This window comes from Leeuwenhoekiella nanhaiensis (assembly GCF_002744755.1).
In the GTDB taxonomy this organism is placed as follows: Bacteria; Bacteroidota; Bacteroidia; order Flavobacteriales; family Flavobacteriaceae; genus Leeuwenhoekiella; species Leeuwenhoekiella nanhaiensis.
The window spans coordinates 230687-346029 of record NZ_KZ319289.1 but is presented as its reverse complement, the minus strand read 5'-3'; the positions used below and the strand labels follow the sequence as shown (position 1 = coordinate 346029).

The 115343-nt window shown below is 43.5% G+C and carries 88 protein-coding genes (2 of these 88 running past the window's edge); 31 read left to right on the top strand and 57 right to left on the bottom strand.

All coding sequences use genetic code 11. The features are described 5' to 3' along the window. The 3 genes in view from CJ305_RS08140 to CJ305_RS08130 are tightly spaced (at most 53 nt apart) and all read left to right on the top strand, a layout consistent with a single transcriptional unit that may run on beyond the window. On the top strand, positions 1-3028 hold the 3' portion of the coding sequence (locus CJ305_RS08140) for a LamG-like jellyroll fold domain-containing protein (protein ID WP_099645766.1). The gene continues 5429 nt to the left of window position 1, outside the view; 3028 of the gene's 8457 nt are visible here — the last part of the coding sequence; the start codon falls outside the window, past its left edge; the stop codon is at positions 3026-3028. A 53-nt stretch (positions 3029-3081) separates the two neighbouring features. Next, the gene (locus CJ305_RS08135) at positions 3082-3993 is read left to right on the top strand and encodes a hypothetical protein (RefSeq protein ID WP_099645765.1); all 912 of its coding nucleotides are present in this window, start codon (positions 3082-3084) and stop codon (positions 3991-3993) included. A gap of 2 nt (positions 3994-3995) precedes the next feature. Next, positions 3996-4385: a hypothetical protein gene (locus CJ305_RS08130; RefSeq protein ID WP_099645764.1), complete on the top strand. Its 390-nt coding sequence runs from the start codon at positions 3996-3998 to the stop codon at positions 4383-4385. A 121-nt stretch (positions 4386-4506) separates the two neighbouring features. Here CJ305_RS08130 and CJ305_RS19465 read toward each other — a convergent pair whose 3' ends face one another. Then, positions 4507-4677: a hypothetical protein gene (locus tag CJ305_RS19465; RefSeq protein ID WP_189319409.1), complete on the bottom strand. Its 171-nt coding sequence runs from the start codon at positions 4675-4677 to the stop codon at positions 4507-4509. 653 nt (positions 4678-5330) lie between these two features. Here CJ305_RS19465 and CJ305_RS08125 point away from each other — a divergent pair. After that, a complete protein-coding gene (locus CJ305_RS08125) occupies positions 5331-6137 on the top strand; it encodes an endonuclease/exonuclease/phosphatase family protein (RefSeq protein WP_099645763.1) in 807 nt (268 codons plus the stop codon). Between the two features lie 76 nt (positions 6138-6213). Here CJ305_RS08125 and CJ305_RS08120 read toward each other — a convergent pair whose 3' ends face one another. The 4 genes from CJ305_RS08120 to CJ305_RS19460 form a co-directional block, all read right to left on the bottom strand. After that, on the bottom strand, positions 6214-7260 hold the full coding sequence (locus CJ305_RS08120) for a type I restriction endonuclease (RefSeq protein ID WP_099645762.1): 1047 nt from the start codon (positions 7258-7260) through the stop codon (positions 6214-6216). A gap of 105 nt (positions 7261-7365) precedes the next feature. Further along, on the bottom strand, positions 7366-8031 hold the full coding sequence (locus CJ305_RS08115) for a DNA-binding response regulator (RefSeq protein ID WP_099645761.1): 666 nt from the start codon (positions 8029-8031) through the stop codon (positions 7366-7368). Positions 8032-8045: 14 nt separating this feature from the next. Continuing rightward, positions 8046-9986, bottom strand: coding sequence for a sensor histidine kinase (locus tag CJ305_RS08110; protein ID WP_099645760.1), 1941 nt, complete (start codon positions 9984-9986; stop codon positions 8046-8048). Positions 9987-10056: 70 nt separating this feature from the next. Beyond that, positions 10057-10230 carry a hypothetical protein gene (locus tag CJ305_RS19460; protein WP_189319408.1) on the bottom strand — a complete coding sequence of 58 codons (174 nt, stop codon included), beginning with the start codon at positions 10228-10230 and terminating at the stop codon, positions 10057-10059. Between the two features lie 382 nt (positions 10231-10612). On the opposite strand from CJ305_RS19460, the gene CJ305_RS08105 reads away from it, so the two are divergent. Then, positions 10613-11404 carry a hypothetical protein gene (locus CJ305_RS08105; RefSeq protein WP_143469362.1) on the top strand — a complete coding sequence of 264 codons (792 nt, stop codon included), beginning with the start codon at positions 10613-10615 and terminating at the stop codon, positions 11402-11404. Between the two features lie 57 nt (positions 11405-11461). Here the strand turns inward: CJ305_RS08105 and CJ305_RS08100 are convergent, their stop codons facing one another. The 11 genes from CJ305_RS08100 to CJ305_RS08050 form a co-directional block, all read right to left on the bottom strand. Next, positions 11462-12877, bottom strand: a complete 1416-nt coding sequence (locus CJ305_RS08100; RefSeq protein ID WP_099645758.1) for a TolC family protein — start codon at positions 12875-12877, stop codon at positions 11462-11464. Between the two features lie 64 nt (positions 12878-12941). After that, positions 12942-13619 carry an ABC transporter ATP-binding protein gene (locus CJ305_RS08095; protein WP_099645757.1) on the bottom strand — a complete coding sequence of 226 codons (678 nt, stop codon included), beginning with the start codon at positions 13617-13619 and terminating at the stop codon, positions 12942-12944. A 33-nt stretch (positions 13620-13652) separates the two neighbouring features. Next, positions 13653-16049 carry an ABC transporter permease gene (locus tag CJ305_RS08090; RefSeq protein WP_099645756.1) on the bottom strand — a complete coding sequence of 799 codons (2397 nt, stop codon included), beginning with the start codon at positions 16047-16049 and terminating at the stop codon, positions 13653-13655. A 64-nt stretch (positions 16050-16113) separates the two neighbouring features. Then, positions 16114-18558, bottom strand: a complete 2445-nt coding sequence (locus CJ305_RS08085) for an ABC transporter permease (RefSeq protein WP_099645755.1) — start codon at positions 18556-18558, stop codon at positions 16114-16116. A gap of 57 nt (positions 18559-18615) precedes the next feature. After that, positions 18616-21027: an ABC transporter permease gene (locus CJ305_RS08080; protein WP_099645754.1), complete on the bottom strand. Its 2412-nt coding sequence runs from the start codon at positions 21025-21027 to the stop codon at positions 18616-18618. A gap of 47 nt (positions 21028-21074) precedes the next feature. Next, the gene (locus CJ305_RS08075; RefSeq protein WP_099645753.1) at positions 21075-23546 is read right to left on the bottom strand and encodes an ABC transporter permease; all 2472 of its coding nucleotides are present in this window, start codon (positions 23544-23546) and stop codon (positions 21075-21077) included. Positions 23547-23571: 25 nt separating this feature from the next. After that, entirely contained in the window at positions 23572-25959 is a 2388-nt protein-coding gene (locus CJ305_RS08070; protein ID WP_099645752.1) for an FtsX-like permease family protein, read from the bottom strand. A gap of 56 nt (positions 25960-26015) precedes the next feature. Continuing rightward, positions 26016-28412 carry an ABC transporter permease gene (locus CJ305_RS08065; RefSeq protein WP_099645751.1) on the bottom strand — a complete coding sequence of 799 codons (2397 nt, stop codon included), beginning with the start codon at positions 28410-28412 and terminating at the stop codon, positions 26016-26018. Between the two features lie 52 nt (positions 28413-28464). Then, positions 28465-30822 (bottom strand): ABC transporter permease, encoded by a 2358-nt coding sequence (locus tag CJ305_RS08060; protein ID WP_099645750.1) that lies wholly within the window; start codon positions 30820-30822, stop codon positions 28465-28467. Positions 30823-30914: 92 nt separating this feature from the next. Beyond that, the gene (locus CJ305_RS08055) at positions 30915-31619 is read right to left on the bottom strand and encodes an ABC transporter ATP-binding protein (protein WP_099645749.1); all 705 of its coding nucleotides are present in this window, start codon (positions 31617-31619) and stop codon (positions 30915-30917) included. Positions 31620-31674: 55 nt separating this feature from the next. After that, entirely contained in the window at positions 31675-32928 is a 1254-nt protein-coding gene (locus tag CJ305_RS08050; RefSeq protein ID WP_099645901.1) for an efflux RND transporter periplasmic adaptor subunit, read from the bottom strand. Positions 32929-33135: 207 nt separating this feature from the next. Here CJ305_RS08050 and CJ305_RS08045 point away from each other — a divergent pair, with 207 nt between their 5' ends. After that, entirely contained in the window at positions 33136-34482 is a 1347-nt protein-coding gene (locus CJ305_RS08045; RefSeq protein WP_099645748.1) for a sigma-54-dependent transcriptional regulator, read from the top strand. Then, positions 34472-35815 (top strand): sensor histidine kinase, encoded by a 1344-nt coding sequence (locus CJ305_RS08040; RefSeq protein WP_099645747.1) that lies wholly within the window; start codon positions 34472-34474, stop codon positions 35813-35815. Before CJ305_RS08045 ends, CJ305_RS08040 begins: the two co-directional genes overlap by 11 nt. 18 nt (positions 35816-35833) lie before the next feature. On the opposite strand, the gene CJ305_RS08035 is transcribed toward CJ305_RS08040, so the two are convergent. The 4 genes from CJ305_RS08035 to CJ305_RS08020 all read right to left on the bottom strand — a co-directional run bounded on the left by CJ305_RS08035 (position 35834) and on the right by CJ305_RS08020 (position 41805). Beyond that, positions 35834-36664, bottom strand: a complete 831-nt coding sequence (locus tag CJ305_RS08035; RefSeq protein ID WP_099645746.1) for an MORN repeat-containing protein — start codon at positions 36662-36664, stop codon at positions 35834-35836. Between the two features lie 74 nt (positions 36665-36738). Continuing rightward, the gene (locus CJ305_RS08030; protein ID WP_223248831.1) at positions 36739-37548 is read right to left on the bottom strand and encodes a DUF2490 domain-containing protein; all 810 of its coding nucleotides are present in this window, start codon (positions 37546-37548) and stop codon (positions 36739-36741) included. Between the two features lie 39 nt (positions 37549-37587). Beyond that, the gene (locus tag CJ305_RS08025; RefSeq protein WP_143469361.1) at positions 37588-39549 is read right to left on the bottom strand and encodes a toxin-antitoxin system YwqK family antitoxin; all 1962 of its coding nucleotides are present in this window, start codon (positions 39547-39549) and stop codon (positions 37588-37590) included. A gap of 282 nt (positions 39550-39831) precedes the next feature. Continuing rightward, positions 39832-41805 (bottom strand): fructose-1,6-bisphosphatase, encoded by a 1974-nt coding sequence (locus CJ305_RS08020; protein ID WP_099645743.1) that lies wholly within the window; start codon positions 41803-41805, stop codon positions 39832-39834. A gap of 319 nt (positions 41806-42124) precedes the next feature. Between CJ305_RS08020 and CJ305_RS08015 the strand changes: the two genes are divergently transcribed. Further along, entirely contained in the window at positions 42125-43603 is a 1479-nt protein-coding gene (locus tag CJ305_RS08015) for an SLC13 family permease (RefSeq protein WP_099645742.1), read from the top strand. Here the strand turns inward: CJ305_RS08015 and CJ305_RS08010 are convergent. After that, entirely contained in the window at positions 43600-44517 is a 918-nt protein-coding gene (locus CJ305_RS08010) for a LysR family transcriptional regulator (protein ID WP_099645741.1), read from the bottom strand. The genes CJ305_RS08015 and CJ305_RS08010 overlap by 4 nt on opposite strands. A gap of 102 nt (positions 44518-44619) precedes the next feature. Between CJ305_RS08010 and CJ305_RS08005 the strand changes: the two genes are divergently transcribed. From CJ305_RS08005 to CJ305_RS07990, 4 genes are read left to right on the top strand one after another with little or no spacing between them, the layout of a single operon-like run. After that, the gene (locus tag CJ305_RS08005; protein WP_099645740.1) at positions 44620-44925 is read left to right on the top strand and encodes a hypothetical protein; all 306 of its coding nucleotides are present in this window, start codon (positions 44620-44622) and stop codon (positions 44923-44925) included. 25 nt (positions 44926-44950) lie between these two features. Next, positions 44951-45154 carry a hypothetical protein gene (locus CJ305_RS08000; RefSeq protein ID WP_099645739.1) on the top strand — a complete coding sequence of 68 codons (204 nt, stop codon included), beginning with the start codon at positions 44951-44953 and terminating at the stop codon, positions 45152-45154. A gap of 2 nt (positions 45155-45156) precedes the next feature. Next, positions 45157-46629, top strand: coding sequence for a proton-conducting transporter transmembrane domain-containing protein (locus CJ305_RS07995; protein WP_099645738.1), 1473 nt, complete (start codon positions 45157-45159; stop codon positions 46627-46629). Positions 46630-46631: 2 nt separating this feature from the next. Then, entirely contained in the window at positions 46632-49001 is a 2370-nt protein-coding gene (locus tag CJ305_RS07990) for a DUF2309 domain-containing protein (RefSeq protein ID WP_099645737.1), read from the top strand. A gap of 56 nt (positions 49002-49057) precedes the next feature. On the opposite strand, the gene CJ305_RS07985 is transcribed toward CJ305_RS07990, so the two are convergent. The 10 genes from CJ305_RS07985 to CJ305_RS07940 all read right to left on the bottom strand — a co-directional run bounded on the left by CJ305_RS07985 (position 49058) and on the right by CJ305_RS07940 (position 61715). After that, positions 49058-50839 carry an alkaline phosphatase gene (locus tag CJ305_RS07985; RefSeq protein WP_099645736.1) on the bottom strand — a complete coding sequence of 594 codons (1782 nt, stop codon included), beginning with the start codon at positions 50837-50839 and terminating at the stop codon, positions 49058-49060. Further along, positions 50826-51947, bottom strand: coding sequence for an alkaline phosphatase (locus CJ305_RS07980; RefSeq protein WP_099645735.1), 1122 nt, complete (start codon positions 51945-51947; stop codon positions 50826-50828). The genes CJ305_RS07985 and CJ305_RS07980 overlap by 14 nt, the downstream gene beginning before the upstream one ends. A gap of 78 nt (positions 51948-52025) precedes the next feature. After that, positions 52026-53834, bottom strand: coding sequence for a RagB/SusD family nutrient uptake outer membrane protein (locus CJ305_RS07975; protein WP_099645734.1), 1809 nt, complete (start codon positions 53832-53834; stop codon positions 52026-52028). An 18-nt stretch (positions 53835-53852) separates the two neighbouring features. After that, positions 53853-56879 (bottom strand): SusC/RagA family TonB-linked outer membrane protein, encoded by a 3027-nt coding sequence (locus tag CJ305_RS07970; RefSeq protein ID WP_099645733.1) that lies wholly within the window; start codon positions 56877-56879, stop codon positions 53853-53855. 597 nt (positions 56880-57476) lie between these two features. Beyond that, positions 57477-58463 (bottom strand): transporter, encoded by a 987-nt coding sequence (locus tag CJ305_RS07965; RefSeq protein ID WP_099645732.1) that lies wholly within the window; start codon positions 58461-58463, stop codon positions 57477-57479. Between the two features lie 10 nt (positions 58464-58473). Further along, positions 58474-59529, bottom strand: coding sequence for a cytochrome-c peroxidase (locus CJ305_RS07960; RefSeq protein ID WP_099645731.1), 1056 nt, complete (start codon positions 59527-59529; stop codon positions 58474-58476). A 46-nt stretch (positions 59530-59575) separates the two neighbouring features. After that, positions 59576-60382 (bottom strand): MbnP family protein, encoded by an 807-nt coding sequence (locus tag CJ305_RS07955; protein ID WP_099645730.1) that lies wholly within the window; start codon positions 60380-60382, stop codon positions 59576-59578. Positions 60383-60492: 110 nt separating this feature from the next. After that, positions 60493-60870, bottom strand: coding sequence for a hypothetical protein (locus tag CJ305_RS07950; RefSeq protein WP_099645729.1), 378 nt, complete (start codon positions 60868-60870; stop codon positions 60493-60495). A 6-nt stretch (positions 60871-60876) separates the two neighbouring features. Then, positions 60877-61308, bottom strand: coding sequence for a hypothetical protein (locus CJ305_RS07945; RefSeq protein ID WP_099645728.1), 432 nt, complete (start codon positions 61306-61308; stop codon positions 60877-60879). A 41-nt stretch (positions 61309-61349) separates the two neighbouring features. Next, positions 61350-61715: a hypothetical protein gene (locus CJ305_RS07940; RefSeq protein ID WP_143469360.1), complete on the bottom strand. Its 366-nt coding sequence runs from the start codon at positions 61713-61715 to the stop codon at positions 61350-61352. Between the two features lie 209 nt (positions 61716-61924). Between CJ305_RS07940 and CJ305_RS07935 the strand changes: the two genes are divergently transcribed. Next, positions 61925-62977, top strand: coding sequence for a glycoside hydrolase family 43 protein (locus CJ305_RS07935; RefSeq protein WP_099645726.1), 1053 nt, complete (start codon positions 61925-61927; stop codon positions 62975-62977). A gap of 9 nt (positions 62978-62986) precedes the next feature. Continuing rightward, positions 62987-64912: a family 43 glycosylhydrolase gene (locus CJ305_RS07930; RefSeq protein WP_223248830.1), complete on the top strand. Its 1926-nt coding sequence runs from the start codon at positions 62987-62989 to the stop codon at positions 64910-64912. 80 nt (positions 64913-64992) lie between these two features. Here CJ305_RS07930 and CJ305_RS07925 read toward each other — a convergent pair whose 3' ends face one another. From CJ305_RS07925 to CJ305_RS07915, 3 genes are all read right to left on the bottom strand, one after another. After that, positions 64993-66357 (bottom strand): hypothetical protein, encoded by a 1365-nt coding sequence (locus tag CJ305_RS07925; protein ID WP_099645724.1) that lies wholly within the window; start codon positions 66355-66357, stop codon positions 64993-64995. A gap of 21 nt (positions 66358-66378) precedes the next feature. After that, positions 66379-68787, bottom strand: a complete 2409-nt coding sequence (locus tag CJ305_RS07920; protein ID WP_099645723.1) for a TonB-dependent receptor — start codon at positions 68785-68787, stop codon at positions 66379-66381. 381 nt (positions 68788-69168) lie between these two features. Further along, positions 69169-69870: a Crp/Fnr family transcriptional regulator gene (locus CJ305_RS07915; RefSeq protein ID WP_099645722.1), complete on the bottom strand. Its 702-nt coding sequence runs from the start codon at positions 69868-69870 to the stop codon at positions 69169-69171. Positions 69871-70024: 154 nt separating this feature from the next. On the opposite strand from CJ305_RS07915, the gene CJ305_RS07910 reads away from it, so the two are divergent. From CJ305_RS07910 to CJ305_RS07875, 9 genes are all read left to right on the top strand, one after another. Next, positions 70025-72430, top strand: coding sequence for a heavy metal translocating P-type ATPase (locus CJ305_RS07910; protein WP_099645721.1), 2406 nt, complete (start codon positions 70025-70027; stop codon positions 72428-72430). Between the two features lie 74 nt (positions 72431-72504). Beyond that, positions 72505-72720: a cbb3-type cytochrome oxidase assembly protein CcoS gene (gene ccoS / locus CJ305_RS07905; RefSeq protein ID WP_099645720.1), complete on the top strand. Its 216-nt coding sequence runs from the start codon at positions 72505-72507 to the stop codon at positions 72718-72720. 2 nt (positions 72721-72722) lie between these two features. Next, positions 72723-74927 (top strand): cytochrome-c oxidase, cbb3-type subunit I, encoded by a 2205-nt coding sequence (gene ccoN / locus CJ305_RS07900; protein WP_099645719.1) that lies wholly within the window; start codon positions 72723-72725, stop codon positions 74925-74927. 2 nt (positions 74928-74929) lie between these two features. Then, the gene (locus CJ305_RS07895; protein WP_099645718.1) at positions 74930-75121 is read left to right on the top strand and encodes a CcoQ/FixQ family Cbb3-type cytochrome c oxidase assembly chaperone; all 192 of its coding nucleotides are present in this window, start codon (positions 74930-74932) and stop codon (positions 75119-75121) included. Beyond that, the gene (locus CJ305_RS07890; RefSeq protein ID WP_099645717.1) at positions 75118-76101 is read left to right on the top strand and encodes a cbb3-type cytochrome c oxidase N-terminal domain-containing protein; all 984 of its coding nucleotides are present in this window, start codon (positions 75118-75120) and stop codon (positions 76099-76101) included. The genes CJ305_RS07895 and CJ305_RS07890 overlap by 4 nt, the downstream gene beginning before the upstream one ends. Before the next feature lie 9 nt (positions 76102-76110). Next, positions 76111-77532 carry a cytochrome c oxidase accessory protein CcoG gene (gene ccoG, locus CJ305_RS07885; protein WP_099645716.1) on the top strand — a complete coding sequence of 474 codons (1422 nt, stop codon included), beginning with the start codon at positions 76111-76113 and terminating at the stop codon, positions 77530-77532. A 7-nt stretch (positions 77533-77539) separates the two neighbouring features. Then, complete coding sequence (locus CJ305_RS19455) at positions 77540-77689, top strand: hypothetical protein (RefSeq protein WP_189319407.1); 150 nt, start codon at positions 77540-77542, stop codon at positions 77687-77689. Positions 77690-77734: 45 nt separating this feature from the next. Then, positions 77735-78181 carry a FixH family protein gene (locus CJ305_RS07880; protein ID WP_099645715.1) on the top strand — a complete coding sequence of 149 codons (447 nt, stop codon included), beginning with the start codon at positions 77735-77737 and terminating at the stop codon, positions 78179-78181. A 2-nt stretch (positions 78182-78183) separates the two neighbouring features. Continuing rightward, a complete protein-coding gene (locus tag CJ305_RS07875) occupies positions 78184-78891 on the top strand; it encodes a sulfite exporter TauE/SafE family protein (RefSeq protein WP_099645714.1) in 708 nt (235 codons plus the stop codon). A gap of 100 nt (positions 78892-78991) precedes the next feature. Here the strand turns inward: CJ305_RS07875 and CJ305_RS07870 are convergent, their stop codons facing one another. The 3 genes from CJ305_RS07870 to CJ305_RS07860 form a co-directional block, all read right to left on the bottom strand. Continuing rightward, positions 78992-79570 (bottom strand): hypothetical protein, encoded by a 579-nt coding sequence (locus tag CJ305_RS07870; RefSeq protein WP_099645713.1) that lies wholly within the window; start codon positions 79568-79570, stop codon positions 78992-78994. Positions 79571-80492: 922 nt separating this feature from the next. Continuing rightward, on the bottom strand, positions 80493-81857 hold the full coding sequence (hemN, locus tag CJ305_RS07865) for an oxygen-independent coproporphyrinogen III oxidase (RefSeq protein ID WP_394340047.1): 1365 nt from the start codon (positions 81855-81857) through the stop codon (positions 80493-80495). Between the two features lie 95 nt (positions 81858-81952). Then, positions 81953-82237, bottom strand: coding sequence for a hypothetical protein (locus tag CJ305_RS07860; protein WP_099645711.1), 285 nt, complete (start codon positions 82235-82237; stop codon positions 81953-81955). Between the two features lie 1681 nt (positions 82238-83918). Between CJ305_RS07860 and CJ305_RS07855 the strand changes: the two genes are divergently transcribed. The 3 genes from CJ305_RS07855 (at position 83919) to msrA (ending at position 87067) form a co-directional block, all read left to right on the top strand. Then, a complete protein-coding gene (locus tag CJ305_RS07855) occupies positions 83919-84686 on the top strand; it encodes a DUF6503 family protein (protein ID WP_099645710.1) in 768 nt (255 codons plus the stop codon). Positions 84687-84692: 6 nt separating this feature from the next. Beyond that, a complete protein-coding gene (locus CJ305_RS07850) occupies positions 84693-85313 on the top strand; it encodes a TlpA family protein disulfide reductase (protein WP_099645709.1) in 621 nt (206 codons plus the stop codon). Positions 85314-86362: 1049 nt separating this feature from the next. Next, positions 86363-87067 (top strand): peptide-methionine (S)-S-oxide reductase MsrA, encoded by a 705-nt coding sequence (msrA, locus tag CJ305_RS07840; protein WP_099645900.1) that lies wholly within the window; start codon positions 86363-86365, stop codon positions 87065-87067. A 255-nt stretch (positions 87068-87322) separates the two neighbouring features. On the opposite strand, the gene CJ305_RS07835 is transcribed toward msrA, so the two are convergent. The 10 genes from CJ305_RS07835 to bla form a co-directional block, all read right to left on the bottom strand. Beyond that, a complete protein-coding gene (locus CJ305_RS07835; RefSeq protein ID WP_099645707.1) occupies positions 87323-88297 on the bottom strand; it encodes a caspase family protein in 975 nt (324 codons plus the stop codon). 12 nt (positions 88298-88309) lie between these two features. Then, entirely contained in the window at positions 88310-88681 is a 372-nt protein-coding gene (locus CJ305_RS07830) for a TIR domain-containing protein (protein WP_099645706.1), read from the bottom strand. A 17-nt stretch (positions 88682-88698) separates the two neighbouring features. Next, positions 88699-89124, bottom strand: coding sequence for a TIR domain-containing protein (locus CJ305_RS07825; RefSeq protein WP_223248829.1), 426 nt, complete (start codon positions 89122-89124; stop codon positions 88699-88701). Between the two features lie 11 nt (positions 89125-89135). Continuing rightward, on the bottom strand, positions 89136-90179 hold the full coding sequence (locus tag CJ305_RS07820) for a hypothetical protein (protein ID WP_099645705.1): 1044 nt from the start codon (positions 90177-90179) through the stop codon (positions 89136-89138). A 158-nt stretch (positions 90180-90337) separates the two neighbouring features. Then, entirely contained in the window at positions 90338-91267 is a 930-nt protein-coding gene (locus CJ305_RS07815) for an STING domain-containing protein (protein WP_099645704.1), read from the bottom strand. Continuing rightward, a complete protein-coding gene (locus tag CJ305_RS07810; protein WP_099645703.1) occupies positions 91264-92322 on the bottom strand; it encodes a nucleotidyltransferase family protein in 1059 nt (352 codons plus the stop codon). Before CJ305_RS07810 ends, CJ305_RS07815 begins: the two co-directional genes overlap by 4 nt. A gap of 181 nt (positions 92323-92503) precedes the next feature. Further along, positions 92504-93784: a rhomboid family intramembrane serine protease gene (locus CJ305_RS07805; protein ID WP_143469359.1), complete on the bottom strand. Its 1281-nt coding sequence runs from the start codon at positions 93782-93784 to the stop codon at positions 92504-92506. A 365-nt stretch (positions 93785-94149) separates the two neighbouring features. Further along, positions 94150-94734 carry a hypothetical protein gene (locus CJ305_RS07800; RefSeq protein ID WP_099645701.1) on the bottom strand — a complete coding sequence of 195 codons (585 nt, stop codon included), beginning with the start codon at positions 94732-94734 and terminating at the stop codon, positions 94150-94152. Between the two features lie 725 nt (positions 94735-95459). Next, positions 95460-96953, bottom strand: coding sequence for a TlpA family protein disulfide reductase (locus tag CJ305_RS07795; protein WP_143469358.1), 1494 nt, complete (start codon positions 96951-96953; stop codon positions 95460-95462). Between the two features lie 164 nt (positions 96954-97117). After that, on the bottom strand, positions 97118-97867 hold the full coding sequence (gene bla / locus CJ305_RS07790) for a subclass B1 metallo-beta-lactamase (RefSeq protein ID WP_099645699.1): 750 nt from the start codon (positions 97865-97867) through the stop codon (positions 97118-97120). A 582-nt stretch (positions 97868-98449) separates the two neighbouring features. On the opposite strand from bla, the gene CJ305_RS07785 reads away from it, so the two are divergent. After that, entirely contained in the window at positions 98450-99337 is an 888-nt protein-coding gene (locus CJ305_RS07785) for an SMP-30/gluconolactonase/LRE family protein (RefSeq protein ID WP_099645698.1), read from the top strand. A gap of 30 nt (positions 99338-99367) precedes the next feature. Here the strand turns inward: CJ305_RS07785 and CJ305_RS07780 are convergent, their stop codons facing one another. Both CJ305_RS07780 and CJ305_RS07775 read right to left on the bottom strand, forming a co-directional pair. Then, positions 99368-100702, bottom strand: a complete 1335-nt coding sequence (locus CJ305_RS07780) for a Gfo/Idh/MocA family protein (RefSeq protein WP_099645697.1) — start codon at positions 100700-100702, stop codon at positions 99368-99370. 610 nt (positions 100703-101312) lie between these two features. Then, positions 101313-101765, bottom strand: coding sequence for a hypothetical protein (locus CJ305_RS07775; protein WP_099645696.1), 453 nt, complete (start codon positions 101763-101765; stop codon positions 101313-101315). A 218-nt stretch (positions 101766-101983) separates the two neighbouring features. Here CJ305_RS07775 and CJ305_RS07770 point away from each other — a divergent pair, with 218 nt between their 5' ends. Next, positions 101984-102688, top strand: coding sequence for a hypothetical protein (locus tag CJ305_RS07770; protein WP_143469357.1), 705 nt, complete (start codon positions 101984-101986; stop codon positions 102686-102688). Between the two features lie 26 nt (positions 102689-102714). Here CJ305_RS07770 and CJ305_RS07765 read toward each other — a convergent pair whose 3' ends face one another. Next, a complete protein-coding gene (locus CJ305_RS07765; RefSeq protein ID WP_099645694.1) occupies positions 102715-104325 on the bottom strand; it encodes a family 43 glycosylhydrolase in 1611 nt (536 codons plus the stop codon). A 140-nt stretch (positions 104326-104465) separates the two neighbouring features. Between CJ305_RS07765 and CJ305_RS07760 the strand changes: the two genes are divergently transcribed. From CJ305_RS07760 to CJ305_RS07750, 3 genes are all read left to right on the top strand, one after another. Further along, on the top strand, positions 104466-105260 hold the full coding sequence (locus CJ305_RS07760; RefSeq protein ID WP_099645693.1) for a HipA family kinase: 795 nt from the start codon (positions 104466-104468) through the stop codon (positions 105258-105260). Continuing rightward, positions 105238-105621, top strand: coding sequence for a DUF3037 domain-containing protein (locus CJ305_RS07755; RefSeq protein ID WP_099645692.1), 384 nt, complete (start codon positions 105238-105240; stop codon positions 105619-105621). The genes CJ305_RS07760 and CJ305_RS07755 overlap by 23 nt, the downstream gene beginning before the upstream one ends. Positions 105622-105874: 253 nt before the next feature. Continuing rightward, on the top strand, positions 105875-107191 hold the full coding sequence (locus CJ305_RS07750) for a hypothetical protein (RefSeq protein ID WP_099645691.1): 1317 nt from the start codon (positions 105875-105877) through the stop codon (positions 107189-107191). A 16-nt stretch (positions 107192-107207) separates the two neighbouring features. On the opposite strand, the gene CJ305_RS07745 is transcribed toward CJ305_RS07750, so the two are convergent. The 7 genes from CJ305_RS07745 to CJ305_RS07715 all read right to left on the bottom strand — a co-directional run. After that, positions 107208-108911 (bottom strand): GH39 family glycosyl hydrolase, encoded by a 1704-nt coding sequence (locus CJ305_RS07745; RefSeq protein ID WP_099645690.1) that lies wholly within the window; start codon positions 108909-108911, stop codon positions 107208-107210. A gap of 908 nt (positions 108912-109819) precedes the next feature. Then, on the bottom strand, positions 109820-111013 hold the full coding sequence (locus tag CJ305_RS07740) for an esterase (protein WP_099645689.1): 1194 nt from the start codon (positions 111011-111013) through the stop codon (positions 109820-109822). Between the two features lie 98 nt (positions 111014-111111). Continuing rightward, on the bottom strand, positions 111112-111474 hold the full coding sequence (locus CJ305_RS07735) for a VOC family protein (RefSeq protein ID WP_099645688.1): 363 nt from the start codon (positions 111472-111474) through the stop codon (positions 111112-111114). 10 nt (positions 111475-111484) lie between these two features. Next, positions 111485-112156: a VOC family protein gene (locus tag CJ305_RS07730; RefSeq protein ID WP_099645687.1), complete on the bottom strand. Its 672-nt coding sequence runs from the start codon at positions 112154-112156 to the stop codon at positions 111485-111487. 21 nt (positions 112157-112177) lie between these two features. Then, the gene (locus tag CJ305_RS07725; RefSeq protein WP_099645686.1) at positions 112178-113101 is read right to left on the bottom strand and encodes a glycerophosphodiester phosphodiesterase family protein; all 924 of its coding nucleotides are present in this window, start codon (positions 113099-113101) and stop codon (positions 112178-112180) included. Positions 113102-113182: 81 nt separating this feature from the next. Beyond that, positions 113183-114757, bottom strand: coding sequence for a calcineurin-like phosphoesterase C-terminal domain-containing protein (locus CJ305_RS07720; protein WP_099645685.1), 1575 nt, complete (start codon positions 114755-114757; stop codon positions 113183-113185). Between the two features lie 37 nt (positions 114758-114794). After that, a protein-coding gene (locus CJ305_RS07715; RefSeq protein ID WP_099645684.1) for a SusD/RagB family nutrient-binding outer membrane lipoprotein crosses the window boundary here: on the bottom strand, positions 114795-115343 show its 3' end. Its footprint extends 879 nt past the window's final position; only the last 549 of its 1428 coding nucleotides appear in the window; its start codon lies beyond the right edge, outside the window; its stop codon occupies positions 114795-114797.

The following is a 115343-nucleotide window of genomic DNA, read 5'->3' as shown; positions in this document are numbered from 1 at the left end:
TCTTCAGATTTATGAGGAATCACGAGTACTTGACGCAGCTAACGGGGGTACCGCAATGCAAATCGCAAATGACAATCCTATTTTTATAGGTGGTAATACATTTATAGGCAACATACACAGCCTGCGTATCTGGAATAAAGATATTTCACTGGGAGATGCTTTTGCTACCATGTATAACTCCTTACAGGGAAATGAGGCCAACCTCATTGGCTATTATCCTATGAATGAAGGTCACGGAACCATAGCCAACGATCTGGCACGCTTCAAGCATGCAATCGTTACTGCAGACTGGGATATTAAACCTAAAGGCACCGCATACAAATTTGAGAATAGTCAATACCTTACTTTAGACAATGTCGATTTTGTTCAGTTAACCGAACAGATGGATGCGACCATTTCATTTTGGGTTAAGACCGAAAACGGAGAGGAAGCCACCCTTTTCTCTAATGGTAAAGGTGACGGTACTGATGTGGTTCAATCTAACGGCTTCTCAAACAAGTGGGCCATTAATATGAACGCTTCCGGTAACCTTTCTTTTGCTGCAGAAGGAAAAAACCTGCCACTTACCACGGCTTCGATTGCCGATAATAATTGGCACCATGTCACGCTTCTGTTAAACAGATTGGGTTCGTTACGCACCTATGTTGATGGCAAACAGGTTTCTTCAAACCCCATGACCGGCATTGGAGGCTTCTCCGGTAACCGAATCTGGCTGGGTGTTCGGGGAGCTAAAGACCTGGGTGGTTTTGAGACGTTTGACCGTCAGTTTACCGGTCAGATCGATGAATTCAGACTGTGGAATACCTTACGTAACGTAGAACAAATAACACGAGACAGTTATCACGAGGTAGATCCGGAGAGTATTGGTCTAATGCTATATGCCCGGATGAATGCCCCAGATCCGCTAAATGGAAATGGGCCGCAGTACTTCCACGCCTATAGTAATAATACGGTTATACCCAGTAACGCCAAACTCAGTGCAGGTAGGGTTACCTATACCGATGACACTCCGGCTCTTAAACCGGCACGTGACATCATCAGGTTTCAGGTCAACCGCGTAATCAATCAGGATGAAATGATTCTGGAACCCGTGGTTAACCGACTAGCTGAAATTGAAGGTCAGGTTTTGGATATTACAGTACACCGTATGTTTGACTCCGCTAACAATATGCAGCAATCTCCGGTAACCTGGACTGCCTTTATACAGCAAAATCCTGTAAGTTGGTATGCTGAAGGCTATAACGAGATTGTGAAGATTGTTAAAGAAAGTGGCGAAGCGCCCACCTTTAAAATTGTCCTCCTCAACAAAGGAGGAACTACACAGCCCTACTCGATTACTCAGGTACCGTCCTGGTTGAAACTATCAAGTACATCGGGAACTATTGCTCCTGCCAGCGAACTTGCAATTATCGCAACCATAGATGAAAAACTGACCACAGGTGAATACCTTGAGAATATAAGTTTGGAAACCGATTTCGGCTACTCTCAGAAAATTCAGGTTGACCTGCGTGTACTTGCTGAAGAGCCAGCCTGGACGGTTGACCCTTCTGCATTTGACTATACGATGAATGTCATAGCTCGTGTTCAGATAGACGGAGTGATTTCTGAAGATCCGTACGACCGTGTTGCTGCATTTGTAGGCGATGAAGTACGGGGTGTTGCAGAGCTGGTTTATGATGCCAATTATGCAGAATATTTCGCTTTCCTTACTGTTTATGGAACTAATGAGCTTACAGAAAATGTGCGCTTTAAGGCATGGGATGCCTCGACCGGCGAAATTCTTCAGGTTACTTTAAATAGTGAAAATTCAGTAGTTTTCGAAGTAAATGGTATTACCGGAAGCTTAAGTAATCCCGCCCTGTTTGAGAACACTGCTGTAATGGAACAGGTTTTACGTTTCAATACCGGCTGGACCTGGGTATCGCTCAGAGTAGACGATCCGCTCTTTGTAGATCTTAACACGCTGACCTCTCCCATGAATCTTTCAACCTCAGATCGAATTATGACGGTAAATCCAGCGCAATTGGAAACCTATTATAAAGATGGTTCCAATCCTGCAAACAGCGGCTGGAATGGAGATATCAGCAATGGCGGCGGACTTTCGACTGCCAGAATGTATAAGTTTAATCTGGCTCAGGGACAACAGCTTAGAATTGAAGGTGAAGAAGTTGATCTCTCACAATTTACGTTAAACTTAAATACAAACTGGAACTGGCTGCCCTATCCTATTGGTAAAAATGTTCTGGTACGTGAAGCACTGGCCACTTTTAGCCCTGTAGAGGGTGATGTGATCAAGTCTCAAAACCTCTTTGCGATTTACGATACGCGTAATGGCTGGAGCGGGACGCTTACTTATCTTGAAGCAGGTAAGGGATATATGCTTAAAGCAGCCACTGCACAGCAATTTAGCTACCCTGCAATCTTCAATAAGTCGAAGTCGAAGTCGGCCAAAGGAATTCAAACAGAGCAACCCAATGTTTTACCTGAGTTTACCGGCTTTGGTGAGACCATGAATGCCGTTGTTAGACTTCCGCAAGGCTATGACCAATTGCTTGTATTGAATACCGAGGGTGTTTTAAAAGGAGTAGCCAAAAACCAGCGTGTAGGTGATGAGGATCTCAGCTTTATCACCATTTACGGGGATCAACCTGAAAATCTGGTTTTCCACATTGCAGATGCGATGAATTCAAAAGCCACTTCAAAAAGCTTTGAGTTTAAATCAAATGCGGTGATGGGCACGGTTAAAAACCCTGTAATCCTCGAGGATAAGCAAGCTGCTGAAGATGCTCTTGCCCTATTCCCCAACCCGTTCTCAGATAGGCTACAAGTGCGATTTAATTTTAGTAAAGCACAAACGCTTTCCATTAAATTATTCTCGCTTAGTGGGCAGGTCATACTGGATGAAAAGGTTGAAACTGATACTGGCTCAGGCGATTACAGCATATCACCACAGCTTAGCGCAGGAACCTATTTCCTGAGTATTAAACACGCAGATGGTGTACTAACCAAAAAAGTGATTAAACAATAACCCTATAGTTTCCCCCCGCAATGATACCGGGGGGAGATTAAACAATAACCACAATGAAATCAAAATTATATATATTCGGTTTGTTGCTTTTTTTAAGCGCATACAGTTGGAGCCAGGCTCCCAACTGGAATGTTGCCGAAAGTAACTTTGAACACAGCATGTCTCTGGTTTCGTTTTTGAATGTAAACGGAAAAACCCTGGGCAATCCCAATGATATGATTGCTGCTTTTGTAAACGGTGAGTGTCGTGGTGTTTCAAAATTGACCTATGTAAGTGCTCAGGGAGCATATTATGCTTACCTATCTATTTTCTCTAATTCAAATGGTGAAACTTTAAATTTTAAGATCTACGATTCGGAAGCAGATACCGTAACAGACCTTACCCAAACCATGGTTTTTAAAATCAATCAGCACACAGGTGATTTGTTTCAGCCCTATAGTTTTGCTCAGCCTGCACTTAATAAAAATGCAGCCATTACCGATTTGAATTTAATGGGTATAGAGAAGAAAGACTTGATTATTGGTGAAAACACAGTGGTACTAAAAGTAGCGTCTTCCACAGATTTAAGTGCTCAAAATGTCGTTTTTCAACTGAGTACAAATGCTGATGCTTTTGTTGGGACTACTCCCGTGATTTCGGGTAGTAATTCGATGAATCTCACGAATGATGTAACGCTAAGCGTGCGTTCTGAAGATCGCTCGGTCGTAAAAGACTGGAAAGTTTCGGTACAAAAAGTTTCTGACATTCAGATTTACAAGAAGGACGCCGTATGTTATGCCCCTGGTGCAATCAAGGTTACAAGCTCTGGTACAAATGAGAGCTTTAATCTAAGTTTAGCCGGAAATGTGATTCAGACCAAAACCAGTAATGGGGAGTCCATTATTTTTGAAAATCTGGCGACAGGAACCTATACCATAAGTACATCCGGTTTTAGTAAAAGTGTAACCATAATCCAAAAACAATAGTTATGAAAAGCTTTAAATTAATCCTCACGCTAGGTCTGCTTTTGGGTCTTATGGCTTGTGAAAAAGATGATAACCCTACTGTTCTTGAATTCAATTCACTAGACTTTGTTGCTCGTGATGGCAGTGCTCTGGGTAGCAATCCCTGTTTTGACCCTTCAAAACAATATGCCGTGCGTATAGAAGCGACTGCTTCAGGTAACGGAGAAGTAGAGCCTGAAGTTCTCGATTTAACCATAAACGGTGTTCAGTACAGTCTTACTTTTAAACAACGCGGGGTACAAACGATCCCAATTCAACTTATATCTGGTGAAAACGTTGCACAAATAAGCGGTACTTCGCAAAGTGCCCGTGTTTATGTTGTGATGCAGGGTGACTTTGAACTTGTAGAATAATCCCGCTTACATTAAACTGAAAATCCCCGAAGTTTAATGCTTCGGGGATTTTAGTTTTATTAATAGGTATAAAGCTTTGCATAGTAGTAATTCACCAGGTCTTCGCCGGAAAAACGGGCTGCTAGGCTTTCTTACGCATCTTCTTGCAGGTGGTTTTATCTTCGTTAAATACGCTTAAACACCTGTCAAATGCAGTTACCATCTTGTTTATCGTTTCGTTGATGCTTTCGCCCTTAAAAGCAAAACCAGCTACACCGTCCTGAACGGTATTAGACGGGTACAATGAACGCATAGTGATGATTTAAAAGCTGATTGGAGCTACTTAACTGCCCTGAAAAAGCAGAATGATCCCACACTGAGCCCACAGTAAACCCACACTGCAACCACACTTTGCCACATTTTTCGTGGGTTAGTATTGGTTTATAATGTGATGAACTATGAATTATATAGGTGTATCCGGATCTTTGAATGGTCTTTCTGAGCCGGACTATAGGACAGTACGTTATTTGAGCCGACTTACCAAAGACTCAATCACCTATAATTTAGAAGGATAGGGCTCTAACAGGATTTAGGTAATAATGGGTATAGCTATTTTAGGACGGGTCAGGATAAAAAGATAGAGCCAAGATGTTGTTTAAATGTTTTTTTACAGAAAAAGTAAAACTAAATCAGGAAACGGGTGCTGTGCAGGATGTTGAACTACCGGTTTAAAGTTGATTAAAAAGTTTCCTGAAGAAACGCAACCTTGAAGTCAGCAGGATCAGGCGAACGCAATCCTTTTTCGGGATTGCGTTCAAGATTTTGAAATGAACCTCTTTTCCTATAATGGAGCCTTTTGCGGAATGGAGGGAAATGGGGTTTATTTAAATTATCCGTATATAGATTTCTGTAAAATGAAGGCTATGGATAATTGTATTTTTAGGGTTCACTAATATACCCTAACGTATGAAACAGTTTTTCGTTCTGTTTGTTGCCTTCTACTCATTTTCCCTAAGTGCTCAAAAAGAACTCACCCTTGTTTCCTGGAATATTCGGGATTTTGGAAAGACCAAAAGCGCCGAAGAACTGGATCAAATTGCAGAAATTGTACGAGCCGCCGATATACTCGCCATTCAGGAGGTGGTTGCAGGTTACGGGGGAGCACAGGCTGTCGCCAGACTGGCAGCTATTTTAAACCGTAAGGGCTCTAAATGGGATTACGTCATAAGCGATCCTACCCATAGTTCAAAATACGTGACCGAGCGTTATGCGTTTATCTGGAAAACCGCGAATATCAAAATAAAAAACAGAGGTGCGTTAATCGCCGCTTTGGATTCTAAAGTAGAGCGCGAACCCTTTGCAATTAACTTTTATCTGGATCAAAAGGTTTTACAAATCGTAAACTTTCATTCCAGGCCTTACAATCAAAATCCACAGGCTGAGATAAAAGCCATATCTAAACACATCGTCAATACTATGAATGGGTCCGTGATTTTTGCCGGAGATTTCAATGTCACCAATGAAGACCCGGTATTTAATGAACTAAAAAGTAATGGCTTTACTCCCGCTTTGGTCAACCAAAAGACCACACTTAAAAAAACCTGTACCGGTGTGGACTATCTTAATTATGCGATTGACAATATTTTCTATTCTAAGGATCTAAAATATCTGAAAAGCGGAGTGCTCGACTTTATATTTACCTGTGATCAACTGGAAAAGGCGCGCGAACTTTCAGACCACTTACCGATTTTTTTCAGGTTTAGCCTGAATTGAATTCTTCTGTAAAATGAAAATGTAAGCTTTTCTTCTAGAGTAGAAACCCTAATGAACCATCCCATCACAAAAGGTATTACTCATAATTAGTTGCGGTTTCTAAAAGCTGTTCTTCATATTGGTATATATCTTCAAGAGATTCCAGGGCATGACGATGTTCATTTTTCTTTGCATCGAATATTCCCAAATATTTTGTACTTCCATTAAAATGTAGTCGGCATAGCGGTTTACGATTGTTATCATCAAGTAAAATTCCGAAATAAGACTGAGTGTCCCGATGAACGATTCGGCTTACATCCAGCTTACGACGTAAAATAGCCACCACAATTCGGTATCCTTCCATTTCCTCTTCTGTGGTAACTACTTTACTTATTTCCTGAGGTTCTGGCGTAACCTCGTGTTGCCCTTCAGCTTCTTTATTTAATGCGGCATTGAGACGATCATTCACCCGATCACTAATTGTCTGACTAAAAGCCTTCTCAACTAAACCGGTAAATTCAGTCATAACTTTTTCCGTTAACCTCCCACTATAAACCTCACTCGCGAAAAGTTTTACAAAATTGAAAGACGGAGTTTGTATTTCTCTCGAGATTAGCTTTCGTATTTCTTTTGTGTATTTTAAAGAGCTTGCGTTATCTACAATCTTATGTACATCAAAATTGGATTTATGAAATTTAGCTATCTCAGGAATCACATTTTCCTTTAGTCTGGTAATATCAAATTCCAGAAAAGGCTTTTCATCCATTTTATTTGGGTTCTCCAAATCAGTGTAAAAACGATATTCGATGCCATTGGTTAATAGTGCAAAACGGGTTTTAGAAACGTGAAAATAACGGAACAACTGAGAATTATGTGGATCCATTTTCTCTTTCCAGTTTTTACATTCTATAATTATAATGGGTTGTCCGTCCTGAAAAATCGCATAATCTACTTTTTCGCCCTTTTTCAGTCCAAGATCTGCTGTAAACTCGGGCACTACTTCTAAGGGATTGAAGGTATCATAGCCCAATAAATTAATAAAGGGTAAGACAAATGCATGTTTAGTAGACTCTTCTGTTTCGATTTGATCTTTCAGTCTATCTATCTTATCAGCGAGTGCCTTAAGTTGATTATTGAGTTCCATAAGCTAATATTGAATAAATAAAAATCAAACCTAAGGCTATTAAAAATCAATGCCTTACAGATATCTGTAAGGCATTGATTTTTTTAACTAAAATGATATTGGGTTTTAGATCAACCCCTCCCGAATAAGCTTTGCAACGAGTTCTGTAGAATTCTTAGCGCCAAATTCATCAAATAATTTGCTCACCCGTTTATCAATAGAGCTTTCACTATTAGGCCTTAAATCTATCTTTTTCAGTCTGAAGCGTATCTCCTTTTTACTAAAACCCTCTGCCAGGTCTTTTAGAATAAACAAATCAACTTCATCCAGTTCAAACACATTTTTTGCGGTATTCAAATCTATTTGGGGCGAAAGATAGGTATTGCCCAGCGCGACTGCGTGAATGGCTTTTACGAGTTCGTCAAGACTTTGCCGGCCTTTGCACACGTACGCGTTGATGTGATGCTTTTCAAACAGGCCTTTTATTTTTACCGCCTGCTCCTCCATAGAGTTCACGATGATCTTAAGGTCGGGCTGAAGCTTTCGTGCAGCTGTGATTAACTCAACTCCATTTGTTAAGCTGCGGGGACTGTGGTTTTCTTTAAATGAAAGATCTGTAATCAACAACTCGAAGGCTTCGGGGGTTTGGCAAGCAACCTGAAGCCGGTTATAGGCTTTGTCGCAATAAAACTCTTCCTGTACTTCGGGTATCGTTAATTCGGCCTTAAGTGTATCTACAATACTCTTATTATCCCCCTGAAAATCTTCTGCTATTAATACCTTTTTAAACATAAGCGAATCCTTTTTTAATTTGGAATGCTGATCACGGCTTTAAATCCTTTGCCTCGATCTGATTCAAAAGTAATGGTTCCCCCTATGGCTTCCATACGCTTTTCTGTAATCAACAGGCCGTTTTTCTCAAATCCAAGAGCAGCATCAACACCCACCCCGTTATCAGAATAGCGAATTTCAAGTTTATCCGGGTGCTGCTTCAGGTTTAAGGTAACCAGACCGGCACGGCTGTGTTTGCTCATATTGATAAACAACTCTCGTAATATTTTATACAAGGTAATTTTGGTCACATTACTCAAAGATTGCCAGGCAACCTCTTTACTCCCGCTTATCAGCAGACGGGTTTCTTCCGGTTTATGCTGGTCAAGCATAGCGTAAAGTGCCTCCTTAAAGTTTACCCCGGTGTCAACCGCATTGATTTCGCGCGAAAAATTTCGGCTTTGCTGATAGAGTTTATCGAGTTCGTCAAGTATTTTTCCGGAATCGGCATTACTTTGAACCAGAAGCATTACGTGATGCAAACCTGCCCCAAAATCATCATGTAAACGTTGGGATAAAGCCGCTTCGGTAGCATAAGAGGCTTCCAGACGATCTGCCCGATTTTGCGCTTTTAAACGCTTAATGCGCTGTTGATACGTATAAAAACCCAGGACTATTAGAGCAACAAGTCCTATAACTCCTGCAAGAAGCCAATACCTGTAGTTGCGCTCCCGGGTTGCTTCAAGCTCGGCCTGAGCATTTTCCTTTTCAAGCCTTAGTATAGACTCTTCCTTAAGCCGGTCATCATACTTGTACTTGGCAAATTGGGTCTTGACCTTCAACTCCCGCTTGTAGAGACTATCCTGCAGGTGAATATAACGGTCCCGAATGCCCATATTGCCGGGTTTGAGTTTCATCAAAAACCCAAGCGCGTCATATTCTGCACGGGGAGCTTTAAGCTCTTTAGAAAGATCAATAACCGAATCTAAATAGCTCACCGCGCGTTGCGGTTGGGTCTTGCTGTAATACTCGCCGAGATGTGTGTAACTGGCTAATAATCCGCGTTTATCCTGCTCCTGTTTGCGTAACCTCAGCGGCTCTAAAAAAGCATTAGCTGAAACCGCTCTGCCAGACAACCAATTTGCATAGGCCAGGTTATCATAAACGCGCGCCCGGGCATCTGGCCTGTCCAGACTATCAGCTGCGATCGCCTCTAAAATCGACCGGGCTTTATCAAGGGATTTCAGATCTATATATACCGTAGCCAGATTATTTTTATAGTTACTAATGGCTGCTTGTTCATCTGAAGTTTTAATGGCCTTTAAGTAATAATCAAGGGCATCAGTATAGTTAAAGAGTTTGCGGTGATTGGTGCCAAGACTATTGTAAACCGAAGCAATCGTGTTAGCATCCTCCCCTGCTTCTATGTATTGAATGGCCTCGGTAAGGGTTTCTTTACTTCCAAAAAAATCACTTTGAGTTTGTTGAATGTTGGCCATATTCAGCAGGTTTTTACCAATCCAGCTGCTGTCGTTAGTTTGTTTATAATAAAATCTGGATCTGTTAAAGCGTTGAAATGCACTATCCGGTTTCTGCGCAACCTGCTCAAAATAGTAGCCCATAAGATAATTTTGCATTCCCAAAATAGCTGCTGCCTCAGTGGGATTAGCCGTATCGTGGAGGAGCCGGTCACTTTTTATAAGGCTGTCGTATTGCCCCATAGAATACTGCAACCAACTCTTTTGATACAGGAGCTTTAGGTACAGAGAATCGGATTTTTGATTCTCTAAGGATTGAAGTGCCTGATTGGTAAATCTTAGCCGGTCGTCTAAAGGGAGGTTATTATCCTGGGCATTTTTATAATAATGTGTGATACTATCGTTAGCAGCTTTTAAAGCCCCACGATCAAAATTTAACTGCTCCTTACAGGAATAAAACAATAAGATAATAAAGAAGACAAGGGCTGAGCGGTACAAGGCAGTTTTTAATTTAAAACTACTAAAAAAGGTTTATGCAAATAGCACAAACCTTTTCTTTTTAAAGCTCTTAATTTCCCTCATCAAGAGGGGGCGGTGGGGGTGGCGGGGGCGTTACCTTTCCGTCATCTCCTTCAGTTGCCTGGGTTCCGTTAATTAAACTTTCTTCATAAGCGTCTGCGCTGCACGAGGTAATCACCCCATTTAATGCCACAATAAATAGGGCTACTATTATTTTTTTCATCCTTTTAGAAGTTTTGTGATTGAACAAAGGGGTGGCCGTCCCGGGATTTCCCGGTCTTATTGCTTTACAGCCACCATTGAGTTTTGGAGTACTCCGTTTTTTTTTGGAAAGTGGAAATCTCATGCAGCAGCGTTGAACTACTTTCCAATTTGGCCCTTGGCCACTGCATTAGAGATTTCCTTTAGAATGCCTGTTCTAGAACAGCTATGTTAGCAAGACATAGCAGCAAGCATCCTATGGGACAAAGTAAAGGGAAGATTGAAGTTTGGTTGCAGACAGTCATTAGACTTGTTTTAGACAACTTTTCGACATCACTAAACACAAGGCTTCGCAGAAGTAGTTGTCTAAAAAATGTTTGGGGATAATTTGTATTTTTAGGATGATGGAAGAATTCTACGTAAAAAAAATCACGGAAGAAGTATTTAAAAAAGCCAAAGACAAGTCGGCTTCCCATAAGAAATATGCCCTGGCCAAAGAAGTTGAGGCAGCAACAGGATTGAGTTACCGCACCATTGAAAGGACGTATGATAAGTTTATTAGAAGAAAAGATGAAGACTATAATCCGTCTTCAAATACTATAGAAGAGTTCTGTGTGTATCTCGGCTATCAGGATTATGCCGGCTACGTTGAAAAAAATAAAGCAAAGGAGCCCGGTAATGGCTCACTTCCCTCAAGTCTGAAAGACAAAAAAGAAACCCAGGATTCCTCCACAGGTGCAGCAACTAAACCAGGTCAGAAAAACTTGCACTCCGCCTCTATACTTGGCGCGATTGCGCTTACGCTATTACTAGTATTTTATCTGCTCTTTCAAAATAAAACAAGTAAAACAGCAGATTCTGTAAACTGTATGACCTGGACCGGAAGGTTCTATGAAAAAATACCCTGCTCAAAAGGCTCCTATTCCACGTATGGCAACGCTATTGAACCTTATGATGAAAAGCGTTTTGAAAATTTTAAACGGGTAGAGGTTGATATTACCACACCTTTTTTTTCGGAGCAGAATCAAAAGCCGCTCCTGTGGTATTACAAAAACAAGCAGGGAGAAATTGAGTACTATACCGCTCCCGGTTTGCACCCCGTAAACGGAAAAACCTTAAAAGCCGTGACTGAATATATCGTAGAAAAATACGTACCCATTCACCAAAATAAACCTTCTTCATTTGTTCGTGAGTAGAAGTGTAGTTAGTAAAGTACTAAAAATAAGCAATGGATCCTTGCGACTTAAACCCACTTATCTAATCACCCTACCCTTATAAAACTCCAGCACCTTATCCCGCAGCAGGTAGGTATAGCGGGTGTTGGTTAAATTGATTCGGGCGTTGTCGAGCCGGTTTTTGCTGGTGATGTATTCAACACTGGTGGCCACACCCAGATTAAAACGGGCTTCGTTGATCGCAAACGACTTTTCATAAGCCACGACCTGTTCCTGTAGCAACTCATAGCTCGTAGCCGCTGCATCCCAGTCGTTATAGGCCTGCGTGATGTTTTGCTTCAGCGCGCGTTTGGTTTCTGCCAAAGCTACCTCAGCCCTGCTCTGTTCTACTTTTTGTAGTTGCACATTGTTTTTGGCCCGAAACCCGTTAAACAACGGAATACTCACGCTAACTCCGATGGTAGAATTGAGGTTGTTGTTTAACTGATCTATATACGATATCCCGCGGGAATTAAACCGGGTTTCCTGAGTAAAGACATTGTAGTCGATTCCCGAAATGCTTACAAAATCTGTAGTTTCTAAAAGCTCTGTTCCGGTCTCTTCAAACAGGCGTGCAGCACTCGAGTAGTTGGTATTCAGATTGGCAAATAAACTGATTTCAGGCACGTACTGCGAGCGGGCGACAGCCACTCCTTTTTCGGCAGCTTCCAGCCTGAGTTCACGGGCTTTGATTGCAGCCAGATTTTGCAAAGCCTGCTCATAGATTCCTTCGGCAGACAGCTCCTGATTTTTAAATTCGGTTATTAAAGCCAGACTTTCCGCCTCTATTTCGGCATCGGTATTCAGCAGAAACTTGAGCTCTTCAAGCGCGTTATTCAGACTGTTTTTGGCATCTATAATGGCATTTTGATCCAATGCAAGCTGACCTCTCAAATCGTAAAAATCAGAAGGATTGCCGCTCTCCTCTTCGTTGAGTTTCTCCAGCCGTTTGAGCTGTTCGCGGGTAGTAAGTAAGCGGGTTTCGGCCAGTTTTACGAGTTCGCGGGCATTCAAAACCTGCAAAAAGCTCAGCGTAACATCAAGCATTCGGTTTTGGCGGGCTTCTTCCACTTCCATCCCGGCAGCGGCCTTGTTGAGACTGCTTTGCTTCAGGCTGTTGAGCAATCTAAACCCATTAAATACGGTGGTACTTAGACTGAGTCCTACATTAGAGAAGTTAAGCTGCTCGGTCACATAGGCATTGGTAAAGGGGTCAATGCTTCGGCCATTGCTCACGCCATAGTTGTAATCGGCATTTATCCTTGGCAAAAGTGCGTTTCGGCTTTGTTTATACTGAATGCTTTCGCCCTGTGCATTGATCTCCGCCTGTTGTACACTGAAGTTTTGGGCCAAAGCAATCTCGATGCAATCCTCAAGTGTAAGCGTTTCCTGTGCCTGCATAGTGCAGATCGTAAACAGCCAGGCCGCTAACAAGCCTGCGAATGGAATTTTCATATTCTTTTGATTGATGTGTTTGTATGTTTTTAAACTATCGGGTTGATGAGTCCCTCGTGTTATTTTAATTCTGGGGTTGAAGCTGTTTACTCCCGTCAAGCAGGTGAATGATGCGATTACCGTAAGCCGCGTTAGACTCCGAGTGCGTCGCCTGGATGATGGTGACCCCTTCGGTATTGAGCTCCTTAAAGAGTTCCATGATTTCTTCGCCCTGCTTCGAGTTTAGATTTCCGGTGGGTTCATCTGCCAAAATAAGTTTGGGCTTTGCAATTAGTGCCCGGGCGATGCCTACCAGTTGCTGCTGCCCGCCACTCAGCTGCGCCGGAAACAGGTCTTTTTTGCCCACAATATTAAAGCGGTCGAGCATATCGGCTACCAAAGCTTTACGTTCGGAAGACTTGATATTCTTGTACAAAAGCGGGGTTTCAATGTTTTCATAAACGGTCAACTCGTCGATGAGGTGATACGCCTGAAACACAAAACCGATGTATTCTTTATAGAGTTTTGCACGTTGCTTTTCCTTAAGGCTATGCACCGGTTCGCCATCAAAAATGTATTCCCCTTCCTGAAATTCGTCAAGCATCCCGATGACGTTGAGTAAAGTCGACTTCCCGGAACCTGAAGGACCCATAATGGAGATGAACTCGCCTTCTTCGACATCAAGACTGATGTCATTTAGTAAAAAGACGCGTTTGCCGCCTTGTTTGACCCATTTATAAATATGATTGAGTTGTAAGAGCATGATTTATTTTTATTGTTATTATTATTTCTATTGTTATTCGGTTCTTAAGGATTCTACGGGGTTTGCCAATGCCGCCTTAATGGCTTGAAAACTTACCGTAAAAATGGCAAGGACAAAAGCGCCAACGCCTGCACCAGCAAAAACCCACCAGTGTATAGTTGTTTTATAATTAAAGTCCTGAAGCCACTCGTGCATAAAATACCACGCGAGCGGTGAGGCGACCAGAATAGCCAGCAAAATCAGTTTAAGAAAATCAAAAGAAAGTAAGGTGGTAAGCTGCAACACCGATGCGCCCAGAACTTTACGAACTCCCAGCTCTTTCATACGCTGCTGTGCGCTGAAGGTTGCCAGGGCAAAAAGCCCCATACCGGCAATCAGCATCGCCAGAATGATAAACAGGTTAAACACGTGTGATAAGCGTTCTTCGGAACGAAACATCGCGTCAAACGCGTCATCCAGAAACTGGTATTCAAAAGGAGTAGCAGAATCGTATTGGGTATAGATCGTTTCCATTTTTGAAAGCAATTGGGGTACGTTACTATCGGGCTGAAAACGCACAAATAAACAACCGCCATTTTTGCCCAGAATATTTGTGGTTGCTTTGGTTTTTGGATTCACAAACAAAGCCACTGCATTTATGGGCGCATCCAGATTTTCAAAATGGAAATCCTTAACTACACCAACAATTTCTCTTTTACTGTTTCCAAAAAGCAGACTTTCTCCTATAGGATTTGGTCCCAGTTTAAATTTGCTGATTGCCGCTTCGTTAATAATCACCGGATCGCTTTTAGAATAGAAATTTTCGTCATCCGGCTTTGTTTCCCAGGTTACACCCAGGGTTTTAAAGAAATCATCATCTACCGAAAATATGGGCAGACCCGTAGCATCAGGCACTTGTTCTGAAGACGCAAAAAACATATTATACCCTTTGTAAATAGGATATTGAGCTACTGCGGTGCTGGTTACCTGTGAGAGCTTTTCGATCTCATTTCTAAAAGGAGTACTGTTAGTCCCCACGGTATTCTGCAGCGTTACCATAACTACGTCAGAACGGTTAAGACCGGTATCCACCCCGCGCACATAATCCAATTGCTGATGGATGATAACACCGCTTATTAAAAGGGCAATCGCAATGACAAACTGGACGGTAGTACAAACCTTACGTAAGCGTTCTCCTCCCATTTTTGAAGTCCTGCTGCTTCTCAGGTTCTCAACAGGATTGAAGGCAGACATCACCAATGCCGGGTAAAAACCGGTTGCCAAAACGGTGAAGCCTAACAGACCTGTAAGGATCAGGAGGAAGTTTTTATTAAGGAAAAAGGAAGCGTCAATCTCAATGTCCAGAAGGCTAAAAAACCAGGGTTTTAAAACTACACTAAGGGCTACCGAAACCAGAAACGCAAAGATTACATAAAGGGTAGATTCCACATAAAACTGCAACGCCACACTTTTTCTGCTGGCACCATTTACTTTACGCACACCGATTTCTTTAGAACGCAAGGTGGCACGTGCTGTTGATAAACTCAAATAATTGACTAAGGCAAGCAACAGAATTAGCACCGCTATCAACGGAAAAATACTGATGTACCTGGTGTTTGAAGCGTCTCTTCCGTTTAAATGTTTATCCCTTAACAGACTCAGGCTGTAAACATCAGAAGCCTCTGCATTGCCTTGAATACTGAGTTCCTGCATCGTTTTTTCGACTGCACTTTTATCTGCAGATTCATTCAACTTTAAGTACGTAGGGAAAGAACCTAATCTAAAGGCTTCCGAATCAAAATCCCTCTCAAACTCTTTTATGGTTGGCATACTGCTCAGCGATGCTACAAAGTCGGGGTGTAAGCTGGAATTGCTAGGTGTATTTTCCATCACACCGGTGACGGTAAACAGGTAGGTGCTGTCCTTTCGCACTGATAGTGTTTCGCCAATAGGACTTTGGTTACCAAAATACTTTTTGGCCATATCCTCGCTAAGCACCAGCGAATAGGGCTTGCTTAAAACAGTTGCCGTGTTGCCTTTTTTCAATCTAAATGAAAAGAAGTCAAAGAAATTCGCATCGGCATAGCTGAAATCTTTTTCCGAAAATCGCGTGCCCGGCTGGCTCGCATTGGTGATGATTACCGGCTTGTATTCTTCCTTTAGACGCAGGCTGCTAGAAACCGCCGGACTCGCATTTTCGGTGAGCTTTCCAACCGTGGCATTCATCGAGTTCATATAAATGCTATCTCCGCCCATATTTACCTGAGCCTCCACCGTATAAATACGATCAGAATCTGTATGAAAGCTGTCGTAACTGCGCTCGTGCGCTACATAAAACAGAATTAGCGTGCAGGCGGTAAGCCCTACAGCCAGCCCACCGATGGTAATAAAGCCGGAGAGTTTATTCTTTAGCAGATTCCGCCAGGCGATTTTTATATAGTTCTTTAACATTATCTATTGCGATTATTATTGTTATTGCCATTAACTCCCCATTTAAGGGTTAGATGGCTAGGGCTTATTCAGTTCTTAAAGATTTTACGGGATTTCTCATCGCAGTTCTCAATGTTTTAAAACTCATTATCGCCAGGGCAAGCACAACCATTCCGATGCCGCTTAGGGCGAAAACCCACCAGCTCATTTCGGTTTTGTAGGCAAAGTCTTCCAGCCATATATGCATTCGCCAGTAAGCGATGGGAGCAGCAATCACAAAAGCTATAGCTATGAGTTTCAGAAAATCTTTGCACAGCAGGACTTGTAGCTCCATTAATGAAGCGCCCAGCACTTTGCGGATGCCGATCTCTTTAATACGACGTTCGGTGGTATAGATCACCAGAGCCAGCAGGCCTAAAGCGCTTATTAAAATAGCAAGACCAGTCGCCCAGTTCAACAGTTTCTGGGTGCGCTGCTGCGACCTGTAAAAATTAGCTACTGTTTCGTCCATAAACTGGATCTCAAAATCTGAATCCGGATAAACCGATTTCCAAATATCTTCTACCTTCTCAAGAGTACCTGCCAGGTCTTGAGTTTTCGGCTCAATCTTAAAATGAAGCATATTGAATTGGGAAAACCAGTCCCGGTAAATATCACCCACAAATACGACCGGCTGGATGTCAGAGTTCAAAGGCTTTTCATTAAAATCACGCATAACGCCAACAATGGGATAGCTCTTAGATCCCATCAGCAATTGCTGGCCCACCGCTTCTTCAGGTGCTGTAAAGCCCAGTTTATGCAGCATGGTTTCGTTGATCACATATTCTTTAATCGTGTCGTTAATGGGTTTTCGGCCCGCCAGCAGTTCTAGTCCATACAGATCAAAATACGTCGCATCACCAAATCGCTGTTCCTGCAACACTTCAATAGTTTCGCCATCTTTGCTGAATTCCACAAGATTTGAATTGATGTACATTGACGCCGGGGGTGCCCCGCCCAGGCTGATTGTAGAGAGTTCCGGAATCGTAGCCAGTTTATTTTTTAAAAGCTTCTTTTTTGTGATCGCAGCATCATTCCACGGAAGTTTGACATATGCGATATTAGCTGTATTGACACCTATGTCTTTATGCATCAGGTAATCTATTTGCTTGCCCACCAACAAAGTCCCGATTATAAAAACCTGAGCAACTACAAACTGAAAAACGGTAAGTCCCTTTCTAAAACCGGTCGCAGAGGTTTGCGAGCTAAGCCTGTTCTTTAACACCGAAACGGGTTTAAATCCGGAAAGTACAAAGGCCGGATACATACCGGACAAGAGTGTAACCACCACCAATAAGACCAGCATAGCAGTAATAATCCAGGGGTTTGCAAAAAGTCCGAAATTTAATCCCGACGGAATAAATCCTGCAAAAACACGCAGCAACCAGAAAGCTAGAACAACAGACACCAGTGCAGACAATAGGGTAAGCAGAAAGGTTTCGCCTAAGAATTGAAAGATCAGTTGCTTTTTTGAACTACCCAGCGTCTTGCGAATACCTATTTCGCGTGCCCGTTGTGTCGCCTGAGCTGTCGTTAAATTGATAAAGTTGATGCTGCCTAAAAGCAGGAGAAACAAGGCTACAATGCCCAGATTCAAAAGTACCTTTTTACTCGCCTGCGGAACGCTATAGTCAAAGGTGCCGTAGCGCGTATCAAAATGCAGTTCCTCTAAAGGCTGTGCATAAAAACGGGACCACTCTCCGTCTGCCAGGTCGTCTTTATCAGCGCGAGACTTACTCAGGTTATCTAACTGCTCCTGAATGGTATTACCGGCGACTCCGGGAAGAGTTTTAAACAGTACCTGCGCATCTGAGTTATAACTATCCCAGATCGTATTAGTCACCATTGATTTAAGATCAGATTGCAAGGCGGTGGGCAACGAGATAAATTCCTGAAAAACAAAATCGCTACGCTCCTCAAAATTGGCTACAACACCCGTGATTTTTGCAGGGATAGAGTCGTTATACATCAGGATTTTCCCAATAAGATTTTCTACTGGTGTGTTGGGGAAGTAGCTTTCGGCGCGCTGCTGCGTCAGCACCACCTCGTTTGGCTCAAGCAGACTGGTTGCCTTATTACCTGCTAACCAGTTATAGTCAATCACCTTAAAATAATCACTATCTGTAAAAATAACATGGTTAGGCTTTTTGAAGACCAAGTCACGGCTTTCGACTTCCACTTTTAAAGGGCGGTACGTATAAAAAGCACTCACATTTTCAAGACCGCTCACATCTTGTTTTAAAGCATCGGCCAACAGGGCGTTTACACCATTGAAATGATCGGTTCCTTCAGGACTTATAAATTGGGTGGTTGCGCGGTAAATACGATCCCCATCCTTATGAAATTTATCAAAAGTAAAATCATAATATACCATCAGGCCGATCACAAAAGATGCGCTAAACCCGATGGCCAGACTGATGACGTTTATGAATGAAAACAATTTATTGTTCCAGATATTCCGCCAGGCGATTTTTATGTAGTTCTTTAACATGATCTATTGCTATTATTATTGTTATTGTTATCCATTCCCACCTAGGAGGCCAGGGACTCATTCGGTACGCAGCGATTCCACCGGATTCTTAAGCGCTGCCCGAATAGTCCTGAAACTTATGGTGACCAGTGCGATGAAAACAGCCAGCAGACCAGCAGCCAGAAAAATCCAAAGATGTAATTCAATACGGTATTCATAATCCTGCAGCCATTGTGATAACAGCCACCAGGCAACCGGGGCGGCAATTAGAAAGGCGACGCCTACGAGTTTCAGAAAATCTTTAGTCAATAAAAACGTGATCTGCGCAACACTGGCGCCTACTACTTTACGCACCCCGATTTCTTTAGTACGTTGTGTCACTACCAGCATCGAGATTGCAAAAAGTCCGATACAGCTTAATATGATTGCAATCAGCGAACCGCTGCTGATGATGGTGGTCATCGTACGTTCGCGCTTAAAGGTGCGGTCGATGTTTTCGTCTATAAAAGAGCCGAGAAATTCGGCATTAGGTTCAATGCGTTTCCAGGCATCTTCAATAGCTTCAAAACTCTGAACCCTATTTTGAGGTGCTATTTTGATAAAGGCATAATACAAATCCCAATCGCGGTTCATAAACATGCTTATGGGTTCAATCTTTTTGCTAAGCGACTGAAAGTTGTAATCTTTCAGGACCCCTACTATGGTGTAGGTGATGGAATCGTCAAGGATAATCTGCTTGTTCACGGGTTCTTTCTCCTGAAGTTCGCGCGCCATAGCTTCATTGATTACTATAGAAAGGCTGTCGCCGGAAAAACTTCGGCTAAACGTACGCCCTTCTTTCAACTGAAGGCCTAAAGTTTCGGGATAATCATAATCTACCACCAGCATATTGGTAGCAACGCCACGGCCTTTATAATCAAAACCCATCCGGCTAAAATAGGTGCTTCCGTCTCTTCCCAGTCCCAGGTTATTATCGGAAGCAGAAACCGAAAGAATACCCGGTTTTCCTGCCAGTTCGTTGCGTAACAAGGCCACATTTTGCCGGTTTGCCCGCTTTCCGTTTAAAGGAATAGCTATCACTTCTTCTTTATTAAAACCCAGATCTTTATTCCGCATATAGTCTAGCTGTTTCCCCAGGACAAAAGTCCCCGAAATCAACACAATCGCAATACTAAACTGAACGACCATCAAGACGTTGCGCACCCGGTTTTTACCGGCCAGATCAAGCTTTCCTTTTAAGGCTTTGAGTGTACCCAGTTTGCTCAAAACCAAAGCAGGATAGCCACCCGCAATAAACGTGATCAGGATAAATGAAATGAAAAGTGCGATCAATAAGGTTGACGAACTCAGATCTGTAAGTCTCGCCGGGGTATTGAAGAGTTGGCGAAAAGGGGATTCTAAAGCCAGACTAAGACCTATCCCCAGCAGCAGTGCTATTAAAAAGATCCAGACGCTTTCGCTCCAAAACTGAAAAAACAATTGCTTTTTAGCAGCTCCCAGGGTTTTACGCATGCCTATTTCGCGCAGGCGCTGGGCACTGCGCGCGATGCTCATATTCACAAAATTGATCCCGGCAATAAACAGGATGAGTAAACCAATTCCCAAAATCATATAGGGATAGGCTCTACTTACCTTCAACGAATCACCACTAAAATCTGCGAAATGCATGTCTTTAAACGGTAGTAAATTCAGTTCCAAATAATTGCCATTGGCATTGGGTTGTGCGCCGTCCCGTTTAAGATCTTCAATATTCCCCTGATAATGCAAATTGGTAAAAGAAGCCGCGCTTTTTGTTAATGCGGAAGGGGTAGCGCCTTCATCAAGTTGAATAAAAACCGAATGATTGCGGGCATCCCAGCGGTCTAGATTTTCGGCATAATTAGGTGAGTGCGTAAAATTAACCGCTACATCAAACCGAAGTCCGCTGGTAATCGGAATATCTTTAAGAATACTCCCTACAGTAAACGCTTCTTTACGCCCGTTAATGAGCAAATTCAGGCTTTGGCCAAGCACATCTGTTCTTCCAAATAATTTTTGAGCCGTCTCCTCGGTAATGCTGATTTTTGAATTTTCCTTTAAAACATCTGCCGACCCCAAAAGGGTCTCAAAGGTGAACATTTCAAAAAAATCAGGATCTGTAAAAATCAATCTCAGATTGAGCTCCTTACCCTCTTCCAGATTAAGAGCGCCGTCACTCATATAGCGTGTGACATGCTTTATATTAGGAAGTTCCTCTCTGAGCGCCGGAGCAAAAGGAACCGGCATAGATGTAGCCAGGGCCCGCCCGCCCGGGGTCTGCTCGGTATAATACACCTGAAAAATAGCTTCCTTATTCTTATGAAACTGATCGTAAGACAGGTCGAAAAAAGCATACATCGCCAGCAAAAGCGCTGCTGCAAAAGCAATACTCAATCCCAGCAGGTTGAGCAGGGTAAAGCTTTTGTCTTTCCACAAATTCCTAAAAGCGATTTTGATATAGTTCTTTAACATGATCTATTGTTATTGCTATTAATTCTCCCCTTGGGGGTCAGGGAGCTTTATTCGGTTCTTAAGGATTTTACAGGGTTAGCGATGGCGGCTTTGATGGCCTGAAAACTTACGGTTATGAGGGCAATACCTAAAGCCAAAGCACCGGCGACCACAAAAGTCCATAGCGGGATATCAATACGATAGACAAAATCCTGAAGCCATTTGCTCATAGCAAGCCAGGCAATAGGAATCGCCAAAATTAATGCGAGCAGGACCAGCTTTAAGAAATTCACAGCAAGCAAGCTTACAATATCACCCACACTCGCCCCCAACACTTTACGTACCCCGATTTCCTTGCTACGCTGTTGTGCTGTAAAGGCAATCAGCCCAAATAATCCCAAACACGCTACTACAATAGCAAGTGCCGTAAAAATGGTAAACAGTGACGCCAGGCGCCGGTCCTCCTGATAGGCATGAGACAGATCTTCATCTAAAAACGTATATTCCAGAGGAGCACTTTCAGAATACCCTTCCCAGAGTTTCTCAATCTGACCTAAGGTGTTTACGGTATTCTCTCCTGAAATTTTAAGCGTGATGTAAGAGACTCCCGATTCATAACTCTGTGAAGTTTCCGAAAATAGGGCAAAAGGCTCAATTGCGGTATGCAACGATTCCAGATTGAAATCTTTTAAAACACCCACTACGGTGTAATATTCCATATTTCCGCCCGGATATTGTAGTTGCTTACCAATAGGATTTTTCCAACCTATTTGGGCAACTGCAGTTTCGTTAAGCAGTACAGAAAGGGAGTCATTAAACTCCTTTTTAAATGCTCTTCCTTCGGTCAGTTCAAGATCAAGTGTTTCAATAAATTCATCATCTACCAAATAAGAACCCAAGGAAATATCTGAGGCAATATTGGGTTCGTCGGTTGTAGCTTTTGGCACATAAAAATCTCCAAATTGTCCCCGTGTTAACATACTTGATGAGCTGCTCGCATTTCTTACTCCAGGGATAGCGGTAAGTTCTTCTTTAAACGAATTTTCGCCAGTGCCAAGACGCTCGGTGTTGTTTAGCACCAACACATTTTCCTTATCAAAACCCAGATCTTTTTGTTGCGTATAACGCAGTTGCGTGAAAACGATGAGCGTGCAACTGATGAGTGCAATGGCTATGCAAAACTGAAAAACTACAAGTCCGTTGCGCACCAATCCGTTAGTTTTTGTGGTTTTACCTTTTCCTTTTAAGACGTGTATGGGATTGAAGGAGGTAAGAAAAAAGGCAGGATAACTTCCGGCTAAAAAAGCAGTTATGGTGGCTATGGCTAGTGTAAGTACAACTAGTTCAACATTGAAAAAATCCGCAGCGGCGATTGATTTTCCGGTGAGTTCATTGAAACCCGGTAGGAGCAAAAAGACCAAAACCATTGCAAGCAGCATCGCAAAAAAGGTATAACAAACAACCTCTGTCATAAATTGCTTTACCAATTGGGCTCTTTGCGAACCTAAAACTTTACGAATGCCTATTTCCTTACTGCGCTTTACCGACTGTACCGTTGCGAGATTCATAAAATTCACGCAGGCCAGCACCACGATAAATAAGGCGATGATCCCTAAAATATAAAGGCTTTTGACATCGTGCTGCTCGGTAATGGAAGAAGTAATATCCTGAGAATAGAGGTGCACATCTTTAAGAGGTTGTAAATGCAATTCCCAATAGTTTCCCTTTTCCAAAAACTCATCAAAAGGCTGCCCAATACGTTTAAATCCGGGAGCTGCCTGCACGCGAAGCATCTCGGGAAAACCTGCTTCCAGACGGGATAAGGCATCAGGATTCTCGCTGGCTTGTTTGGTTAATTTCACATAGGTGGCCATGTTAAGCCAAACCCAGCTCCAATTAAAATAGCTCACATCACCAAAATTGGCTACCGGCATCAGGATATCAAACTTTACTGAAGCGGGATACTGCTCCAGATCGGTAAGCACTCCGGTCACCTGCAGAGGCCTTTGCTCCTCTCCATAAAGCAAGGTTTTACCCAGAGGGTTTTCGGAGCCAAAATATTTATGAGCGATCTGAGGCGTGATCACGATGCTGTTGGGTTGTTGTAGGCAGGTCGCAGCATCTCCTTTAAGCAAAGGATAGCTAAGCACTTCCAAAAAATTAGGGTCAACCGCCAAAATTTCAGACTCACTAAAAGCCTTTGGAGTTTCTCCATTGGTATAGGCTACTGTAGTATTATAAGGCTGATAAATACGTGTCGCACTTTCTATCTCCGGAAAATTTGAAACCAAAGCTTCTCCTGCCGGTGGAGGGGTATAGCCGGCGTAGAAACTATTATCGCCCATCTTACCTTTCATATTTACCCGATAAACACGGTCTGCGTCCTTAAAGGCAGTATCATAACTCAATTCATTCTGAATATAGAGCGCAATCAGCATTACAGAAGCTAACCCAATGGTCAACCCCAAAATATTAAGCAGACTGTTAGTCTTGTATCTTATTATGTTCCGCCAGGCGATTTTGATGTAGTTTCTAAGCATGCTATTGTTATTACTATTTCTATTACTATTCAGTTCTTAAGGATTTTACAGGATTTGCCACTGCTGCCCGAATCGCCTGTATACTTACGGTTAACAGGGCAATGCCAATGACCAGAACTCCTGCTCCGGCAAATAGATACCACGATAGGCTGATGCGATAGGCAAAGCCTTCCAGCCAACTATGCATCGCAAACCAGGCAATGGGTGCCGCGATTACAAAGGCAATACCTACTAACTTGATAAATTCAGCAGAAACGAGGTTTACGATGCTAAATACACTGGCACCAACGATCTTTCGTATTCCTATTTCGCGTTTGCGTTGCAACATACTGTAAGCCGCCAGTCCTAAAAGTCCCAGACACGAGATAAAAATCGCGAGCATCGAGAAATTGAGAAACAGTTTGCCAAATTGCCGCTCGGCGCGGTATTGCCGGTCAAAAAATTCGTCGAGAAAATAGTAGTCAAACGGAATTTCGGGCAGGGCACGTTGCCAGGAATCTTCTATAAAATCAAGAGTTTGGTTGATAGTTCCGGCAGCAACTTTCACGGTTAGTAATCGGGATTGTTCCGGATCAAATACGAAAGAAAGCGGACCCACATTCTGTTGCAGAGAGCTGGTGTGGAAATTTTGAGTAACTCCTACGATCTCTCCTTTTCGCCCCCATTGGCTAAACGAAGCCCCCAGAGCATCCTCGGGATTTACAAAACCCAGCATTTGAGTAATGCGCTCATTAACGATCATGGCCGAAACGCTGTCCTGAGCCAGATTACGGTCAAAATTACGCCCGGCAAGCAGTTTGATATCCAGTTGGTCCAGATACCGGTCGTCGATTACATACCGGTCTACCGTTAAGGTTTGATCGTTCCCCTCACTGTTTGATATGGTTGATAATGCCGAACTGTTATCACCTCCGCCACCGGGAACCGACGATGCCCGGCTTACGGATAGAATATTGGGATTTCCGGCAAGCTGTTGTTGCAAAACATCACGGCCGGCGGCCGATTGGGTATCGAGAATCAGCAGGCGGTCTTTGGCAAAACCTAAATCGTAATTCTGCATAAAACGCGTCTGATTGTAAATCACCAGCGTACCTATTATAAGCAGGATGGAAACCGCAAATTGAACCACAACAAGCCCTTTTCTCAAAATCGCACCGTTTCGGGTAGCAGTAAACCTGCCTTTAAGCACCTGAACGGGTTTAAATGAAGACAATACCAGCGCCGGATACACCCCCGCCAGCAAACCTATAAGCACCGCAAGGCCGAAGAGTAAAGCGATATAGGTAAAATCGTTAAAGATTCCGGTGGCGATCTCCTTTCCGGCCAAACTATTAAAATAGGGCAAGGCCAAAGCGGTAAGCCCCAGTGCCAGTACAAATGCCAAAAGGCTGATCATTAGCGACTCGCTTAAGAACTGAAAGGACAATTGCTGTTTCTGAGCCCCGATTACTTTACGTACGCCTACTTCTTTTGCGCGTTCTACAGAGCGTGCGGTAGTGAGATTTACAAAATTGATCCCCGCGATAAGCAGGATAAACAAGGCCACAAGACTGAAAACATACACATTGGTGATATGCCCCTGTTTTTTACGGTTTCGTTCGGAATAGAGATACACCTCATCAACCGGCTCCAGGTCGTGACTGATATACAATTGCGCAGCCTCCATTTTAGCGCCGTCAATCTCTTTTACATAGGCATTGATTTTAGGCACTAAAGCTTTTGCATCGGTGTTTTCGCGAAGCAGCAGATATCCACGAGGTTCGTAATCTGCCCAGGATTCATCAATATCAGGTGAAAAAACCTGAGTGTAGCTGGAAATTGAAAGCAACATATCTGCCTTAATCTGGGAGTTTTCGGGCAGCGCAGGCATAATTCCGGTGACCTGAGCGGTGTATTTACCGTTCATGATCTTCAGGGTTTTTCCCAAAGGATCCTGATCGCCAAAATATTTCTGCACCGCGCTTTCGCTCAAAACAAGACTCAACGGCGCCCGTAAGGCTTCGGTAGCATTTCCGCGTAAAAGTTCTACGCCAAAAATGTTGAGAAACGTAGAGTCAACAGCCAAAACGTTTTGCTCTCGTACCGTTTCGGTGCCTTTTTGCATATTCAGATTGATATCAAAAACACGGGTGGAAGTTTCAATTTCAGGAAACTGCGGACTTATTTTATTAAGAACCGTCCAGTCTATAATCGCGATATTGTACTCGTCAGAAGGTGTTTTGATAGTACTCACCAGCCTGTGAATGCGGTCTTTTTCAGGATACATCTGGTCGTAGCTCAGTTCGAAGGCGACATACAGCAAAATCAGAAACCCGGCAGTCATCCCAATGGCTAGACCGCTGATGTTTAAAAACGAATACCCCTTGTTTTTCCAAAGGTTTCTAAAGGCGATTTTGATATAATTTCTAAGCATGATTATTGCTATTATTATTGTTATTGCTATTCATTCCCCCTTTTAGGGTTAGGGGATTATTCGTTTCTCAATGATTTTACGGGGTTGGCGATTGCAGCTTTAATGGCCTGAAAGCTTACCGTAATCAGGGTTATTGACATAGCTCCAAATGCTGCAGCTATAAATATCCAGAGTGAAATATCGGTTCGATAGGAGAACTTTTGAACCCATTGCTGCATCAGGTAGAAAGCTACTGGCGATGCAACAAGAATGGCCATGACGACCAGCATTACAAAATCCTTAGAAAGTAGCAACCACAGGTTAGCTACCGAAGCACCCAAAACTTTGCGTACGCCGATTTCTTTAGTGCGCTGCTCTGCCACAAAAGAGGCCAGACCAAACAGCCCCAGACAACTTATGAGAATAGCAAGTACTGTAAATACTTTTGCCAGACTGGCAATGCGCTCTTCCTCGTCAAATTTTTGAGCATATTCCTGATCAACAAAATCGTAGGTAAATGGAGAGTTGGGAAAATTACGGGTAAACACCTCTTCAATCTGCGCCAAATTTTCACCCGCACTTTGATCCGGGTTCAAGCGCAAATTCCAATAGCTGGCATTGCCATAACGATCAAACACATAGATAGCCTGCTTCACCGGTTCATAGGGTGACTGTACAACCGCATCTTCCACAACGCCTATCACACGTAAAAGTGTTGGGTTTTCCTCACTTCCCTGACGGATGATTTCGCCCACAGGATTTTTTAATCCCATATATTTAACTGCAGCTTCATTAAGAAGAATTGCGCTGGAATCTGTAGCAAATTCTCTTGAAAAACCCCGCCCGTCCACAACTTTCAGTCCCAACGTCTCCACGTATTCATAAGAAACCTCGGTATAGGCGAATTCTTCCTGAAATTCTTCAGGTTTACTTTCCCAATTGTAGCCACTTCTATGAGACCAAATATCTGTACTGGGACTGCTAGAAGTAGCCATCTCCATCACTGCTCCCGAGGCTAAAAACTGCTGACGCATAAAATCATCTTTTCCTACGAATTCATAACTCATTACTGGAATTTGAATCAACCCTTCCGTTTGATAACCTATCGGTCTGTTTTTGCTGAATTCGATCTGAGACATTACAATAAGCGTCCCAATTATCAGAGCGATTGAAACGCTGAATTGAGTTACTACCAATACCTTTCGAGGTAAGGCAGCCATTTTTCCGGCTTTAAATGTTCCCTTCAATACTTTTATAGGTCTGAAGGCAGATAAGTAGAGAGCAGGATAACTGCCTGAAATCAATGCAGTAAGTGTAATAAAAACTAAAGCCGTCACCCAAAAAACAGGACTTGACCAGGGAAAATCTATCGCTTTACTGGCCAGATCGTTAAACGCATTTAAGAATAGTAACACCAAACCCATTGCAAGAGCGAAAGCAAAGAACACGACTAAGAGGGATTCTACAAGAAACTGCCTGACGAGTTGATTTTTCGTCGAACCTATGGTTTTGCGTATGCCTACCTCCATCGCGCGTTTTTCAGAGCGTGCGGTGCTCAGATTCATAAAGTTGATGCAGGCCAGTAATAATACGAAAGTCCCAATGATACCAAAAAGCCATACGTTTTCTATTCGGCCTCCACTAGGCACTCCATTTTTAAACCGGGAATACAGATGCCATTTTTCCATTGGCCAAAGAAATAACTTGGGCTCAAATTGCGCCTCGTTTGCATCTTTGTTGTGCTTTATGTTTGCGATAGCCTGAGAAACACCTGCTAAATCAGCATTCTCTTTTAATTGTACAAAAAGCTGAAAGGAATTATTACCCCACTGATCTGCAGCGTTTTTTAACCAGTGTGCTGTGGTTATATAATGTTTCCACGGCAGAAAAAAGTTGATGGAATGAAACGAGTTGTTTTTAGGAATATCCTCATAAACCGCGGTGACCATCATATCATCCCGATCGTTTACATTGATTATTTTACCCAAAGCTTTTTCAGTACCAAAAAGCGCTTTGGCACAGGACTGTGAGATCATCACGGCATTTTGTTCCTTTAACGGATTTTGCTCGCCCTGCGTGATCTGCAAATCCAACATTTGAGGGGCTTCTTCCTGGATGCTTATGCCGGTTTGACCGATTACTTTATCACCTACCCGTAAGGTCATGGGTTGCTCCCAGGAAGCCATCACAATACGCTCAAAATTATCGGCATATTCTTGCCTCAGTACAAACTCAAGCGGTCTGGGAATAGCTGTTCCTGTACCGATCTCCCCATTGTAGGTTTGGGTTTGGTACACCTGGGCAATGCGATCCTTATTTTTATAATAGGCGTTAAAATTAAGCTCATCTGCGACCCAAAGACCTATCATAAGCGTTACCGCCATCCCCAGTGCTAGACCAAAGATGTTGATAGCCGAATATCCTTTGTGCTTAAGTAAGTTCCGCCAGGCGATTTTGAAATAGTTTCTAAGCATAATCTATTGCTATTATTATTGTTATTCATTATTCCTTTGGGGCCAGGGAGCTTTATTCCATTCTTAGCGATTTTACCGGGTTGGCGATGGCCGCTTTTACAGCCTGAAAGCTTACGGTTAACAGGGCAATCCCTATAGCTGCAATACCGGCAAAAACAAATACCCAGACATTAATCGATATGCGGTACGCAAATCCCTGCAACCAATTGTGCATAATGTACCAGGCGAGCGGCACTGCAACTACAATGGCAATCAGTACCAGCACTATAAAATCTTTTGACAGGAGGCGCACAATACCGGCAACACTCGAGCCTAACACTTTGCGCACTCCTATTTCCTTACGGCGTTGCTGTGCGGTATAGGCCGAAAGTCCAAACAGACCCAGGCAGGATATCAAAATGGAAAGCGCGGCAAAAATTTGGGATAACGAACCCATCAACTGTTCGTTTTTAAACCGACGGTCAAACGCGGCATCTACAAACTCGTATTCAAAGGGATAACCCGGGTTGTAGGTTTTGAGAGTCTGCTCTACAGTACTCAGGATTTCATCTGCCGGGTAGTTGGGGTTGGTTCTCAGATACATATATTGCGCCTCAGACGGAAAGTTGAAAAACATAACCGGATCACTGGTGCCATACATATCACCATATAAATAATTATTAGTCACTCCAACAACGGTAACGGTATCGCCAAACCAGTCTATGGTTTTGCCAAGTGCACTGCCTGTTCCCATCAGTTTTGCAAATGATTCGGTGATGAGTACACGCGTGCTGTCTTGTGCCACACTGGTGCTGAAACCACGGCCTTCAAGAATCTTAATCCCGGTCGTTTCTAAATAGCCATCCGTTACATATCTGAAAGAAACCAAAACATCTTCTGTATCGGTTCCTCCCTGCCATCTCAAACCTGAACCGTTATTACCGGCAGACATTAGGTTTGAATTAGACAGACCCAAACTGCTTACCGTCCCTGTATTCTTTAGGCTTTCAGCTATCGCATTTCTGTTTTTAATCAAATCCCCATTTACCGGTATTTCAATCAGGTTTTCTTTATTTAAGCCCAGATCCCGATTTTTTACGTGCTGCACCTGCTGATAAACCAAAAGTGTACTGATGATGAAAACAATAGAAACCGCAAACTGGGTTATCACAAGCCCCTTCCGCACAAAACCGGCTCCTTTAGCCTGTATGCGATTGCCTTTTAAAACAGCTATAGGTTTGAAGGAAGAGAGGTAAAATGCCGGATAAATGCCTGCCAAAATCCCGCAGGTAAGCGTTATTCCTAATAATGAAATTAAATGTGAGGGTACTGTAAGACCTAATGAAAGCTGTTTTCCTATAAGCCCATTAAAAGCCGGTATGAGGAGTAACAGGACAAACACACTCAATACCGCCGCCAATAGTGCGGTAAGCAAGGCTTCAGTAATAAATTGAAAAATGAGCTGCTTTTTATCTGAGCCCAGGGTTTTTCGAACCCCTACTTCGTTAGCCCGTTTCTCGCTTCTGGCAGTTGATAAATTCATAAAATTTATGCAGGCAATGATTAAGATGATCAGGGCCACAAAACTGAATAAGCGCACGTATTCTATTCTTCCGCCTACCACTTCTCCGTTTTTGAAATCAGATCTGAGATGCCAGTCTTTTGCAGCGTGTAGAATTGCCTGAGTTTCTGAATCATCGGTCTTTGAAGGTAGCAGCTGCTTTACTTTAGCATTGACCGTATTAAAATCGGCTCCCGGTGCCAACATCACAAAGGTGTCTGTAAACTTGCTACCGTACTCCTGAGTCCAGGGTTTATCCTGGGTAAAGTTTTCAAAAGGTACAAGCCAGCTAAAACCGTAAGTGGTATTTTTTGGAAGATTTTCAATTACTCCGGTTATTTTAAAATGTTCCTTCTGATTAATCTGAACACGCTGTCCGTATACATTGTTTGGATTTTCAAAAAGAATTTGAGCCAACTCCTGCGTAATAACGATTCCGTCTTTACTCTTAAATGCTTCGGATGCATTGCCCTCAATAAATTTCAGGTCGTACAGATCCAGAAAATCGGCATCGGCATACGAACCGGCACTGATTACTGAAGAATTATTAACGCTAAACAAAAAGTCTGCATTACGAAAGCGGGCTGCCTTAGTTATCTCAGGAATCTCAGCCTTTAAATCTGCCGCTAAAGGCCCCGGAGTAGCTGTAAAAAAAGTACGGGTTTTTCCTTCATAGACCTGATTGGTAGGCACACTGTACACCCGTTCCTGATCTGCAACAACGGTATCATAACTCATTTCATCTTCCACCCATAAGAAAATGAAGCTGGCACAGGTGATTCCTATGGCAAGGCCAAAAATATTGAGTGCGCTGTATCCCTTGTTCTTCAAAAGGTTTCTAAAGGCGATTTTGAAATAGTTTTTAAGCATAGCTGATAAGATGTTGGGAGTGATGAAATCCCGGTTTTTGATTGATTGTTTCGGCTGCTGCCGATTGATGAATGAATCCCCGTAAGGAAATCTTAAACCTCTAAGGTTTTGCTTTTGTATTCTGAGAGTACATTTTCGGTGACCTTCTGACCGTCTAGCATCCTGATGATGCGGTGGCTGTACTTGGCGTCGTGCTCGCTGTGCGTTACCATAATAATGGTCGTGCCGGCTTCGTTGAGTTCGGTAAGCAAATCCATCACCTCGTTCCCGTTGCTGCTGTCCAGGTTACCGGTAGGCTCATCGGCCAAAATGAGTTTGGGATTGTTAACCACGGCCCGGGCTACGGCCACACGCTGCTGCTGCCCTCCTGATAATTGCTGCGGAAAGTGCTTGCGGCGGTGCATAATTTGCATTTTTTCAAGCACCTCGTCTACCCGCTTTTTTCGCTCGGCTGGTTTTACGCCGGTGTAAATCAACGGAAGCTCCACGTTTTCAAAAACCGTAAGTTCGTCAATCAGGTTAAAGCTTTGAAAGACAAACCCGATGTTGTGCTTGCGCAGATCGGCCCGCTTGCGCTCGTTAAACCCGGCTACTTCAATACCGTTGAAGATAAAGCTGCCGCCGTCCGGGTCGTCCAGCAGTCCAAGAATATTGAGCAAAGTCGATTTACCGCAGCCCGAAGGTCCCATTACGGCTACAAATTCGCCTTCCTGCACCTGAAAAGACAGTTTGTTGAGGGCGATGGTGCGCACCTCTTCGGTGGCGTAATACTTTTCTAAGTCTGTTATTTTGATCATCTAAGAAAGGATTAGGTTTATAAATGCTAAGATTAGTGTTGTCATTTGTTCTGGTTTAATCCTGAAGTACCAGTTCCTGCACTTCATCATAATTATCGTAACTGCTGGTGATCACGCGGTCTCCCGGCTCAAGGCCGCTTAAAACCTCGTAATACTCGGTATTTTGGCTTCCCAGCGAAATGTCTGCTTTATAGGCGGTGTTTCCGTCTTCGCTCACTTTAAAAATCCAGTTGCCGCCGGTTTCCTGAAAGAACCCGCCTTTGGGGATGAGCAAAGCCTGTTTTTCCTGACTCAGCGCCACCCGTATTTGCAGGGTTTGACCGCGGCGTATCCCTTCCGGCACATCCGATTCAAATTCCATATCTACCTGAAATCTTCCGTTTGTCACCTGAGTAAAGACTTTTTTGATGACCAGTGTGTAGCTTTTTCCGTCGAAATCAAAAGAGCCTTTTTGCCCGGTATAGATTCGAGAAATATAGTGCTCGTCAATATCCACGCGCACTTTGTATCCGCTCAAAACGTCTATCTGACCCAGACGTTCGCCTTTGTTTTTAGACTGACCTATTTCGGCATCAAGCGAAGTAAGCTGCCCGTCTACCGGCGCCCGCACCACAAGATCTGCGACTTTACGACGCATCAATTCTAAGGCGTTCTGGGTACGTTCATACGAACTGGAAACCTGATTTTTCTCCTGCTTCACCGCAATTGAATCCTGAGCCAAAATCTGCCCGGCCAGCTGCATACGCTCCTTCTGATAATTGTACTCATTTTCAGATTTGATCAAATCCTGACGCGCGATCGCGTCTTTGTTGTAGAGCTTTTTGTTGAGCTCGTACACCCGTTTCGCTTCAATAAGGCTGTTCTCCACATCGGTGTACTGGTTGAGTTTTACAATGGTATTTTGGCGCGCGGCGTTCTGCGAAATTTGCATTTGAGTCAATAAATTGTATACCTGCGTTTCCTGATTTACCAGACTCAGCTCGAGATCGGTATTGGACAGGCGTAAAATGGGTTCGCCTTTTTTCATCACAGCGCCATCTTCCACAAACTTTTCTTCAACCCTTCCGCCCTCAAGCGCATCGAGGTAAATGGTGGTAATAGGCATCACCACCCCGTTCACCGGAATGTTTTCCTGAAACACGTCCTGCTTAACTGTTGCGATGCTCAGACGTTCTTTTTGAACGTTGAGCTTTGACGTTCCGGTGGTGGAAAGAATCACAAAAACGATCAGGCCTGCAAGGGCAATTCCGCCTGCGATCATCAGTATTTTTTGAGTGGTAAAGCGTTTCTTTTCTAAAGGGATGTCCATAAAAAATTCGTGTTTGCGCTTAGTTACAAAGCAATACTGTGCCAAAACCATAAGTTATTGATTATTAATTATTTAAAAATAAAACACTTAATCAAAGTGTTCGGTTTTGATACACTTCATGTACGCTGCCGATACACTTTTGGCACCGCTAAAAATTAGCCGCTTTCTGCCCGCTACTCAAAAACCGAAAATTGTAATATTGTAGATATGCAACTCAAAGACGCTCACATACTGGTCATTGACGACGATGAAGATGTACTTACCGCGCTTCGTCTTTTGCTCAAACCTCAGGTCAAACAGGTTGTGGTTGAAAAAAATCCTAATGCCCTGCAGGGGATTTTGAGCAAACAGGATTTTGACGTGGTGATTCTCGATATGAATTACAACGGACTCGTAAATACGGGCAACGAAGGGATTTTTTGGCTCAACAAAATAAAAAGCTGGAAACCCGCGACCGCTGTGATGCTCATCACGGCTTACGGTGATATTGACCTCGCCATTCGCTCGCTTAAAGAAGGTGCGTCTGACTTTTTGGTAAAGCCCTGGAAGAATGAAAAACTGCTGGAGTCTATCGCTGAGATTTTAGCCAAAAAGAAAAAAGCGGGGGCTCAGAAAATCAAACTGGATTCAGAAACCCAGATTATTGGGGACAGCGAACCCATGCAGGAGGTTTTTGTAAAACTGAAAAAAGTGGCGCCTACCGATGCTAACGTCCTGGTTTTGGGCGAAAACGGTACCGGAAAAGACCTGATTGCACGCTCCATCCACGAAAATTCGCTGCGTAAAAACAAGCCTTTTGTAAAAGTAGATGTCGGTGCCCTGACCGAAAGTCTCTTTGAAAGTGAACTCTTCGGGTACAAAAAAGGGGCCTTTACCGATGCCCGTGAAGATCGAAAAGGTCGTTTTGAAGCTGCCGATGGCGGCACACTGTTTTTGGATGAAATAGGAAACATCAGCCTGCGGCAACAGGCGCGTTTACTTACCGTTTTACAGAATCGCCAGGTGACGCCACTGGGCTCAAACGAACCGGTAAACATTGACATCCGGCTTATTTGCGCAACCAACCTGAGCCTTAAAGATCTCGCCGATGAAGGCAAATTCCGGAAAGATTTGATTTACCGCATCAATACCGTAGATCTGATGATTCCGCCGCTGCGGGACCGCGGTACTGACCTGAGCCTGCTGGCTCAGTATTTTGTAAAGCTGTATGCCGAGAAGTATGGCAAACAAGCTTTCAGCCTTGATCCCGGCTTCATCAAAAAATTGAAAGAACATGCGTTTCCGGGCAACGTTCGCGAACTGCAATATGCCCTAGAACGTGCCGTCATTATGGCCGAAGGTTCCATTCTAGTCGCTGAAGATTTAGCCTTTTCGCCCATAGAACAACAAACGGAAACCGAGCACAAACTCAAGACCACCAATCTGGATGCGGTAGAGAAGAATACGATTCTAAGAGTGATCGAAAAGAATAAAGGCAATATTTCCAAATCAGCTAAAGAACTGGGCATCACCCGCACTGCCCTCTACCGCAGACTCAACAAGTATGATCTATAAAAGCTACATCGCCGGCCTTTTGCTGCGGGTGTTGCTTTTACTGGCCGCACTTACGGGCATCGCCTGGGGTATCGTAAGCGGCAATGTCTATTTTATTACGGGTGGCGCGGCACTAACACTTATCTTGTTATTCAATCTCTACCGATTTTTGACACGGCGGTTTGTCGCGATGGACGACTTTTTTGAAGCCGTAAAATACCGGGATTTCTCCCGCTGGTTTTCGGAAAAACACGGTCCGCAAGATTTACGAAACCTGCATAAGGGCTTTAATAACGTCAACAAAACCATCAAGGCCATCAACAACGAGCGGCAGGCGCAGTTTGTATACCTGCAGAAAATTCTCGAAATGGTTGACGTGGGAATCATCGCCTACAATCTGGATACCGGCGAAGTGCTGTGGACTAATGAATCGCTGCTCAACACGCTCGATTTGCCCAACTTTAAAAACATTGGCTTTGTTGAAAAGCGCAGGCCGCAACTGTACACCGAATTGTTTGACACCTACCGCACTGAAGCGGTTTCGGTAGAAATCACACTGCGAAACGAACAGTTAAAAGTGCTGATTTCAGAAACGGTTTTTCAGGTGGAAGAAGATGCCTTTAAGCTCGTGGTGCTGCAGAATATTGAAAATACGCTCAACCAAAACGAGTCTGACGCCTGGAAAAAACTCCTAAGTGTAATGACGCATGAGATTATGAACAGCATCGCGCCCATCTCGTCGCTCGCCGAAACGCTACAAAACCACATTCAAAACAACCAGCAAAATGCAGAATTACATCCGCTGGAATTGGATGACCTCAACGCGGGCATCAGCAGCATTAAAAAACGCAGCGAAGGCCTGATGAAATTTGCCAAAACCTACCGCAGCCTCAGTAAAGTCACCCACCTCAATCTGGAGCCCGTCAAGGTGGGCGAACTCTTTAAAAGCATCAGCGACCTGATGCAACCTTCACTGGCAGACAAGCCTGTGGCGCTTCATTTTAAAACCGAAAACCCGGAAATGGCTTTCGAGATTGACAGTTATCTGATTGAACAGGTGTTGATCAACCTGATCCTGAATGCGATTGATGCTACGCGTGAGGCCGAAAAGCCGAAGATTGTGGTTACCGCATCTCAAAACAGCAAAGGCAGGGTACAAATCAAGGTACGCGACAACGGCAGCGGCATCCCTGAAGAAATACGGGAAAGTATTTTTATTCCGTTTTTTAGCACCAAAAAAACCGGAAGCGGCATTGGCCTCAGCCTCAGCAAGCAGATTATGACGCTGCATAAAGGTAAAATACAGCTCAAAAGCGATGCTGAGAACGGAACGGAGTTTACGCTGCAGTTTTAAAGTCCACGGACTAAAAATCTATTTGTCTTTATTCTGTTCTACCAGTTTATCATCTTTCCAGATACCGCTGGCGATTACTTCACCATCTTTACCATAAAAAACGCCCGCTCCGTTGCGCAGGTCATCCTTCCATTCACCTGTAAATTTTTCGCCGTTAGGCCAATAATAGGTACCTGTACCGCTACGCATATCGTTTACGTAATTCCCCTCATAATGCTCCCCATCTATCCAGTAAAACGTGCCTTTACCGTGTCGCATTCCATCGCGCCATTCCCCTTCATAGCGGCTACCGGTGTCTAGAATGGCAATTCCCAATCCGTTAGCTTTTTTGTTTTTTACCTCGCCTACATAATGCAGTCTGTTTCCTTTTTTGCTCTTAAAAGTCAGGTATTCACCAAAGACTTTTTGTTGCATCTGCATTCTGATATTCTTGAGTTCCAGTTGGGCTTTAGTCAGGGCAAAACTCAAAGAATCCATTTGCTGTAAATCAAAATCTGTAGTATTCAGATTTGCAGTATCTGCCTTAGTATTGCCCGGTCTCTTACTAGTTGCATAGCGCAATTGATTATCCAGATTGCGGATTTTTGTGGAAATCTTGCGTCTCAACTCCTTTTCAAGCCCCACGTTTTCGGGTAAGTTGTCGTAGGCGCTTTGTGCTTCTTCATACGATCCCGCCAGAAGCAACGAATCTGCACGGGCAATCTCGTTGCGCTGCTCAACAGAAAAACCTGATGTATCTGCATCGCCTTCTGTTTCTGCATTACTTTTCAGCTGTTGATTTTCTATAAAAAGATACACGGCTATGGCCGTGACGAGACCTGTGAGGATATAGGGCAAAATCTTTTTCATAAGTTCACTAAACTTTTTGGTAAAACAGACCGGTTTAGGTCACCGCTCTTTTTCAGCTCATTAACTTCAGTATTCTAATCTCTAAAATGTACAGAAGGCAGTTTGTTCTTAACCTTGCGTAGATCTGGTGAGAAATACAGGTGAATCCTAAAGGTATAATTTTGATTATAAACCGAACCGTCATCGAGAGTCTGGCCAAAACTGTACATAAACCCGCCTGCTACAGTGAGTCGGGGATTTATAATGTAACCTAAAGTTGCGTTTAAACGTACATCTTCTAATGGACTGTCAACAACCTGCTTTCCGCTTTGTAAGATCACTTCTGATTCCGGAGCTATGTACAGTGCGCCAGGCTGCAGACCGGGTTTATTTAAAGGCACTTTGAGCCTGAACATATAGCGATACCGATTCCTGAAAATATATTCATCCTCTTCCCCAAAACTTTTTGACCAACGGTGTTCAATGCGAATCCTGTGATAGGCCATCGCATTGTACAGCGGCATTGCAAACTGGTATTGATGCCATATTCGGTATTCCGGCAGTAAATCAGGGCCGTCGCTGTCAGGGTCTGTATTAAAATTAAGTCGCAACACGCCGCCCAGGGCGAAATTGGTTTTTTTATCGTAAATGTACCCTATGGCGTGCCGGTTGTAAATCTGGCCAATTTGACCCACATAGGGAGTACCGGCTGTTTCCTCAAATCTAAGATGCGTTTGCGCGATCCAGAATAAGCGTTTGGAGATGCGTATATTTCCGTACGTATTAAACCAGAATTTCCTCTTGACATCCTTATACTTAGATGCTCTGGTTTCGGTTTCAGAGTCTATATCAGGCTTATCCTGACCCCTTGCCGGATTAACAAAGGCCAGCGTGAGTGCTAACAAGAAAAGTGAAATTATCTTATGTGATGGCATAGCTGGTCTTTATAAGGCAACGCCCAAAAGTTTAAGAACTTCCTGAGGGTTGTCTTCTCGTTTTAACTTCCGCTCCAGGCGACGGGTATCTTCGTTACGCAGTTGGAGCAGGCGGTCCTGAATATTTCTATAGGTGGTCATCCAGTCCTGAATCTCTTCACAGGACAAACCTTCCTGCACCTGTTTCAATAAGTAAGGCAGTACCTGTTTCTCGTAAGCGTTTATGATGTGTTTTTTAACCTGTTCATCCATTATTGTGGCCGTAAATATCACGTATACTTCCTCTGTATATGCCTCTTTAAGCTCTTCTTGCTCGTCGGGTATTTGTATTAAAAGATCTACCAACTCCTGTTGTTCAGCAAAACAGATTTTGAGCTCACCGGCCCTTCTGTTTTTAGTTTCAAGACTATCCTGATCAATCAGGGCATACTGCTGCAATTGCTGATCTGCACGCCCTTTCAACGCCAATAAAGCCTTTCTAAGATCATCAGGCTGTGACGGCGCAAGAGAATCAATGCGTATTTTGAGTTGGCCTGCTTGCTGAACTAATGCTTCCTCTTTAGTATCAACCTGTTTTTGAGGCTTCAAATTCTTTAAAGAAAGTCCCAAATCATCCTGTATTTCAGTGAGAACCGATTCTACAAAATGAGCCATATCTTCTACATCCTGCAGCTTATTTGTTGATCTTGAATAGGTGAGACCAGTCTTTACAGGGTAAGCAACCTGCAATCCAGAGGTATCCTTACCTACAACCTCACGGGGAGGCAATCCTGATGGCCATAGCCCTTCTATTAAAGCGTCACGCTTTATAAAACGGATTACCTCATCCTTGCGATATCCGTTTAGTTTTTCAAGCTTTTTGAGATAAGTCTGCTCTATATTTTCAACTGCGTTATACAGCAAAGCGACTTTTTGATCTGTAAGTTTTTTTAAAATAAGTTGGGTATCTGTAAGTACAATACCGGCTAGAGACCGGGACTTTTCATAGTGTTCAGTTATCGCAGTCAGATTCTTTTCTTCTTCTTTTGAGAGGTCGTACCGGGGTACCTTTACCTTCATCACAGCCAATTTGACCGGTGAACCAAGGTCAGACATCATAGTCTCTACCTGATGTTGATAAGTGGCATTCTCTTTAAGTAAACTGCTTAAACCGTGATCAAATACGTGTGTAGTATCCTGCTTTTGCAGGCCAAACTCCATTATGGTCAGGTAGTTTTCATCCAGATAAATAAGCTCTGCATCTTCCTGCTTGTCTTGATTAAATGACAGTACTTTCTCTACACTATCATTGACTCGTATTCTTACTTCTCTGAGTACCCCATTATCAAAAACCCAGTTTTCAATCTCATTAATGCCATCTTTAGTAAAAAGCGTCCACGTGTCGTGGGCAGAGGCATTGCGCAAAAGCCTGCCTATGAGCAGGTTTTCGGTTGTTTCAATGGTAAAAGATAACTGAGGTATTCCTTCTTTATAAGTGATTTCACTCTTAAACTGATTGGAAGACACTTTAGAATCTCCGATGCTGTCTCGTGTGATTGTCCAGGTACTGTCTGGCAAACCTTCGTAGTAACTCCCTTCAACGGCTTTTTTTATTCCGTCAAGCCTGGTTACAAAAGAAAAATCAACAAACTCCTTTTCCTTTTGTGGCACGTAATTACCACTTGAATAGTGCCAAAGACCTACAGGAATATCATTTTTGAAGCTGCCTTTAATCGCTACGGGGTCCAGATTATTCTGAGAGCTGTGCTGAAATAAAAAAGGGCCATTTTTTAAGGTATCGCCCTCTTTAAGCCTATAGGTGTAAGTGGCCTCACCCGCAACACCTAAAATCTCGTAATCCCCATTGTAAATCTGCTGTGCAAAACCCAGATTGCAGAAGAATACCAGGCAGCAGAAAAGCCTAAATCCAGGTGCTTTTGAAATGGAAAGGGACAAACGGAACATTCCTAATTTTGTTAGTATTTTCTCCAAAATCAGTTTCTTTTCGGCAAAAGTATGGTTTTAAGACCTGTTAAGTCTGAATCCAGGGTCCTATTCACCTTTTTTTAAGAGAAATCGATTGAGTAAAATATGAGGATATGAAGACAGTTAATTTCAATTCCTAAGTGCCCTGAACTGTCCCTGAACGCTGCAATAAATTAGCATAAACCGAATATTAAGTCGCAGGATGGCGCTGAAAACGGGACAGAGTTTACGCTGCGGTTTTAGGGTCAAAACCGCTAATTTCACTCAAACCCAGAACTGCAAAATGCACTAGTTGCTCGTTCGTGGAAAACGTTCGGTAAGCAAGCCAAGGCGGTACGAATTTAATAAGTCTTTGAGATCTGCTATCTGTTCCTTTATCTTGTTGCCGTCCCGGATATCTTCCACTTTTAAGGGCTTGTCTTCATACGAATAGATGGTTTCGGCCTCCAAAATATCCAGCTCCTCAGTAATTGCCTTTTCCGTAGATTCAAAAGGAAGATGGGCGATGATTTTTTTCCCGATGTGATCAAAAATGAGCGTATAACCCGCGATACCTGTTTGTTCCTGATAGGCTTTTGCAAACCCCCCGTCGATCACCAGTAGCTTACCTTCAGCTTTAACCGGACTCTCCCCTTTTTTGACAGCCACAGGCACATGACCGTTTATAATCAGGCTGTTTGCAGGATCAAGACCAAAATTCTTAAGGATTTTATCGGCTGTTTCGGGCAAATCCCTGTACTGGTAATACGGACTCTTGGTTTCTTTATGCAGTTTTTCATCGGTTACAAAATACCGTTCAAAAGTGGCCATTTTATCTTTTCCGAATAAAGGTGAGTCCGGACCTGCCCATAGATACCACATCATATCTTTTGCCAGTTCATTTTCGCGTGTGCCTGAAACCCCGGAATAGGCCTCGCGCGCAAGTTTATCTAAAAAATCCATGTACTCCCTGCCAGTTCTTTTTTTACCCAAAAGTTCTATTGCAGCCAGATTGCCGTCTTTGTCTATAGGAATACACCCGTGAAACAGCAGGCAATCATTTGCGATGTGGTACATACTTCCCTTTTCATATAAGAACTGTACATGTTCCTGAAGACGTACACTCTGTTCAAACGATTCGGCAAGTTGCTGCATCAGCTCCTGCTCCCCTTTAGAAAGCCCGGTAGGATTTTCCGGATCGATGGTAGGGAAGAAATCATCTTTCATCGCATAGGTTTCACCTTCAACTGTGAGTTCACTCTTTGAAAAATCTATACATTCCAGCATTTTGCGATGCTCCATCCGCAATTCCGGCCTTCTGCTTATCAGCTGCTCTTCCAGCTTAAACTGAATAATACTGATCGCCTTATGCATGATGCGGTTGAGCCAGCCCTCACTTTCGTTGAGCAGTTCCTCCGGAGCAACTTTAGGATTAAACGCCAGGCTGCTATCATCGCGGTAATGCTCAAGTGCAAACGACGCCAAAGGCAACAAATTGATGCCATACCCATTCTCCAGGGTTTGGGTGTTGCCATATCGTAGCGAAAGTCGAATCACATTAGCCATACAGGCGCGGGAACCTGATGCGGCACCCATCCACACAATGTCGTGATTGCCCCATTGTATGTCTACCGAATGGTATGCGATCAGACTGTCCATAACCTGTTCTGCACCGGGACCGCGGTCATAAATATCTCCGATCACGTGTATTTTGGCAATAGCCAGCCGCTGTATGAATTCTGCAAGGGCTATGATCAATTGATCACCCTCACCAATCGCGATGATGGAGCGCAACAAATTTTGACGGTAAGCAAATTTCTGTTCCGGGGCAGATTCCCCGTCAAGCAGTTCACGAATTACTAATTTATAATTTACCGGCAACAACAGATCGAGTTTGCGTATGGTATAAATTGCGGTAAACCGATGCGCGACTTTCAACAGGCGCTTTACCGCGACTGTGTAAAATTCTTCGAGATCCGAATTTTTCGATTTCAAAATATCCAGTTTTTCCTGCGGATAATAAATCAAGGTAGCCAGGCTACGCAGGGAATCTTCGGTGAGTTCGTCCTTAAAAAGCGTCAAAAGTTCGTGGCGAATACGACCGGATGCATTCTTAAGCATATGCCGAAAAGACTCGTGTTCCCCGTGTATGTCGCTTATAAACAATTCGGGACTTTTGGGCAGCGAAAGCAGGGCCTCCAGCAAGACAATCTCTTTTGCCGCTGCTGCTGTATTGGGGTACTGCTCAGAAAGCAGTTTTAAATATTTAATATCGTTTTGCATAGCTAGATCTGAAAAACCAACAACTCCAAGATACTTTTTTTGATTGGGAATTCAGTCTGTAAAGAGATTTAAGCTGGTTCTATTTTGAAGGAGGACATAGGCCTAAGTCTCAGCAAGCAGATCTTGAGCTTGTAAAACGGTAAAATTGAATTGCAGAGCGATGTTGAAAGCGCAAAGGAGATTACTTTCGGTATTAATAGTATTCAGAACACAAAATTTGCTAAATGCTACTGACCTTAAAATATGGATGATAATCTGTAACTTCCGATGATAAAATTTAGTTAGATCTTCGTGTTATCCATTTATAAATAAAAAATTCGTGAAAGTCGATAAGCGTATTTTCCTGATTGCAGGTCCGCTGCTGTTTGTAATTCTTCAGCTTTTAGGTGCTCCCGAAGGAATGCCTGAGCCGGCCTATGATGTGCTTAGCGCAACCATCTGGATTGCCTTATGGTGGGTCACCGAAGCCGTGCCTATTGCAGTAACCGCGTTGTTACCCATCGTGCTCTTTCCGCTTACGGGAGCACTCGATTTATCAACCACAACGGCGTCTTACGGGCATAAATACATCTTTCTGTATATGGGCGGTTTTATTCTCGCCATTGCAATCGAAAAATGGAATTTACACAAGCGCATAGCCCTGCATATCATAAAGCTTATAGGTACTAACGTCAAAAACATCATTCTGGGCTTTATGGTAGCAACGGCCTTTTTGTCGATGTGGATTTCAAACACGGCTACTTCGGTTATGATGTTACCCATTGGGATGTCTATTGTTTCTCAACTAAAAGACAATCCCGCGACCAGGCAGGATGAGAATAAACTTTTTGGGGAAGCTCTTATGCTCAGCATTGCATACAGCGCCTCAATCGGGGGAATTGCAACGCTCATTGGTACCCCGCCTAACCTGGTTTTTGCCGGCTACATTCAGGAAGTTTACAATATTGAAATCTCCTTTTTACAGTGGCTTACTTTTGGTTTACCCATTTCAATTATCCTGCTTTTGGTTTCCTGGTATTACCTGGTCAACATCGCGTTTAAGTTTGAGCAAAAGGAATTTCCGGGTGGAAAAAGCGAAATCCAAAAACTCCTGGTAGAACTGGGACCGATGAAACGGGAGGAGAAAATTGTACTCTCCGTTTTTGTGATTACCGCACTTTGCTGGATTTCGCGTTCATTTTTACTGGAAAAAATACTGCCGGGTATAGATGACACCATCATCGCAATGATTGCCGGAATCACCTTATTTACCTTAGGCACAAGCCAAAAAGGAAAGCGCATCATTCACTGGAAGGAAGCCGTAAAAATGCCCTGGGGCATTATTTTGCTCTTCGGTGGCGGGATGGCTTTGGCATCGGGATTTGAGGTAACCGGTCTTGCGGAATGGTTCGGTGTAAAAATCACCTTGCTCGACACCTTACCCCTATTGCTGCTTATCTTGATTGTGATCTTTAGCGTGAATTTTATCACCGAACTCACCTCCAATCTGGCTACAACAGCTATGCTGCTCCCCATTTTGGCACCTATTGCCTTAAAACTGGATTTGAATCCCTATATGCTGCTGGTTGCGACTACGGTTGCAGCTTCCTGCGCGTTTATGCTGCCGGTGGCAACGCCTCCGAACGCGGTGGTCTTTGGCTCCGGGTATTTACGCATCCCGGATATGGTCAAAACCGGGATTTGGATGAACCTCATCTCGATCATCTTGCTTACGGCTATGGTGTATTTCGCCCTTCCGCTCCTGTGGGATTTTGATCCTTTCGGATTCAGTCAGAAATTTTTGCTGGAGAAACCTTAGCTGAGATAATCAAAATGCTTTGCAATAACAGCCTCCTTTTCGGCTTCAAGGTATTCTACAAAAGCTTTAGCCACAGGCGAAAGGTTTTTGGCTTGCAGCCACACCAGATTCCAAAAGGTATTGATGGGTAAACCCGTCACCGGAACAATTTTCAGTTTCTGGCTTTTAAGTTCGTTGCGCAGACCTATAATGGGCATAATAGAGCAGCCCAATCCGGCAATTACAGCCTGTTTGACCGCTTCATTTGAGGTTAATTCCATTTTTTTAGTAATGCTGAATTTACGCTGGGCAATAAAATTTTCCATGGCATTACGCGTGGCCGATCCCGGCTCCCGGTAAATGAGCGGCATTTTCTCAAAGAGCACTTCTCCCGATTCCCCGTCGGCAATGTCAAAATCACTGCTCGCGACATAATGCAGGCTGTTTTGCATCAGCGAGATCGTGTTGATCTTCAGCTTATCGGGAAGTACCGATACCAATGCAAAATCTACCGCGTTGCGCTCCAGACTTTCAACCACCAGAGACTTATTGGTCACATCCATCACCAGATCGACTCCGGGGTTTTTCCGCATAAATCCGGAAAGAAAATACGGCAACACATATTTACCGGTTGACGCCACCGAGATGGTCAATCTGCCCGAAATTTCGCCCTGAAATGCCCGCGTTTTGTAATTAATCGCCTCTACTTCTGTTAAAATTTTCGTAACGGTGCGTGCGATCTCCATCCCAAAATCCGTGATGTAAAGTTGCCTGCCTACCACTTCGGTAAGGGGTATGGGAAACTTGTCCTGAAAGTTTTTAAGTTGAATAGAAACAGCAGGTTGCGTGAGGTGCAGCTCCTCTGAAGCCTTCGTAATACTCTTCAATTCTGCAATCTTTTGGAATATCTGAAGCTGATGCAAAGTGTAATTCATAAAATATTTTAATGTGTCTGATAACAAATATAAATAAAAATTAATGCATCAAATGTTTAAACTTTGCACCCGAACTCAAACTAAAACGCTTAAATCTCAAGTATGAAAAACGAACAGAACACCGCTACATCCCCTAAAACAGAGACGCTTCAGCTTATTGACGGAGAATTTACCGCTGCCGAGGCCTCTACTGTGATTCTTAATTTGCTTGACGAAAAGATCAATTTCCACAAAATCAGAAAATTACAGATCTGGGAAAAAGATCATACGATGGACAGTGAGAAAATCAATGCCCGAATCGAAGCTCTGGAAGCTGAAAAAGCCAAAGCACAAAAACTATTTAAACAATACGCACGGGATAAAACCCGCCTTAAAATTGATGGAAGTATAAAAATCACCACGCTGTAATTTTTTTAGTCCTAAAACAACTTTAATGAAGATTCTACACCTTTTACAAGCCGGTTTTATCATGCTGCTCCTGCTGAGCGCCGCCTTTGCAGATAAGCTGATCAAGAACCCGGTTATCTCTGAAAAACTGACCTTGGGAGCAGGTATCATCCTGATGGTTTTAGTCATCAAATTTCAACATACAGACTCCTCAAACAAGGAAACCTCCCAAAAATCACTCAATTGTTAAGTATGAACACGCAACAAACCACGTATTCCCTTAAATTAAATTCAGCTTCTGAAGCCGGTAGTACTAACACTGCGGCACGTGCGGTTAGCCTGTTATTGTGGTTACTTTTTGCTGCCAACCTCACCGGTCTGGTGGCCCTGGCCAATACCCGACTGTACCTTCAGGCCGGCGACTGGATTACCTTTAATCACTTTAGCCTTTTGATCTGGACCACGGTTACTTTCTTTGGAGCCGTAGTGAGCACCTACGCTGCTAACTACCTCAAAGGCTTTAGATACCACAGCCGCTTTATGGCACTCACGTTTGTCTTTACAGCGACCGTGATGCTTCTGGTAGTAGCCAATCATCTGGCGCTTTTAGTGATTAGCTGGTTGCTTATGGGTGTTTTAATGTCTCGCTTAATAGGTATTGACAAAGACTGGGCAGAAGCGCGGGAAGCCTCGCGTTTTACCCTGAGTTATTTTCTGACCGGGAGCCTGTTTTTGGGAGTTGCTGTGATTGGCCTGGCCCTGTATACCGGGCAACACACCCTAAGCGGACTATCAACCGCCGTGGCTGCTACGCCAAAGTATGTCACCCTGCCGGCCGCACTGCTCATTATACTCGCTGCTTTGGTACAGTCTGCGATTTATCCCTTTCACCGCTGGCTGATGAGTGCAATGACTGCACCTACCCCGGCTTCGGCTCTGATGCACGCGGGTTTTGTAAACGGTTCGGGTATCTTACTTACGCTTTTCGCGACGGTACTTTTCGCTTCAAACACCTTAACCCTGCTCTTTATCATAGGTGGCCTTACCGCGATCATCGCGCAGTTTGCCAAACTGCTTCAGGTGCACGTCAAACAAAAACTGGCCTGCTCTACCATCGCTCAAATGGGCTTTATGATTATGCAGTGTGGTCTCGGATTTTTTAACGCGGCTATTGCCCACCTCATCCTGCACGGTTTTTACAAGGCCTACCTGTTTTTGTCTTCGGGAGAGGAAATCGCACAAACCAAACCCGAAAAAGCGCCACATCTGCACATAAAACCTTTGCAGGCTATCGTGGTTTCGATTTACGGAGTTCTGGGAGCTATGCTCTTTGCCATCCTTACCGGCAAAGGCCTTAACCTCAACAGCAGCGTATTTTTAACCCTCATTGTCGCCATCACCGTGGGACAGGCTACCTATAACATTGTAAAAGAACAAAGCCTGAGCACCCTGCAAAAAACCGTTTTGCCACCGGTGTTGTTCTTCCTGGGAATTGGCGCCTACGCACTCATCTACAACGGCATTACCTTCCTGATGCGTGATTTACCGAAACCTGAGCAGGCACTCCCCCTTTCCTGGCCACAGATCATTTTTGGAATCATCTTCCTGATTGGCTTTTTTGCGATGAAATTGGGACTGTACCACAGATTGCCTTGGCTATACGTCAAGCTGCTTAACCTGACGCAGCCCCATAAAAAAACGGTTCTCCTTTCTAAATCTAAATAATTATGAATCAACAACTGGCTCAACAAATTACTAAGGCATCCCACGCAGTGGGTAATACCTGGCCGCTTTACACCTTTGTGGCTTCAAACCCGCTTACGGGTTATGAGGACAAAAGCTTTAAGGAAGCTGGCCGTCTGGCAGGAGAATACCGCTCGGCACGCGCTTTGCCCAATGCCAAAGCCTTTCGTAAGGCCTGGGAAAACGGTGCCATTGATGCGAAACTTTTAAAAGCTGCTCTTAAAAAAGAAGGCTTTAACCAGTCTCCGGAAGACTATCTGAAGCTTCTGGAAAACCAAAAACCACAGCTTAGCGAAAACACCTATCAGGAGCTGGACCGGGTGATGGTTAAATGGCTTGCCGCCTTTCTTGATGAAGGTCTGGCCGAATGGACGATGCCTTTTAAAACCGAAGGTTTTTATACCGCCTGGAGGTATCTTGCCATTTACGATACCGAAATAGGAAGAGTAAGTCTCAAAGACATTCCTAAAACTCCGGGAGAAACCCTTGAAAATCTGTTGCAGGAATACAGCCCGGCAGAGCAGGAAGAGATTTTCACACGCCATTTGGCTGCATTACCGGGATGGACGGGCTACATCAAGCAGCGCGCTGCCGCCGCGACCGACTGGCAACAGGAATTCCCCATAAATCTGGAAGAGTATCTGGCGGTACGCCTCTGGACCTGCGACCAGCTCAACCTTCCGTTTTTATTGGAAAAAGAAGAACAGGCAGCTGAAGATACCGCGCAGCAATTACAATACCTGTGGCTTAAAGCCTGGGAACAGAGCTGGCAAAAAAATCTGGTGAGCAACTTAAAGCAGAGCGGTAGTTCCGCAAAGCGAAAGGAAGCAAACGCTCGACCTGATGCCCAACTCGTATTCTGTATAGATACCCGCTCAGAAGCCATACGCCGCAACATCGAAGCTCAGGGTAACTATGAGACTTTTGGTTACGCCGGTTTCTTTGGCATCGCGATGGATTATGAAAGCACCCGCGACGGCATCACCCGTAAAGCCTGCCCTCCTATTGTGGAGTCGGCTTATACGGTTACCGAAAAACCGCGTGAAGAACAGGCTTCAGCCTACAAAAAATACGAGCGTAAAAACCGCCTGAAAAACTTCAAGGAGTACGCCTTTAAGCGAATGAAAAATATGCTGCCTTCTGCCTTTGGTTTTGTGGAAGGATCAGGGGTTTTCTACGGAATCGCCTTACTGGGGCGCACCCTGTTTCCGGCCAGCCTGTATAAAAGAAAGGAACGCAACGCAAGCGAGATGGAGTCCTGTTGCGAGCCGCATATTCACAAAAATGTTCACGGAGATGAGGCTATTCTAAACATCAGTCTTGCCGAAAAGACAACGATTGTAAAAAATGCCTTTGACCTTATGGGTTGGAAAACTTTTGCACCTGTGGTTGTTTTTGCGGGCCACGGAAGCCACTCGGCAAACAATCCGTTTAGTTCGAGTTTGGATTGTGGTGCTTGCGCGGCAAGCCCGGGAAGACACAACGCGCGGATGCTGGCGTTACTGGCCAACCTGCCCGAAGTAAAGCAGCAGTTAAAAGAACAGCACGGCATCGCTATCCCACAAGACACCGTATTTATTGGTGCAGAACACAATACCACCACAAACGCGATTGAATTGTTTGACAGCAGCTTGAGTACAGACGTACAGGCACGCCTGACGCCGCTTAAAGCAAGCTTGAAAAAAGCACAGCAAACCGCAAATGCCGAAAGCTTTCAAACTACCGGAAACGCTCAGGTTAAGGCGCTTAAAAAAGCCCATAACTGGAGTGAAACCCGCCCAGAATGGGGCTTGTCTAAAAATGCAGGTTTTGTTGTAGGTCCGCGAGCCCTTACTCAAAATATGGATCTGGATGGGCAGTGCTTCCTGCACTCCTATGACTGGCAAACAGACACCGAAGGCAAAGCGCTTGAGGCGATTATGAAAGGTCCAATGACCGTAACCCAATGGATCAACAACCACTACTACTTCTCTGCGGTAGACAACGAGCAGTATGGTGGCGGTTCAAAAATCACGCACAACATTACCGGTAAATTTGGTGTGGTTCAGGGCAACGGCGGCGACCTGAAAGTAGGTTTACCCCTGCAGTCGCTATTTAGCTCAGATGACGAGCTCTACCACCTGCCGCTTCGTCTTTCGGTGATGATACAGGCGCCGGTAGCTCGGGTTTCGCAGATTCTTATCGATAACCCGCAGTTGAAGAGTCTGCTTGACAACAAATGGATTCACCTGTTGGTGATGGATCCGCAGCAAAAAGATGAAGTATTCCGCTATGCCAAAGGAATAAACTGGAAATCTGCTGAAACGGATCTTGCAGTAAGCAAATCAAAATCTGAAGAAGCTGTAATGGCTTAAACCGAATTCCCAAAAGAAAAAATGAGCTTCCTTGCGGAAGCTCATTTGCTTTTATACTAGAGCTCAAGCGCTTTTAGAATACGCTGAAAAATTTCAGTATTCTCATATACCCCGCGGAAGAGTTGGGCGCCCGGACCATAGGCAAAAACCGGGACCATAACACCACTGTGATCTGTTGAAAGGAAATCGCCCCGCACGGTTTTTTGATCGAGGTCTCCCCCCATAATCCCAAAACCTGAAGTCTCGTGATCTGCCGTAATCACCACCAGCGTATTTTTATGAGTGTCTGCAAATTGTAATGCCCTTGCAATGGCAACATCAAAATCAAGCATTTCCTGAATAATGCCGGCGGCGTTATTGGTATGCCCGTTGCTGTCTATTTGAGCAGCTTCGGCCATCAGGAAAAAGGGTTTTTCAGCAGCATTGAGTACCGAGAGTGCCCGGGTCAAACTGTTCGGAAACAACTTCCCACGCCCGGCAGCTACCGAGAGTACTTTACTTTCGCCCAGAAAAACGGCGGTTTTTTCAGTCAAATCAGTAAACGAGTCGAGACTTTTAATTGTGAATGCCGACGAAATACGATCGGCTTTTGACTTGCCGCCTGCGATAAAAAAGTTGAGTCTGCTCCCTTTCAAATCGGCTAAAATACCCTCTGAGTCATCCCGCTCCGCACGATGCGCATAAAAAGATGCCGGTGTCGCGCCGTCAATCGCATCTGTACTCATCAGGCCCGTATTAAAGCCCTGAAGTGAGAGTATTTCGGTGATGTTTTGCAGGGGTTGATCATATGAGTCGACGCCTATCGCGCGGTTATGCGTTTTATGACCGGTCGCCATCGCGGTACCTCCTGCAGCAGAATCGGTTACCAAATCATCTGCTGAGGCCGTTTTTGAAAACCCGATATCAGTCAATTGGGTTAAGCTCAACTCTCCTCCATTTGCGATTTGTGCCGAAGTAATCTGCGTCAGCCCATTGCCATCCCCTATTAGTAAAATCACGTTTTGGGGACGGGCATTGTAATCAAAATCAAAAGCAGGTTTGTAAACATCAATCTGCTCAGTATTGGTATAGGTATTGGGCTTTAACTGATTCAAAAAATCTGTAGCCCGGGCCGGGGTGTCGGTATTGATGTAATCTACTCCCAGGTTAGCCAAAGTAGCCCAGGCTGTTTTGGTATCGGGACTTGCCCAGAAGCGAACCGGTTTTCCGTTAGCGTGCGCGGTATTGATAACGGCTTCTACCCGTTGTAAATCTGCAGCGACCATACGCCCCAGACCATTCCACACCGAGTAGTTTTTGAAATTTACGCTCACGAGTGCGACTTTACTCAGGTCGATGCTTTTTAAATCATCTGTATTTTGGTGATCAAACTGAATAAAATCAGGGTGCTTCCCGTAATCTTCCGATTGTGGTCGATTTCCCGAAATCACCAACTCCAACTTATCAGACTGCGTGAGCGCCGGGTAATTTTCAAGGATTTGTGCCAAAGCCTTCAGCGTAGGTTTTGCTTCCGACTTGATATCGATAAGCAACTGAAGCTTTCGCAGATCACCGGTACGGGCCAGTTCGGCTAAAGGCTGTAAATACAAATGTTCCAGCGTGTTTTCCGGAAGAATTTCGGCCTCGCTGTGCGTAACGTAAAGCCTGTTTTCCTTTAAGAATACATCTGCTTCGATGCTTGCCGCGCCACCCACATAAGCTCCCCAAAACGGAAACTCCTGTGCATAATCGTTGTGCGCGTGCACCTGATACGTTTCAGCTTGCTGAGCTAAAATTGCGTTACTCCATACCAAAACGGCAAGCAGTAAAACGCATTTGAAAGCCTTACTTGTTTTCATGAATCGCCTTTAAAATTTTATGGTAAATCGCGGAGTTTTGATAGATGCCTTTAAAGTTTTCGGCTCCCTTTCCTTTCGCAAAAACAGGAATGAGTTCGCCACTGTGCTGATCGGTGATAAAATACACAGCTACTTTTTCGGGTATCTCGGTTTTCTTTCCGGTTTCCGCATCCAGCTCATAGTACTTGCCAATGCTGGCTCCGCCGGTCTCGTGATCGGCAGTGACCACAAGCAGTGTATTGGGATGGCTTTCCACATAATCGAGCACCGCACCCAGAGTCTTATCAAAATCGGCCACCTCGCTGATCATCATTTCGGGGTTCCTATCGTGTCCGCCCCAGTCGATGTATGAACCTTCGATCATCAGGAAAAAAGGCTTTTCGGCTTTGCCAAAATACTCCAGCGCCTCAAGACTGGCCTCTTTTAAGAAATCGCCACGTCCCTCTAATTTAGACGGAAGCCCTTCGTCTTCAATGATAAAGGCGTTGCGCATTCCAACTTTTGAATTGCTCAGTTTAAGGGTATCCAGATTGTAGTCGCGCTCCAGTAAGGTATTGAACAGCTTTTTACCATCGGTGCGCTGACTGAAGAATTTGCGGCCTCCACCCGCTAAAAAATCTACATCTGCTGTTGCGAGCTGCTCTGCGATTTCCTCGTGTAAATCCCGGTCTTTTACGTGTGCGTAAAAAGATGCCGGGGTGGCGTGCGTAATCGAAGTCAGGGAGATGAGTCCGGTTTGATAGCCTTCGTTCTTCAGTTTTTCTAAAATAGTTTCCTGCGGAATCGTGTCTTTTGAAACCCCGATCGCGCGTTTGTAAGTTTTTTGCCCTGTGGAAAAGGCCGTCGCGCCGGCTGCCGAGTCGGTAATCATATGACTGGTAGAATAGGATTTGTGCAGGCCTATTTCTTCAAAACGCTCAAAATTAGGAGTCTCCTCACCAAAATAAAAGGCGCTCGACACCTGTGGAATTCCCATCCCGTCGCCAATCATTAAAATTACACTCAGGGGTTCTTCGGTTTGTTTTTCCTGAGCACTAACCGTTACTGCACACGCATTTACCAAAACTGCGCTTAGCACAGCCATACTTTTTTTAATAGAATTCATCATTCGGTATTTTTTAAAATTTGAAACGGCAAGGATTACTCCCTGCCGTCTTCAAAACTAAATGTACTACATATTATTTAGTTAATAACCTTCATTCTGTTCCAGATAGCCGGGCGTGTTTGAAGCTCCGTCAATCGCAGTCTGTGGAATTGGGAACAGGCGGTGTTTTACATCGGCATCGGTTTTTGAAGTCCAGGTGTCTTCGTATTTACCAAAACGAATCTGGTCTGTACGTCGTGACATTTCCCAGTAAAACTCAAAACCGCGTTCTCTAAAAAGCGTTTCAAGCGTGATCGACGTCCAGGGTTTCGGTGTCTGATCAGGTCTTGCCGTACGCGAAGCACGCACAAAATTCACATCGGCCAGAGCACCGCCGTTGTCGCCTTTGCGCAGTTTGGCTTCGGCACGCATCAAATACACATCTGCCAGACGTAATAAAATGAGGTCAACATCACTAAAGTTGTTTCCGTCAGGCGAAGTCTTTGAAAACTGCCATTTCGCGAAGCGGTAACCCCCGGCGTAGCTATTCGTATTCTGAATGCTGATGTCTAGCGTATGGTCAACATAATACACGATATCTTCAAGATCTGAACCGTTCTCACGCGCTTCAGCCAATGGATAAATACGGTATTTGGTCTCTCCCGAACCGTCTGTACCGGTCATAAAATCGCCCGATCTGAACTTTTCTTTACGCGGCGCCCACATGGTACCCCGAATGATTCCACGGTCGATTTCAAAATCGGCACCTGCCAGAAAATAATGATCCTTATCGGTTTTAAGGCCCAGCGTATCTCTGAAATACGGCGTAAGACCCGAAATATCTTCAAGCGCTGCGGGTACCTGCGCATTCTTTTGGTAAAAACGGGCATCAGCATCTGCAGGGTCAACCGAACCGTAAGCATCTACCCAGGTCTGGTAGAAATCGGGGGTGGCGGCAGGACCGTCAGTACCGTCCATACTCAGGTATTTATCGCCCGGTCTTGGGAATAAGGATCCCGACATAGACCAATAGGCCCAGCGGTTGTGATCGTTGTTCAAAACCCCGCGCAGGTCTAATGCAAAAATAAGTTCGGCATTATTGTGATTGTCGTCATTAAACAGGTCAAAATATTCCGGAGACAAGGCAAAGCTGCCCGAGTTGATCACCTCATCAGTATGCGTAATCACCTTGTCCATATCAGCATCGGTAAAATTAGGTGTGCCGTAGGGATCGCGGTATACTGCGGCGTTCAGGTATAATTTTGCCAGAAAACCGTGTACCGCGGCCTGAGACATTCGGCCCGGAGCTTTATCGGTATTGATGTTTTCAAGCGATGCTAAAAATTCAGCTTCTATATAGTCAACGGCTTCCGCACCGCGCAACACTACAGAAGTTTCGGAAGTCGCTTCTTTCTTAAAAGCAAGTCCCCAGCTGTCTAAAAACAGCATATTCTCATACGCACGCAGCGCACGCATTTCGGCCAATGCCTGAACAGCCTCGGCATCACCGGCTTCAGCCAATGGTTTCAACACGTCTATAGCTGCAACGGTTCTGAACAATGCCGTGGTAAGATAGCTCCATGAGCCGCTTACCAGATCATTTCCTGCCGAAATAAGGTGGCGGTGTGTGGTGGTATAGGTATCGTTATCTGCCCACTGGGTACCGCCCAGACCGGTGCGGGGTGGTAATATCGCCTCATCTGAAGCGATTTCCTGCAGCCCAAAATACCGCGTGTGTCTAAACGTGCTGGGTAATATTCCGTAAGCGGCAGAAAGCGAACCGGTGATGGGCTCGGTAAGGCCGTCTGTTCCGGTCAGGGATTCGTCAATGATTTCTTCTTCAAGGTCGGTGCAATTCCACAACAGTAGCGCGCTAAGACCAACAAAAAGGGTTTTTATATGGAAATTCATAACTATTCAGTTTTAAAATTAGAAGGAAACATTTAGCCCAAACACAACCGTGCGTGCTCTGGGATAGGTGAAGTAATCAATACCAAAAGACTTGGCATCAGAAGACGAACCGGTGTTGATCTCGGGGTCAAAGCCGGTGTAGTCTGTAAGCACAAACAGATTTTGCCCGGTGACCGAAAGGCGCAGGTTTTGAAACCAGTTTTCGAGTCCTAAAGCTTCCGGTTGCAGATTGTAAGCCAGGGTGGCGTTGTTCAGTCTTAAGAAACTGCCGTCTTCCAGATAGCGGGTAGACACGGTGTTTGAATTATTCGGGTCTTCGTTAGGGAATTCTATAGCCTGATCTGTCGTGTTCAGCGAATTTGAAATTTGGGTTTTATTGAACAGGTTCATACGGGTATGGTTGTACACTTCATTCCCGCTCACCCCGTTGAAGTTGAGTGCCAAATCAAAATTTTTGTAGTTGAATTTGAAGTAAAACGCATAGATCAGGTCCGGGATAGAGCTTCCGGCAGAGACGCGGTCGCTGTCATCAATCTGGCCGTCACCATTAACATCTCTAAAAATATTGAAGCCATCTTCGTCAATACCCAGAAACTCGCGCATATAGAAATTACCAATAGGCTCGCCGTTGATGTACCCGTTAATGGTAGCCCCCGTTTGCCCCGAACCGCTTGCAGTACCGGTAGTCACGATGGTAAAAGGCGAATCTTCGATCTTGTTTTTGATGTAGGAGAAATTTCCGCCAATATTGAACGAAAAGTCCCGGCTGCGGTCACTCTGGTAATCTAAAGCCACTTCGATACCGCTGTTTTTGATTTTCATCCCGGGGATGTTTTGCCACTTGAAGCCTACTTCGTCAACAGGATCCTGAGTAGAGAAATACAGCAATACATCGGTAGTTTCTTTAGCGAAATAATCTACCGATCCCGTAAGGGCATAGTCTAGAAAGCCGAAGTCTAAACCGATATTGGTCTGTGCGGTTTCTTCCCAGCGCAGATCGGGGTTTGCGGTACGGGCAAAAACAAGACCGTAATTGTAGTCGTCGCGGTTGACCACGCCATCGTTAAGCGGATAGATATCATCATCTGCAAAACTTTCACCATAACTCAAACGGGTTTGTTTCGACGGGATTTCCTGATTACCCGATTTACCCCAGCTGGCACGAAGCTTCAGGTTGTTGAAACCGCTGTCTGCCATAAACTCTTCTTTGAAGATATTCCATCCCAAAGCCACAGAAGGGAAAGTCGCATAACGGTTGTTGTCTCCAAACTTGGTAGAACCGTCTGAACGCAGGGTGGCAGTAATTAAATACTTGTCTGCAAAATCGTAGTTGATTCTTCCGAAGAAGGATTGCAGTTCGTTTTTGGTCGCGTTAGAATACTGGCTTTGCTCGCCTTTACCCCCGCCCAACTGATAGCGGGGCTCAATGCCGTTATCCGGGAAATCTTCAATATAATACCCCTTGGCGTGGATAAAGAATTTTTGATAGGAATGACCGGCAAGAAGACTCAGGCCGTGATCTCCAAACTCCTTAGTGTAATTTAAGGTGTTTTCAACCAGTTGGTTTTCGTTTACGGTAAAGGTCGAATTGACCGACCCCAAACGGAAATCAGGATCTTCGGCATACGGAATGTACTGTACATCGCGATCAGTCTTGGAGTAATCAACACCCAGATTGAGTTTGTAGGTAAGCCCTTCAAGGATCTCAAGGGAAGGTGAAATGTTTGCTATCATCCGGTTATTTGTGGCGAAATCTCCATAGATGCGCTCAAAAGTAAGCGGATTCAATCCCGTACCAAAAACCGTAGGCTCTCCGTCTGTATAGGCCGGTGTGGTTGGATTCAGGCTGAGCATATTGCTTACCGCGTTGCCTATGTTGGGACGGTCATACTCGGTACGGGTAGCGCTTAGATTGATGTCTACCTTAAGACGGTCGTTAAGGCCTTTTTGAGAAACATTGGCCCGTGCAGAATAACGCTTTAAGCCGCTGTTGTTTAAAATACCTTCCTGATCGTTTACCCCTAAAGAGGTGAAATACGAAGTTTTTGCGGTACCGCCGCTCATCGAGAAGTTGATGTCGTTAGTGATCGCGGTGCGGGTAAGCTCATCCTGCCAGTCAGTATCTGCCCCGTTATCGTTAAGACTGCCGTCAATTTCCTGTACCACGCGTCTAAACTCGTCTGCCGAAAACACATCGATTTTATTGGCTAAAGTAGCGATTGCCGTACTGGCCGAAAAATTCATCTGGGTACGGCCTTCCTTACCTTTCTTAGTGGTGATGACCACCACCCCGTTTGCAGCACGCGAACCGTAAATTGCAGAAGCCGAAGCATCTTTAAGCACGTTTATCGATTCGATATCCTGAGAGTTGATGAAGTTGAGCGGGTTTGTAGGCACTCCGTTTGAAGAGTTATCCAGTACAAAACCGTCTATCACATAAAGCGGCGAAGTACCGGAACGCAGGGTTCCCACCCCTCTGATCACAATATCCTGACCGGCACCGGGCTCACCACTGGCGTTAGTCACATTAAGACCAGCCACTTTACCCTGTAACAGGTTACCGGGGTTAGAAACCACACCCTGGTTAAACTCTTCTGAAGTCACCGAACTTACCGCACCGGTAAGGTCAGATCGTTTTTGAGTCCCGTAACCAATGATCACCACCTCATCAAGTTCTGAGGTGTCTGCTGCTAACTGAATGTTGTATTGGGTTTGTGCTCCCACCGTTAGCGTCTGGGTTTGAAAACCTACATAAGAAATTTCCAAAACCTCGTCTGCTTCGGCATCAATGGTAAAATTTCCGTCAAAATCTGTGGTCACCCCACGCGTCGTGCCCTGTACTTTTACGGTAGCGCCGGGCAGCAGTACGCCATTGTTGTCTGTCACCGTACCGGAGATAGATTGTTGAGTAAACGCAACAACTCGGAAGTCGTTGGTCAGCGCGGCACTAAATGTGGATTTCGCTTCGATTGTAGGGGATAAAAGTATACATGAAGCGAAAACACCCATACTTTTAGACCGAATAGTCTTAATTTTAAAATTCATGTTTAAGTTATTGATTGGACAATGCTTAATAATTGAGTGCGCAGTTGTTGGTAGCAGCTGCGCTTTTTTTTTGTGGATTTGTATTACTTATTTTTTGATTAAACCACGTCTTTCAGACCGCTAAATAATCACAATCCTTTCAGAAGGAATTTACGTGAAGGTTACCGCTGCGTTAAACTTATAAGGCTGCTAAAACCTTTTATGATGAAGGAATGACAGCATTTAATTCTGATATGTAGGACATACATACTATTTAAATTCAAGTGTTTAAAAGCCCGGAAGAAAGACTTTGAAGTCTGTTTACGCATTTTAAATTTGATGTTAACAAAACTTGTTTGAGACAGGCCAATGGCTTTTGGTAACAATTTCTTAAAAAAGCGAAGTCAAATACGTGTATGTTTTAAGTTTAAATAAATCGCAAAAGACTGAATTTCAATCTATAAGAAATCGATTTCGTAGGAAATAATTTTAAGAGTTTGGCCTGAAGAACCAACGAAGTGTGTCACATTTTCAAAGTAATAGATAACCTGTATTGAAGTAAAGCCTCCCTTCAGATTGAAAAGAGGCTTATGAGGTATTTAAAAATATTAAAAAAAACTAGAGCGTATAATTCAAATGCAGACCCAAACGGAATCGCGCCTCTACCCCGCCGTCATTCAAATTCTGCGTTACCGGAAGCATCAAATTTACTCCTGCGCTTATCTTTTTGATGCTGATCTCAGTGCCCAGACGCCCAAAAAGCACCGAGCCCGCAGTATCGGCTACAGGAAGACCAAAGCTTTCATTTTCCTGATACACTTCGCCGGAGAGCCCCACAAAGGGAATGATTCGATCTACCTTCAGGGTATTATAGACTTTAGACAAATTAAGGCCATAGGTAAACTGATCCCCAAAATGGTACTCTTTTTTGTTTTCAGTCTTCAAGGTATAGGTACTCATAACTCCCAGACCCCAGTTTTTATAACCTATGGAGTAATTAACTGCGCCTATATAGTCCCAGCTGCCGGTTCCCAACTGGAAACTGGGGTTCACGCTGCCTTCATTATTGGCACGGTCGTAAGCGCCCACCGGCAGCTTAATACCGGCACCCACTTCCAGACTGTGTTTGTATTTGGTTTGTTGATTGGCATACATTCCGTCCATCTTCGGTTTTACGAGCGTGTAAAATGCAAGCAGACTCACATCTCCCAGACCTGAAATGTCCTGAGTACGCCCGTCATTAAATTCCCGATTGTGAAACTGATAGGGTGCCAGAGCCGTGAGGCTCAACTTTTCAGTAATTGGGAGTTTTGTCCAGAGTTGTAGTGTATTGAAATGTTCTTCAACCCAGGGCGAATTGTTGAAAATCCCGTCCCGCGAACGGTAGCTCTGGTAGATATAGCGCAGCCCTATAAAATTCTCATTCCCCACGGTACCGTAACCCATTCCGCCGCCGGTGCTTCCGCAACCGCAAAAATCGCAATCTTCATAATCGTATTTATAAAACGGATTGATTTCAGGATCTCTGGGATTCATTTTTCCGGTTTCCGCCAGGGCATAAAAACCCATAGTCAGAACCAGGATTAAAAAACTATAATTTTTCATCTGTTTTGTTTTAATATTCCGCGAAGCGCTTATCGTTTAGATATTCTTCGTCAGTCAGGGTGTTTAAAAAGGCGATCAAGGCTTCCTGCTCGGCTGCACTAAGAGCAATCCCCAACCTGTTATTTTGTTTTAAAATGGGATCGAGTGTTTGCGAGTCCTGTACTCCGGAGTTGTAAAAGTTGAGTACCGACTGTAAACTGCCAAAACGCCCGTCGTGCATATAAGGAGCAGTAACCGCCACATTGCGCAGGCTAGGCACTTTAAATTTGTAGTTATCTGCGGCACTACCGCTCACTTCTGCCCGACCCAAATCATCGATGCCCGGATAGGGTGGCAAACCATTATTTCTAAAGGAATGATCGGTAAACAAATCGGTTTGATGACAAGTGGCACATTTAGACTCAAAAAGGGCCAGTCCGGTCTTTTCCTGTTCTGAAAAATCTCCACCGGGTTCGTTGCGGACGTATTTGTCATATTTGGAATTGGCCGAAATCATCATCACCATAAACTGCGAAAGTGCTTTTAAGAAGTTTTCGTTGTTCACTTCAGCATTATCAAATGCGGAAGCAAACAGCCGCTGATATTCACTGTCTGCCTGCAATTTTCCCAACACCCCGGTCATGGTTTCTCCCATTTCCACTTCATTAGTAATGGGAATGATGGGAAACAAGTCGAGATGTGAAGTCGCACCGTCCCAGGCAAATTCGGTCTGAAAAGCCATATTTTGAATAGCAGGCGCATTGCGTGTGCCTTCCAGATCGTCAATACCATGGCTAAACTGATGCCCGTGGTGGGTAAATGCAAAACGCTGCTCATGGCAAAATCCGCAAGAGATAAACCCGTTTGCCGAAAGCTTCCCATCGTAAAACAGCTTCTTTCCCAGTTCAAACCCATTTTGGGTCACCGGATTTTTCGACAAATCATAAGTCATTTCCGGGAAATTTACCGGTACCCGTACGTCGAGATTTTCATCAAGGCGCACGTAATCTTCCTCATCGTTGCTGCAAGCCATCGCAATTACCACTACCAGCACCATGCTTAAGCTTTTTATAATCGCTCTTTTCATAGTAAAAAAGCAGGCACGGGTAGATTACCCGCACCTGACTCACATCTTAATGATCTATGTTCTCGCCGTTATGCACGTGATCTACCCGAAACATACCGGTAGTATTAACCGCAATCTGTGGGCTTTTAACTTCGTCCACCATCACCACCGCTTTTTCGGAAAGGAGAATCTTGGTGTTTCCGTCCAGTATTTTATTGGCATCTACCTCAAAATGTACCACCGGACTCAAAGCATCACTCACCAGCGCTGCTGTGGGAAAATTCACAGTTACTTCCTTATAATTATCCAGACTGCTGCCGTGACTTCCCATATGTATTTTAAAGTCGGTAGCCGTGCTAACTGTTGGTGAAGTGAAGCTGCCTTCAAAATTCAGGAACTTGTAACCGGCCTGCCAGGACCACATCATATTGGTTTCTTCTGCAACCTGCAGAAAATCGCCCTGACCCGCAGCTCCCTGAAGGTACTTTTCCCGATCTACGCCCACGCCAAAACGAACCGACACATATTCTCCTGCAGTAATGTTTTGAAGCATAACTTCAGTCATTTCCTCCTCTTCAGAGATTACGAAATAACCAGCATCTTTAGGATACGTATATTCATTTCCTTCGGCATCGATGAGTACAAAATTGCTTACGATGTAGTTAAACCGGTTAATGGTAAGCGTCTCGTTATTGCCGTTTACATAGGTTGAAGTTCCTAAAAGCAGGTCATCCCCATTGAAGCTGTTGTCAAATTCTATGGTCAGATTGTTTTCCCCGCTTAGGTTTTGGATTGCATCATCATCAGATGAGCAGGAAGCCAGGATAATGCTTGTTGTAAGTATTAAATAATTTAATTTTTTAAAAAAATTCATCAGTATAGTTTTTATATAAAATATTAGACATTAGAAGACCTTGGGGCGCTTGTCCCCAGACCTTAAAACACGGTCCGCCAAGGAGCGGTTTCCGATGTTGCTATTAAAAACTATACACAAATGGGTGGGCGAAAGACTTCGGCATTATAGCCTGTGGGAGCAAAAACCAGATACTTGAAAAAGCGTTTCTTAATAGTAGGAACGGGCTTTTGACCTAAATCATAGTTGGTTTTGGGTTCTGCAAAAAAAGTGAAACCCAGGTGCAGACTGCTCTTTAGACTTTGTTGAGCGGCATCTTTTTTACGCGAAGCTTCTTCCGCCAGGGCCTGCATCAAATAACAGCGTCCATTGCACTCCAGCTCCGGCCGGTCGCGATTGACGCACAACTCCTCTACGATATAATCATAGTTAAAGGCATAGTCAAGCACCGGCAATATGGGCCGTATGAATACAAATAGCGCAAATAAGGTGCTTAACAGGCGCAGCATCGGGTTCTACTTCAGAAGTTCTTTGGATTTTGCTATGCAGTTTTGAGTAAGATCGCGGAGTTCTTTGATCTCCTGAAGCTCTTCCTGCAGGCCGTTAACAGCGGCTTTCAATTGCTCCGGGCTCATCTCTGCCACCGGCACCCGGTTTTTTACATAGGTATCGGTAAAACTGTGCATCCAGGTCATCATCACACTATCGGCTGTATTGGCCTGCTCCAGCAATTCTTGCTTAGGAACCGATAAAGCGACTGAATCTGTGGCTTTTAATTGGGATTGAATGTTAGAAATGGTTGTCATTTGCGGCATGAGTTCGTCGTGAATAGCGATCACTTCGGCAAACAGCGCATTGTATTGATCCCGCTGTTCAGACTGATTATCACACGCCAAAAGCGTACTCAAGACCATCCCAAACACGAGAACGTATTTTAGAATTTTCATGGTAATGGTATTTAATTTAAACGAAAAGTATGTCGGTTAAACTAAATAATGGGCGGGCGGAAAAGGCTTTGCAAGTGTTGGCGTCCGCCGGATATACTAAATATGGGGTACGTCTTTATCGTAGTTTCTTCAAAACCGATAATTAAAGATTGCTCGGTAGTCCAATTTACCAAAGGAAGCAATTCAATAGTTGAAGTACTGCTTTTCTTTTTCTGGGAGTTTTCTTTTTCAGAAGCTTCGGCAAGGGCTTTCATAAGATAGCATTTACCGTTGCATTCCAATTTAGGCTTGTCTTTGTTTTCGCAAAGCACCGTGCTGATGTATTCGTAATCCAAAGCATATTCCAGATACGGGAAACCCGGTCTCAGGAATAAAAGCAATGCAAATACAACGATCAGATTTTTCACGGTGCAAAAATAGGACAAAAGCAAAATTCCAAAGAGATTTATTTCCACTTAAATAAAAATTAAGAATATCTGGAAAGAACCAGATAAATCAATCAAAAAGACCTTTGATACTCAGATTATACTAATAAATGTTATTTATACAATTAATAGTATATTTAAGGCTTTAACTCGTTAATGAAGACCGAATGACCCGTTCCTGTTCCTTTTGCATGCTTAGTTTTTGCATCGTGATCTTGCTGGTAGCAAATGCCTGTGGTTCAAAAAAGACCGAAGCCCAACTCCAAGAATCGGCCAAAGATGCTTACCTGATGACCTATTTTAAAGATGACGACCACAGTCTGCATCTGGCCCTAAGTACAGACGGGTACACCTTTACTGACGTCAATGACAGTAAACCCGTAGTTGCCGGTGACACCATCGCCAGTCAGAAGGGCATTCGCGACCCGCATATCACCCGCGGTCCTGACGGTGCTTTTTATGTGGTGATGACAGATCTGCATATTTTCGCCAGAGAAAAAGGTTACCGCGATACGCAGTGGGAACGTCCTCAGGAAGATTACGACTGGGGCAACAACCGGGGCTTTGTCCTGATGAAATCGTATGACCTCATCAACTGGACGCACAGCAATTTTCTATTTGACGAGCATTTCCCCGAACTGAAAAACATAGGTTGTGCCTGGGCACCACAGAGTATTTACGATCCTAAAGAAGACAAGATGATGGTGTACTTTACGATGCGGCTGGGACACGGACTCACCAAAATGTATTACGCCTACACCAATGCAGATTTTACGGAAATAATTACCAAACCTCAACTCCTCTTTGACTATCCCAATCATCAAGTGCAGGTTTTGGATGCAGACATTACTCCACTGGCAGACGGCCGCTATGTGATGACCTATGTGGCTCAGGAAAATCCCGGCGGAATCAAACTGGCTTTCTCAGACCGCATTAACGGTGGCTATACCTACGACCCACAATGGATAGATCAGGAACCCGGCTCCTGTGAAGCTCCCAATATCTGGAAACGCAACGGCGAAGACAAATGGGTTTTGATGTACGATATTTTCAGTATCAATCCGCACAATTTCGGGTTTCTGGAAACTACCGATTTTAAGACCTTTAAAAACCTGGGGCATTTTAATGAAGGGGTGATGAAGACCACTAATTTCACTTCTCCCAAACACGGCGCGGTAATTTCCTTAACGCAACAGGAGGCCCGCAAGCTGGACGGGCATTACAACAGCCCTCTTGAATTTTAATACCGCATAATGATGAAATCTTTGAAATTTATTCTTACCGCTCTGCTTTTCGCCCAAACAGCAATCCTAAGCGCTCAGGAAAACATGGAAGGCTATCTTTTTGCCTATTTTGAAGGTCGTGGCCCCGGCGAAAAACAGGAGCAAATACGCTTTGCCGTTAGCGACGACGCGGTAAACTGGAAAGCACTGAACAACAACCAGCCCGTCATGTCTTCTGCTGAAATCTCCGCTACCGGCGGGGTACGCGATCCGCATATTTTACGAGGCGGGAAAAATGACGGCTTTTATATGGTCGCTACCGATATGTACACAGTCAAAAACGGCTGGGAAACCAATCCGGGTATTGTACTGCTACATTCCGACGATTTGATCAACTGGGACTCTTCGATCATCAATCTGGAAAAAACCTATCCCAAATCGTTTAAAAACACCAAATGGGTCTGGGCGCCGCAAACCTTTTACGACACTAAAAAAGGCAAATACCTCGTGTATTTTACCGTACGCTCTTACGACAACCTGAAGCTCGACTTTTACGCTGCCTATGCCAACAACGATTTTACAGGTTTTGAATCAACGCCTAAGCTGCTCTACAGTGCCAAAGACGGGGCGATTGACGGCGACATCATTTATAAAGACGGTCTGTATCACTTGTTTTATAAAGGAAATACCAAAGACGAAAACGGAAAGGAAGTCCAAAACGGAATCAAACAGGCTACCAGCAAAAAACTGCTGGGCCCGTATACCGAATCTTTTGAATATCTGGATGCCTACGCAGAAGATCCCACGGTGGTTGAGGGCAGTTCGGTCTTTAAGCTGAATGAGACAGATGAATACTTCCTGATGTACGACCTGTATTCAAACGGCAGGTATGAGTTTCAACACAGTACCGATTTGTTTGAATTTACCAAAGAGACCGAATCCTTTACCAAAGATTTTTTTCCGCGTCACGGAAGCGTCATCAGCATAACCAAAACCGAAGCCAAACGCCTGGAAAACCAATGGGGTGGTGTACCGCAGTCCCTATTGACCGAAGCTGACGGTACCTATAAATTCAGATCCAACGGTAATCCCATCATCACGCATAAGTTTACGGCAGACCCCGCAGCGCTGGTGGAGAACGATACTTTATGGTTATTTACTGGCCACGATTATGAAGGCGGTCAAAAAGGTTATAAAATGAAAGACTGGCTGGTGTTTTCAACCACCGATATGCAAAACTGGACTGAGCATCCCGTTCCTATGCAGATCACCGATTTCCCGTGGGCGACCAGCGGTGATGCCTATGCCGGTCACTTGGCTAAACGTAACGGAAAATACTACTGGTACATCAGCACCAACTGGAATGGAATCGGCGTCGCAGTAGCCGATAAACCTCAGGGACCCTACAAAGACGTTCTGGGTAAGCCGCTTCTTACTAATGAAGATTGTTTCGCCTCAAGCCACGCGTGGACCTGCATCGACCCCGCGATTTTTATAGACAAAGACGATCAGCCCTGGATTTTTTGGGGCAACGGGGTTTGTTATTACGCAAAGCTGAAAGACAACATGATTGAGATTGATGGCGAAATCAAAAAAATAGATTTTGAAGGCTTTGAATTTACTGAAGCGCCATGGGTACACGAGCGTAACGGCACGTATTATCTAACCTACGCCACTGGTTTTCCCGAGAAAATCGCCTACGCGATGGCAGACCGGGTAGATGGTCCATACGAGTATAAAGGCATTTTAAATGAAGTGGCCGGAAACAGCAATACCAACCATCAAAGCCCGATTGAATTTAAAAACGACTGGTATTTTATCTACCACAACGGCAGCATTCAGACAGATGGCGGAAGCTACAGCAGATCGGTTTGTATAGACAAACTGGAATATAATGCAGACGGAACAATCAAGCGGGTACAAATGACTACCGAAGGGGTTTCCATTCCGGATTGATACTTCTGCCTAAGCATATCTATAACTAAAAAAAGCTCCCGGGCCGGGAGCTTTCTCGTTTAATAAAACCACCTGGAGCCTTAGAAAGCACCGATAAAATGGCTTCCTGTTGTATTGACTAATTCTGCTCCTTTAGTGACTTCGCCGGTTTCGGTATCAACCACATAGATGTTTCCATTTTTCCCAACGGGTGCCTGAGTTACGTAGATGTCAGTTCCATCTACGGCAAATCCCTGATACTGGAATAGATAAAAATCAGGATCGTAAGGAATCCCGGAGATTTTCTGAGCTGTTTTGGCTTCTAAATCTACCAAAGCGAAATAGCCCTGAGCTCCGGCTACGCCTTCTGCTGAGCCCGCATGACGGTAAGCCAGAACGGCCTTACCATTAGCTGCCGGTCTCCAGGCTAAGATGTAAGCATCTTCAACACCCAAGGCGGCATCGAGACTGAATACATAGGAGTCATCGTACTCATTATTTGCCCCAATTTTCAAAATGTGTGAACCCTGCGGGTCTCCCTGATTGGCCTGATAGACGGCTCCATTGTATTCAAACGCATTGATGCTTCGGTAGCCGTTTGTATTCCCGATGCCAACACCAGAAGTGATCACTTCAGGATTGGTTAAGGATGGATAATCGAGAACTATTGATTTTGAAGCCAGAATTTCTCCGTCTCCATCTGTTTCTCCCGTTTCAGGATCTACTTTGCTTAAACCGGCTCCGATGTATAATTTATCGCCGGCAGCATTTAGCGTGGGCATATCAATACGTGAGATGTAATAGCCTTTAGCTTCCTCTTCGGCACTAAGCGGCACACTATGCTCCTGAAATTCCAAGATCTGAGAGTTTACCAAATCTAAGGTAACAATTCCCATAGTCGCTTCGGTACGCTCGTAAAAATCATCGGTTTCATCGTCGGGCGTGTTGTTATCATTAAATTGATTTTCGGTAGAAACATAAACCGCAGCTCCGGTTTTATCACCATCAAATAGCTTAATCCAGCGTGGAGCAGAACCCACATAAGGCGCTATACTGATCGCCGATCCTGTTTGCTCGAAATTCTGACCACCCAGAACCTCATATTTGGTATAATTTCCTCCCGTATCACCGGCATAGCTGATGTTGAAAATCGTAGACCCATCTTCAGAAGCCTGCAATCGTGCGGTACGATTTGAAGGGACAATAAAGCCGTTTTCAAAAGGCTCTATAGATACTGTGGGATCTTTAGCATCCTGACTACTTAACGCATAGATCAATGTTCCTCCGTTACCATCGCCGGGGTTGTCGCCCATTCGGGCAGCAGCGACGGTAATCCAGCGGGTTGTATCGTCAGGGTCTGTGATTACAGTTGTCCCGTTGTCGTCGTCGGTACTGCAGGATGCCAGAAATAGGGAACCTATTGCGGCGAAAGCAAGGGTTTTAAGGCTTAAAAATGTTCGTTTCATGATTTGTTTGGTATTTAAAGTTTAAAAAGAATTGATTGAATAGTTGATTTTTAAATAAAAGGCTCTTCCCGGTTTTTGCACAGACAGGTTATCGTAAACCGGCCTGTCAAAAATGTTTTTGACATCAAAACTGAGCACAAAGCGTTTATCGGGAAAGAAATAGCTCAGACCCAGGTCCTGCGCCAATTGCTCAGGAACTTTAAAAAATTCGTCTCCCACGGTGTTAGATCCCTGCGGAACCAGGTAAGAGAATTCATCGGTATAATAGAGCGTATAGAATAAATCAAGCCGCGACTGTTTTTGAAACAGGTTTTTGAGGGAGTAGCGCAGATTGCCATTCATCGTTAAGAAGGGGGTGTTCGGCACGGCTACTTCGGTGCCCCGATTTTCAATTTTTAAATCGAATTTTGAAATATTAAAGTTGGCCGAGAGCTTGTCGTTGAAACTGTAATTCAACTGCGCATCAAAGCCTTTTGAGGTTCCGCTGCCTTGATTGACATATACGATCAACTCATCGTTTACATTAAGCGAGGTCTCGATTGGCAATCCTATGCGATCTTTGATGTTTCGGGTGAAAAAATTAGCAGACAACGTGAGTTGATGGCGGTTAAAATCGAATGCTCCCAGACGGAAACCCAGATTGTAGTTGTTGCTCTGCTCGGGATTAATGCTGGAGTTGGCCACTACATTATCGCCGTCATTGCCAAAGATTTCGGTCTCATTGGGAAGGCGAATGGCTTTTTCGGCCGAAGCCAGCAAAAAGACCTTAGGGGTAATCCCATAAGATGCGGCAAAACCATAGCCTTCAAATTTTTTATTACTGCTTACCACCTCATCAACGATGACGCGGTTTCCGGCATCATTGGTGACAAGCTCAGGATCTTTGCTTATCGTTTTTTGCTGATAGTATTTCCCAAACAAACTGGCTTTAAGCCGGTCATTAAAGGCATTCACTTCATAGGTTAAAGACAGGATGTTCTTGTGCAAATCCCGTGTGCCCACAAAGATATTTTCTAGCAGGGGTCGCAAGGCATCGCTATCTTCCCGGTCAATACTGCTGTAAACGTGATTAAATAGAACTTTATGAGCATCATTAAAGGCATACGAAATCCCTGACCGGACCGATGCTACGTTACGGCTTATCTTTAAAAGCGTGGGGCCGCCTTCCTGCTGTGAACCCCAGGTGTATTCGTATTCATCACCTCTAAAATCAATGGCGCGCTCCCCGTTCCAACTGTAGGCCGCGGCTACAGTATCATTGAGTTGACGGTTTCGCCTTCCGTAATATCCGTTAACAGTGACGTCAAGACCGTCAGCAAACAAATCGCTTTTTTGGTAGCTCAGGTTTGCAAGCGCGACATCAGACTCATAAAACCTTCCTTTGTAAGGCATAATGGTCATAAAGGCGCCGTGTTGTACTTCCTTGTAGTCATCAGACCCGGTAAAGCCTACATAAAACTGGTCTGCCCAGCTTACATCGGTATAGCCCATTTGTACAATCCCGCCCGTAGAACGGTAGGCATCATTAAACCGTCTCGCGGTAATGGGGGTTTGTACACCTCCCAACCCGGTAACCACTATACTTCTGCCGCTTACTTCATAATCGTTATCTGAATAGTTATGAAAGCCTGAAGCCTTAACGGTAAAACCCGATTTATCAAAACGGTAGAGTCCATTTACACTGGCCTGAAACGTGTTAAACGAACCATAAGACAGCGAAGCATTCAGGTTAGTCCCGGCAGATTTATCTAAAACAATATTGATGGCACCACCCAAGACATCGTCTGATAAATACCCCGGCACTACCCCTTTATACACCTCAATTTGCTGAATCATAGAAGGCGGTATGCTGTTGAGATTGAATGCAGAACCAAAAGTGGAGATGGGAATGCCATCTATAAAAATGCGTACCGCACTACCTGATAATCCGTTAAGGCTGTATTCTACATTAGAGCCCAAGCCGCCATTCTGCCTGATTTTTACACCAACCGTGGTATTTAAAAGTTCGTTTGTCTGAATGTTGCGCTGGGCGGCTTCTTCGGTACTTACCACGTTTACCGCAAAGCCCTGCTTTTCCATTTTGGTTTTAATGGATTCTGCACGTATGGCTACTGCATCAAGCTCATAATCTCCAGCATTATCAAGCTGGATATCGTGTCGCAGGTTAGCATTTTTAACAACAACCTGATCAAAACCAATAAAATCCCCGCTTAGAATCTCGAGGTTATACGTGCCCGATGGCAAATCCCGGAAGCTGTAAACAGCTGCATCATTTGTTTGGGTTTCCTTTGAAATCCCCGAACCGCTGAGCTTAATCTGCGCCTGAGGCACCAGATAGCCATTGGCATCTTTTACCACACCGCTAAGGTTAAATTGCGCACTTGCCGCAAAGCAAAAAAGTAGAAAAAAACAGGTTAGTTGTTGCTTCATCGTTAGGTTATGAGCGGACAAATTTATATTTATTTAGATTAAATCCAAATAAAAATAGAGTAAAGAAGTTCGTGGAATTCCCCGCTACTTACGCTTATGCACTTACGACGAGGTTCTCGAAAATTGTTCATTCACCTGTAAATCAAAGCTCAACGAACCATCACTTAAATGTTTTTTATACGCTTTATTTTTTGGTAAATAATTGAAGAATGATATTCCTGAAGTGAATAGTTAGCACCTAATTCCACGATAGAAAAGTAGTATTATACCAGATTTGGTATTTAAATTATACAACACTATTGCCTTGAAAACGGAACTAGGAATTCAGCGGAAAAAATTTATTAGGAATCGGGAACTTATTTGGAATAGACGGGAAATCTGTTATACCCCTTCCCACAATTGGTCTAAACCTTCGCGATCACTGATTTTGATACGTTTGCCTTCGGTTTCGATAAGGCCTTCCTTTTTAAATTTGGTGAGTGTACGTATGCACAATTCGGTGGCGGTGCCTACCACGTCTGCAATATCATTTCGCGACAGCACCAGGCTTAGATAACCATCTGCATCGGTGCCAAAATGGGTGTCGAGGTAGAGCAAAATCCCGGCGACCCGCTGGTTTACGGTTTTCTGCGCCATATTGACGATGACATCATCAGCCATTTTAAGTTCGTGAGCCATATTCTTCAGCAGTGCCTGAATAAACTCCGGATTTTTAGAGAGGCTTTCGGTGAAATTTTCTTTCGGAATAAAACACAGCTGCATATCGTTTAAGGCAACTGCACTGAGGTTTGCGGCTTCTTCGGCGATAAGCGATCGCTGCCCCATCACTTCTCCTTTAGAAGCGATCTTTACAATCTGATCTTTCCCGTTTTCGCTCAGCTTAGAAAGCTTGGACACTCCGTCGCGCACACAAAAAACGCCATTCAGCTTTTCGCCCTCCTTAAAAATAGATTCCCCTTTTTTAATCGTGCGGCTCACTTTGGAGTCTGAAATGGCTTTCAACTCCTCTTTTTTGAGGGACCTGAGCGCATTCAGTTCTCTGATGATACAGTTCTCGCAACGGGACTCTTCGTGTGGGTTCATGGTTCAAAATTAGCGAAGAGCACAGCCAAAAAAAAGGTTTTGGGAGGCTGAAATCAAAAACTTTCAAAAAAAATGAAAGCAACTGACAAAAGTCATCTTTTTCGGGCGGCAGGTTTGAGTCCTTTGTATCAGGTATTTAGCAAATTAGAATCAAATGGAATCATGTTATCATTGTGGCGACTCCTGCGGGGAGCACGCCCTGGCGCATCGCAGCAGGTATTTTTGCTGCAACGGCTGCAAAACGGTTTACGACATCCTGCACGAAAACAACCTGTCGTATTATTACGATCTGGACAAAAGTCCGGGTACAACACCAAAGGATTTCAAAGGTCGGTTTGATTATCTGGACAACCCGGAAATCAAGGCCAAACTGCTCGACTTTGACGAGCAGGCCACGCAGATCGCCTCGTTTACCATACCCGCCATACATTGCAGCTCCTGCATCTGGGTGTTGGAAAACCTGAGCAAACTGCGCCCGGCTATCAAAAGCACTCAGGTGAACTTCCCCGAGAAACGCGTTCGTATCACCTACAATGCCGAAGAAATCAGTCTTAAGGAAGTGGTAGAACTACTGTGTATGCTGGGTTACGAACCGGTGATTTCGCTGGAAGACTTCAACAAAAAAGAGCGCAAAAAAGACCGCTCACTCATCTACAAACTGGGCATCGCCGGCTTTGCCTTTGGGAATATTATGTTTCTCTCCTTCCCCGAATATTTTGAGGTAGAAGAGTTTTGGCTAGACCGGTATAAACCCGTTTTCAGAGCCTTGATGTTGATATTCTCCATTCCGGTGGTGGTTTACTCAGCCCGGCATTATTTTATTTCGGCCTTTAAATCGCTGCGCTCGCGTATGCTGAATATAGACGTTCCCATTACTTTGGGGATTCTGGTTCTTTTTCTGCGTTCGTGTTACGAGGTGATAACCAACACGGGCACCGGCTTTTTTGACAGTCTGGCGGGGCTGGTTTTCTTTCTTTTACTCGGAAAGTTTTTTCAGCAGAAAACCTACGCTTACCTCAGCTTTGAGCGCGACTATAAATCCTATTTCCCCATTGCGGTAACCCGTATGGAAACCGAAGGAACCCAACGGGAAAGCCAGATTCCGGTTTATGAGATCAAACCACAGGATCGCATACTCATACGTAATGGCGAACTCATCCCGGTTGACGGAATCCTGATTAAAGGAGATGGGCTTATCGACTACAGTTTTGTCACGGGTGAGGCCGAACCCGTATCCAAAAAAACAGGTGACACGGTCTTTGCGGGTGGAAAACAACAGGGCGGCATTCTCGAACTCAGCGTGACCAAAGCCGTCGAACAAAGTTACCTCACCCAATTGTGGAGCAACGAAGTCTTTCAAAAGGAACGAAAAAATGAACTCGACTCGCTCACGACCAAAATAAGCAAACACTTTACCCTAGGCGTCCTTGGGATTGCTCTGGCTTCGTCCCTATTTTGGTGGTTTGTTGACCCCTCAAAAATACTCCATGTCTTTACTGCAGTGCTCATTGTCGCCTGCCCATGCGCCCTGGCCTTATCTGCTCCCTTTACCCTGGGCAATCTGCTGCGCATCACGGGTAAACACAAATTCTATTTAAAGGATGCCGGCGTTTTAGAACAACTGGCGGCCATTGATACGGTGGTTTTTGACAAAACAGGCACGCTGACCTCAGCTTCCAAAGAAGCCATACGCTACAGTGGGGAGAGTCTTACCGAACATGAAGAATCGCTGCTCACCAGTACGCTCCGGGCTTCAAACCATCCACTGAGCCGCAGTTTGTACAGCATGTTTCAGGATTATAGAATCAAGGTTCTTGATGATTTTGAAGAGGAACCGGGACTGGGGATCACCGGCACGCTTAAAAAACAGGAAATCCGTGTGGGTTCGTATGCCTTTGTCAATGCGCTTCCGCCCGAAAGACAACAGCTTGCAGACAATCATACCAGCGTACACATCGCCACGCAAACCGGCTATAAAGGCTGTTATACTTTTCAAAGCACCTACCGCAGCGCTTTAAAATCGGTGTTTCGGGAACTGAGCAAAAATGCCGAACTCGTTATTCTTTCGGGCGATAACGACAGCGAGCAAAGCAAATTGAACAGACTGGTCGATGTTCCGGTGGCGATGCATTTCAATCAAAAACCCGAAGACAAGCTGAAGTTTATCAAAAGCCTGCAGCAACAGGGGAAAAAGGTGATGATGATAGGTGACGGACTTAACGACAGTGGCGCTTTAGCACAAAGCGATGTGGGTATCGCCATTTCTGAAAATGTGAATGTCTTTTCCCCGGCCTGCGACGGGATTTTGGATGCTTCGCGTTTTGAACAATTGCCTGCCTTTATGAAACTCGCCCGTACTGGTAAACGCGTCATCAAATGGAGTTTTGTGCTCTCCCTGCTTTACAATGTGGTGGGTCTTGCGCTGGCCGTAAGCGGAAACTTAAAACCCGTCTACGCCGCGATTTTAATGCCTTTAAGCTCTATCAGCATCGTGGCCTTTACCACAGTATGCACCTATTATTTCGGAAGTAGTATAAAAAAACCCGAAGAAGTCGAATAGATTTCCAAAAGCTGATTTATGTCATCTTTTAAGCAAACACAGCCGGCTAATTTTACAACCAAATTCAGGTAGGTATGAGTATCATTTATATGCTTCTCGCGATAAGCGTGGTTGTGGCTTTAGTCTTCTTTGCGGCCTTTATTTTCTCGGTGCGCAAGGGACAGTACGATGACACCTATACCCCTTCGGTACGTATGCTGTTTGAAGACGAACTCGTAAAAAAAACAGGGTCTTCCGCAGAGAAAAACCAACAATCTATTACCAATCATTCAGATCGCAAATCGAAGTAATTATGCAAACAGAACAGTTTTATTACGACAACAAAATCGTAAGAAAGTTTATCATCGCCACCCTGTTTTGGGGGCTCATCGGGATGAGCGTGGGCTTGCTGCTGGCCTTTATGTTTTTATTTCCCAACCTAACAGACGGTATTTCCTGGCTGAGCTTTGGCCGCCTGCGCCCGCTGCACACCAATGCCGTAATCTTTGCCTTTGTGGGGAACGCCATTTTTGCCGGGGTGTATTACTCGTCACAGCGCCTGCTTAAAGCCCGTATGTGGAAAGACTGGCTGAGCAATTTCAACTTCTGGGGCTGGCAGGCGATTATCGTCGCTGCTGCCATCACCCTGCCGCTGGGCTACACCACCTCTAAAGAATACGCCGAGCTCGAGTGGCCTATAGACATTATGATCGCGCTGGTTTGGGTAGCTTTTGGGGCCAACCTCATTGGTACTATCCTCAAACGCAGACAGCGCCATCTCTATGTGGCTATTTGGTTTTACCTGGGCACTTTTGTAACCGTGGCCGTGTTGCATATTGTAAACAGTATTGAGTTGCCTATCAGCGCCCTTAAAAGCTATTCGGTTTACGCCGGGGTGCAGGATGCACTGGTACAATGGTGGTACGGGCACAACGCTGTGGCATTTTTCCTGACTACTCCGTTTTTAGGCCTGATGTACTATTTCGTTCCTAAAGCCGCAAACCGGCCTATCTACTCGTACCGACTCTCCATCGTACACTTCTGGTCGCTGATTTTCATTTACATCTGGGCAGGGCCGCACCACTTGCTGTACACCGCACTGCCCGGATGGGCGCAAAACCTGGGGGTTGCCTTTTCGGTGATGCTGATCGCGCCGTCCTGGGGTGGTATGATCAACGGCCTGCTTACCCTGCGTGGCGCCTGGGATAAGGTACGTACCGAGCCGGTTTTAAAATTTATGGTAGTTGCCATTACCGGCTACGGGATGGCCACTTTTGAAGGGCCGATGCTTTCGCTTAAAAATGTAAATGCCATCGCGCATTTCAGCGACTGGATCATCGCGCACGTACACGTAGGCGCCCTGGCGTGGAACGGCTTCCTGACTTTTGGGATGGTCTACTGGCTGGTACCGCGATTATTCAAAACACAGCTTTGGTCTACCAAACTCGCCAACGTTCACTTCTGGGTGGGAACTTTGGGAATCATTATGTACGCATTGCCTATGTATGTGGCAGGTTTTGTACAGGCGTCGATGTGGAAACAATTCAATCCTGACGGAACCCTTACCTACGGAAACTTTCTGGAGACCCTGACTGAAATCATCCCGATGTACTGGATGCGTGCCATAGGTGGTTCGTTGTATATCGCCGGTGCCTTTGTAATGCTCTACAACATCGTTAAAACTGTAAGAAGCGGAAGCAAGGTAACCGATGAACTCGCCGAAGCTGCACCGCTTACTCCAGTAACGAACAAACGTACGGCCAAAGAAGGCTATCATACCTGGCTGGAGCGTCGCCCGGTAAAACTCACCATCTTCGCCACCATCGCCATTTTGATTGGCGGTATGGTGCAGATAATTCCGTCGCTTCTTGTAGACGATTACGTACCCGTGATTTCGACGGTAAAACCCTACACCCCACTCGAGCTTGAAGGCCGTGACCTCTACATCCGTGAAGGTTGTGTAGGCTGCCACTCGCAGATGATCAGACCCTTCCGCAGTGAGGTAGAGCGCTATGGCGAGTACTCCAAGTCGGGCGAGTATGTCTACGATCATCCCTTCCTCTGGGGAAGCAAGCGCACGGGGCCCGATTTATTCCGCGTAGGCGGAAAATATTCAGACAACTGGCACCTCAACCATATGTATGATCCGCAGAGCACCTCAGCCGGTTCGATTATGCCGTCTTACAGTTGGTTGATACGCAGCGAACTCGACAAGTCACAGACCGAAGACAAGATGAAAGCGATGAAGCAACTGGGCGTACCCTATACGGTTGAAGATATTGAGCGCGCCCAGCAATGGATGAGCGAACAGGGCGAACAGATCGAAAAGAATCTATATGCCGATCCCGATTTTGCCAAAACCTATGAGGCTGATAAGAAAGCTGCCGCTCAAAACGGAGCTGATTTTGTCGAAATGCGCAACCGCGAGATCGTCGCGCTTATCGCCTACCTGCAACGCCTGGGAACCGATATCCAAATTAAAACCGGTGCCGAAAATTCAACCGCAAAAACCGAATAACCATGCTCAAGTTTGTTAAACAAAATCTCGAAAACATAGACGGGGTAGCCATCTACCCCATCATCTCCCTGCTCATTTTCTTTGTGTTTTTTGTTGCCCTGTTTGCCTGGGTGATCACCGCTAAGAAAAAGTATTTACAGGAAGTGAGTGCACTTCCGCTTGAAGAAGACCTTTTAAAATCAGACCAGCCATGAGAAGTATCGCATCTATACTACGCATTTTAGCATTTGCCGGCTTCGCCTACCTCTTTTTGAATTATGTGGGCACCCCCGAAAACGAAGCTTCGGTATTTACCACCCAAAACTGGCTGTGGGCCATCTATGCCGTGCTCGTCTTTATGTACATCGCTTTTGAGATTTGTATTGAAAGCTTACGTGCCGTCCTTTTTAAAACCCTTAAACCGGAAGCTCAGGAACAGTACCGGGCTGAAGTCGAAGCTAAAAAAAGACGCATGGCGTCCTGGTTTAAAGGTCTGTATGGCAAACTCTGGAAAGCAAAGCCTGTAGAGCAGGAAGAAGAAATCTTGCTGGATCACAATTATGACGGCATCAAAGAACTCGACAACCGTCTGCCGCCGTGGTGGGTGTATGGTTTTTACGCTACTATTCTGTTTGCCGCCGTGTATTTAATACGCTTTGAAGTGCTGAATGACTACACCCAGATCGACGAGTATGAAGAAGCCGTCGCGCAGGCTAAACTGGATCTGGAAGAATACAAAAAAACCGCCAAGGATTTAGTAGACGAAAACACGGTAGAACTGCTTACCGATGCGGCTGATATCAAAGCGGGAGAAGTGATTTTTACCGGTAATTGCATCGCTTGTCACAAAGCAGGTGGCGCGGGCGGAATAGGTCCCAACCTCACCGATGACTATTGGATTCTGGGTGGTGGTATCAAAAATGTCTTTCACACCATCGCCGAAGGAGGACGCGCCGGGAAAGGCATGATCTCCTGGAAAACCGACCTGAAACCCGGCGAAATTGCACAGGTCGCCAGCTACGTATTGAGCCTGCACGGCACCAACCCGGCAGATGCCAAAGAACCGGAAGGGGAAATTTGGATTGATGAAAATGCCCATGTAGAAGCGGTGCAGGTACAACAGGATTCTACCGGCATTGAGGTGATTTTAGAACAGGAACCGGTGACCGATGACGTCATCACCAACGAAAATTAGAAACAACCCATGGCTTCACAGGATCAGGAACATTTTAGGGACAGCATAGGCACCATCAACGATGCGGGCAAACGCGCGTGGGTGTATCCCAAAAAACCGGTGGGCAAACTCTACGAGTACCGCAAACTGGTAAGCTATGCCCTGCTGCTCTTTTTATTCGGTGCCCCGTTTGTACACATCAACGGCAACCAGTTTCTGATGTTTAATGTGCTGGAGCGTCGTTTCAACATTTTCGGTTTTCCGTTCTGGCCGCAGGATTTTCACCTCTTTGTGATGATGATGATCATCGGGGTGGTCTTTGTAGTGCTGTTTACGGTTGCTTTTGGCCGAATCTTTTGCGGGTGGATTTGCCCCCAGACCATTTTTATGGAGATGGTCTTCCGCAGAATTGAATACTGGATTGATGGTGACCGCGGGAAACAAATAAGTCTGAACACCATGCCCTGGAATGCCGAGAAAATACGAAAGCGGGTACTGAAATGGTCAGTCTTTTTTGTGATCTCGTTTCTCATTGCCAATGTGTTTCTGGCCTATCTCATAGGCAGTGAGCGTTTGCTGCAGTACATCATAGACGGGCCTGCAAATCACGTAAGCACCCTCATTTCGCTGCTCATTTTCACCGGCGTGTTTTACTTTGTTTTTGCGTGGTTTCGCGAGCAGGTGTGTATCATCGTTTGTCCCTACGGCAGGTTACAAGGCGTTTTGCTCGACACCAAATCTATCGTGGTGGCTTACGATTACAAACGTGGCGAGAAAGAAGCCGGCAGAGCCAAATTTAAAAAGACTGAGGACCGCGAGGCAACCGGTAAGGGAGATTGCATCGATTGCTTTCAGTGCGTAAATGTGTGCCCCACCGGGATTGACATCCGCAACGGCACCCAACTTGAGTGTGTAAACTGCACTGCCTGTATTGACGCCTGCAACCAGATGATGGAGGCGGTAAACCTGCCCAGGGATTTGATTCGCTATGCCAGTGAAGAAAACATCGAGAAGAAAACCAAATTTCAGTTTACACCCCGCCTTAAAGGCTATACTGCCGTACTGATCATCCTCATTGGCGTGCTAAGCGGGATGCTCTTTTTGCGCAACGATGTGGAAGCAAACGTGCTGCGCCTGCCGGGTCAACTCTATGAACACAAAGCCGAGGACATCATCAGCAATGTGTACACCTTTAAGCTCATCAATAAAACCACACGAACAATTGAAGACGTACATTTTGAGCTGATTTCGCATAGCGGAAGTATTAAGCTGGTGTCGCAGGAACGACTTGAAGTACCGGCACAGGGACTTGCGGAAGGCACACTTTTTATAGAAGTGAAAAGCGCTGATCTGGAAGGTGAAAAGGAAAAACTAAAAATAGGGGTTTACAGCGGTGAACGGCTCATAGAGACCACCGGCACCATCTTTTTGGGACCCCGAAGCTATAAGTGATACAATTATGGAAACTACAAAAAAACACAACTGCTGCCTGGGCTGTAAAAACGGAAAACCCGGTCAGAATCAAAACTGCAGGGTACGCCTGCTTAAGGAAGAGCACAAACAGAAAAAAGCCCTGAGTCAGGAAGAGCTTGCTAAAAAGTATTCCTGATCCCTGCAGAGAAGCTTTTCATTTAAAAAATTAAAACACACCACTATGAAATTCAATTGGGGAACCGGACTCGTCATCGGGATGGTAGGCTTTATGAGCTTTATCCTGTACTTTGTGATCACCATGTCTACAGACCGGAAATACAGCTACGATTTGGTTATTGAAGACTATTACAAACACGAGATGAACCTGCAGGGCGCCATAGACGCCACCGCAAACAGCAAACAGCTCGAAACACCGGTAACCGGTACCAAAACCGAAGCGGGTTACCTCATTGCATTTCCTGAAAATTTAGATCCTAAAGCCATTACCGGCTCAGTGTTCCTGTATAGACCGTCTGCCCGGCAACTTGATTTTGACATGCCTATACGCCTGTCATCTTCTAATTTGCTCATACCTGACAAACGCCTGGTTGGCGGTCGCTGGAACATTACCATCACCTGGGAATACGAAGGTAAAAACTACCGCTTTGAGGATGAAATAACCTATTGATTATGATCGTAACGGCGTTTCTTTTCGGACTTTTGGGCAGTTTGCACTGCGTGGGCATGTGCGGGCCTATCGCATTTTTAATGCCGGTAGATCACGGGAATCCACTGAAAAAGTTCTTTCAAATACTCAGCTACCACAGCGGGCGGCTGCTTACCTATGCGCTCATCGGCTTTCTGTTTGGTGCTGTGGGCGAACGTTTAAACCTCTTTGGCTTACAGCAGCAACTTTCTATCGCGGTAGGTGTCCTAATGATCACCGCAGTGGTTATCCCGACCCGTATTTTTAACCACTACAACCTTTCAAAACCCGCGTATAAACTGGTGGGACGTATCAAATCGGCGTTGGGTCAACAGCTCAAAAGCAAACGCAAAAGTACTTTTTTTACCCTGGGTTTATTAAACGGTTTACTCCCTTGCGGACTCGTCTATATGGCGGTGTTTGGAGCTTTGGGCACCGGCGGCGCATTCCATGGCAGCCTGTATATGCTGCTCTTTGGTCTGGGCACCGTACCCCTGATGACTTCAGCCCTGTATCTGGGAAATTTTATAAAAGGCAAAGCCAAAAAACAAATCACCAGACTCATCCCCGTACTGGTGATCTTGATGGGTTGTCTGTTTATTCTTCGCGGTTTGGGATTAGGTATTCCTTATGTTTCTCCTTCAGAAAAGGTTGCTGTGGCGCAGGTTGAGGCGCGGCAGAGTTGTCATTGAGAGATCGCCTCATCCCCTTGCCCTTCTCCCGCCGGAGAAGGGAGCTCAACTCAACTATTTTCAAATTTGAAACTATGATTTTCAGTAGTATAAAATGTTCTTAAAGTTCAAAAATTGAAACTTCAAGATTTAAACTCAGTTGAACATTATTTATTTCCGATTCAGGTATTAACTCTATAATTCCAAAACGACCCTGTGCATATAAGCTAATTGATTCACTAATTCGATAACCAATTAGCAAGAAAACTTTTAAGTCAAAATCATTAGCATCAGAAATATTTTTTGAGGCTATCAATAAAGAAGGCGTGAAACCGAAACTACCAAATACTTCACCAGAATTCCGACTAATCCTATTTGACAATCCAATATCAAGATCTAAATAATCCAAACTAATTTTATAATCTTCAGTTTCAAAACCGTAGATGCTATATTGTGGTGCAAGGTCTATATTGAAAAAATCAGACCCTACATCCATATGTGCAGATATTCCAGCTTGAAAACCACTACTCCATTTAAACCAATCGTTCCCTCTTCCGCCTAAGTCACCGATATAAAATTTATCATTCGGGATTGTGGCTGAAGATCTTGTATAACCCGCCTTAAACCCTATCTCCTGCTGGGCGATAAGGCTTGTAAAGCCGAATATAATGAAGCTAAATAAAAAGAAACTTTTTTTCATTTTTTGTGGTATCTCCTAATCAAATAATCCCTAGTCCTAATACAGCAGGGAGTTTGTAAAAATACTTATACAATTGGTTTGGGAATGCATTTAATAACTTTAATTAATAAGTACTAGTGGACATGAAATGGTTTTGATAACCTAAAGTAAATGTGTTATAGGGATAAATACAACATTGTTCACGCGCGATTGCATCGCGCGAATCTATTATTCATTTTCTTTACCCCCGCGGCTTCTCAATATACCGCTCTCAGTCTTAGACCTCTCCCAACACTCGATGTTACTTTTCTTGACTGCACTTCGACTGCGCTCAGTGTGACACGCTCGAAGTAACATTTTACTAATGAAAATAATTCGAGCCCCAAAACCAATAAGCGATAGCGAGCTAAAGAAAATGAACAGAGCACTCCTATGAATTGGAATCGTAAATTCAATTAGACTTCCTGTTCTTTTGTCTTGATACAAAAGAACCAAAAGATCAAGACTGACAAAGCTTTATCTAAATTTATCATTCGCTCGCTAAATTTTAGAAACTCGCTTGATTATTCTCCTTAAAAATCAAAATACGTTTAGCTCAAACAGTCTAAAATTTTTAACGCTCCCTATTTTCAAATTTTACGCTAAATCTTTGTAGGCCGGTCCTGGTGTTTTAATTAGCTTTTCTCTGGCACAACCTTAAACGAATATTTTTTTAGGACCAGAAATCTTATTCTTTAGTACTCTTTTCTTTTGGTTCGTTTTCTTTGGAGAAGCAAAGAAAATGAACAGATCATTCTAAACAAACTCGAATATACAAATCGACGATAGGAGATTCATAAGATGAAAAATCATTTAGCAACATGAAGTGAAAGAAAAAACCCGCCAAAAAAGCTGAAAAATCAGCATTCAGGCGGGTTACCAACTAAATTGAGTCTAGGGACCCTTAAACAGTCATAGAAAAAAGTTTGGTTTCGGGTTTGTTGCGTTGCAGGCGCAGGTCAAAAGCCAGGCAGATGTTGCGTACAAAGGCTTTTCCCTTTTCGGTGACGCGCAGGCCATTCAGTCTAAATTCGAGCAGACCGTCTGCTTCGAGTTCGCCAAGACGAATGAGGGTTTCGGCCAGACCATCGAAACAAAGTTCGGGTGCATCCCAGCGGGTTTCAAAACGACACATCAGGTTGAGAATATGCTTACGGATCACCAGATCTTCTTCGGTTAGAATATGCCCACGGTAAACGGGCAATATATTGTTTTCAAGCAGGTGATAGTATTCGTTCAGACCTTTGACGTTTTGGGCAAAACTGTACCAGCTGTCGCTGATGGCCGATACGCCCAACCCCAGCATCACTTTAGTTTTCGAAGCATTATACCCCATAAAATTGCGGTGCAGACGCCCTTCTGACTGGGCGAAATACAAATCGTCTGTGGGTAAGGCAAAATGATCCATCCCAATCTCCACATAACCGGCTTCCAGCAATAAGCGCTTGCCGGTCTCGTACTGCTCCCGCTTAGCTTCGGGGGTGGGCAGGTTGGCCTCATCATAGCCCCGCTGGCCATTCCCTTTAATCCAGGGTACGTGCGCATAGCTGTAAAAAGCGATACGGTCTGGAAACAACTGAATGGTCTTCTCTATGGTATGCTTTACGTGATCAAGCGTTTGAAAGGGTAGTCCAAAAATGATATCGTGCCCCACCGAAGTATAGCCCGCCCGGCGTGCCTGCGCGGTTGCCTGCTCCACATTCGCAAACGGCTGAATGCGATTGATGGCCTTTTGTACGGTCTCGTTATAATCCTGCACGCCATAGCAAACGCGTTTAAAACCCAAGGCCGCCAGGGTCTCGAGGTGTGCCAGCGTGGTATTGTTGGGATGACCCTCAAAGCTCATCTCACAATCCGGCGCGCGGTCTGCAACCTTAAAAATCCCGTCGATAAGCAATCTAAGGTTGTGTTCGGTAAAAAAGGTGGGGGTGCCCCCACCTAAGTGCACCTGCTGTATGACCGGTCGCTCCCCTAAAAACGACCGGTACAGGGCAAGTTCTTTTAGCAGCGCGTTGATATACGGAGTCTCTACGCTGTGATTTTTGGTAATGCGTTTGGTACAGCCGCAAAAGGTGCACATCGACTCGCAAAAAGGCAGGTGAATGTACAGACTTATGCCTTCGGTCCTGTTACTCGCTTTAAAACTGTGCTTCAGCGTCTCTTTCCACAAAGCCAGGCTGAATTGCTCCCGGTCCCAATAGGGCACCGTGCGATAACTGGTATAGCGCGGGCCGGGGACGTTGTATTTGGTAACCAAAGCCGTATCAATCATAATTAAAAACTGTAAATACTTCCGGAACCCTCAGCGATTCCGGAAGTAAGATTAGACTTGAAAAAGGTCAATTCCTGCAGGGTTTCTTTCGACTAGATAAGGAGTCCGCCCATGATTATAAGTACATTCAACACGGTACTAAAAACCAAAAGTTTAAAAATGAGTTCCGGTTTTTGTACGGTGAGGATAGAGGCGTTATGCATACTGCAAGCCACCACGCTGAGCATTACAAAAAACATCTGTACCAAATCGTGCCCGTGCATTAAGGTGGTCATCACCGCGGCAGAACCCAGACAGGTGCTTAAAATGATCCCGATAGCGGAATAGCCGATGATGTTATGGGTAAAATCGTCCTGAAGTTTTGAAAAAGTGGTCATACCTGAAAAATTTAAATAGTGATTAAATTACAAGGTAAAAGTACCGGGAAGCTGCAGGGTATTTTATGACTTTTGTCAGGTTACGGTTTTTTTTGAAAGCGTTTTTTGCTAAGTATTCGCAGACCTCCTAAAGTCGGTTTGTGAGTTTAGAGTTCCTATAGTTTGTTCCTTTCTTTTCTTTGCCTGTCCAAAGAAAAGAAACAAAAGAAAAGACACTTTTTCTTAGGTATTTTTGCCCTTAGGGGCAAAACCGCAATAAGCCCCCTAAATTTTCTCCAAGGCTTCGAAAATTTTTAACGGGAACTTTTTGCTATACTGAAGAAAAAGAAGGCTAAAGAAGAATAACTCTAAAACATTAGATTATTTGCCAGTTATTGGAAAATTGTAAGTCATTTAACCCTTCGGATTTGAATACCTCATAACTTTTTAAACAGATTAAATATTAATCTCATAAGCCAATTAAGACGTCAGCATCGGCCTACAAAGGTTTATCGTGAAATTTAGGGCAGAGCGTTAAAGAATAGTCCTGTGGACTATTCTAGCGAATGAGCCAGCTTGCCGCGTTGGCCCTGCATTACTTAAAAGTAGAAGCGAGTTTCTAAAATTTAGCGAGCGAATGATAAATTTAGATAAAGCTTTGTCAGCCTAGCCCCGAAGCTTCGGGGTTGGTTCCTTTTTTCATCGATGGAAAAAAGGGACAGGAAAACGAAATGAAAAACTAGTATTCTTTTTAGATCAGTGCCCATAATTAGTTTTGGACCCCGTGAACCTCGCACCTCGGTTTGCTTCTCCAAAGAAAACGAACCAAAAGAAAGGAGCCTTTTTTATCTGTCTCGCCTATTGGTTTTGGCCAGATATAATGTGCCTATGATAATTTGGGTTTTACATTGTTATTACTCTCAGGCACATTTCTTAGGTATTTTTGCCCTCAGAGGCAAAACCGCAATAAGTCCCCTAAATTTTCTCCAAGGCTTCGAAAATTTTTAACGGGAACTTATTGCTATACTGAAGAAAAAGAAGGCTAAAGAAGAATAACTCTAAAACATTAGATTATTTACAAGTTATTGGAAAATTGTAAGTCATTTAATCCTTCGGATTTGAATACCTCATAACTTTTTAAACAGGTTAAATATAAATCTCATAAGCCAATTAAGACGTCAGCATCGGCCTACAAAGGTTTATCGTGAAATTTGAAATGAGGGAGCGTTAAAAATTTTAGACTGTTTGAGCTAAACGTATTTTGATTTTTAGAGAGGTAATCAAGCGAGTTTCTAAAATTTAGCGAGCGAATGATAAATTTAGATAAAGCTTTGTCAGCCTAGCCCCGAAGCTTCGGGGTCGGTTCCTTTTTTCATCTATGGAAAAAAGGGACAGAAATACTCATTGAAGTAATAGTTTCATTTAAGGTCTTCGCAGATCTCAACGTTGCATTAGCTCGTTGTCGATTATTAATTAAATTGTAAAGTTGTTTTACCCTAAATAATAAAGAAATCAAACCTGTCGTACATCCCATCCCGGCCTTCCCTTCAAAGGGAAGGAGCATAAAAGTCTCCCTTTGAAGGGAGATTTAGATGGATGTTACAAGTGTTTTGACACAATCTTCATTCAACAAACACAAAACACAAATCCTGTAATGCATCTTCAAAAAAGCAGACTATTAACCCCATAACGACACCAACCTATGATGAAATATACATTCCTGCTTTTGCTCGCTTTTGCTGCCTGTAAACCCACTACCAAAACAGAAGAACCTGTACAAGCTCAGACCGAAGCAAAGGTTCCCCAAAACCTTCAAAACATCCTCAACGCCCACGGCGGACTCGACACTTGGGATACGTATAAAACCCTTGAGTTTACGATTCCCGGGGAGCCGGTTTCAGAGATACATACGATTGATTTGCATTCGCGGAAAGACCGCGTAGACCGCGACAGCGTTTCTTTGGGTTTTGACGGGAACAGCGTGTGGCTGCACGATCCCGCAAACAGCTATACAGGCAATCCGGAATTTTACCACAACCTGATGTTCTATTTCTACGCGATGCCTTTTGTACTCGCCGATCCCGGAATTATCTATGAGGAAACCGAAGCCCTTGTGGTAAACGACACCACTTATGCCGGACTCCAAATCAGTTTTGAGCCGCAGACCGGGGTTTCTGCAAACGACGAGTATTACCTATATTACGACACCAAAACCTACCAAATGCGCTGGCTGGGCTATACCGCTACCTTTGGTGCCGAAGAAAAAGGCGACCAAATAACCTATATTGCCTACAACGACTGGCAAAGGGTGGGCGAAGTCATATTGCCGCGCAGCATCACCTGGTACACCAGTGAAAACGGAAAGCCTATGAATCCGCGGAGAACGGTGAATTTTGAAAACGTTAGCCTGAATACCGCTTCAAAACCTGACGCGTTTTACCAAAAATCCATAGTGCAACCGGAAAACTAATTTGCTATGAAAGCACACCAAAAGAAGAGCCTTAAATACCTGTTGATAATCGCCGCTATTCTGGTGCTGTATTTCAGCGGTATGCTCACCCCCATCACCGCTACCGTACAACGCGGCCTGCTGATGACCGGCATCTTTAATCCCAGCCTAAACGAAGTGCCCGACAACACCAACAAAACCGTGGTCAAAGGCACCAATACGCCCAAAGTGGTTCCCGGCGACATGGCTGATCTGGATGTGCAGTTTTTTAATGAAGCGGGCGAACTCATTAATCTCAAGGCTATGCCGCAGCAGCCTTATTTTATCAACTTCTGGGCGACCTGGTGCCCGCCCTGCATTGCCGAAATGCCCGGAATCGCAGAGCTTTACGCCGATAAAAAAGACAGCGTCAACTTTGTACTGGTTTCGTTTGATACCGATTTTGAAAAGGCCAAAGCCTTTAAAGCCAAAAAAGGCTACGACTTCCCCATTTACCGCGTGGCGTATGATTTGCCCGCGATGTACAACACCGGCAGCCTGCCCACTACCATCGTGATTGATGCCCGGGGCCGCCTCGCCCTGAGCCATATGGGTATTGCTAATTACGATACCGCTGATTTTAGAACGTATTTAGAAAGCTTGAAATAAGCCTTGATATTCTTACGATACAGAAAAGAGAGGACTAAAGAATACTATTTCTAGTTCCAATTTTTAAAACGGCCTACTTTTTACATTTGTAGTAAAACAAGCAAACACCGCAGCGATGGGCAGTAGAGGATGGCTTAGCGCAGCGGTTTGCCATCCGCACGATAAGGGGTTTGCGTAGTTTTCAAGGATGTAAAAATAAGCCTAGCCCCGAAGCTTCGGGGTTGGTTCCTTTTTTCATCGATGGAAAAAAGGGACAAGAATACTCATTGAAATAATAGTATTCTTTTTAGATCAGTGTCCACAATTGGTAAGGGATCTTGTAAATCTCCTAACGCCGATTTGCGAATTTTCAACATCTCAAGAATATTCCTTTCTTTTCTTTGCCTGTCCAAAGAAAAGAAACAAAAGAAAAAGAGGTCTAAAGAAGAATAACTCTAAAACATTAGATTATTTGCCAGTTATTGGAAAACTCTAAGTCATTTCATCCCGCGAGTTGAAATAATTTAGATATGAAATCTCTCAAACAGTTAGGATTAGGCTCCCTTCTCCGGCGGGAGAAGGGCTAGGGGATGAGGAGAACGATAAATTTAGATAAACCTTTCTCAGCCTTGATCTTCTTGCCCGGCTGACTAGACGGGTTGTTTCTTTTGCATCAAGGCAAAAGAAAGGAAAGCTTATTCGTAACCGATATTATTAAAGTTTTGATTGATCGTGATTCGAAGGTGATGAGCCTCCTAAAGTCAGTTTCTTTTTTGGGCGATGCAAACCGAGGCACGAGGTTCACGAGTTCCCGTATAATACAAATGACACGAGCTAAAAAAGAAAAGAAAATACTTCAAACTATAAATATCTATGGGAAATTAAAACCACAAGGAACGCGATACAATCGCGCACAAACGGAGGGGTTTGCCGCTGTGAAACTTTTGGGAAAATAGCCTGAATTTTAGCAGCATCTTATGAAAGTTTGGTCTTAATTTTGCGTCCCAGTAATCGAACTTTGTATAACGAAAGACGTGCATTACAAAATGGATTACCAAGCCCCGATTTTTATGAAAAATAGAATCATCATAGCAGCTTTAATTGCCGGAACATTGGCCCTGAGCCTCCTGTTTAACGGGTGTGCCAATAAACCCGGTACTGCAAAAGATAAAGCCCAGCTTGAAGCTCAGGCACCTGAGGCTGTACAGGCAGACAGCCTTACTTACGAGCCCACTCAGGAAGAAGCCACGGCATACTTTGCCAGCGGCTGTTTTTGGTGTGTGGAAGCCATCTACGAAAGCGTGGAAGGCGTACGTGAAGCCGTTTCCGGATATGCCGGCGGCCATACCAAAAACCCTACCTATGAAGAAAGCAACACCGGCCGCACCGGTCACGCCGAAGCGGTTAAGGTGATTTACGATCCCGCAAAAGTGAGTTTTAGCCAGCTGGTAGATGTGTATTTTGGTTCGCAAGATCCTACGCAGGTAAACGGGCAGGGACCCGATCGCGGTTCGCAATACCGCTCGATTATTTTTTACCAGAATGAAGCCGAAAAGGAAATTATAGATCAAAAGAAAGCCGCGTTGGCCGAAAAACTGGGCGAGCCGGTAGCCGCAGAGGTTAAACCTTTTGATGTGTTTTGGGAAGCGGAAGCCTACCACCAAAACTACGAGGTACAGCACCCCGATAATCCCTATATTCAAAACGTATCGATACCCCGTTTAAACCGCTTTAAAGCGAAGTTTCCTGAACTTTTAAAAGCCAACAGCCACTAAGGTATAGTTTGTAAAAAACACAAAGCCCTTTCTGTTTGGAAAGGGCTTTTTTATGTGATGAATAGGGGTTTGAGAATTAATTGTTAATGGTTAAATGGGAGTGCTTAGTTCAACGGTTTGCATATGGCTTGTGTCGATTTCGAATCACTTTCGGGCCCTGCGCTCCGAAACCAAAATTGGCTACGAAGCGAAATATTGCCTAGCATCCGTTTACCCGATTTAAGCTATATGTGCTGCTGTAGTGCATTTTTCTTTTTAGATTCTTCCTTTTTCAACAAGCTTTCTGTAATGTTCCCCTAAGACTGTTAGCTTACAGGACTTTGATTCCATTGCAGCGTGCCACATATGAGGAGCATCAATAGGAGTAACAAGGTTTAAACGATTGAATTTTTGCAAAAGCGAAAATAATCTTGTGTTCTCTGGAATTGGATCAGGCATTTCGTCATCACGACCTTTTATTTCAGGTTCGAATGTTGGGTCTAATGAGAATTCAAATCCTGCTTTCGGGAATAATTCAGCAATTCGTCTTAAATCTTCAATAGGAATAGAAGGTGCAACTTTTCGAAGTGAAACGAACTTTTTTACATTAGTCTTAAATACTGGTCTCTGTTCCCAAGCACCTAAGGATTGATCAATATGAGCGTATATACTTCCTGGAGTAATATCTCCCGTCAAGTTTGCCGCACTTCCATTTAAGGCGTCAACAAGTAAAGTTGTAAATACTCCGCTACCATTTGCTTCTGTTGCATATTGGTCTTTGGTAGAGGCGGTTAAAACTGTAAGTCCTTCAGATAGATTGGCTAACTGGTCACCACTTGGAGAAGAACCGGCAATACCCGAGTGACAGCTATCCAAAATAATCACTTTATTTATCGCAGGTGATTTGTTTGCTAAAATTAAAATCTCAGCAAGTGATACACCTTCATCTCCCCGACTGGAGTCGGAAGCTAATAAATAGCCACCTGTTGATTCAATGTGGCCATGACCTGCAAAATAGAATAATGCAATTTCAGAATCAGTAGTAAAAAGTTGTTCTATATCATCCTTTAAACTTGCTCTTGAGATTGAATCGCTATAGCTTGAAGCTGTTATCAATTTACAATCGAAATTCACATCTCCGCCACTATTCCTTTCTAATACGGATTTCACATTATAAGCATCGTTTACACAGCCATGTAACTCAGAACCATGCTGATAATAATCTATTCCTACAATCAATGCTATTTTCATAATACTTAGTCTTTATAGGCTATCTATGAAATCTGAAATATTCTTATCAGACCATACTTTAGTATTTACTCCAACTATATTTGTCCGATCATATCTGTATGCCCAAATTCCCAAAACTCTCTTTTTCTCTTCCTTGGCACATTGAATTTCCCATTTTTGACCGCTAGAATTCAATGAATTCTCACTCACCAAAATAATTACACCATCTGATCTTCGAATGCGGGTACGAACTCTTTCTTTCCATTCAGAATCATAGGGTTGTTTTACAGACATATCGACAAATTCATAAGGAGCTCTAGGTGATAGAGATTGACCTTTTAAAAAATCTCTTTGTCTTTCGTCTTCAATTGCAAAAGCAATAAAAAGTACTTTTTTATTAGTCATAACTGATATTTTAATGTTTAGATTTTTATACTACTTACGAATTTCTCCAAATTAGTCCATGACCAAAGCACAACTCTTCTACCTTTTAATTCTGGAGGTATTGCCCCTTTGTCATTCTTTCTAATGTGCATTCCAATTATTGGTTTTTTCTCTTCCCTTGCACATTTAATTTCCCATCTCGCCCCTCCTGCATGCCAAGTATTTTTACTCAAGAGAACAATAACTCCGTCACTTCTTTTAATTTTTGTGCGACATTTCTTTTTCCACTCAGATTGTCTCCAAGGTTTTTTAGCTGACATGTCCATAAATTCAAAAGGAGATTTTTTGTTCTTAACCTGACTTATCAAGTAATCTCTATATATAGAGTCTTCAATAGCGAAACTTATAAAGATTCGCCTTGACCTTTGAGGTTCTTCTCCAAATATCCAATCAAATATTCCCAATCGTTAATTTTTTATTGTCTCCATTCAGGTGTCATAATTCTTAATGCCTCCTTAATTCCCAAACAGTCATAAATTGGATAGCTCTCTCGTAAATCGGTCAGATTGAAGTATGCTTTGAGTTTATATTCATTTTCTGACTTGATATACGTTCCATATCTCAATCCGTCAGTTACAATAAGTCTTTTGCAGTTTTCTTTTCCTTGTGCATAACCTTGTGCCTGACTTTTTGCAGATAAACAAGAATTACCTTTTTTCTTAGCTTCAACTACTACAGATAGATTATCATCCTTTCTTGGAAGCTGGTCAAAAAGAGCTAAATCTACTTTATGCCATTCAATTGCCATTTTTTGTGGTGTCCACCCTAACGCTCTTAAAATTGGAACAACCAAATAAGAAACAGTTTCGAACTCAGAAGGAGTTGCTTTTCCCACATACCATTTTGCAATTCTCCTGAGTTCGTCAAACTCCTTGGTTAAGTTTTCAATTGAATTGCTTGAGGTTCCTTGCTCAAAAAGATATTCAGCGATTTCATTTTGGTCTATTGAGCGTCCTTCTTTAGGTAGTTCTGTTAGCTGCTTGTCATACTGTTCTTCAGGAATATTGAGTTCTCTTAACCAATCTTTGACAACATCAGAAGTCATTTCTTGAGTTGTGTCTCCTTGTTTCAGAGCGTAAGTGTTAAAGTACTTTGGAGTGTTAATTCCATTCCATAGCCAATTCACACGTCTGACGTGTTGTAAATCCCAACCATCAACATCTCCAAAACATTCGAGCCATTCATAGTCTCCAATTATTTGACCAACTCCAAGGACAGTATTTGTTCCTAATCGAAGAACAACTAAATCTCCATTTTCCATTTGTTCGGCAAAACGCCATAAGTCAGTTCTTTTTTTAGATTTCCAACCGTGGTTTTTTAAGATTTCATTGCACTCAGGATATTTTCCTGCATAACCGGGTCCATTAAGAATGACGTCCCATTTCAGACAGATTCTTGAATAATTTCTGTCTGTATCTCCGCAAGCTTGTTGCCATATTTTCTTGTTCTCAATTATCATTTATCAAATGCGCTATAACTGTCTTGTATATGAAAGGAAGCGGTTCCAAGCACAAAATTCTAAGCTTACAACCGATCTTAAATTATTTATTTTCTGTTAATTAATTGATTAATACGCTATTTCTATATACCTTTTTTACTACTATGCTCAGACTAATTTTAGAATTCGTCTATTATTTCAACAGTCTGTTGAGCGAAAGGACTATTATCTATTTGCATTTGTAAAACTCTCCTGAAATTATTCAATTCTCTCTGCTCAATTAACTCTTGTATTCTAGTTCTACCTGTAAAGTTTTTTTGTAGTATTAATTCGATAGCATCATCAATCCCAGTTAGCGTACTCGGCATATCATACATAATTGCTGTTGGTGCATTTTTAGGGTCTAATTGAAACCACAAATGATGTTTTCTGAATTTTGCTTTCATCGCGTTAGCTGAAAAGCCATTACGTTTATAAAAAATGTGGGCTTTTTCCCTTATTAAACCTTTCAAATCATTTGGAATGACAACCTTGAGCTTAAACTCTGTGTATTCAACACCATCAATCTTCATAGTTTCCGCGGTGTGAACACTTTCTACTAAATCTGCAATAAAATTTTTATAGTACCCAATTGCTAATGCAGTGGTAGGATAGAGGCTTAAATGACCTAATTTGTAATGCTCTCCTATCTTCAACATATAAGATTCACAAGCAGATTTTATTGAAGCTTCATCATTTTTTTCAAAACGAGGCATATAAATTCCGTTGAAGTCAGATGGAAGTTTTATACCGCTTTCGACTAATAAAAAAGACTTATTATGGCCCATTGCTCCTAAAAATAACGCCATTTCCAGAATGACGTTGTCTCTTGCTTCTATAACTAATTTTTCATTAGTTTCTGTCAAATCATCAGCGGTCCCAACGAAAACTCCAAAATCGAAATAATTTGACATTCGGATAAGGTTATCAAATGTACTTCGGTTTGGTTCCCAAATATCAGGTTCAGACCAAATAAAGCAATCAGCTATCTCTGATAAATGAACTTTAACTTTTATTGCAACTTCTAATCCAGCCTTTGAAGAACCGATAAATATTTTTGGTCTAATCATACATTTATACTTTTCTTTAAATCAATAAATATTGCCTCAATTTCTGAGAGCAATTTACTTAAGTCATCTCTTTTTGTTTGGTGATATCTGAAGATATAATCTCTTCCGTCAACAGAGACTAAATTGTTAGCTTTATCATCATTTGTAACAATATCCTTCATTTGATTATAAATGATCGGCACTAATTCATAGAATGTGAGACTTTTATAAATATTAGGGCTAATATCATAACATATAGCATTGATATCAAAACTTGTTAACGAGATGTCTTGATTAGAATTTGCTTTACTATTTTTAAGAAATCTAATCATTTTCTTTAATCTTCCATTTGTTTCTGAACTTCTCTCGTTTATTCTCTTTATGCTTAAAAATGGATAATCAGGATTTTCTTTTGAATTTGAAGCCTTGTTATAAATTTGAATACCTCTATAATCTCCTTTATTGTTTATTATTGAAGAAATATCATCATACCAATTTGCAATAACTATATCAACTTCTCTGTTTAAACTTAAATTCTTAATCTTAATTGCCTTTGGCTTCGAAGTATCACAGACGCTATAGATCCCCCTTAAAATATTCTCGCTATTATTTCTTAAGTCTCTTAAATCTTGTATTGAGTTACCTAAATATGGTGATGTATTTACTTCTCTTTCTAATTTCTCAATTGAAGAATTATAATATTTTGCTCGTCGTTCAGAGCTAGCTAAAAGTTCTTTAATTCTACTTGCATCGTATGAATAAAATTTGTCTGAAATTGTCAATAGGTCTATGTCACTGTATCCCCTTATGTGTGTGTTGGTCATAACGGAACCTTGATATCTAAAGGAAACATTTTCTAATTCTCTATTAAGGTGCTCTTTAACCCGTTCTCCTGCATTTTTACTTTTTTGAGTATATTCCGGTTCAACACTTTTCATTGCAAGCCTAACATAAATTAAGACCTTACTATATGAAATTGTTGCTAATTCATCAGAAAACGACTTTTTTAAGGCAAAATTTTCGGGATTAATTCTGCCTCTTACACTTGATATTAATTGTTGGTAGTCTTGTTGCATTAAATTTCAATTATAGTTACTCAGCCATTTATATTAATATTATAAATCTACCAAATCCCCCTAATTAAAAAGTAAGGAAATCCTCAATTTGCTGGTTTTAAATGTGATTTAGGGGAAAAACACCCGCATTCAGACCTCGTTATGTTCAATCTGCAAGTCAGGCTTTAAAGCATAGCACATACTAACCTGCCGTTTTTATAAGGTTTTCTTTATCAAAAGCGATCAGTAGAACTCCCAGAATAAAGCCGCTAAGGAGTCCGCCTACATGTGCTGCGTTATCAACACCTGTCGAAAAGAACCCAAAGATCAAACTTACTCCCGCATAAAGAACCAGTAGGCCCCAGGTTAATGTCCGTGTTCCTGTTGAATAAATCCTGAATACCGTAAAAGCTAAAATTAACCCGTAAAGACCAAAAATGGCACCTGAAGCGCCTACACTTACTATATTCTCATGCCAGTAAATACTCGCAAAGCTGGCGAGCACACCACAAGCTATAAAACTTAGAATGAACCTGACTTTTCCCAAAACATCTTCAAGTAAGATAGCGCCAAATACCAGTCCCACCATATTCATAACGAGATGAATAAAACCGGAGTGAATAAAAATAGATGTAAAAAGCCTCCAGTATTCTCCCTGTACTACTTCCGTTTTTCTAAGCCCTCCAAGTTCTAAAAGTTCGGTTCCTGTAGGCGAGACGAAACTTATACCAGAAAAAATCATCCCTACAAAAACTCCAATGTTTACAAAGATTAAAATAGCTGTTCCTCCTTTGGATCCTAACGGGTTTAAAAATCTCAAAATAGCTCTAAGATCGTCATCTTCCAGGGGTTTATTCTTTTTGAAGTTACTCAAAGTAGATTCGTCGATTTTTTGATAAAGAAGAGATAACAGGATTACCATACAACCAATACCAAACGATCCGAACACCCAGGGTAAAGTGTCACCTAATCGTTCTTCAAATTCATCCGCTTTAGGAATCAGAATTATTTGTTGGTTTTCAACTGCACTGGGACTTTCATTTTTAATCGCTTGCATATAGCCATCCCAATGATCAGAATATGCCACTTTTTCAAAGTAGGATACATCCTGAAAAGGATAATTGGCAAAATCCCTTTCCGAATACTTCAGAAAATTGCTGAACCAGGCATTCTGCTGCGTAGTTGTGCCCGTATTGCCGGTACTCTCGTTGTATTCAACGCCATACCAGGCATTTTCGGCATTTTCAAAAGGGCAGGCCAAATACAAAAAGAAATTGAGACGGTCATTTCCCTTTCCCGATGTTCGTGCAGTGGCATACGCTACACGCGCATCTTTATTTACCCGAAAATTGTTGATTTTAAAATACTTTTCAGCCCCAAGACTTTTAATCTCGCTTGCATTTTCTAGGGTGACCAGATCAAATGCAGCTTTTTTTATATACTGCTGGCTTATAACTATAGGAGCAACTATAGCAAAAATCATTAGAGCCTGAATAGCTGTACGCCCCCTGTCTGGATCTTTAAGTTTTAAAATTCTGATTGGGCGTCTAAGCCAAATCGATACGGGCAACACCGGAATTATAAAAGGGATCCAGATATCAAGCAGGTCTTCCTTTAATGGAAGTATGCCAAGCCTGATATCAAAAACCCATCTGAAGAGATTATAAAAAAATATAGTACAGATGGATACTAATACAAAGGGCAGGTAGATCTCCTTTAATTTAATTCTGAAGTCTTTCAATGTCACTTAGGTTATTGGTTCTGCAAAATAAGGGTTTGCTTAAAGTGTTGTACCGTTTAGAATTCGTTTTATTCAGCTTCTGATATCCTTAAATAATAATCTGTTTTTCACACCACCGTGCTCAGGAATACGATTCCAAAAATCCAACCTAAATAAAGTACGGTATACGTAAGTGAATACGAAATTGACAGGAGCAGATTTCCCTGGGTTTTATTCGATTTGGTAAATACCAGTTTTAAGGCTCTAAAGAATACCCAGTACAGCATCAGGATAATGATAAACAACGAAAACCAAAACAAGGCTTCTAAGAGCAGCATCAATACAATTAAAGCCAGGGTCATGACAATCCATAAAACAATGGAAAGCAGGAGTCCACCTATACCCGCTCCTACATCAGCGTCCGGAGTTTTAAAAGTTCCATTGATATCGTGAGCAAAAAGATCACCCGCTTTATAGCTCTTGTATTTGGGAAAATCATCCTGAAGACCCACGCCTTTATACAGGCCATACGCCATAAATAGAAACAGAATTAAGCCAATTATGGAAAGTGAAAGATAAAGATTTGCGGTAATTGCGCGATTATAATTGATTCCGGTTAACCAGACTGTCAGAAACGTAGCCAGAATTACCAGTATCGAAACTACAAATACGGTTTTGCCTTTTAGGTAATTTTTCTTTGGTGTTCTTTTCATTGGTTTGCCCAAATTTAAGGCATTGACTTAAAAAACAAAGAAGTCCGTAAACTAACGGACTTCTGCTTTTTTGTGCCCTTGCAAAAGCAAGATAAGGGCAGTCAGACCCGGTCGTATAAATGCGAAACAGAAAGGAGAAATCAAGTTGGGTGAGGGAACTTATTTCTGTTGGGTCTAACCGGCACGTTTTAAAGTTAGTTTATTTTAATCGTTTGATTTTGAGGAATTCCTTACAAAAAGTAAGCGAAATGAAAATTTGTTACTTTTCTTTAGCTTTTTTTAAATAAAGTGATGTTTTGGGTTAAAAATTAAGTGCATTCTCAGTCTCAATTTTTAAAACAGCTTGCTTTTTAGTGCTATACTGAAGAAAAAGAAGGCTATTTATAGTCTTGAAGAAATACAAGTTTAAGCATAGCAACAAAGAGAAGCATTCAGGTTTTCAGTGAAAAAGCCAATTAATACGTCAGGACGGGCCTATCAGAAGGGTCTCATTAAATTTGCGGTGAACGTAGCGTGGCAGGCGGTTCTGTTTGAGGCCAGCGGCCGAGTTAAGCGCATGCAGCGCAGTGAACAAAAAATTTAGAGAACCTTCTGTAAGCCTTGATCTTTTGGTTCTTTTGTATCAAGACAAAAGAACAGAAACATTAATTGAAGTCCTGGCTTTGTTTTAAGTTATTAAATCTCAAACCCCAAAAAAAGTATTAGAAAATATGATCTTAAGACTGCTATTTTAAAGCATTTTCAATCTGATCAAAAAGAACTTCCCTGTCCATAGGATAACCTGCTTTAGACAATTCGAAAGTTCCGTCTTTTTTAAGAATGGCGTAGGTAGGATAGCTGGTGCTGTCAAGGGTTCCCATTATGTTTTTGGTGAGTTCATCTGAAGCCAAAATGTGCGTTCCTTCAAGTTTGTAATAGGCTATCAGTTCTTTCCATTTCTCTTTATTTTCAAGATCGAAATTAGCGATATACAGATACTCTAAATCCCGGTCTTCAAAGTGTTTCTTAATCGCTTCCGAATTTAATGAAAACTCCTTAGGGCACGGCCCGCACCATGTTCCCCACATATCAAGCAGTACGGTTTTACCTTTTACCAACTCCAATACCTCATCAAAAGTTGTATAGGTATCTGCATTTTCGATAATCTGCATCTTATCGGTAAGTTTACGCTCCCTTTTTGCTTCGATCTCTTTTATTGCAGGCTCTAGATATGGAATATATGCGCTGTTGGGATATTTTTTTACAAACCTTGAATAAATCTCGGGCAGGCTGTCTTCCTTATCATCAATAGCGCTTTTAAATAGCGTGGCATATAGAAATTCAGCGGTCTTTCCTTCAAAATGTTTATTGATAATCTTCTCCCTCAATACGTTCTCCCGGTCATTATTATATAATTCAAGAGCTTCCTCCTGAGTAGCTGTATCGTAGTAATAGGGAAGCAGGTCATCATGACTCCACACATATTCTTTAAGACGTATTAAATGTAAAGGAAGAAAATAGACATAATCGGGGATGTCAAAAAGCGCGGTATTGTTCATAGGTAATTTAAGCGTAAGGGAGTCTGCAACCGCCTGCCACTTGCTTTCATTTCTTTTAAAAGCTTCTCCTGCATAGAATTTTTGTGCTCCGCTAAATGTCAGATACGTCCATAACGGAAAATACTCAGCATATAAATCTGTAACTTCAACAAGGGATTGATCAGGACTGTACTTTTCGTTATAATCCTTTAAGATTTGTTTATGCTCTGCATTCTTTAAGGTAATTGCTTCAAGCACATTATAGGGCAAAGAATCCTTTTGATAGGCTTCATACGATTCCCGGTCACTCAAGACTTTTTGAAGCAAGGGCTGATTATTGCGATAGCCTTTGCCCTGAACCACTAGCGTAGAATCCGGATTTTTTGCATCAAACGAAACCTCCAGGCTATCTCCTGGGGAAACATAAAATGCGTAGGTGAAAAATTCTTTAGTGTCACTGTTATGATACCCGGCATTGATAAAAAGAGGCCTTGAAATCTGATCCTGCCAGGTGGCTTTCCCCTCTGCTAGTGCAACTTCTTTAACCCGTTCTCCAAACAGTACAGCGGCTTTGGTATAATCTGAGTTAGCGAAATAAACCTGATCGACGGTAGCATTCTCAATATTCAGTGCTATTTGTGTATTGGTTTGAGCCTGGGCTAAAAAAGGAAGGATTACTGCAATCCAGACAAACATTCTCATAATTTGATTTTTTGCTTAATTACTAGTTTCAAAACTTGCAGCAAAAAACAGTAGGGAATGCTTTTAATTCAGAATTAACTTCTTACAAGTTTATTAGAATTTTAAATATAGAGACATAATCTGAAAAATGCCATAAGAATGTTATGGTTTTACGTAAATCTGTTTTAGTTCTTTTCAAAAAGCGCTATCGTATAATCAAGTAACCCGCTATCACCGGGATCACCGTGACCGGGTACCACGATTTGCACATCGGGATAGGCGGCTTTTACCTTGCGTACCGTATCTGACCAGCTGTCCTGATTGGCATCTTCCAGATTGCCTTTTGAGGCATCTAAAGCTTTAATAAGGCAACCACCAAAGAGAATGTTTTCACGGGCAAAATAGCCCACCACATCATCAGTGGTATGCCCTTCCCCAAAAAAACGAGCGGTGGCTTTTTGATCTCCAACTACCAGAACCAGCAGATCTTCAAAAGCATGTTGCGGCACGGCGTAATCCTTTTCCTGAGCCAGAGCAATGGTTTTGCTGTGCGCATAAGACGGAATCATTTGCTCGTGAAAAGCCTGCAATCCACCCAGGCAATCGGCGTGAAAATGCGTGGGGATCACCGCCTTCACTTTAGCCTGTAAGCTGTCTTCAATCCAGGTGATGAGTTCGTACGAACCCGCATCATCAGTAGGCGTGTCGTAGACAATGGTCTCGTTTCCATCACGAACTATAAGACCATTACAGGCCACATAGCCAAAATCCCGGGTTTGTAAAAAGGAGGTATGCAAAAACGCGTTTTCGGAAAGACGGGTGATGACAAGCCGCTCAGATTGATAGATGATTTCGGGATCTGAGGCATAGGCCCTTTGAAAACCAAACAGCGACACAAAACACAACAACAAACCAAATTTAAAAGCGGCAGGCATAGAAAAAGCAGGGAATTAGCGTAAAACTTGAGTGACTGCTACCCGAAGATAGCGGGGCAAAGATATCTTTTTATCAGCTCCGAAAACCATCAGTTTCGAGCCAAAAGTATAGCATCCCCCAGGCAAAGGCTACTCAAAGCCTAGGATAGAGCATCAGAGAGTATGAAAATGAGAGTTCAAAACTCAAAATTTCACATTTTATTAACATTTAAAACCGAAGCAGACTGGTCTCAAAACAAACGACCGGTACTACCGGTCGTTAAAAAAGGTTTTATCTAAAACCTGATGATTTGTGATTTTGAAATTAGTAAAAATTTTTGATGGTGCTTTGAGGTATTCTTCATTTCCAATCCTCAATCCCTCATTCACTGTCTTAAAAAATCGAGAAGAGGCCATAAAAGAGCACTAAAAAGTATCGGTTACCTAAAACCAAATGTCTTTCGTCTTTCGTCTTTCGTCTTTCGTATTTCGTATTTCGTATTTCGTATTTCGCACTTTCCACCATTTACCTCTTACCTTTCACCCACTCACCTCTCACTCCCCCGCATTTCCCTATCTTTAGAATTCAAAAAACAACCCAGTATGCTTAAATCCATTCTTGCATTAACCATCGCCATCCTGCTTTCCGCCTGTGCCGGTCAAAAACAGTTGATTAAAAGCGGAAGCACTCCACGACTGCTCTCAGACCAATTCAGCTTTACCGAAGGCCCAGCGGCAGATGCTTCCGGCAACGTATATTTTACCGATCAGCCTAACGACCGTATTTACAAATGGGATGCAGCAACCGATAGTCTTTCGGTATTTATGGAAGGTGCGGGCCGGGCTAACGGACTCTATTTTGATGCTTCCGGGAATCTGTTGGCTGCTGCCGATAACAAGTCTGAACTCTGGAGCATTTCGCCCCAAAAAGAAGTGAAGGTTTTGGTCGAAAACTTTGAAAACAAACGCCTTAACGGACCTAACGATATCTGGATTGCCCCAAACGGCAACCTCTATTTTACCGATCCGTTTTACAAAAGGCCGTATTGGGAGCATAGCGAAAAGGAAATCGAAGCCGAACAGGTGTACCTTTTAACCCCGGCAGGTGACCTGCGTATCGCCGCGACCGATTTTGTAAAACCCAACGGAATCATTGGCACCCCGAATGGAAAAACCCTTTACATCGCTGATATTGGCGCAAACAAAACCTATGTGTTTACCATTGCCGAAAATGGCGACCTTACTAACAAAAGGCTGTTTACAGAACAGGGTTCAGACGGTATGACGCTTGATAGCGCGGGCAATGTGTACCTCACAGGCAAGGGCGTGACCATTTATGATCCTAAAGGAACTCAGGTGGAACACATTCCCATTCCTAAAGATTGGACGGCCAACGTCACCTTTGGCGGAACAGACCGCAAAACTCTTTTTATCACCGCCCAGCAGGCGGTTTACCTGCTGGAGATGAATGTACAAGGAGCAAAGCGCTAATTTCAGGAAACCGGAAACCTTCCGGAGGAATTACACCTTAGGCAGTTCCCAGCCGTTGTTGTAACGGGCACCCACAAGGGCGTCTGCCTCGGCGTCGTTAAACGAGCCGCTCGCGGCATCCCAATAGATCTTTTTACCGGTTTTATAGGCGATATTGCCCATATGCGCGGTGATGGCTGCAACGCTGCCGGTCTCAACTCCGCAGGCCAGCGCGCTTTTATCGTTGTTGCGTATGGCGTCGACGAAGTTTTTAGCATGCTTATCCAGCGCATTGCCTTCAGGTCTGATAAGGTCTATGCGGTCAATTTTGGTTTTCCACTCCCCGTCTACACGCTGACCTTCCGGGATGACTTCCCAGCCGCCGCGGTTTACCACCAGCGTACCGTTATTGCCTATAAACGCGATCCCTTCGGTACGCCCGTAAGGCCCGCCGTCAATACCGGTAGCGTGTTCCCATAACAGGTTATAATTATCAAACTCATACACCGTCTGAAGCGTATCGGGAGTTTCGGAAGCATCATCAGGGTAGGCCAGCTTTCCGCCGGAGGCTAGAATTGATTTTGGTGCTTTGGCACCCATCGCAAAAAGAGCTATGTCGAGTTCGTGCACACCCCAGTCGGTCATCAGACCGCCTGCATAATCCCAAAACCAGCGGAAATTGAAGTGAAAGCGGTTTTCATTAAACGGACGCTCCGGCGCAGGACCCAGCCACATCACATAATCTACTCCGGGAGGCGGAGTCGTATTGGGTTTTTCGGGTACGGGATTCATCCAGCCCTGATACGCCCAGCATTTTACAAGTCGGATCTGTCCCAGTTCACCCGATTGTACGTATTTAATCGCCTCATCATATTGCTGCCCGCTGCGTTGCCACTGCCCCACCTGCACCAGCTTGTCTGACGCGTTGGCGGCTTTGAGCATGACGTTACATTCTTCAATACTGTTGGCCAAAGGTTTCTCTACATACACGTGCTTACCCGCCTGAAGCGCATCAACCATATTGAGGCAGTGCCAATGGTCTGGCGTGCCAATGATGACGGCATCGATGTCCTTGTTTTCCAGCATCTTGCGGTAATCGGTATAGACTTTTGGGGCTTTGCCGGTAAGTTCCTGTACCTCAGCACTGCGGCGGTCGAGCACCCGCTGATCTACGTCGGCCAAAGCGACGCAGGTCACATTAGGCAGTTTTAAATGCGCCCGCATATTAGACCATCCCATCCCGTTACAGCCTATTACCGCAAAGTTCATACGGTCATTGGCTCCAAAAATAGAAACCGGATTTGCCAATAACGACCCCGAAAGGCTTAAGCCTGCGGTAGCCAAAGTGGTTTGCCGTAAAAATTTGCGTCTGGGAAGATTGCTCATAGGTAAAGATTTAAAATTAACCTTTACAATATAGTCAATTTTACTATATCGATTTCTTTGGAAATGGGTTTTGACTCTTGATTCTTCTAAAGACCCATGTTTTGGAACTCGATAAGGAAGCATTTAACATATACACATACAATAGAATCCAAAACATGTTATCTCGGAAGGATTGGCATCTGTAAATACTATGTTATCCATTAAATTTGAATTAAGGAGGGGTTTTATTCTTTAGCCCTCTTTTTCTTCAGCATAGCAAGAAGTACCCGTTAAAAATTTTCGAAGCCTTGGAGAAAATTTAGGGGGCTGCTTGCGGTTTTGCCTGATAAGGCAAAAATGCCTAAGAAAAAGTGTCCTTTCTTTTGGTTCGTTTTCTTTGGACAAGCAAAGAAAATGAACAAAACTATTATTTAAATGGATTTTTACTTAGAACAGGGTTAATATACAATCAATACAAAAACCAAGTCTGTGTGTGTTCATTTATAGAAGTATTAAACCTGATATGCTTAGTATGAGGTCTCGACTGCACTTCGACAAGCTCAGTGTGACACGCTCGACCTGACATTAGAATACCGATTGTGGCTGATTACGAGCAATCTCTAAAAGCTATTTAATTCTTCGTTTTGGTATAACTCAAAAAATTACCCCGCGGTAAATACAGGAGTGTTAAGGAATCTTCGGTAAGCTCATCAATCGCATAATTCATCGTATCACCTTCCTGAGTCAAAATCAGATATTGGGTGTCGGGATTTGACGGCTGTCCATCGGGCAACTGGTCTGCAATGCGCAAGGTATAGGTATCTGATGTGTCTTCCATACCTTCATATCCCACAAGCAGCTGCTCATCGGTCACTTTTAAGTACGATTTGGAATCTTCTGTACTCACCCAGACTCCCTGCAATTGCGCCAAAGTTGCGTCTTCCCGGGTTTCAAAAACGGGTTCGTTTTGACTGCTTAGCGTATCAGGTTCTGTGGTTTGAGGTTCTTCTGCCACAGTATTTTTTTCGGTGGAAGGTTTACAGGAAAGTATCAGAACCGCAAGCAAAATCAGGTAAGGTTTCATAAGTTGGTATTTTGAGTTCTACGAAACTAGTTTATTAGGACAATTGGGATGGGTTTTATGGGATTTAATTTTGCCTTTAGAATTACTTGTATTTATACCCATTTGATAAAAAACATTTACTCTACGGAGAAACTTTAGCATCTGAAATAAAAGAACAGATCTGTTCTTTTATTTCGGAATGCCGTAATTTTAAAAGAATCTCATCTAAGTTTCTTAACGTGAACGTCATAAAAGTATTACTCGTTGCATTCCTTAGCTTTACCTGTTCAGCTCAGGAGGCTTTATTTGATAGGGTTTTGGGGACTGAGCCGGCAAAAACTCTGGATACGCTAGTTGCCGACTTTGAAAATAATTTTCTCAAGAAGAATTATCCCGATCTTCAAACTACAGACGCCTATCGCCAGTTCTTGATGGATGTACGGAATGAAAACCAATTTGCTTTTGGTATTTCAAAAGAAGCTCGAAAACGTTTCGCAACAAGTACCCTGCGTTATAAAGTCTATAAATACCCAGACTCGGTATGGATTTTACCAAATAGTTCTTATGATAGAATCGAATCTGATTCGATCAGCATTCTTAGGAGTGATTTTCCGTATATCAAAGCAAGATATAAGTATAAGCTGGCTGATGGCTCTTATGAATATACGTATTCACGAGGTGGAAATATCGAGCTTATTAACGAAGCTAAATACGATTCTATCATAGCCGCGGCACTAAAACAGCCAGAATTTAATACCGTGGGTAGCTACATGCAGGCATTAGAAGCTATTAATCATTTCAGCCCTTTTCTTACGAAATTCTATGAGGTTAAGCTTTCATCAGGTTTCTTACATCCATATATGGCCGGAGCATTTGTCACCAGAGGAGCTGATCTTGAAGATGAAGTAATACGGAAGATTATTGTTTTGGAGTTTGCTTATTAAAAACTCTTTAGTCTAAAATCTTACATCTAACGTCTAATCGCTCCCATCTCCAATCTTACATCATCAATCTGTGCACTGGTACCGTTCTGGCCTTTAGCGTAAATCCCCACTGTGACTTTTCCATCCCGCACGTTTACCGATTCTAAAGTCACGGGAATCCATTCCGGGTGTTCGTCATCTAAATGGATTTCAAAAGTTTGACCCCCGCTACTGGCGTAAAGCTTTAGCTGTTCAAATCGGGAATTGTTTTTGATTTTTAAGGAAAGTGTATAATTCCCGTCAGGTAAGTCCACAAATTCTGTGGAACTTATTTCCTGAGTAATTCTACGTTCAAAAGGCACCGAGTCGCTTATATTCAGGCTCTTTTCGCCTACAACCTGTTTACGATCTTCGCGGGTGTTGAAGTAATTCAAAACCGGCGAAGATGGGTCATTGGTGGCGATTTTGTTGCCTTTAATAATTTCGGTATGCCAGCCCAAAAGCTGTTCCTGCACCGGTTTGTTGTTACTGGGAATGTGGCGGCGGTCGGCTTCAAAACTGCCGTTTTTAACGTAATTGTTGGTTTTGGCGACGGTCCAGTTTCCGGTTACAGCGTCGAGATTCCAGGCGTGCAGCGAATTGAAGTGCGGAACATCCTCTTTAAAAGACAGCGGCACCCACTGGTTATAGCCTAACCCGTTTCCGGCAAACTCGGCCCAGCGGTCTCCGCAAAACAAAACGGTTTCTTCTTTACTTCCTTTTAGGGTATAAAAAAATCCGGTCTGCGAGACGTGGGCATAATCCTGCTCGCTGCCGGGCATAATCAGCATTTCATTGGTGGGTTTATAAGGTCCGCGAATGTCGTCGGCAACCAGATAATAGGCCAAAGAGCCGTCCCAACCGTAGATATTAGACGCCGCCATATAATACTTATCCTTGTATTTAAACATACAATTGCCCTCGCGACTGGCGCCTCTAAAGATTTCGGTAAGATCGAGCAAATCAACTTTACCGTCGCGTACGCCAATTTCTGAAACATAAATCTTGTTGCGCCCCTGCCCGTACGAGTACACCAGGTAAGATTTGCCGGTATTAGGATCGGTGAAAACGGTTTGATCCCCGGTATTGGGAGTGCCTATGCGGCCGGTCATATCGATATGGCGGTGGACTTTGAAATCGCCTAAGGGTGAATCGGCCAGGGCGATCATCACGTTTTTCCCGTGTTGAATAAACAAGGCATATTGATCAATTTCGGCTACATATGCAACCCCCATACGTCCCAGCCAGGTCGGATTGCTATCATAGTTTACCGCTTCCGGGGTAAGTACTTGTTTTTCGAAGGTCCAGTTTACCAGATCGGTAGAGGTATAACAGGTGACGCCCTTAAAATGGTTGCGTTCCAAAGTAACCGAAGGATCATCCCTATAGGTTTCGGCTTCGGCATAGTGCACCCCATACCAGTAATACTTTGGACTTCCGCTTTGCGAATCTCTAAACTGAAAAATCCCCCCGCCCTGAGAATAGATGGGTTGGCCCTCAACGGTCTCCCAAAAGCTGTCGTTGGTAATGGTTTGGTTTTGGGCATAGCTTGAGCTAAACTGAAAAAGACCTATAAAAAAGATTACTTTTTCTAAACGAAAGCAATAAAGTTTAAGCATAGTTGAGGATATAAAAATTCAATTTACGGCCTGCATGCGTAAAGCTTATCCTGTCCCATCCTGTTTGCGTGCAAAGGGAATGACCGATTAGTGATTGGTAAAACCGAAAAGATGTACTTTTATCCTGTTTTTAAAGAATTATGCAAACACCTCCCGAAATACGCCATGTCAACGTCACCCGCTACATCACACCCTTGCGGGAAGGCGGTTCGTTGCCCGCTGTCGCCGATGCTGATGACGGCTTTAAATATGTGGTAAAATTCAGAGGGGCCGGGCACGGTCCCAAGGCGCTTATTGCCGAATTGCTGGGTTGTGAGATTGGCCGTATTCTGGGATTTAAAGTGCCCGAAGTGGTTTTTGCAAATCTGGATGAAGCTTTTGGCCGTACCGAAGCCGATGAGGAAATTCAGGATTTACTGAAGTTTTCGCAGGGACTCAATATCGGTTTACATTTTTTATCGGGAGCCATCAATTTTGACCCGGTGGTGACCACGGTTGACGCGCAACTGGCTTCGGAAATCGTTTGGTTTGACGCCTTTATGACCAATATTGACCGTACGTTTCGCAATACCAATATGCTGATGTGGCATCGCGAACTCTGGCTTATTGACCACGGCGCGACCTTGTATTTCCACCACAGTTTTACCAACTGGGAAAAAAGCGCGGCCACGCCTTTTGCTTTGATTAAAGATCATGTGTTGCTGCCCCAAGCCTCTCAATTGGAGGAAGCTAACACCAAACTCAAAGCCCTGCTCACCGAACAGGTGCTTCAAAACGTGGTAAACCTCATCCCCGACGAATGGCTGCATTGGGAAGGCACTGAGGAAAATCCACAGCAACTGCGTGAAGTCTATTTTCAGTTTTTAAAAACACGACTCACCTATTCTGATGTATTCACCAAAACCGCAAACGATGCACGACAGGCACTTGTATGAGTATGCGGTGATCCGCATCGTTCCTCAGGTAGAACGTGAGGAGTTCTTTAACGTAGGCGTGGTGCTCTACTGCAAACGCCCACGTTTTATTGGGATGGAATTTAAGCTGGATGCAAAAAAGCTCGAAGCCTTCTGCCCCGAACTCGATGTGGAACAGGTTGAAAAAAACCTCAGCGCCTTTAAAGCCATTTGCAATGGTGAAAAACACGGCGGCCCTATCGCCAGGCTCGAGCCTGCAGAGCGCTTTCGCTGGTTAACCGCGACACGGAGTTCAGTCATTCAAACTTCTAAAACCCATCCGGGCTTTAGTGAAAATCTGGAAGCGACTTTAAAATGTTTGTTTGAAGATTTAGTACTCTAAAATCAATCTTGTCACATCGAGCGTGTCACACTGAGCGCAGTCGAGATGTATTGATAGTGCTTTCTTTATTAGAAATCCTAAGATTCAGGGTCCAACCTTTTCATTTATCATTTCTGAAATAAAAGCATTAGTAAGTTCAAAAGATAAATTTGCTAGTTTCTTAGATATTTAGTGTAGAATCATATCTAACATGATATTGAATTAAAAAATCAATAGCCTTTTTTGGTTATCTTACTCAGATCAAATAATTCAGATGAATACAGCAGAGCGGTCAATATTTGTTAATACGTATTTTCAGAAAGGTGAATCAGGTGACGAATTAAATAGAATACATATCACGAAAAAATTCGACCGAGAGAAGGGCATAATTAAATTTGGTAATTACAATATTTCTGGAGTTTCTAAAATAGATGAATTTGGTTTGGCAAATGTTTTTTTAGATGATTTACAAGGTGATTCTACAATAATCAATCTTAACAACCTTGAAGAATTAGAAATAAATAATTTCCGTTTTCAATCTTTGACTCTAACAGGAAAATGCAAAAAAATTACAGTAAAGGACTCTAATATATCTCAACTTTACACCGCGGATTTAGATACTATTAATTTTGAAATAAAAAACAACAAATCAATTCAACAGTTCAATACAACCTCAACAAACTCTAGAAATTTAAAAATTTCAGGGATGGCAGATATTGTCTCCATTAATCATAATAATTTGCCATCAACAATAAATAAAGTTGATAATATAACTGTTGACTTCGATCTAATTAAGACTATAAACATTTCGCAAACTCGTTGTAAAACAATAAGCTTAATTAATAATCTGAACACTCAAAATTTGGTAAATTTTAAATTATCTAATTCTTCATCAAATAGGATACTTATAAACAACCTTGCATCCAAAAATTTTATAATTCAAGATTTTACCATCAACCAGAAAAAATCATCGAAGCTTCAAATAACTGAATCAACAATTGAATGTCTAATTCTGAAAAACACATTTTTAGGAGATTTTAAAAAGTTTAATTTTAATCTGAGTACGATAAGTAAATTGGATCTTTCAAACTCTTCAATACCTACATCCAAGATATGTGGTTCACCATTTCAGATTTATGAGAATTACATTCAATTTTATACTGCTAGTCTTAATATAAATGATAAAAATGTAAGCTCAGATTATTATAAAGCTGCAAAATGGGCATTATTAAGGTATTCGTTAAAAAATCTAAAATCTAGGTTTGATTCCTTTGGAAGTCTATTGGTAAGCTGGGGATTTAGCAATTTCGGAACAAGTTGGGTTCAATCGGTATTAGTTACTTCCATACTATCAGCAATAATTTTCGCCATTATGATTGCTTTGATTCAATATCCGGTTAATGATTTCTCTAGTGCATTATCATTATTTATTCAGTTTTTCGACCCTCTTCATAAAATCGATTTTTTAGACACTCCTAATGAAAAATATTCAGAATACGGATGGGTGATACTTTTAAATTTTCTTAATAAAGTTCTTTTAGCTATTGGTATATATGAAACAATTAGAGCATTTAGAAAATTTGTAAAATAAACCTTGACAATTTTTTTTATCTAAACTCCACTTTAAACAAAGCCACACCCTGTCTGGGTAGATCCAGATTTAGGGTGAGTTTCCTGTCCTTCACATCCATATACTGTGGAGAAGTGAAAAGCTGTAACTGACCGGCCTGCTCCAGTTGGTCTATTTGTTCGGGAGTTGGATTCTGCGGAGACCCCATAGCTTTGTATGCTGTGTACGAATTGCTGAACTGCTCATCAACCCGATACTGGGAAACCAAAACTTTATTGGAAGGTAAAGCCTCCAGATTTAAGGTTACAGGCGTAGGTTTCACCTGAATATCATTCCGGTCATGGTAATTAAAAATCATGACGGTGACAGCATCCTCTCCACGAGACGCCAAAGCATTCACATCAGGATTATCGCGCACACTGGCATCGCTTATTTTTTTATAATCGTAGTCAAAATCGCCTTCCACCTTAAGGCGGTTAAACTTCATCATCCCAAACATGCGGAATATATTAAGCACCGGTTTATCGACTCCGTTTGTGGCCATATCCCGAAACCCGGCATACCATGGCTGATTTTCAAACTCAAAACCCCAGGTCACCGCACCGGCCAGATTGATATCGTAGGCTTTGGCCAAATCGTACTTTCGGGCAAAAGAAGCAGCGGTATAACTGCTGTACATGGTACCGTTGCGATAGGCATTTTCGGGATAATCATCCTCAGAGCAGGCGGCACAACCTTCAGGGTCAGACTCGCCAATAATCACCGGCAAATACCGCAAATCGGGATAGGAAGCCACCACTTCAAAACCCTTACGGATGTCGTTAAGCTGCGCGCCCATATTCATCACGACCGTACCATCAACCAGTTTGGGGCTTCCCTTGGCGTGAAACGTAATAAAATCAAGCGGGGCTCCGGTTTCGCCGGTCGCATAGTTCTTTCCGGAAACCACGTGATCTAAAAAGGTACGCAGAAAGGCTTCGGCTTTGTCCCAGCCCGGCCCGGTTGTTTCAGGGCCGCCTATTTTCGCCGTAGGCAAAGCACGCTTCACCGCATCAGCCGTATAGTCATAAAGTTTGATGTATTCTTCAGTCGTACCGCGCCAGTAGCCGATGTTGGGTTCATTCCACAGCTCCCAGTACCAACTTTCGACCTCCTCTTTTCCGTAGCGATCAACCGAATGTTTAACCCACTGATAAACCAGCCCTGCCCACTTGTCGTAATCCTTAGGCGGGTATGCCCAGCCGGTATAAATGTCCTCATACTTAGCACCCGGTTTCCAGTGGTGCCGGTAGGGTTCGGGATTGGTAGATAATGCTTCGGGCATAAAACCAATTTGCGCCAGCGGTTTCATTCCCAAATCAATATAAGTGTCAAAAATTTTATCGATTATAGTCCAGTCGTAGATGGGATTTCCGTTATCATCTTCGGTATAGGCATTGGTTGAACCCCATTTAAGTGCTGCTTCGCCGTCACCGGTAACCAGCAGGCTGTGTGCCCTAAAAAACACAGGCACCGGACTCAGTTCAGAGATTTCCCTGACTAACTTTTTACCGTCTTTCATGTAGGTGTAGTTAGGCTCATCATAGCCCCACCAGGCCCAAATGGGCTGCAGCTGACCGTCCTCGTGAGTTAAATTAACCATCATTTCAACGGGCTGCACATTATCGTACTGCGCAAATACGCTAGCGCTTAAAAACATCAGGACCAAAACCGGTAAAAAAGAAGCTGTAAATCGTTCCATAAGAAAGCAAAGTGAAATGAGGTCAATAAGTTACGTTAAAATGTTTTAAGTACACTTATTTTGAGAAGAATTGCCTGTCTGGTTTTCACCGAATGTGATGATCAGGTTTTATTGACAACATCCCATCCCGGCTTTCCTTTTAAAGGGAAGGAGGTTAAATCTCACTTCACAAGAAATCCAGGCCCAACTATTTAAGCCCAATTTTTAAACTGAAAAGTATTTACAGTTCAAAAATTTAAGGTTCAAAACCCAACCTTGAATTTTGAACCACTCCTATACTAAATAAAAAACCTGCTATCAAAAGCGTTTTTCTTTTAGCTTAATTTTTCAAATCAGTTTGAGTTGTAAAGAGTAATGCTTAGAGTTAGTTATATAAAATTACTTTAGGTTCCCCTTATTTTTCATTAGCTCGCTGTTGCTTACTACTTTTGATCTCGTAAATCTCCTCACGTCGATTTGTCAACTCTACTTCTAAATCATGTTCTGTTCATTTTCTTTGCTTCTCCAAAGAAAACGAACCAAAAGAAAGGAGCCCCTCGCTTAGGAATTTTTCGCCTCAGGGCGAAAACCGCCTTGTCAGCTCCGCGTCGCTATCGCTCCTGTCCTTCGGAGTTGCCTGCATCTATTCTGAACCGAGGGAAGGAGATTCGTTTAATCCTTCGGATTTGAATAATAAAAATTTTAAATTTCTGAAAACAGTTATTATTAGGCTCCCTTCTCCCTCCTAAGTAGGGCTGAGGATAAGGATAACGCCAGGGACTTCTTACCCCGCTGAAGAATAAAATTAACCCCCTTAAATCAAATTTGATAGGTGAAATTGAATTAGGCTCCTCAGACTGATCTAAAAAAGTTTAGAAAGCTATCAGCTCAAAACCCAACCTTGAATTTTGAACCTTAAATCTTGAATTTTATTTCTGAAATAAGAGCGGTACGAAGTCTGAAAGATAAATACGCCAGTTTCTCCAGATATGGCCGCCTTCGGTTTCTACATACTCGTAGGGCATTCCCATCTCATCCAGCATCGCGCGGTAGTCTTTATTGGCATCATACAGAAAGTCGGTTTTGCCGATTCCGATCCAGTAGAGTTCGTAGCCATTATCCATCTGGTTTTTTAAGGTTTCCTCGAAGTTGGAATACACACCTTCCCCACTTTCATCGCCACGGGCCATAATCGCCGCCGAAAACAAACCTACGTAATCAAAGGTATCGGGATAGTAGCGCGAAATGTGCAAGGCGTGATAGCCTCCCATCGAAAGTCCGGCAATTGCCCGGTTTTCCTTATTGGCCTTTACGCGGTAGTTGTCTTCAACAAAATGGATAATTTCGTCAAAATTGGCTTCATACATCCCGTTCATCGTTTTGGGCACCATAAAATTTGGCGTGTAATACCCGGCGCTACCTGCTCCCGGTGCGGCATCCTGAATCACATTTCCGTTAGGCATCACGACAAGCATAGGCTGTGCTTTGCCCTGCGCGATCAGGTTGTCCATAATTTGTGAAGTACGCCCCAGAGTCAACCAGGCTTCTTCATCACCACCCGCACCGTGTAAAAGGTACAGCACAGGAAATTTTTTTGTTTCCTGTTCGTATCCCGGCGGGGTGTAAATGCTGATTTTACGATCCATTCCCAGACCTTCTGAATCATACCAGCGGCTGGCAACGGTACCGTGCGGGACATCCTGCACACGATACAAATCGGCCTGCTCTCCCGGAACGATAAAAATATTCATCACCGAAGCCACATCCCGAATCAAAAACGGATTGGCCGGATCTGTGGTTTTAAAACCGTCTATTATAAAGGCGTAATTGTACAATTCGGGAGCCAGGGCTTCTGTGGTGTAGGTCCAGACCCCTTTTTCATTTTTGGTTAATAGCGCTTTGCCGGGGCCGTCCATTTCACCATACGGACTTTGAACTTTTACGCTGGGCAGAAAATCGCCGGTCACATAAACCGAATCTGCCTTTGGAGCATTGAGGCGAAAAGTAACGGATTTGTCGGGGTGAATTTCAGGCGAACTCACCTGCTGCCCATTGAACAGGGATTCCTGTGCTGATAAAATCCCGAAGCTAAGCGCGAATACGAGAACGATATAGTTTTTCATTAGAAATAAATTAATTTTTAAATATGAAGAGGCTTTTCGCCCGTAAGGTTAAAGATACTTATTTGATTTTGGAAGCAATTTGACTTTTGTCAAATACATCAGTTTTGTTTAAAAGCTCCTATATGCCAAAGGATTCCGGAAGGATCGTGTACAAAAAACTCGCTTCCCCATTCCTGATGCACCAGTTCTGAAACGCGAACTCCGGCGTATTTTTCGGGAAGCTGAAGGCTTTTGATGTGATCCAAATGCTGCTGCACAAGCTCTACTTCGAGAAAAACCATGGTGTTATCTACCCAGTCTTTCACGTAAGCGTCCTGCAGGTAAAAACCGAAATTCCCCTTTTTAAATAAAGCCATTTTAGGCGGAAGCACTACTTCTTCAAAACCCAGATCCCGGTAAAAAGCGCGGGAAGTATTGAAATCTTTAGCCCCTAAAAAAGGGCGGATGGATTTTATATTCATAGAAACGGAATTACGGGTGCTCAATTTTCAAAAGTTCATTTTTAAAGATAATACGGAATTCAACACCTTCAACAACTGTATCCAATTCAAAGTCTGAAGGAAAAGCCCTGTCATTAGTTGGAAACCAGGTTCGGGAATCTTTATCAATACAAATAATCAGTCCGTGTTCATCACCTATCGCACAAAAGCGTTCAAAAGTACCGTCATAGATTTCAAATCCCAGCTTGTTATGAAGCGTATTGAAAATGTGTTTAATAGAAGTGGAAGGCAGACCTATTTCTGAAATTTCAAGAAGCTGTGCGTTGTCAAAAGGATCTGAAGTCTGATTATCTAAGGTGTTTCTGGCGATAAATTCTACTATATTCTGGTCTGCGTCGTAAAAGTAGATGGCCTGTGCATTCCAGTTTTCAAACTGCTGAATTTCATTTTCGCCATTTTTTAAAACTTCAACGCGTTTCTTCAGCCAGACAAGCGCTTCCCGGTCTTTCCCGGCAGGAATTGTAATCGCAAAATGATAGGGTATGGCAGTCTGGCGTTCCTTAAAAGTCAGTATCGATTCACCCAGTTTAACCGAGAAGCTTTTTGCATCTTTCTCAAAAACCCGGAGGCCTAAGGTTTCTTCATAAAATTGACGCTGTTCCGCTGGTCGAGCCGTATAGATTTCTAGTTCCCGAATCTTCACGAGCCAAAAGTTTAGGTGTTGTTACTCATTTTTCAAAGCTTCAAACACCCGCTCGGGATAATCGGTGATAATGCCGTCTACCTTGAGCGCAATGACTTCTTGGATCGCTTCGGGTTCGTTGACCGTCCAGGGAATTATTTTTAAGCCGTCTTTTCTAATTATCGAGACTTCGGTTGAATCGAGCAGTTTGTAGTGCGGACTGTAAATTTCAGGCTTAAAACTCAGGATGTTTTTGTTCTCTTCATAGGTATTTTCGCCTACTAAAATAGCCAGTTCGATTTCCGGATAATTGGTATGTACTGCCTCCAAAATCGCCGGGTCAAAAGATTGAAGGTTTACACGCTTTTCCATCTGCTTTTCCTGAATGACTCTCATAACCAAATCTACAAAAGCTTCCGGTTGCGGTTGAAAAACGTCGTATTCCTCAGGCACCGATTTGATTTCGATATTATACTTCACCGGTTTTAAACCTTCCGCTTTGATCGTTGCTTCAACCGTATCAATAACTTCGCTGAGCAGGGGTTTGTAAGTTTTTAACTTTTGCTGCTGCGGAAAGCGCACATTCCCTTTTGAACCACCGTCAAACTGCTTGATTTCGGCGTAATCCATTTGGTAGAGGTTGTACTCTTTTTCTTTATCCTGCGGAATCGAGTCGCCATTGGGCGCAGTCATATACAAAGCCAGCATCCAGGGCTCGTGACTTACCACGACCTGACTGTCTTTCGAAATCACCACATCAAGCTCCAGCACGTCAACGCCTTTTTTAAGCGCGCTTATAAATGCAGGAATGGAGTTTTCGGGCATGTTGCCCCGCTCACCGCGATGGCCCTGTACCTGTATTTCAGATTTTGTATTCATAGTGGGTTCCTGAGAATCTTCGCTAGTTGATTTGCATCCTGCCAAAACACTTATTAGCAGAATTGCCTGTATAAATTTAGTCTTCATATTCTTATTATTGGTTTTGTAAAAATAAAAAAAGCCTGCCCATCTGAATCCTCAGAAAAAGCAGGCTTAACAAACAAGCATTTACTTAACAGGTTCTTCCAGACGATAGGAGGCTGTGCCCAGATGGGTTTTACCATACCGGTCTGTTGCTTTTACTTCAATAGTATGCGTGCCCAAATCTAGCTTTGTGGGAATCTTACCCCACCAGAGGTGTGTGCTTTTAACGGGGTTGCTGCCGCGCTTCCCGGCTATCAAAACCTCGGCGGTATCCCACTCATAAATGGTGGCTTCGTACGAAGGATCCTGCTCATTGATATAATCCATCGGTTTCCATTCGCCCGCATCAACGCGGTACTCAACCGTATCGCCTTCAGCTCCCATAAAAAAATTGGTGTAGATACCGGCTTTGGTACCCTTACCCTGCGCCAGTACTTTAGGTGCAAAAATTTCCATTTGATAGGCTGCGGGTTTTCCGGCAACTTTATAATCGGTTTTATAGGTATTTCCGTCGAAATGAATAAACGCATATCCCTTGGGCGTACCATCACGCATGGTCGAAACAGGTACACCCTGCTCATTAAAGGCCCCAGAATACCAATCGCCTGAAGTGGTGCCTACATTATACTCATGATGCGGTTTTTTACCCTGCCAGCCCTGTGCTTCCGTAAAATAGTCCTGGCGTTGAATGTGGGTGTGGGCTGAAAGCGAAAGGGTATTTTCAAAAGGCCGAAGGGCTTTAAACAAACGCTCGCGATCTGCATCCCTAAACGGATCACCTTGGGGTTCGCTAAGCGGAATATGAAAAGCAACCACAACTAAATGATCTTTAGGTACCAGAGCCAGGTCGTTTTCTATAAACCGCAACTGATCTTCACGGAAACCTCCCCAATAGCCTTTACCTTCCCTGGGATCGGGATATAAAATATCATCCAAAACCAAAAAATGCACTTTACCGTAGTTAAAGGCATAGTTGGCAGGGCCAAAATAAGACTCATACGTTTCATCGGAAAGGTCATCGCTGGGTGCGTCAAAATTCATATCGTGATTGCCCATCAGGTTAAACCAGGGAATTCCCACGCGCTGTACAGCTGTGATATAGGGGCTAAACAGATCAAGATCATTACCCACCAGATCGCCCAGACTTAGACCAAAGACTACATCTTGTATTCCTTCAACCTCGTTCACAATGCCTTTGGCAAAATACGCTACTTCCTGCTCGGTATACGGCTGTGGATCGCCAAAGATCAACGCGGTAAAGCGGTCTTCTTCCTGAGCTGGCAACAGCGCAAAGTCTACCGATTTTGGTAATTTCCCGGTAGGTGCGATGCCTTTAAAATCAGACTTCGGGGAACCTTCGGGCCGGTAACTGTAGTAAAACTGAGGCAGGTTTTGCGCATTAACCGGCAAACTGTAACCTGCAGGCTTTATGACCGCAAGGGATTGCCCTTCTTTTAATGAAAGCTCGTAGCTACCTTTGGCATCGGTGGCGATTACATCTTCCCCATTAGTAACCGAAACCCCGGCAATACCTTTCTCGTTACGGTCTTTCTTTCCGTTTCTGTTTTCATCTTCAAAGACATAACCCGTTGCTTTTTGCTGTGCGTTTACGGCCAGCGAAAGCATACAGCTTAGGACTGCCCATTTTATTGTTTTCATAATGTTCTTTTAATTCGGTTTTACAAAAGTGATTGGCTTATTTATCCCACCAGACTTTGATGTTAATCTCATCTCCTCCCATACGTTCAACAGCCGCTTTATAATTTTGATTGTTGCGGTCTGCTTCATCAATAGGATAGTACAAACGCGAAGGCATCTCCCGATTGTTTTTCATGTCTGAAGATACAGGCAATTGAGGCAATCCTGTTCTACGATGTTCAAACCACGCCTGATAATCGGTAAAAAATAAGGCGAAGTACTTTTGAAGAATAATACGCTCAAGTGTGCCATCATAAGCAGTAGCGGTATTATCAAAATAGCTATCCGGTACGTCCACGCCCCACATGGTTAAGGCTGCTTCCACCCCATTTTCATAGTGTTCCTGCTCATTGATTATAAGTCCGCGCTGTCCAAGCTCTGCTTTAATAAACTCAACTTCCGCATAGCTCAATAAAGGTACAATGAGTGGTGCTATTGCAAGCTGCTGCCGGGGACCTGAAACCGTAGCAATTGAATCTGCAACCGGATCATTTCTAAAATCTATAGGCAAACCAATATACCCATAGCGCTCATTGTTGAGTCCCAT

Coding starts and splice junctions, on each gene's coding strand:
- CJ305_RS08095 (WP_099645757.1), bottom strand. CDS start 13,619: ATGCTCTTACAACTCAATCATATTTATAAATGGGTCAAACAAGGCGGC.
- CJ305_RS07970 (WP_099645733.1), bottom strand. CDS start 56,879: ATGAATTTTAAAATTAAGACTATTCGGTCTAAAAGTATGGGTGTTTTC.
- CJ305_RS07880 (WP_099645715.1), top strand. CDS start 77,735: ATGAAATTCAATTGGGGAACCGGACTCGTCATCGGGATGGTAGGCTTT.
- bla (WP_099645699.1), bottom strand. CDS start 97,867: ATGCCTGCCGCTTTTAAATTTGGTTTGTTGTTGTGTTTTGTGTCGCTG.
- CJ305_RS08115 (WP_099645761.1), bottom strand. CDS start 8,031: ATGTTTAAAAAGGTATTAATAGCAGAAGATTTTCAGGGGGATAATAAG.
- CJ305_RS07960 (WP_099645731.1), bottom strand. CDS start 59,529: ATGAAAAGAGCGATTATAAAAAGCTTAAGCATGGTGCTGGTAGTGGTA.
- CJ305_RS08135 (WP_099645765.1), top strand. CDS start 3,082: ATGAAATCAAAATTATATATATTCGGTTTGTTGCTTTTTTTAAGCGCA.
- CJ305_RS07755 (WP_099645692.1), top strand. CDS start 105,238: ATGCACGACAGGCACTTGTATGAGTATGCGGTGATCCGCATCGTTCCT.
- ccoN (WP_099645719.1), top strand. CDS start 72,723: ATGCAAACAGAACAGTTTTATTACGACAACAAAATCGTAAGAAAGTTT.
- CJ305_RS07875 (WP_099645714.1), top strand. CDS start 78,184: ATGATCGTAACGGCGTTTCTTTTCGGACTTTTGGGCAGTTTGCACTGC.
- CJ305_RS07785 (WP_099645698.1), top strand. CDS start 98,450: ATGCTTAAATCCATTCTTGCATTAACCATCGCCATCCTGCTTTCCGCC.
- CJ305_RS08090 (WP_099645756.1), bottom strand. CDS start 16,049: ATGTTAAAGAACTATATAAAAATCGCCTGGCGGAATCTGCTAAAGAAT.
- CJ305_RS08105 (WP_143469362.1), top strand. CDS start 10,613: ATGGAAGAATTCTACGTAAAAAAAATCACGGAAGAAGTATTTAAAAAA.
- CJ305_RS07820 (WP_099645705.1), bottom strand. CDS start 90,179: ATGATAATTGAGAACAAGAAAATATGGCAACAAGCTTGCGGAGATACA.
- CJ305_RS07735 (WP_099645688.1), bottom strand. CDS start 111,474: ATGAATATAAAATCCATCCGCCCTTTTTTAGGGGCTAAAGATTTCAAT.
- CJ305_RS07950 (WP_099645729.1), bottom strand. CDS start 60,870: ATGCTGCGCCTGTTAAGCACCTTATTTGCGCTATTTGTATTCATACGG.
- CJ305_RS07985 (WP_099645736.1), bottom strand. CDS start 50,839: ATGAAAACAAGTAAGGCTTTCAAATGCGTTTTACTGCTTGCCGTTTTG.
- CJ305_RS07795 (WP_143469358.1), bottom strand. CDS start 96,953: ATGAGAATGTTTGTCTGGATTGCAGTAATCCTTCCTTTTTTAGCCCAG.
- CJ305_RS08010 (WP_099645741.1), bottom strand. CDS start 44,517: ATGAATTACACTTTGCATCAGCTTCAGATATTCCAAAAGATTGCAGAA.
- CJ305_RS07915 (WP_099645722.1), bottom strand. CDS start 69,870: ATGAACCCACACGAAGAGTCCCGTTGCGAGAACTGTATCATCAGAGAA.
- ccoS (WP_099645720.1), top strand. CDS start 72,505: ATGAGTATCATTTATATGCTTCTCGCGATAAGCGTGGTTGTGGCTTTA.
- CJ305_RS08100 (WP_099645758.1), bottom strand. CDS start 12,877: ATGAAAATTCCATTCGCAGGCTTGTTAGCGGCCTGGCTGTTTACGATC.
- CJ305_RS07780 (WP_099645697.1), bottom strand. CDS start 100,702: ATGAGCAATCTTCCCAGACGCAAATTTTTACGGCAAACCACTTTGGCT.
- CJ305_RS07980 (WP_099645735.1), bottom strand. CDS start 51,947: ATGATGAATTCTATTAAAAAAAGTATGGCTGTGCTAAGCGCAGTTTTG.
- CJ305_RS07955 (WP_099645730.1), bottom strand. CDS start 60,382: ATGAATTTTTTTAAAAAATTAAATTATTTAATACTTACAACAAGCATT.
- CJ305_RS07750 (WP_099645691.1), top strand. CDS start 105,875: ATGAATACAGCAGAGCGGTCAATATTTGTTAATACGTATTTTCAGAAA.
- CJ305_RS07945 (WP_099645728.1), bottom strand. CDS start 61,308: ATGAAAATTCTAAAATACGTTCTCGTGTTTGGGATGGTCTTGAGTACG.
- CJ305_RS19465 (WP_189319409.1), bottom strand. CDS start 4,677: ATGCGTTCATTGTACCCGTCTAATACCGTTCAGGACGGTGTAGCTGGT.
- CJ305_RS07965 (WP_099645732.1), bottom strand. CDS start 58,463: ATGAAAAATTATAGTTTTTTAATCCTGGTTCTGACTATGGGTTTTTAT.
- CJ305_RS07890 (WP_099645717.1), top strand. CDS start 75,118: ATGAGAAGTATCGCATCTATACTACGCATTTTAGCATTTGCCGGCTTC.
- CJ305_RS07745 (WP_099645690.1), bottom strand. CDS start 108,911: ATGGAACGATTTACAGCTTCTTTTTTACCGGTTTTGGTCCTGATGTTT.
- CJ305_RS07760 (WP_099645693.1), top strand. CDS start 104,466: ATGCAAACACCTCCCGAAATACGCCATGTCAACGTCACCCGCTACATC.
- CJ305_RS07990 (WP_099645737.1), top strand. CDS start 46,632: ATGAATCAACAACTGGCTCAACAAATTACTAAGGCATCCCACGCAGTG.
- CJ305_RS07935 (WP_099645726.1), top strand. CDS start 61,925: ATGCTTAGTTTTTGCATCGTGATCTTGCTGGTAGCAAATGCCTGTGGT.
- CJ305_RS08130 (WP_099645764.1), top strand. CDS start 3,996: ATGAAAAGCTTTAAATTAATCCTCACGCTAGGTCTGCTTTTGGGTCTT.
- CJ305_RS08120 (WP_099645762.1), bottom strand. CDS start 7,260: ATGGAACTCAATAATCAACTTAAGGCACTCGCTGATAAGATAGATAGA.
- CJ305_RS19455 (WP_189319407.1), top strand. CDS start 77,540: ATGGAAACTACAAAAAAACACAACTGCTGCCTGGGCTGTAAAAACGGA.
- CJ305_RS07925 (WP_099645724.1), bottom strand. CDS start 66,357: ATGAAACGAACATTTTTAAGCCTTAAAACCCTTGCTTTCGCCGCAATA.
- CJ305_RS07810 (WP_099645703.1), bottom strand. CDS start 92,322: ATGCAACAAGACTACCAACAATTAATATCAAGTGTAAGAGGCAGAATT.
- CJ305_RS07860 (WP_099645711.1), bottom strand. CDS start 82,237: ATGACCACTTTTTCAAAACTTCAGGACGATTTTACCCATAACATCATC.
- CJ305_RS07800 (WP_099645701.1), bottom strand. CDS start 94,734: ATGAAAAGAACACCAAAGAAAAATTACCTAAAAGGCAAAACCGTATTT.
- CJ305_RS08000 (WP_099645739.1), top strand. CDS start 44,951: ATGAAGATTCTACACCTTTTACAAGCCGGTTTTATCATGCTGCTCCTG.
- CJ305_RS08065 (WP_099645751.1), bottom strand. CDS start 28,412: ATGCTTAGAAACTATTTCAAAATCGCCTGGCGGAACTTACTTAAGCAC.
- CJ305_RS07835 (WP_099645707.1), bottom strand. CDS start 88,297: ATGAAAATAGCATTGATTGTAGGAATAGATTATTATCAGCATGGTTCT.
- CJ305_RS08045 (WP_099645748.1), top strand. CDS start 33,136: ATGCAACTCAAAGACGCTCACATACTGGTCATTGACGACGATGAAGAT.
- CJ305_RS07775 (WP_099645696.1), bottom strand. CDS start 101,765: ATGAAACCTTACCTGATTTTGCTTGCGGTTCTGATACTTTCCTGTAAA.
- CJ305_RS08080 (WP_099645754.1), bottom strand. CDS start 21,027: ATGTTAAAGAACTATATCAAAATCGCTTTTAGGAATTTGTGGAAAGAC.
- CJ305_RS08060 (WP_099645750.1), bottom strand. CDS start 30,822: ATGCTTAAAAACTATTTCAAAATCGCCTTTAGAAACCTTTTGAAGAAC.
- CJ305_RS07910 (WP_099645721.1), top strand. CDS start 70,025: ATGGAATCATGTTATCATTGTGGCGACTCCTGCGGGGAGCACGCCCTG.
- CJ305_RS07740 (WP_099645689.1), bottom strand. CDS start 111,013: ATGAAAAACTATATCGTTCTCGTATTCGCGCTTAGCTTCGGGATTTTA.
- CJ305_RS08085 (WP_099645755.1), bottom strand. CDS start 18,558: ATGTTAAAGAACTACATAAAAATCGCCTGGCGGAATATCTGGAACAAT.
- CJ305_RS07850 (WP_099645709.1), top strand. CDS start 84,693: ATGAAAGCACACCAAAAGAAGAGCCTTAAATACCTGTTGATAATCGCC.
- CJ305_RS08070 (WP_099645752.1), bottom strand. CDS start 25,959: ATGCTTAGAAATTATATCAAAATCGCCTTTAGAAACCTTTGGAAAAAC.
- CJ305_RS07805 (WP_143469359.1), bottom strand. CDS start 93,784: ATGATTTTTGCTATAGTTGCTCCTATAGTTATAAGCCAGCAGTATATA.
- CJ305_RS07725 (WP_099645686.1), bottom strand. CDS start 113,101: ATGAAGACTAAATTTATACAGGCAATTCTGCTAATAAGTGTTTTGGCA.
- CJ305_RS07870 (WP_099645713.1), bottom strand. CDS start 79,570: ATGAAAAAAAGTTTCTTTTTATTTAGCTTCATTATATTCGGCTTTACA.
- CJ305_RS08075 (WP_099645753.1), bottom strand. CDS start 23,546: ATGCTTAGAAACTACATCAAAATCGCCTGGCGGAACATAATAAGATAC.
- CJ305_RS19460 (WP_189319408.1), bottom strand. CDS start 10,230: ATGAAAAAAATAATAGTAGCCCTATTTATTGTGGCATTAAATGGGGTG.
- CJ305_RS08050 (WP_099645901.1), bottom strand. CDS start 32,928: ATGGACATCCCTTTAGAAAAGAAACGCTTTACCACTCAAAAAATACTG.
- CJ305_RS07920 (WP_099645723.1), bottom strand. CDS start 68,787: ATGAAGCAACAACTAACCTGTTTTTTTCTACTTTTTTGCTTTGCGGCA.
- CJ305_RS07895 (WP_099645718.1), top strand. CDS start 74,930: ATGCTCAAGTTTGTTAAACAAAATCTCGAAAACATAGACGGGGTAGCC.
- CJ305_RS08040 (WP_099645747.1), top strand. CDS start 34,472: ATGATCTATAAAAGCTACATCGCCGGCCTTTTGCTGCGGGTGTTGCTT.
- msrA (WP_099645900.1), top strand. CDS start 86,363: ATGAAAAATAGAATCATCATAGCAGCTTTAATTGCCGGAACATTGGCC.
- CJ305_RS07830 (WP_099645706.1), bottom strand. CDS start 88,681: ATGACTAATAAAAAAGTACTTTTTATTGCTTTTGCAATTGAAGACGAA.
- CJ305_RS08125 (WP_099645763.1), top strand. CDS start 5,331: ATGAAACAGTTTTTCGTTCTGTTTGTTGCCTTCTACTCATTTTCCCTA.
- CJ305_RS07720 (WP_099645685.1), bottom strand. CDS start 114,757: ATGAAAACAATAAAATGGGCAGTCCTAAGCTGTATGCTTTCGCTGGCC.
- CJ305_RS08005 (WP_099645740.1), top strand. CDS start 44,620: ATGAAAAACGAACAGAACACCGCTACATCCCCTAAAACAGAGACGCTT.
- ccoG (WP_099645716.1), top strand. CDS start 76,111: ATGGCTTCACAGGATCAGGAACATTTTAGGGACAGCATAGGCACCATC.
- CJ305_RS07765 (WP_099645694.1), bottom strand. CDS start 104,325: ATGCTTAAACTTTATTGCTTTCGTTTAGAAAAAGTAATCTTTTTTATA.
- CJ305_RS08055 (WP_099645749.1), bottom strand. CDS start 31,619: ATGATCAAAATAACAGACTTAGAAAAGTATTACGCCACCGAAGAGGTG.
- CJ305_RS07855 (WP_099645710.1), top strand. CDS start 83,919: ATGATGAAATATACATTCCTGCTTTTGCTCGCTTTTGCTGCCTGTAAA.
- CJ305_RS07995 (WP_099645738.1), top strand. CDS start 45,157: ATGAACACGCAACAAACCACGTATTCCCTTAAATTAAATTCAGCTTCT.
- CJ305_RS07975 (WP_099645734.1), bottom strand. CDS start 53,834: ATGAATTTCCATATAAAAACCCTTTTTGTTGGTCTTAGCGCGCTACTG.
- CJ305_RS08020 (WP_099645743.1), bottom strand. CDS start 41,805: ATGCAAAACGATATTAAATATTTAAAACTGCTTTCTGAGCAGTACCCC.
- CJ305_RS07930 (WP_223248830.1), top strand. CDS start 62,987: ATGATGAAATCTTTGAAATTTATTCTTACCGCTCTGCTTTTCGCCCAA.
- CJ305_RS08035 (WP_099645746.1), bottom strand. CDS start 36,664: ATGAAAAAGATTTTGCCCTATATCCTCACAGGTCTCGTCACGGCCATA.
- CJ305_RS07815 (WP_099645704.1), bottom strand. CDS start 91,267: ATGATTAGACCAAAAATATTTATCGGTTCTTCAAAGGCTGGATTAGAA.